Source organism: Marinobacter panjinensis (genome assembly GCF_005298175.1).
GTDB classification, from domain to species: domain Bacteria; phylum Pseudomonadota; class Gammaproteobacteria; order Pseudomonadales; family Oleiphilaceae; genus Marinobacter; species Marinobacter panjinensis.
In genome coordinates, this window is the sequence record NZ_SZYH01000001.1 from 2,703,375 (window position 1) to 2,818,717 (window position 115,343).

Below are 115,343 nucleotides of genomic sequence, written 5' to 3' on the forward strand. Positions count from 1 at the left end.
TTGGTGCAGACTTCGCCCTGGGTATAGAAGTTACCCAGCATCGCCGCCGAAACGGCGTTTTCAACATCTGCGTCTTCGAAAATAATCAGTGGTGATTTGCCACCCAGCTCCATGGTCACGTCTTTCAGGGTAGAGGCCGCTGCGGTCATCACCTTTTTGCCGGTTCCGACTTCACCGGTGAACGATACCTTGGCAATGTCCGGATGATGCGTCAGCCAGGCGCCGACATCTCCCGCACCCTGCACCACGTTGAACACGCCGGCGGGAACGCCGGCCTCTGTAAAGATCTCCGCCAGCTTCAGGGCCCCCATCGGGGTTTCCTCAGAGGGTTTGAAGATCATGCTGTTGCCGGTTGCCAGCGCCGGCGCAGACTTCCAGCAGGCAATCTGCAGCGGGTAGTTCCAGGCACCGATACCGGCACACACGCCCAGGGGTTCGCGACGGGTGTAGTAAAAATCGCCGCCCAGATCCTGCTGGTTACCCTCAACCGAGGCAGCCAGGCCGGCAAAATATTCGAGGGTGTCGGCGCCGGTCACCACGTCCACGACTTCGGCTTCCTGCCATGGTTTACCGGTGTCTTTCACTTCCAGGGCGGCCAATTCGTCGTTGTGCTCCCGCAGCAAAGCCACGGCGCGGTGAAGAATACGGCCGCGCTGGGCACCGGTCATGGCGGACCAGACTTTGAAACCGGCCTGCGCACTTTCGATCGCGGCCTTCTGGATAGCCTCATCGGCGATTTCCATTTCATAGATCACTTCACCCGTGGCCGGGTTGACCACAGGAAAGGTTTCACCGGAGCTGTTGGCCATCGGCTGGCCATTGATGAAGTTCTGATAACGGGGCAATGCAGTCATGGGGTTCAAACCTGGGCTGGTGAATTGGTAGACGGGTTGAGCGCAGTCAATGCAAACCGCTTACACAGCGTTTCCGCTGCGGCGAAACCTTCCTGGGGGTCCGTGCTCAGGGCACTGCGCAGCCAGAAGCCGTCAATCATTGCAGCCATCTGGCGGGCCGCTTCGGTGGCGGCCTGTTTGGGCAAACGCTGGGCGAAGGAATACCGAAGATTGCTGTACAGCCTGGCATTATTGATCTGCTGCAGGCGCTGCAGGCCGGGTTCGTGCATGGAGCGGGCCCAGAAGCTGAGCCAGGTCTTCGCCGCCAGGTCAGAGCGCTGGAACTCGGAAAAGTTGGCTTCCACGATGCACTGCAGGCGCTGCTCCGGAGAGCCGTCCGTACGGGACATCCGTTCCAGCAGTTCCTTGCCAAGCTGGTCCAGCAGGTAGCGCAGTGCCGCTTCGATCAGCCCCTGCTTGCCGCCGAAATAGTGACTGATAATGCCGGATGACATACCGGCACGGCGGCTGATGGAAATGATGGTGGTGTTCTGCAGGCCCAGCTCAGCAATGGATGCCATGGTGGCATCTATCAACTGCTGCTTTCGGGTGTCTTTTACTCCGACAATCGGCATCGTGTTTCGACCTGACTTTTATTAATTGAACGTTCAATTAAAATAAAGTGTACAGAAAGCAACCTGCCAGCACAACCCGAAGCAAGTGCCATAAAAAAAGCCCCGTTATCCGGAAACCGGACAACGGGGCTTGAAACACGAACTGTCAGTTAGGGGTCAGCCGTGTGTGAACCTGTTTTCAGGCGGTGATTCAGGCCGCCTCTTCGTCACTCTCATCAGCGGAGTTACGGATCAGGAAGTCGAAGGCGCTCAGGGCGGCCTTGGAACCGTCACCCATGGAAATCACGATCTGTTTGTACGGCACCGTGGTGGCGTCACCAGCGGCAAACACGCCCGGTGTCGAGGTTTCGCCACGGGCATCGACGATGATCTCGCCATGCTGGCTCAGCTCAATGTCGCCTTTCAGCCAATCGGTGTTGGGGATCAGGCCGATCTGGACAAACACACCTTCCAGGGTAACGTGATGCTCTTCGCCGCTGTCCCTGTCCTTGTAGTTCAGGCCACTGACCTTGCCGTTCTCGCCCACGACTTCGGTGGTCTGCGCTGACGTCAGGATTTCCACATTCTTCAGGCTGCGCAGTTTTTTCTGGAGTACATCGTCTGCCTTCAATTCTGAAGCAAACTCCAGCAAGGTCACGTGGCCGACGATACCGGCCAGGTCGATGGCCGCTTCCACGCCGGAGTTACCACCGCCAATCACCGCTACGCGCTTGCCCTTGAACAATGGGCCGTCACAGTGCGGACAATAGGCCACGCCCTTATTGCGGTATTCCTCTTCGCCGGGCACACCCAGCTGGCGCCAGCGGGCGCCGGTGGACAGCACCAGAGTGCGGGACTTCAGTGACGCGCCGTTGGCCAGGCGTACCTCATGAAGGCCACCCTTGCTGGCTGCAGGAATCAACTTCTCGGCACGCTGCAGGTTCATGATGTCCACGTCGTAGTCTTTAACGTGCTGCTCCATGGCCGCCACCAGTTTGGGGCCTTCGGTATAAGGCACGGAAATCAGGTTTTCGATACCCATGGTATCGGCCACCTGGCCACCAAAACGTTCGGCTACAATGCCCGTGGAAATTCCCTTACGTGCCGCATAGATAGCGGCGGAGGAACCGGCGGGGCCGCCACCGACCACCAGTACTTCGAACGGGTCCTTGTGCTTCAGCTTCTCGGCTTCGCGGGCTTCGGCACCGGTATCCACCTTGGCGATGATCTGCTCCAGGGTCATGCGGCCCTGGCCGAACGGCTTGCCGTTGAGGTAGACGCTGGGCACGGCCATGACTTCACGTTGCTCCACTTCGTCCTGGAACAGGGCGCCGTCAATAGCGGTGTGCCTGATTTTCGGGTTCAGCACACTCATCAGGTTCAACGCCTGAACCACGTCCGGACAGTTCTGGCACGACAGGGAGAAATAGGTTTCGAACTCGAATTCGCCGTCCAGATCTTTTACCTGCTCGATAACCTCATCGCTGGCCTTGGGCGGGTGGCCCCCGACCTGCAACAGTGCCAACACCAGGGAGGTGAACTCATGGCCCATCGGAATACCGGCGAAGCGAACGCCAATGTCACTGCCAATCCGGTTGATGGCAAAGGAGGGACGACGCACATCGTCGGATTCTTCTGTGCGCTGGCTGATTTTGTCTGACATCGGCTCGATTTCATCCAGCAGCTGCTTCAGCTCCTGGGATTTCGGGCTGTCATCGTAAGCGGCAACCAGCTCGATCGGCTGCTGCAGCTTTTCCATGTAGGCTTTCAACTGCTCCTTGATACTGGCATCCAACATGTTCTCTGTTCCCCTTCGGATATCGTAAAACTGAATGTGCGAACTCAGGTTGAGTCGTGAATCGAATCTGTGCGTACGATACGGTCCAGCCAGGTAGAGCTCAAATTAATTGATCCAAAGTATTTGATAGGCCTTTGCTATTCGACTCAGAAAATCAACCAGATAGAAACAAAGAAGGCCCGCAAAGCGGGCCCTCTTACTGGTTTCACTGTTGCTGAAACCTTAGATTTTGCCAACCAGGTCCAGTGACGGAGACAGAGTCGCTTCGCCTTCTTTCCACTTGGCCGGGCAAACTTCGCCGGGATGGTTACGAACGTACTGGGCTGCTTTTACCTTGCGCAGCAGGTCGTCTGCATCGCGGCCGATACCTTCAGCAGTGATTTCCATCGCCTGGATAACGCCATCCGGGTCGATCAGGAAGGTAGCGCGGTCTGCCAGGCCCTGGCCTTCACGCATGACACCGAAGTTGTTGGTGATGGTGCCGGTCTGGTCGCCTACCATGAAGTAGTTGATCTTGCCGATGGTCTCGGAGCTGTCGTGCCAAGCTTTGTGGGTGAAGTGGGTGTCGGTAGACACGGAGAATACTTCCACGCCCAGCTTCTGCAGCTCTTCATACTTGTCTGCCACGTCGCCCAGCTCGGTCGGGCATACGAACGTGAAGTCGGCCGGGTAGAAGAAAAATACCGACCACTTACCTTTTACATCGGCTTCAGAAATTTCAACGAACTCGCCCTGTTTGAAAGCGGTAGCGTTGAACGGCTGAATTTCGCTGTTAATCATACCCATAAGAATTGTCTCCATTTGGTTCATTGAGGCATTGGCTAACTTGAGCGGCACAATGTATTGGTCCGATCAAAAACATTCAAATTGATTGTTTTTAGTTGTTCGATAGGTAAATGCTATTTTGTTCTTAGGCGGGTAATAGCAAAGAACTAATTCGTATTATCGGGTTGAAAGGCACCCTTGTGGAATTCGGTTGCGGCCTCCACTTCCTCTACACCGCAGTCTTTGGGCTCCACCACCACGCCGCCAGCCAGCGCCTTGAGCACCGCGTGTACGCCATAAGACAATGATTCGGTATTGTAACCGCCCTCAAGGATCATGGCCAACCGGCCATTACAGTGCTTGTCTGCAATTTGCTGGACAACTCCGGTCATGGCGGCGAAACCCTCGTAGGACACGTTGAGTGCCAGGTCGAACCAGTGGGCATCGAAGCCGGCGGATACCAGCACCAGGTCCGGTTTGAAGAAGTCCGCAGCCGGCACCAGGATGTCGCGCATAGCCTTCAGATAGGCAACATCGCCCGCGCCACCCGGCATGGGTACATTTACGGTGGTACCCTCTCCGCGTCCTGCACCGACATCCGTCAGCGACCCGGTGCCCGGATAGAATGGTGCGGCGCGGTGCATATCGAAAAACATGACGTCCGGGTCGGCCCAGAAGATATCCTGGGTACCATTGCCATGGTGCGCATCCCAGTCGACAATCAACACCCGCTTACAGCCCAGAGCGGCATGTGCATGGGCTGCGGCAACAGCCACATTGTTGAACAGACAAAAGCCCCTCGCTCGCGCCGGGTCGGCATGGTGGCCGGGTGGCCGTACTACCGCAAACGCACTGCCGGTGCGGCCTTCAACAACCGCTTCCACGGCCGCAATTGCCGTGCCGGCGGCCACTTCGGCAGCCTGGACACTGCCCGGTGAAACAGCCGTGGTATCCACATCCAGCCAGGCGCTTTCATTTCGCAGGGAAAATATGTCATCTAGGAAGGAGCGGGTATGAACCCGACTCAACTCATCCTTGGTCGCCGCCTTGCCAGGCTCGATTCTCACACCGGGGATCGGTTCCCGCGCCAGCAGCTCCATGATTGCCGTTATGCGGCCGGGGTGCTCCGGGTACTTCCATTGCACATCGAGGTCCGAAAGAATGGTGCGAATCCGCTTGTCCAGCCGGCCGGGCAAAAAATCCACATTGGTGTCCGGGGCATGAGCCAGTACTCGCTCATCGTAAAATACAGTGACGTCCTTTTGCTGTACCAAAGCTGTGCCCTCCCTGTTAGAGCTGTCCGACCATCATAGCCCTATCGGGGTAAATCACAATAATTCCAGGAAGTAACTGTATAACCCTATACCAATCAACACGTTGAATGGGAAAGTCACACCGAGCGAGGCCAGCATGGCCAGCCCGATATCCGCCTCGGGAATTGCGTGTCTTACCGCCACTGGCGCTGCGATATAAGAGGCACTGGCGGTAAGGGCGCCAAGGATGACAATAGTGCCGGGTTCGAGCCCCAGCCACACGCCGGTTACCAACCCCGGCAGGGACAGGATTGGCGGCATGCACAGGGCAAAGACAATCAGCCGCCAGTGGCGGAGCTGAATCTTGCGCAGGGTTTCAGCGGCCACCAGCCCCATCTCCAGCAAGAACAGCGACAGCACCAGTGAGAAAGCACCCGTCAGCGGTGCGGTGACCCCGTCACCCTGGTCCGGCCCGTAGAGGATGCCGATAACCACACCGCCAACCAGCAATACCACGCTCCGGTTGGTCAAGGTTTCCTGCCACAGGGGTGTGCCGCTGGTGTTTGTCTGGGCCGTGCCCCGGGTATAGCGTCGATACAGCCACAAGCCGGTAAGAATGGCCGGTAACTCCAATAGCACCAGGTACAGGGTAACCTGCCCACCCGTGGCCATTCCCCGGGACTCCACCCAGGCCAGGGCAACGGCGAAGGTACCCGCACTGACCGATCCGTAGTGAGCACAAAAGCTGGCAGCATCCGCCACGTTCAATTTAACCAGGTGCCGGAGCATCGGAAACAGCACCAGGGGAATGACAAAGCCCAGTGCCATGATCGCCAGCACTTGCGTGACCAGTCCCCAGTGAAGATTGCCATGCAGGGCCATACCGCCCTTGAGGCCGATAGTCAGCATCAGCAGCAGGCTGAGGATGTCGTAAGCGGCTTTGGGGATTGTCAGGTCTGAGCGAAGGGTTCCTGCGATCACTCCAAGCAGGAAGAACATCACGATGATGTCTGGCATGAATCAGAAACTCCGATAAAACAAAGGGCCCCGCAGGGCCCTGGATATAACAAGTGCCAGTCAGGCGGTTCCCACCTGTTGCGAGGCAGACCTGAAAAGCGTCGGGCTTGCCTGCTGGTGTGATGCCGCCACCTTATCTGCCGGTGCCACGTCTACTGCAAATATATGATAGGCCTCCGGGCCGAACGGGTCGAGTGCGGTATCCAGATGCTGGTAACTGGTTGGAACCGGGTCGCCTGAATACACCACGACAAACTGCCGTTCTACAACCGGAATGGCAACGTTCAGTGGTTGTTCCACCCACAGATAGACACCCTTCTGGGGAACAACATATTCGCAACGTACCACGCGGTAACCTTCCCGCAGCTTCAGCGTATTGGGCTCTTTGCCGCATTCGAGACGGAACTTGTGAATGGTTTTCATGGCCGGTTCTCCTTCTGTGGGACACAATGCCATCATCCACAAACCATAAATCGAAAGGAACATGGTTTTTTCTGGTTTATTGTTCGATTTTTTCGATCTTGTCATCCAGCTCCGGGCGCTCCCGCAGTAACTCCGTCACCGCTGCATTATGGCTTCCCCGGGCCCGTGTCACCGCATACAGTGTGTCACGGACCTCCTGGATACTGGCCACATGCACCACCTGGTACTGGCGACAGACCTCGTCCCGGATGGCGGTGGGTGCCGCAAAATACCCCAGGCCTTCCCGGCCGAATACCTTGATCAGGGCACTGTCGTCCACTTCGGCAACCACTTTTACCCGGATATCCTGGCTGGAAAACCAGTTCATCAGGGCGCTGATATAGGGAGCATCAAGAGAGGTTGCCAAGAATGGCTGCCGGTCGAGACTGGCAGGAAAATCCGCAGACAGCGTTTCCGCCAGCTCCGGCGCCGCAAACAACGACATTGAAGAGCTCGCCAGCCGATGGCTGCGGAACTGGCCAGCCTCACCTGACGCAGGCTGGCGGTCAGTCAGCACGATGTCCAGTTCTCGCTGGACAAGCCGCTTCAACAATTCAGTGGTATCCCCGGTACGACAATTCAATCGCACCTCGCGGGACAGGGACAATGCCGGTGCAGTCAGATGGTAGGCAATCAGCTTGTGAATCGAGGCGGCAATGCCCACTGACAGGCTCAGGGGCCTGTTTTCCGGCGGCTGCCGAAGCACATCCGTCAGCGCCTGGGCGGTCTGGAACATGTCGTCTGCGTAACCGAATACCGTCTGCCCGAAATCGGTCAGTTGCAGGGCCCGGTTGGCTCGGCGGAACAGAGCGTTACCCAGAGCGGATTCAAAAGTCGCCAGTTGGCCGCTCAGGGTCTGCGGGGTCAGCTCAAGGCTTTCCGCCGCCCGGACAATGGACCCCTCACGGGCAATTACCCAGAAATAATGGAGGTGGCGAAGGTTCAGGTTATCCATCTCTGACATCACTCTTGGTTTATTATTGATCCCAGGATTTATTCGCCAGTCTTCGGAGGCGACCACAGCGGAACGTCTTCCTTACTTGGAGGCTGCCAGTCCTGCTGCATGACGTGACCAAGGGTCTCTTCCAGTTTCATGAAAAGTTCGCCGTAACGGGGACTGAAACGGATACCCTCTTCAATGTCCTTCCAGGCATCGAACAAATCATCCTCGTGGGCCTTTTCATTATTAATAAAAGCCCAGGTCATCTGCCGTGCCCGCAATGGGTGTACGCCGAACGCGGTCAGGGCATGGCCACCCAGTTCCAGGGCGGAGTGATAGGTTTCGCTGACCACATCATCGGCGCCGGCCTGGCGCAACTGATAGCCATGGCCTCTGTCAAAGGCCCGGGCCAGCACCCAGACACCGGGGTAGTGTTGCTTGACGTGCTGAACAAGTGCCACTGCCCGATCCCGGTCGTCAATGGCCACGACCAGCAGGCGCGCGTTGGCAATGCCCGCGGTCTCAAGCAGGCCCATTCGGCTGGCGTCACCGAAGTAACTCTTGATGTGAATACGGCGCAGGTTTTCAATCTGGTCGAGGGCCAGGTCCAGAGCCACGATGGGCACCTTACTGGCACGCAACAACCGGCATACGATCTGGCCGAAACGCCCAACACCGGCGATGATTACCGGGGCCTGTTCCTCGATGGTATCCGCTTCCCGCTGGTCATTCCGGGCATCACGGTATCGCGGCAAAACCAGCGTGTCGTAGGCGATGAACAATAGCGGCGTGAGGAACATGGACAGCGCCACCACCAGGGCCAGTATCTGGGCGATATCCGCCGGGATAACCCGGTTCTGCATACTGTAGGTCAGCAGCACAAAACCGAATTCGCCGGCCTGGGCAAGGCCCAGGGTAAACAGCCAGCCATCCCGGCCGCGTAGCCCAAACAGCAGCGCCAGAATCAACAGCACGGAGGCCTTCACCACGATCACCACCAGCGCGAGGGTCAGAACCGTGCCCCACTGCGCCGCCAACACCTCGAAATTGATGCCGGCACCCACAGTGATAAAGAACAACCCCAGCAACAGTCCCTTGAAGGGCTCGATATTGGCCTCCAGCTCGTGGCGGAATTCGCTGTTAGCCAGCACCACACCTGCCAGGAAAGCGCCGAGGGCCGGCGACAGGTTGACAACGCTCATCAACGCAGCGATGCCAATTATCAGCATCAGTGCAGTGGCGGTAAATACCTCACGCATACCGGACTTCACCACATAACGGAACAGTGGCCGACTCAGGTAGTGACCACCAACAATCACCGTGGCCACTGCGCTGATCACCACCAACGCATGAGCCCAGCCCGGCAGGTCCGCCACCAGGCTGAAAGCGCTGTGAGAATCCGCTTCAGACGCGCCAACAGCCGCAAGGCCGGTCACCGTTAGCAGAGGAATGACAGCGAGCATGGGAATAACGGCGATGTCCTGGAACAACAGCACCGAGAAGGCACCACGACCTCCCTCTGTCTTGCTGAGCCCTTTCTCGTTGAGGGTTTGCAGGACAATAGCGGTGGAAGACAGGGAAAAGATCAGCCCCACTGCAATGGTAGTTTGCCAGGGCAACCCCAACCACCAGGCGATGACCATACCGGCGCCAGAAGTCAGCACCACTTGCAGGCCACCAAGCCCGAGCAATCGGACACGCATGGCCCAGAGAGATTTCGGGTCCAGCTCCATACCCACCAGGAACAGCATCATCACCACGCCAAACTCGGCGAAGTGCTGAATGGTGGCGGTTTCCTGTCCCACCAGCCCTGTCACAGGCCCAATCACCACACCGGCGACCAGATAGCCAAGCACAGACCCGAGCCCCAGACGTTTTGCCATCGGCACTGCAATAACCGCAGCGGTCAGATAGATAAACGCCTGGATAAAGTATTCAGTCATCTCGCTTCGTCCTTATGCATGATCAATGTGAGTCCCGCCAGGCGTTCATTGCTTCCAGCCTGCTGCGCATACGCCGGACGTGACTGCCTTCCCAGTAAAGCTGACGACAGGTGACACACGCCCATACCGTATCATTGCTTACCCCACCCGGTCCCGGGTGAAAGAGCTGCTTCTCCCGCTCGCTGGCTGTGTGCAGTGGGGTATTGCAGTTTTTGCAGCGGCTGAACGGGGCCAGGCACCAATCCAGGTCCAGCCGGAGAGTCAGCTCCCTCAGCCGGGCCTGGTCATCCCGACCCGACAGAAACAGCACATAGAAAGGCGCGCAGGCAAACTCCAGCAGGTCCGCATCCGCGGTAACCAGCCATCGCTGCTCCGCGCGGGAGCAATCCACCAGTTGCCTGTCTGGCGAGCCCGGGGCAGGCAAGGAGGTATCGTACCCGGCCACCCGCAGCCACTGCGCCACGTTGATCAACATCTCGTCGCACAGAAAGCGCAGCGGCGCCAGTGGACACAGGCTGCCTTCAATCAACTTCATACCATTCTGACCGGAACCTGTCCGGCTACCACTCCAGTTGTGCCCCGGTCTGGTACTCGATCACCCGGGTTTCAAAAAAGTTCTTCTCCTTACGCATGGTAGCCTGCTCATCCAGCCAGGGCGACACGTTCTTCGCCCCCGGGAACGGCTCTTCCAGGCCCACGGTTCTGGCACGACGATTAGCCACAAAGCGGAATTGTTCGCTGTGGTACTCGGCGGAGTAGCCGAGGATGGGGTCGCGCAGAATGTAGTTGGCGTAGGCGGTTTCGGCGGCCTCGGACTCGTCCCACATGTCTCTGACGGCTTTCGGATCGAGGGTGATGTTTTCCTCTTCGAGGATCTGGTTGACCACTTTCAGGCCGAAGGAGAAGTGCATGGCCTCGTCTCGCAGGATGTACTGCAGCTGCTCACCGGTACCCCGCATCAGCCCGCGGCGCTGCAGCGCAAAGATGGGGCTGAAGCCGTTGTAGAACCAGGCGCCCTCGAAGACCGCTGCGAAGAACAGATAGGACATGATGAATTCCTGCAGGTCGTCCCGGTTGCGCAGGTTCAGGTCGGAGCGCATGGCGGCGTCCAGGCGCCGGTTGGCCATCTGGATCTTGCCGTTGATGGCGGGCACCACGCGGTAGCGGTTGTAGATTTCGCTCTGGTCGAGGTTGAGAGTTTCGATGCAGTGCTGGTAGGCCCAGGTATGCATGGCTTCCTCGTACACCTGCCGGGCCTGGTAGATCTGCAACTCAGGCGCGCTCATTTTCTCCATCACCGCCAGGCCGATGTTGCGCATGGCGAGGATGTCGGAGGTGGTGAGGTAGGCCAGCACGTTCTCATAAACGTGTTTTTCAGGCGCGGACAGGCGGTGGTGATAGTCGTGAACGTCCTGAGCCATGTTGACGTCCAGCGGCGTCCAGTGGTTCTTGTTGGCGTTCATGAAGTACTCCCAGGCCCAGGGGTACTTGAACGGGGCGAGCTGGTTGATATCGGTCTCGCCGTTGACCACTCGTTTGTCGTCGGCATTGACGGGGGCCGGGCCTTGGGGGGTGGTTTGGGTGGTTGGTTCGTCGTCCCAGTTGAGCATGTGTCTTACCTCTGAATTTGTTTTTCGTAGGTCGGATTACGCTTCGCTAATCCGACCTACATTTACTGGAGAACTACTGGCAGGCTTCGCAATCCGGCTCGTCAATACTGCACACCTGCGGCTGCGGCGCCGCTACCGGGGCGGTCTTTTCTGCACCGGTGGCGCCCAACGAGCGCAGGTAATAGGTGGTCTTCAGGCCCCGTTCCCAGGCCAGCTGATACAGCGCATCCAGCTTCCTGCCACTGGGTTCGGCCATGTACAGATTCAGGCTCTGGGCCTGGTCGAGCCATTTCTGGCGTCTTGCGGCGGCTTCCACCAGCCATCGGGGGTCGATTTCGAACGCGGTGGCGTAGCGGGCTTTCAGTTCATCGGGAATGCGGTCGATCTGCTGCACGCTGCCGTCGAAGTATTTGAGGTCGTTGACCATCACGTTGTCCCATAGGCCTTCGGCCTTGAGGTCACGCACCAGGGAAGGGTTCACCACGGTGAACTCGCCGGAGAGGTTCGATTTCACGAACAGGTTCTGGTACGCCGGTTCGATCGACTGGGACACCCCCACGATGTTGGAGATGGTCGCCGTCGGTGCAATGGCCATGACATTGCTGTTGCGCATGCCGTTCCTGGCAATCAGCTCCCGCACCGGGGCCCAGTCCAGGCGGCTGTCGGTGTTAAGACTCAGATCCCCGTCACGGCGGTTTTTTTTCAGCAGGTTAATGGAATCGATGGGCAGGATGCCTTGTTGCCAGAGGGAGCCTTCATAGGTCTCATAGGCACCACGTTCGCCAGCCAGGGTTGCGGAGGCGCGAATGGCGAAGTAACTGATCTGTTCCATGGCCACGTCGGCAAATTCCACCGCTTCCGGGCTGGTGTAGGGCAGGTTGAGCTGATAAAGCGCGTCCTGGAAGCCCATCAGCCCCAGGCCCACCGGGCGGTGCTTGAGGTTGGAGTTCCTGGCCTGGGGTACGGCGTAGTAGTTGATATCAACAACGTTGTCGAGCATGCGCACCGCGGTGTTCACCGTGCGTTCCAGGCGCTGCAGGTCCAGCCCGCCATCACGGATATGGGCGGCGAGGTTGACGGAGCCCAGATTGCACACGGCGATTTCGTCGGCGCTGGTGTTCAGGGTGATTTCGGTACACAGGTTCGAGCTGTGCACCACGCCCCGGTGCTGCTGGGGTGAGCGCAGGTTGCAGGGGTCTTTGAAGGTGATCCAGGGATGGCCGGTCTCGAACAGCACCGTCAGCATCTTGCGCCAGAGCTGTTTGGCGGGGATCTTCTTTGACAGCGTGATTTTACCCTGCTCCGCCAGCGCCTCGTAGTGCTCGTAGCACTCACGGAAAGCATTGCCATAGAGATCGTGAAGATCCGGTACGTCGTTCGGGGAGAACAGGGTCCAGTCTTTGTCTTCGCGCATGCGCTCGATGAGCAGATCCGGCACCCAGTTGGCGGTGTTCATATCGTGAGTGCGGCGGCGTTCGTCGCCGGTGTTCTTGCGCAGTTCCAGGAATTCCTCGATATCCAGGTGCCAGCTTTCCAGATAGGCGCACACCGCGCCCTTGCGTTTGCCGCCCTGGTTGACCGCCACGGCAGTGTCGTTCACCACTTTCAGGAACGGCACCACGCCCTGGCTGCTGCCGTTGGTGCCTTTGATGTGGGAGCCCATGGCGCGAACCGGCGTCCAGTCGTTGCCCAGTCCGCCAGCCCATTTCGACAGCATGGCGTTGTCGCGGATGCTGCCGTAGATACCTTCCAGATCGTCCTGCACGGTGGTGAGATAACAGGAGGACAGCTGGGAATGCTGTGTGCCGCTGTTAAACAGGGTTGGCGTGGAAGCCATGTAATCAAAGGAAGACAACAGGTCATAGAAGTCGATGGCGCGGGCGTTTGGATCGTCCTCCTTCAGGGCCAGGCCCATGGCGACGCGCATGAAAAATACCTGGGGCAGTTCCAGCCGGGCATCGTTCCGTTTCACGAAGTAGCGGTCGTAGAGGGTCTGCAGGCCAAGGAAACCGAACTGGTAGTCCCGCTCCGGCTTCAGGGCAGCGCCCAGTTGTTCCAGATCAAACGTCGCCATGGCCTCATCCAGCAATTCATCGCGGATGCCCTGGTCAATAAACGCGCTCAGGGCCTGTGGATAAATCTCTGCCAGCGGCCGACTGGCAGGCAGATCCAGGGCGCTGGCAGTTTCCAGCCGTAGTTGTTCCAGCAACAGGCGAGCGGTCACCGCGCTGTAATCCGGCTCCTGCTCAATGCGGCCGCGGGCGGTCATGATCAGGGCGGAGATGACTTCTTTCTCGGCAATGCCGTCGTACAGGTTCCGCAGCGCTCCTGCCACCAGGGATTCGCCGTTAATACCCTCCAATCCCCGACTGGCGTGTTCCACCTGGACTTTCATCAGCCCCAGGTCCAGCGGTGCCACTTCACCGTTGGCTTTTTTTACCGTCAGCGTGGGGTGGGCTTCCACCGGTGCCAGGCTGGCACGCTCCTGGGCATGGGCTTCGCGGTAGAGTACGTAGGCGCGGGCAACTTTCTGTTCCTCCGCCCGCATCAACGCCAGTTCTACCTGGTCCTGGATGTCTTCGATGTGTACCTTGCCACCCGCTTTCAGGCGGCGGCTGATGGCCTGGATGACCTGCCGGGTGACACGCTCCACAGCATCGTGAATGCGGGCTGAGCCGGCGGCTTCGTCACCTTCCACGGCAAGGAAAGCCTTGGTGACGGCCACGCTGATTTTGGCAGGATCAAATCCAACCAGGGTTCCGTTGCGTTTAATAACCTGCAGGGAGGCGGTGCTGGATGTGGCTGATTGGCCGGGCTCGGCCAGGGAGGTGGACATGTCGGTTCTCCTGAATACGCGTTGTTTCCATGTCCTTCGCGCAGGCAGAGAGAATCGGAGGGCATATCACCGTATAAACGGGGTAAACGTCGGTACACGTAGGTCGGATTAGCGAAGCGTAATCCGACATTGGTGCCCGCATAAACCATGTTTGTCGGATTACGCTTCGCTAATCCGACCTACGGTTTTACGATTCTGCTCACCCTATACGCGAAGGTGCAGTTGTATCCCTGGCAGGTCTTCGGACTCAGGGGCGTGAACCGTGTGGTTCGACCTTGCGTGGCGACTTCCCGGTGTTAACCAGTGTCTGTGTGCCACGCTTGTTCCCCAATACCGCTGCGCGTCAGTTCCGGATTCTCACCGGATTCCCGGTACCATATCTGGTACTTAACCAAGGAAAAAAACACTATATACAGTAATATCAATGACGACAAGGCACTTTTAAACCGGTTGCCGGTCAGTAATCGGAACCTCGGGAGGGCACCATGAACCACGCATGCAGATACTTACTGGCATCCCTGATCCTGTCCATGTCACTGGCGCAGGTGCACGCAGACAACGCGGACAACTCGCTGATAACACCATTTTCTGAGATGACGTCTCTGGAGGATGGCTGGGAGCCGCTGGAATTTCCCAATATCGACCGCCATAGCCGCTACCAGCTGGTTGACGACAACGGCGAACAGGTTGTCGAAGCTACCACTGACGACAGCGCCTCCGGGCTCATTGCTCGCGTATCGGTGGAACCCGGGGACTCGCTGATCCTGCGCTGGCGCTGGAAGGTGTCGAATGTGTTTGAACAGGGCGACGCCCGCAGAAAGGACGGTGATGACTACCCCGCCCGCATCTACGTGGCGTTTGAATTCGAGCCCGAAGAAGCCGGCTTTTTTGAGCGCGCCAGGCGCAAGGCGGTGGAGGTGGTGTTCGGTGAGGAACTACCGGGTAACGCCCTGAACTATATCTGGGCCAATCAGTTGCCGGTGGGAGAAATGGTCGCCAATCCCTTCACCGATACCACGATGATGGTGGCGGTGAATTCCGGGGCGGACACGACCGGCAGCTGGGTTACCGTGGAGCGGGATATTGTGGCGGATTATAAAGAGGCCTTTGGCCGCAAACCACCCAAGCTGGCGGGGGTTGCCATCATGTCGGATTCCGACAACACCGGGGAATCCGCTACTGCCTGGTACGGCGACGTTCAGTTGATCAGGCCCTGAAGCAGATCGGCCAATCCCGGAAGCTGAAATCCTCCGTTCAAAACCCTGGGTTTCGGAACCTCCCCGCGTTCGGCAAGACGCAGGTAGGCATCATCAAACTCGTTCCGCAACTGAGCGCTTCTCGGATTAGCCAGCGAGAACACCCAGGCAGCATTCCGGGTGCGCACGGGGTACTCGCGAATACCGCGGATCGGAAATTCCTCCAGCACGGCGTTTACCGGGTCCTGATAATCCAGCAGATAGTCGCCCCGCCCTCGGTTCAGCATTGCCACGGCCGCCTGGTGGTTGGGCGCTTCGGTGATCGATATGCCAGGGGTGCGTGCCAGATGGTCAGCCATGCCACCATAGGTGTAGCCGGAAATAAGAATCAGGGTTTTGTCCTTCAGATCGTCGAAGTGCGAAACCGGCGGCATATTCTCCATTCCCCAGACACTGAGCGTGAATGGCAGCGGGCTTACAAAAGTCTCCAGAACTTCGCCTTCAAGGGCAGGTACGTCGGTAACACCGGGCCATATGTCGATGCCGCCCGTGCGAAGGTAATAATAGGCACGACTCACAGGAAGGTAACGGAAATTCACATCGTATCCTGCTTCGTTCGCCACGCGGCGAGTCAGATCGATAAACACGCCCTCGGCACGGCCATCGATACCCTCATAAGTCAGGGGAGGTACATCCACATAACCCACTATCAGGGTGTCGCGGGTCGGCTGGGCCTGAGCAGGGCCGGCAAGAACAGCGAGGCAAAGGGAAACCAATAATGCAAAGGCCAATGGGCGGGTAATCGAATCCCACCCGCAATACAGGAAATCGCAAGAAAGCTTGGTCCGGATTCGGGCTGTTATTATCATCGTTGCCGCTGGCCATTGTCTTGTTACCACTCCAAAAAGAGTAACAGACCTGCACAGGAATGCACTGTCCGCAAGGCAACAATTTCCGATAGCACGAGCTGCTGCTGGCTCTAAACCAGGTTGATGACGCTGAACAGGCCTACAGCACCCATCACGATCGTGTAGGGAAATGCCATGATCACCATACGTCCGTAGGATAAACGCACCAAGGGCGCAATGGCAGACGTCAGCAGGAACAGGAACGCCGCCTGTCCGTTCGGCGTGGCGACACTGGGCAGGTTGGTACCCGTGTTAATAGCAATGGCCAGTTCCTGGAAGTGATCGTAGTCGATACTGCCGGCATCCAGTGCCTGTTTGATTTCGCTGATGTACACCGTAGCCACAAAAACGTTATCGCTGATCATCGACAGCAGTCCGTTGGCGATAAAGAACATGCCCGGCTGCTGGTCCTTTGGCAGGCTGAGCACAAAATCGATGATCGGCTTGAACAGGTGCTGTTCGTGAATGACGGCGACGATGGCAAAGAACACCACCAGCAGCGAGGTAAAGGGCAGGGATTCCTGGAATGCCTTGCCGATCTGATGCTCGTCGGTAACGCCGGTGAACGAGGTGATAAGGATGATCACCAGAAGACCAATCAGCCCCACCTCCGCCAGGTGGAAGGCCAGGCCGACAACCAGAATCAGTGCAGCCATTGCCTGCACCCACAATGCAGCCTGGTCGGCCTTGGTCCGCTTGGTACGTTCGTTGTCGGCAAATTCCTCCAGCACCTGGCGCACCGGTTTCGGCAGGCGGGCGCCATAGCCAAACCAGCGCAGCTTTTCCAGCGCCCAGCAAGTAGTCAGACCTGCAGCCAGCACCGGCAGGCTGACCGGCGCCATATGCAAAAAGAAGCTGGCAAAGTCCCAGCCCACTACCTTGGCGATCAACAGGTTCTGGGGCTCGCCCACCATGGTGGCCACCCCGCCCAGCGCGGTTCCAATGGCACCGTGCATCAGCAGACTGCGCAGGAATGCCCGGAACCTGTCCAGGTCTTCGCGATGCAGCTCAATCACCTGTTCATCGCTGTTGGCGTTATGGTCCTTGTGTTGGTAGCCCTTGCCCGATGCCACCTTGTGGTACACCGAATAGAAGCCCACGGCGACGCTGATGATCACGGCGGTAACGGTCAGCGCGTCCAGGAACGCCGAAAGCAGGGCAGCAGCGGCACAGAACAGCAATGAAAGCGCAGATTTCGAGCGCACGCCCACCAATATCTGGGTAAAGGTCACCAGCAGCAGCTCTTTCATGAAGTAGATACCCGCCACCATGAACATCAGCAGCAGGATAACCGGGAAGTTCACCAGTACTTCGTGGTACACCGCGTCCGCCGTGGTCATACCGATCAGCAGGGCTTCGGTCGCCAGCAGGCCACCCGGTAACAGGGGATAGCACTTCAGCGCCATGGCCAGAGTAAATATGAATTCGCCCACCAGAACCCAGCCAGCTACAGCTGGCCCAAGAGTCCATAGAATCAAAGGATTGGCAATCAGGAAAAGGATGATGACCTGTTTGTACCAGGCCGGTGCATTACCCAGGAAGTTGTGGGTAAAACCAGAGAGAACGGTAGTGGGCATTACAGGATTCTTCTGAGTAAACGGACGAGTGACAGTATGTGGTAACCGGCCCTTATCTTCCTTGATATTTACGTACCCGGTAATCCCTCTAAGGTACCGGGTAGGTGACTATTTGGTCTTACACGCGACAAGGAAGAGCAGCCGAACGACCACCCCAAAAAGATTCGTAATATTACTTAAAGACAGCGCCTTGAGCGACTTTATTTTCCAGTAACGGCTTCAGCCAGCATCTCGGCTGTAATCGCCGAGAGGGTCCAACCCAGATGGCCGTGTCCGGTGTTATAGAATACCGTCGGCAACCGGCCTGGCCCGACCCGTGGCATCATGTTGGGAAGCATGGGTCGCAACCCCGCCCAGGGCACCACGCGCCGGGTACAGACGCCGGGGAAACACTGCTCTACCCAGCGGGTGAGCGGCCGAATCCGGTCATCCCGGATATCGCGATTATAACCACTGAATTCTGCCGTACCCGCGACACGAAAACGGTCATCACCCAGCCGGCTGGTTACGATCTTGGTGGCGTCATCCAGCAGACTGACGGTCGGTGCCGCAGCCTGGGAGGCTTCGTCGTCCAGCTCAACGGTAATGGAATAGCCTTTGACCGGGTAAATATTGACCCGGTCGCCCAGCTTCGCCGCCAGCGCCCGACTGCCCACACCGGCACAGATCACCACGCCATCGTAGGTGTCACGGGTTTGCTGTTCGCCGTCATGGGAGGTTACCCAGGCACTGGATTGATCGGCACTGAGTTCGGTCACGGAGTGCCCATAGAAGGTCTTGACCCCGAGGCGCTGGATCGCATCTGCCAGCCCGTTGGTAAACTTGTGGATATCACCGGTTGAATCGCTCTCGGTAAAAAAACCACCGTAATAGCGGCCCGCCAGCGTGGGTTCGATCGAGCTCATCTCATCAGGAGTGACCGCCCGGCGTTCAAGGCCGCCGGCGGCCAGCAGTTTCGAGACATTGGCAGCGTGGTCGAAGCCGGCCTTGTCGCGATAGATATGCAGGATTCCCTGCTTTTTCAGGTCAAAGTCGATACCTTCCTCTTGCGCCCATGCAAACAGGTACTCACGGGCGGCGATCGCCATGCGCGCCGTTTCAGTGGTGTTCTTCTCGTACTGGGGAATCGCGGCAATAAACTCGGCAAACCAGCTCAGTTTGTGCCAGGAAGGTTTGGGGTTCACCAATAGCGGCGCATCACGGCGGAACATCCACTTCATACCCTTGATCAGGGTCTGCCAGTTGTTCCACACCTCGGCATTGGAGGCCGACAGCTGGCCACCGTTAGCGAAGGAGGTCTCCATCGCTGCATAACGGTGTTTTTCGTAAACGGTGACATCCAGGCCACGCTTGGCCAGAGTGTAAGCGGTTGTGATACCGGTGATACCACCGCCAATAACAGCAATTCGCTTCATAGCGATCTCCAGGGGCGTCCAGGGTTTCCTTTCTACACAGAATGATAGAAAGCACCCCTTCCGTCTCTGGACCTGAGAGATTCACGCGCCGTTTCAGCGAAATCGGCCGCTTGCTCCTTCGGTGTGCCAACGGACGCAGTCGTCGACAGCTCTTCGGAAAGTCTTCATGTTAGCGGTCCTTTTGCCTGAGAGTTTCCGGGGCAGTTGCTCCTTCGGCGCCGAGCACACTGTGATGTGGCTCAGTCTCTCCCGCTAACACCTCTGTTTTACAATCAATGCGAGTCTGCTACAGAAAATAGCAAAACTCCGGCGGTTTGAACACTCTTACCCGGTCCAGCTACTCGACTGTGACACTTTTCGCCAGGTTGCGGGGCTGATCCACGTCGGTGCCTTTCAATACCGCCACGTGATATGACAGCAGCTGCAGCGGCACCGTATAGACAATTGGAGAGGTGATCGGGTGCACCGACGGCAGCAACATCACGTGGATGCCGTCCTGGGCTTTGACGTCCGCCCCCTGGTCGGCAAATACAAACAACTCGCCACCCCTGGCACGGACCTCTTCGAGATTGGACTTCAGCTTTTCCAGCAATTCATTGTTGGGAGCCACCGTAACGACCGGCATATCCCCGTCCACCAGGGCGAGCGGGCCATGCTTGAGCTCACCGGCCGGATAGGCTTCCGCATGAATGTAGGAGATTTCCTTGAGCTTCAGGGCGCCCTCGAGGGCCACGGGGAACATGGCACCACGGCCCAGGAACAGGCTGTGGAACTTGTCCATGAACGATTTTGACAGCTCGACGATCTCGGCATCCAGGGCCAGCACCTGTTCCACCTGCCCGGGAATCAGACGGATGGCTTCAACAATTTCGGCCTCCCGCGCTTCTTCAAGGCCGTTATGACGTGCCAGTGCCAGCGTAAAGATCAGCAGGGCGGTCAACTGGGTGGTAAACGCCTTGGTGGAAGCCACACCGATTTCAGGGCCGGCCTGGGTCATGATTACCAGATCGGATTCCCGCACCAGGGAACTGCCGGGCACGTTGCAGATGGCCATGGCAGCACGGAAACCGGCCTTCTTGGCCTGCCGCAGCGCCGCCAGGGTGTCAGCCGTTTCACCGGACTGGGAGATGCACAGGAACAGGGTATCGGGCTGGATAACGTGCTTCCGGTAACGGAATTCGGAGGCCACTTCCACGGAGCAGGGCACGCCTGCCAGATCTTCTATCCAGTAGCGCGCCACCATGCCGGCATGATAACTGGTACCACAGGCGATAATCTGGACATGCCGTACATTTTCCAGCAGATTGCCGGCCTGGGTACCAAGAGCCTGCTCCAGCACGCGGGTGTTGGTTACCCGGCCTTCGGTGGTGGCACGGATGACCCGTGGCTGCTCGTGGATCTCTTTGAGCATGAAGTGACGGTACTCGCCTTTTTCGGCGGCGTCCGAGCTGTGCTCGAAACGGGTGATCGCCCGCTCCACCAGTTGCTTGTCGCGGTCGTGAATCTCGATGCGGTCACGGCTGATGTCGGCTATGTCGCCTTCTTCCAGGAACATGAAGCGATCGGTCACCGGCAGCAGTGCCAACTGGTCAGAGGCAATGAAGTTTTCGCCAATGCCCACGCCGACTACCAGCGGGCTGCCCTCACGACAAACCACCATGTGATCCGGCTCGTCAGCATGGATCACCGCCAGGGCGAAGGCGCCGCGTAGATGCTCGATGGCGGAGCTGACAGCCTGGTAAAGACTGCTGCTGATGCGGTACTGTTTTTCGATCAGGTGGGCGACCACTTCGGTATCGGTCTGGGACGTGAACTCAAAGCCTTCGGCTTTGAGTTCTTCTCGCAGCTCCTGGTAGTTCTCGATAATACCGTTGTGGACGATGGCCAACCGCTCGCCAGACATGTGCGGGTGGGCATTGACCTGTGACGGCTCACCATGGGTGGCCCAACGGGTATGGGCAATGCCGGCAACCCCTTCCAAGCCCTCGCCGGTAATTACGTCGGCCAGTGCGGCAACCTTGCCCACTTCCCGCGCCCGGTTAATGGCGTGATTGCTGTCAATAACGGCCATCCCCGCTGAATCATAACCCCGGTACTCCAGGCGGCGCAGTCCTTCCAGCAAAATACCCTGAACGTCCCTTTCCGATACTGCACCTACAATTCCACACATATACCTGTCACCTGTTCCGAATGTACCGAAGCCTGTTGCGGCTTTTGAATCAGTCTTTTTTGACCGGGCGTTCCCAGTTATCGATATTCCGCTGACGTCCGCGGGCGACGGCGAGCTCGCCTGCCTCCACGTTGCGGGTAATGGTGGAGCCGGCACCAATGGTGACATTGTCCGCCAATGACACGGGTGCTACCAGGGAGGTATTGGAGCCCACGAAAACACCATCGCCCAACACCGTTTTGTACTTGTTCACCCCATCATAATTGCACGTAATGGTTCCTGCACCCACATTCACATTACGTCCCAGTATGGCATCGCCCACATAGCTGAGGTGATTGATCTTGCTGCCCTCGCCAACGTCGGCCTTCTTGGTTTCCACAAAGTTGCCCACCTTGGTGCTGTCCGCCAGCTTTGTACCAGGCCGCAACCGCGCAAATGGGCCAACCTGGGCGCCGCGACCGATATCCGCGCCATCAATAACCGAATTGGCCTCGATACGCGTCCCCTCGCCAATCGTGGCGTCGCGAATCACACAGTTGGGACCAATGCTGACATCGTTGGCGAGGGAAACATTGCCTTCAAACACTGCATTGATATCAATCAGCACATCCTGGCCTACCGACAGATTGCCCCGTACGTCGATCCTGGAAGGATCTGCCAGGGTGGCACCCTCGGTCATCAGCCGATTCGCCTCCTGAAGCTGGTACCACCGCTCCAGTTCCGCCAGTTGCAGACGGTTATTCACACCCTGTACTTCGTATTCGTTGGCAGGCTGCGCCACTGAAATGCGTACGCCCTTGTCGGCCGCCATGGCAATGATATCAGTCAGGTAGTATTCACCCTGAGCATTACTGTTGGACAGCTGTGGTAACCAGTCTTTGAGGTGGCGTGCAGAAACCGCAAGGATTCCGGTATTCACTTCCTTGACTGCTTTCTGGGCATCGGTGGCGTCTTTCTGCTCTACAATGGCGGTCACATCCCCGGCATCATTGCGGAGGATGCGGCCGTATCCATCCGGGTTATCCAGGGTCACCGTTAACAGGCCGAGTGAATACTCACTTACCTGTGAAGTCAGTGCTTCTAGGGTTTCCGGCCGCGTCAGCGGAACATCGCCATAGAGAATCAGCACCCGTGCATCGTCCGGCAATGCCGGCAGTGCCTGAGCCACGGCGTGGCCGGTGCCCAGTTGCTGTTCCTGCAACGCCCATTGCACGTCTTCAGCCGGGGTGATGGCTTTTACCTGCTCCGCACCGTGTCCGATAACGCCATGGATACCAGCGGCACCCAGTTTTCGGGCCGTGTCCATGACATGGTGAAGCATGGGTTTGCCGGCAATGCGGTGGAGAACCTTCGGCAGGGCGGATTTCATGCGCGAGCCCTGGCCCGCGGCCAGAATTACAACGTGCAGGGATGTCATAGGTTTACCACACTCCGGGATGATGGCGAGTTTGGGTGTATTGAACAAAAAAAGCCGCGTCCCTGGCAAATGACGTTCCGGAAACATTCCGGTGGGTCATCCGTTTCAGGATGCGGCTCTTGTCAGACGAACGGCTGCCGATACGCAGGTTCCGGAGATTCCGGCCTCAGCGAACGTTTTTGCGCAGCTTCTGAATCGTGCGCAACTGGGCGGCAGCTTCTGCCAGCTCGGCTGCGGCACGAGAGTATTCAAACTCGCCTGTCTTGTTTGCCAGTGCCTTTTCAGCTTCTTTCTGTGCTTCCAGTGCCGCTGCTTCGTCCACATCCTTGGCGCGGATAGCCGTATCAGCCATCAGGGTCACGAGGTTGGGCTGTACTTCCAGGTAACCACCTGAAACGTAGAGAATTTCCTCTTTCCCATCCTGCTTGATGATCCGCACTGAACCGGGCTTGAGCTCGGTCAGCAGCGGAGCATGGCCCAGCTGGATACCCATCTCACCCTCGGTACCGGTAGCGATAAGCATCTCTACCAGTCCGGAGTAGATTTTTTCCTCGGCACTTACGACGTCACAATGTACTGTCATAGCCATTTCTGATGCCTCTTGGGTCTGAAAGTGAAGGAAGTCTTACTTCTTGCTTTCCTTCTCTTTCATTGCCTTCGCCTTCTCGATCACTTCCTCAATGCCACCGCACATGTAGAAAGCCTGCTCAGGCATATCGTCGTACTCACCGTTCAGGATACCTTCAAAGCTGGCGATGGTCTCTTTCAGAGACACATACTTACCGGGGGAACCGGTAAATACCTCGGCAACGTGGAACGGCTGTGACAGGAAACGCTCGATTTTACGGGCGCGCGATACTGTCAGCTTGTCTTCTTCCGACAGTTCGTCCATGCCCAGAATGGCGATGATGTCTTTCAGCTCTTTGTAGCGTTGCAGAACGTTCTGTACGCCACGGGCCACATCATAGTGCTGCTCACCGATCACCAGCGGATCCAGCTGACGTGAAGTGGAGTCAAGCGGGTCGATCGCCGGGTAGATACCCTTGGAAGCGATGTCACGGCTCAGTACCACGGTCGCGTCAAGGTGCGAGAAGGTGGTGGCCGGTGACGGGTCCGTCAGGTCGTCCGCCGGTACGTAGACCGCCTGGATAGACGTGATGGAACCGGTCTTGGTGGAGGTGATTCGCTCCTGCAGCTCGCCCATTTCCTGGGCCAGTGTGGGCTGATAACCTACCGCCGACGGCATCCGACCAAGCAGGGCCGATACTTCTGTACCCGCCAGGGTGTACCGGTAGATATTGTCGATGAACAGCAGTACGTCGCGGCCTTCCTCACGGAAATTCTCCGCGATGGTGAGACCGGTCAGGGCCACACGCAAACGGTTTCCGGGAGGCTCGTTCATCTGGCCGTAGACCATCGCTACCTTATCAAGGACGTTGGAGTCCTTCATTTCGTAGTAGAAGTCGTTACCTTCCCGGGTCCGCTCACCAACACCGGCGAACACGGACAGACCAGAGTGCTCTTTGGCGATGTTGTTGATAAGTTCCATCATGTTAACGGTCTTACCAACGCCGGCACCGCCGAACAGACCGACTTTACCGCCCTTGGCGAACGGGCAGATCAGGTCGATAACCTTGATGCCGGTTTCCAGCAGGTCGGCAGAGGCTGCCTGATCGGCATATCCCGGTGCCTTGCGGTGGATAGCCCAGCGCTCTTCTTCACCGATCTCGCCCTGTTCGTCGATGGGGCGACCCAGTACGTCCATGATACGACCCAGAGTCTGGGTGCCCACAGGTACCGAAATCGGCTTGCCCGTGTTGTCTGCTTTCAGGCCACGCTTGAGGCCTTCGGTGCTGCCCATTGCGATGGTACGTACAATGCCGTCGCCCAGCTGTTGCTGAACTTCCAGAGTTGTCTCACCACCTTCAAGCAGCAGTGCGTCGTAAACGCCCGGAACGGAGTCACGTGGAAATTCCACGTCGATAACCGCGCCTATGATCTGAACGATATGTCCGCTACTCATGCTCGGTTCCTCGTTATCTTGATAGTCAATAAAACCAGTAGGACTGTGGGCAGGCTCAGACCGAAGCCGCGCCGCTCACAATCTCCGAAATTTCTTGCGTAATGGCTGCCTGACGAGCCTTGTTGTACGCCAGCTGGAGTTCGTTAATGATTTCGCCGGCGTTATCTGTCGCGCTCTTCATGGCAATCATCCGAGCAGCCTGCTCGCAGGCCAGATTCTCTACCACTCCCTGATACACTTGGGATTCGATATAGCGTGGCAGCAGCCCATCCAGGATGGGGCGTGAATCCGGCTCGTAGATGTAATCCCACTGGTGACCGATGTCCTCATCCTTGCCTTCCGGCAAGGGCAGAAGCTGCTCTGCAATAGGCGCCTGGGTCATGGTGTTCACGAACTCGTTGTAGATGACATAGAGGCGATCAATCCTGCCTTCCTCAAACGAATCAAGCATGACCTTGACGTTACCAATCAGCTTCTCTGCACTCGGGCTGTCACCGATGTGAGTAAGCGCTGCGACCACGTTGCCGCCATAACTGCGGAAAAACGACGCGCCCTTTTGCCCAATGGCGCAGATATCGGTCTCTACACCTTTTTCTTTCCATGCACGCATCTCACGAACGAGCAGCTTGAACGCGTTGTTGTTCAGTCCACCACAAAGCCCTCGATCCGAGGACACCACGATGTAACCGACACGCTTGACGTCACGCTCTTTCATGAACGGATGCACGTAATCCTTGTTGGATTTGGCAATATGTCCGATTGCCTGCCGCATCTTTTCCGCATAGGGCCGCGTGGCCCGCATGCGTTCCTGAGCCTTACGCATCTTACTCGCAGCCACCATTTCCATGGCGCTGGTAATCTTCTGCGTGCTCTTGATGCTTCCGATCTGGTTACGTATTTCTTTTCCGACGGCCATAAGTCACTGCCTTTTCAAGTTAGACACTCATGTGGACCAACGGGCCCGCCGCAGCGGGCCACGGGCTTACCAGCTTTGAGTGGTCTTGAATTTCTCCAGAGCAGCTTTCAGGCTGGCGGCAACGTCGTCATCAAACTTGCCTTCTTCACCGATCTTGTCGAGCACGTCTTTCTGTTCGGCACGCATCCAGTCAAGCAATTGCGCTTCGAATTTCACCACGTTATTGACTTCGACATCGTCCAGGAAGCCTTCGTTAGCTGCAAACAACACAGTACCCATTTCCGCAACGGTCATGGGGCTGTACTGGTTCTGTTTCATCAGCTCGGTAACGCGCTGACCGTGCTCCAGCTGGTTCCGGGTGGCTTCGTCCAGGTCCGATGCAAACTGGGCGAACGCCGCCAGTTCACGGTACTGGGCGAGTGCCAGACGGATATTACCGCCAAGTTTCTTCATGATCTTGGTCTGGGCAGAACCACCAACCCGGGATACAGAGATACCGGCGTTCATTGCCGGTCGAATACCGGAGTTGAACAGGTTGGTTTCCAGGAAGATCTGACCATCGGTAATGGAGATTACGTTGGTCGGTACGAAAGCGGACACGTCACCGGCCTGGGTTTCAATGATCGGCAGTGCGGTCAACGAACCGGTCTTGCCTTTCACTTCACCGTTGGTCAGCTTTTCAACCTCGTCGGCATTGATCCGGGAGGCACGTTCCAGCAGGCGGGAGTGCAGGTAGAATACATCACCCGGATAGGCTTCACGGCCCGGCGGACGGCGCAGCAGCAGGGAAATCTGGCGATAGGCCACTGCCTGCTTGGACAGATCATCATAGATGATCAGCGCGTCTTCGCCACGGTCACGGAAGTACTCACCCATGGAGGTACCGGAATAAGGTGCCAGGAACTGCATCGCAGCAGGATCGGCAGCACCGGCAGCGACCACGATGGTGTGGTCCATGGCGCCGTGCTCTTCCAGCTTGCGAACAACCGCTGCAATGGAAGACTGCTTCTGACCAACGGCCACGTAGATACACTTGATGCCGGTGTTCTTCTGGTTGATGATCGCGTCGATGGCAACCGCGGTCTTACCGATCTGACGGTCACCGATGATCAGCTCACGCTGGCCACGGCCGATCGGCACCATAGTGTCGATCGCTTTCAGACCAGTCTGTACCGGCTCATCAACGGATTGACGGGCAATAACACCGGGAGCGACTTTCTCTACCGGTGAAGTCAATGTGTTGCCCAGTTCGCCCTTGGCGTCGATCGGGTTACCCAGACCGTCAACAACACGGCCCAGCAGTTCCGGACCCACCGGAACTTCCAGGATACGACCGGTGCAACGAACCTTCTGGCCTTCAGCCAGGTCTTCGTAGTCACCCAGTACCACGGCACCAACGGAGTCACGCTCCAGGTTCAGCGCCATACCGAAAATACCGTTGGCGAATTCTATCATCTCACCGTACATAACGTCGGCAAGACCATGAATCAGTACGATACCGTCAGAAACGGAGAGGATCGTACCTTCGTTCTTTGCTTCCGAAGAGATATCGAGCTTTTCGATTCTCTTCTTGATGATGTCACTGATCTCGGATGGATTCAGTTGCTGCATGCCTTTGTCCTCAAACCTTGTGCTGAAATCAGGAGCCCACGGCGCTGGCCATTCTGGCCAGTTTGCCGCGAACCGAAGCGTCGATAACCAGGTCGCCTGTGCGTACAACCACCCCACCGATCAGTGTCTGATCAACCGAGGATTCAAGCTCGACCTTGCGCTCCAGTTTCCTGGACAGGGCGTCGATCATCTTCTGCTGCTGTTCGGCGGTCATTTCAAATGCCGTACTGATATTGATCTTCACCGTGCGCTCAAGATCGGCGCGGTGGAGACTGAACAGCTCCGAAATCGCTGGCAGCAGTGCCAGACGCTTGTTTTCAGCAAGAATCAACAGGAAATTTCTGAGTGCCTCAGGCAGCTGCTCTTCAAAACAGTCAGCGAAGAGTTCCGCCTTGCGTTGCTCAGACAGGCCCGGGTTGGCCAGGATGATCTTTACCTCTTGGTCAGCCGCAACCTGTGCGGCGAAAGCCAGCGCCTGATCCCACAGATCAACGGCGTTCTGGTCCTGCGCAGCATCAAAAACGGCTTTCGCGTAGGGTCGGGCTAACGTAGTCAGTTCTGCCATGATGACCCTCTTTTAGAGTTCTGCGGCCAGCTTGTCCAGCATCTCGCTGTGAGCTTTGGCGTCGACAGAGGTTTCCAGGATCTTCTCGGCACCGGCAATGGCAATGGCTGCCACTTCTGCCCTGAGTGCGTCACGAGCCTGAACACGCTCCTGTTGAATTTCCGCCCTGGCCTGCTCGATGAGTTTCTCGCCTTCTTTGCGAGCGTCATCCTTGGAGGCCTCAACGATCTGGGCGGCACGCTTGTTAGCCTGGTCAATCAGAGCTGCGGACTCTTCCTTCGCCTTTTGCAGTTCCTTGGAGGCTTTTTCCTGCGCAAGTTCCAGATCGAGGGAAGCCCGATCTGCGGCAGAGAGGCCGTCGGCAATTTTCTTCTGGCGCGCACTCATGGCATCGGTAATCGGAGGCCATACATATTTGACGCAGAACCAGACGAAAATAGCGAAGGCGATCGTTTGCCCTATTAACGTAAGGTTTATATTCACGGCGGTGTACCTCTTGCTATTCGTTGCGTCCCGGTGTCCGTTAGAGCGGGGCGCCGCTTCAATTTAACAGAGCAGCGCCCGACAACCCTTCCGGCTGATTAACCAGCTACAACGAAGATCAGGTACATAGCGATACCAACACCGATCATGGGAACAGCGTCCAGAAGACCGGCCATGATGAAGGCCTTGGTCTGAAGCTGGTTGCCAAGCTCTGGCTGGCGAGCGGTAGACTCAAGCAGCTTGCCACCGAGCAGACCGAAACCAATGCCAGCGCCCAGGGCGCCCAGTCCGATGATCAGTGCTGCTGCAATAAATACCATTTCCATTGAAGACTCCTCAGTTTTCTCAGATAGTTAAGGGTTAATTTACGGGTATCAGTGATCTTCGTGCGCGGCGCTGAGGTAAACCACAGCCAGCGTTGTAAAGATAAAGGCCTGCAGCGTAATTACCAGAAGGTGGAAGATGGCCCAGGGTACGTTCAGGGACCACTGAATCCACAATGGTAACAGCGCAATCAGGATAAATATGACCTCGCCAGCGTACATGTTACCGAACAGACGCAGTGCCAGACTGATCGGTTTGATAATCAGCGCCAGCAGCTCAAGCACCAGGTTGAAGGGTATCAGAGACCAGTGATTGAAGGGTGTAAATGACAGCTCTTTGGCGAAACCACCCGCGCCCTTAACCTTGAAGCTGTAAAAAAGAATAAGTAGGAAAACGCCCAGAGCAATACCGAAAGTACCATTGGGATCAGTGGTGGGGACGATCTTGAAGTATTCCAGCCCCATTGCATGGGCAATCGAAGGTATGTAATCCACCGGAATCAGCTTCAGGCTGTTCATCAGGAAAATCCAGACGAACAGGGTCAGGGCCAGTGGCGCAATGAGCGGGTTCCTGCCATGGAAAACGTCGCGCACGATGTTCTGTATGAATTCGACCGTCATTTCGACAAAGTTCTGCAGGCCAGAGGGCGTATCCGTTGTAGCCCTTTTAGCCACATAGCGGAACAGGCCAAGGAACAACAGACCCATGGCGATGGACCAGCCCATGGAATCCACATGGACCGCCATGAAGCCCATATCCGCCGCTTCCTGCCCGGTACGGGCCATGGTCCAGGTGGCTTCCTCAACGACGGTGCCGTCTGCACGCTCGTAGCCTTCCGGCAACTTGCCATAGGTCAGGTTGGTGAGGTGGTGCTTTATATACTCTACTGGGGTACCAGCTGCCATACTGTTCTCGTCCAGTCATCGCTGTGGTTGTGGCCGGATGAACCAACGCAGAAGCGGGCTCAACGCAACCATCACAGCAAAAGTGAATAACAGAGCCGGCACATGTACAGGCTCCATTAAGATGAAAACGGCCGCGAAAAAGACGGCGGTCAGGGCCAGCTTGACGGTCTCAGCCCTGAACATGTTGCCCACCACCAGGTGCGCGTGCTGCGCTCCCTCAAACCGGTACATCCGGTGGGCAAAATACGCGTTTGGTATGACATAAATAAGACCGCCGACAAAAGCGGAATAACCTGCCAAACGACTTTCTGTAAACCAGACAAGACTCAATACGATAATGAGCCCGCCCTCGATTGCCAGCCACTGCAAAAATGGCAACCGGTTAATACGCTTTCTGGTCGGGGACATGGAACCAGCCTGAAAAATGTACCTGAGTACGTGAAACCTGCTTCCTGTCACACCCTGTCCGGAGTTAATGCAAGCGCGCGAAATTATATGTGTTAACCGGTAGGTGTTCAACAGAAGCGGCGGGAAAATTTGATGGAAAAATAGCCAGTTTTCACGGCATATCCCATCAATATCACACAAGTTGTGTTGTTAAACAATTCGGATCACGACATGTGGTGTTTTAGGGCCGTGTCAGTACTTTCGCACTATCGACTAATGACACTACTTGATGTGGCCCAGGATACCATCCAGCTCGTCCAGTGAGGTATATTCAATCACCAGCTTGCCTTTTCCACGCTGACCATGGTCGATAGACACCCGTGCCCCCAGGCGTTCAGCAAGGTCATCCTGCAGTGCACGGATATTGGGGTCCACCTCTCCCTTGGCCTTTTTACGGCCCGGGATTTCCTGCTGCACCCGGCGAACCAGGGCTTCGGTCTGGCGAACAGACAGGGATTTGGCCACCACCTGTTTCGCCACCTGCATCTGCTGTTCCGGCTGCAGTGTCAGCATGGCGCGGCCATGGCCCATTTCCAGGTCGCCGTGTTCCAGCATTACCCGCACATCTTCGGACAAGCTGATCAGCCGCAGCAGGTTGGTGATGGTGGTTCTGGACTTGCCAACCGCCTCCGCCACCTGGGCCTGGGTCAGCCCGAATTCGTCCTGCAGGCGCTGCAGTGCAAAAGCTTCTTCGATGGGATTGAGATTCTCGCGCTGGATGTTCTCGATCAGCGCCATGGCGATGGCGGCATCATCCGGTACGTCACGAATGATGGCGGGGATGCTGTCGAGTTCGGCCATCTGGGTAGCGCGCCAGCGGCGTTCGCCGGCGATCAGCTCGAACCGGCCTTCGGCGATCGGGCGCACGACGACCGGTTGCATCACGCCCTGTTGACGAATGGAATCCGCCAGTTCCTGCAGGGCCGCCGGGTCCATATCCCGGCGGGGCTGAAACCGGCCACGCTGGATCAGGTCAATCGGGACGTCCCGCAGCTCGCCGTCGTGGTCCTTCAGCTCCTGGTCCAGATTGACCTTGGAGCCCTGCAACAGGGCGCCTAGTCCGCGCTCACCCAGTCCTCGTTTCTTCGCCGCCATGGTATTTGTCATTCTTCCCGATGAAACATCTGTGTGCAAAGGAGGGGTAGTTTACACGGCAACGGCCGCGGATGTCTTTTGTGAACCATGCCTGCGAACCATTTCCCCGGCAAGGGCGAGATAAGCTATCGCGCCCTTGGAGGTGCGGTCGTATTTCAGCGCCGGCAGGCCGTAACTGGGTGCTTCTGCCAGCCGTACGTTGCGGGGAATCACGGCCTTGTAGACCTTGTCGCCGAAAAACTCGCTGAGCTGGCCGGAGACGTCCAGAGTCAGGCTGTTACGCGGGTCATACATGGTCCGCAATATGCCTTCCACCTGCAGGTCCGGATTAACGGTTTCCTGAATCTGTTCAACCGTGTTCATCAACGCCGCCAGGCCTTCCAGAGCATAGTACTCACACTGCATGGGGATCAGCACGGTGTCTGCCGCCGAGAGCGCGTTAACGGTCAGCAGGCTGAGGGAAGGCGGGCAATCAATAAGGATGTAATCGTAATTCTCCCGCACCTTGTTCAGAGCCAGACGCAGACGGTGTTCGCGGCCGATTTCGTTCATCAGCTCCACCTCTGCGGCAGTGAGATCACCGTTGGCGGGGAGGATATCAAAACCAGAGGCTTCCGCCCGGAAAATCACCTCGGCGGCGGTGGCCCGCTTGGTGAGCATGTCATAACCGGAGCGCTCCAGGGCATTCTTGTCCACACCGCTGCCCATGGTGGCATTGCCCTGGGGATCCATATCCACCAGCAACACGCGGCGCTTGGTTGCGGCCAGGGAGGCAGCCAGGTTGACGCAGGTGGTGGTTTTCCCAACACCGCCTTTCTGATTGGTCACTGCAATCACACGCGCCATGACTAGCCTCCTGTCTTGAAATTCTTGTGGCCGGAATCCCGCCCGATCACCAGCAGGTGCCGGTCTCCGTCCGAGCCGGGTACCGATAACGAGTGCCGGGACTTTACCTGCCAACCCGATGGCAGTGCAGCCACCTCATCATCCGGAAACTGGCCTTTCATGGCAAGGAACTCGCCCTCATCCGCCAGCAAATGACCGCACCAGTCGACCAGGTTGTCCAGTGCCGTGAACGCCCGGCTGCTGATCTGCCGGTACTGAATGGCGGGATCACAGCTTTCTGCCCGACCATGAATAATATCCACGTTCTTCAGGCCCAGTTCCAGAACGCACTGGGTCAGGAACCGGGTTTTCTTGCTGTTACTGTCCAGCAGGGTAAAGCGCTTTTGGGGCAAGGCAATGGCCAGGGGAATGCCCGGCAGCCCGCCACCGGCGCCCACATCCAGCAGGTGATCGGCGGTGACGAAAGGCAGGATGCTCAGGCTGTCCAGCAACTGGCGCGACACCATCTCCCGCGGCTCCCGCACCGCGGTCAGGTTGTAAGCGCGGTTCCACTTGTTCAGCAAAGCCAGAAACGCCAGCAGCTGTTGCTGGCAGGCGTCATCAAGCTCCAGTTCAAGATCTGCCAGGCCCTGGGCAAGCTGGCGTTGCCAGAGTGCATCGATCATGGTCGCACTCAGGCGGATTGCTTGCGCAGAAGATCACGCTTCTTGAGATGAACCAGAACCTGGGAAATCGCCGCCGGGGTCACACCCTGGATGCGTGAAGCCTGCGCCACGGTTTCCGGCCGGACTTCCTTGAGCTTCTGTCTTATCTCATTGGACAGGCCGCCGATAGCGTCAAAATCGATGTCGTCCGGCAGGCGGGTGTTTTCATTCCTGCGCAGGCGCTCGATTTCATCGGTCTGACGGGAGATGTAACCCTCGTACTTGATCTCGATTTCCACCTGGTCCGCAACAACGGGATCGTCGGCAATGCCATCTGCCATCCGGGCAATATGGCTGTAGTTGATTTCCGGGCGACGCAGCAGTTCCGCCAGGGTCTGGTCCCGGTTCATGGGCTGGCGCAGATGGTTGTTGGCTGCATCGCCACCCGGGGTACCCGGATGGATTCGCGTGGTTTCCAGGCGATTGCGTTCGGCGGCAATGGCGTCGCGTTTGGTATTGAAAGCCTGCCAGCGATGCTCATCCACCAGCCCCAGCTTGTGGCCGGTTTCGGTCAGACGCAGATCGGCGTTGTCTTCCCGCAGGATCAGCCGGTATTCAGCACGGCTGGTAAACATGCGGTAGGGCTCGGAGGTACCCATGGTGATCAGGTCATCGACCAGTACACCCAGATAGGCCTCGTCACGACGGGGATACCATTCGTCCCGCTCCTGGGCACGCAGTGCCGCGTTGATACCCGCCAGCAGGCCCTGGGCACCGGCTTCTTCGTAGCCGGTGGTGCCGTTGATCTGGCCGGCAAAGTACAGCCCCTGTATGAACTTGGTTTCCAGGGTATGGCGCAGGTCCTGCGGGTTCAGGAAATCGTACTCAATGGCATAACCGGGCCGGGTAATGTGGGCATTCTCGAAACCGGGAATGGTACGCACGGCCGCCAGCTGGATATCAAACGGCAGGCTGGTGGAGATACCGTTGGGGTACAGCTCGTTGGTGGTCAGCCCTTCCGGCTCCACGAATATCTGGTGCGAGTCCTTGTCGGCAAAGCGGTTGACCTTGTCTTCGATGGACGGGCAGTAACGGGGCCCGATGCCTTCGATGTTGCCGGCAAACATGGGCGAGCGGTCAAAGCCGCTGCGGATGATGTCGTGAGTCTGCTCGGTGGTTCGGGTGACATAGCAGCACACCTGCTCGGGGTGCTGCTCGCGGGAACCCAGGAATGACATCACCGGTGCCGGGTCATCGCCCCATTGCTCCTGCATCACGGAAAAATCCACACTGCGGGCGTCGATACGGGGCGGGGTACCGGTTTTCAGGCGCCCGACATTGAATGGCAGCTCACGCAGGCGCTGGGCGAGGGCGTTGGCAGGCGCATCGCCGGCGCGACCACCGGAGTGTTGCTGCATACCGATGTGGATAACGCCACCGAGGAAGGTACCGGTGGTCAGCACCACGGTCGGCGCACGGAAACGGATACCGGACTGGGTCACCACGCCGGTGATGCGTTCACCCTCAACAATCAGGTCATCGGCAGCCTGCTGGAACAGGGTCAGGTTGGGCTGGTTCTCCAGGATTTCTCGAATGGCCGCCTTGTACAGCACCCGGTCCGCCTGGGCACGGGTAGCTCGAACCGCCGGGCCCTTGCGGGAATTGAGCACGCGGAACTGGATACCGGCCTTGTCGGTGGCCATCGCCATGGCGCCACCAAGCGCATCGATTTCTTTCACCAGGTGGCTTTTGCCAATACCACCAATCGCCGGGTTACAGGACATCTGGCCCAGGGTTTCAATGTTATGGGTCAGCAGCAGGGTTCGGGAACCCATGCGTGCAGCCGCCAGCGCGGCTTCAGTGCCGGCATGGCCACCACCAATGACAATTACATCGAATCGGGTCGGATAATCCACAACATCACCTCGGCAAACGGGGTATCAAAAAATTCGGGGTATAAAAAACAGCCTGAAAATCAGGGCGGGGAGTATAACGCCTCACCCGGCAAATTGCAGTCAGAATGTGCAAATTTTAACCAGACTGGATGGCAGGGAAAACCCTGACCCGCCCCCTCAGATAGGTTCGAGGGTTCCACGTCACGTTTCACAGATGGGGGAAAATACGAAATCCGAAAAATTTCAGCGGCTTGTAGAACTCTTCTCAGAAAACTTTTCAAGAAAGTTATCCACATTCCCAGAGTGCCGTCAGAGGGCCTGAAACACCAATTAAGCGCTTGTTTTTAAAAGAGTGTTATAGTTTTAACCAGAGCTTATCCGAAGGTTATCCAATAATTTATCCACAACCTGTCCCGCTTCAGGCCCTGCACATTCAGAATTTATCCATCTCCTTTGATTGCGGCGCGGCAGCTACCCCGCGGCCGCCGGCGGAATGACTGGCCTGTTTCTCGAGTTCAAGCTCAACGGCATTGGTGGACTTGGCGAACCGTGCCAACAAGTTATAGAGCACGGGAATAATGAACAGGGTCAGGGTGGTGGCAAAGATCAGCCCGCCAAGGATGACAATGCCGATGGACGCGCGGCTTTCAGCGCCTGCACCGGTTGCCAGCACAAGCGGCACCGCCCCGAAGACGGTGGAAATCGTCGTCATCAATACCGGACGGAAGCGCAGTATTGCACCTTCCAGGATGGCCTCACGCACTTCGTAACCTTTATCCCGCAGCTGGTTGGCAAACTCCACAATCAGTATCCCGTTCTTGGCCATCAGCCCCAGCAACATGATGATACCTATCTGGCTGTAGATATTCAGAGTAATGCCGGAGAAAAACAGCGCATAGAGCGCGCCGGTCACCGCCAGCGGCACCGAGAGCATGATGATAATCGGGTGAATCCAGCTTTCGAACTGCGCTGCCAGCACCAGGAAGACAATCACGAAAGCCAGCCCGAAAGTAACGTAGATCGCCGCCGAGGAATCCTGGAACTCCCGGCTCAGGCCTTTGTAACTGACCCGTGCCTCAGGCGGCAGGTTATCCACCGCCAGGTTGTTGAGGTAGGTCAGCGCCGAGCCCAGATCATAGCCGTCTGCAAGGGAGCCGCTGATAACCACCGCAGGCAAACGGTCAATCCGCCGCAGATCAGGATTTGCCCCCACTTCTTCAATGGTTACCAGTGCTTCCAGGGGAATCAGGTCGCCACCCTGTCGTGGTCGCACAAATACGCGCCCGAGATCGTTGGGTGTGGCCCGGTCGATTTCCGACGCCTGCACGATAACATCGTACTCCCGGCCACGATCCAGATAGGTCGTTACCTGCCGTGAAGCCAGCATGGTTTGCAGGGTCAGACCCACGTCTTCCACCGTTACGTCAAGATCCGCAGCCCGCTCCCGATCAATGGTGACATTCAGTTCCGGGCGGGTGAGCTCGAAGTCGGTTTCCAGGCTTAGGAGGTTGGGATTTTCCTTCGCCCGTTCAACGATCTCCTCACTCCAGGCCTGCACTGATTCGTAATCCGAGCCACCAATGACAAACTCCACCGGTTGATTGAAGCCGCGCTGGCCCAGGCCCGGGGGATTGACCGCCACGGACCGCACGCCGGGAATACTCTCCAGTTTTCCGCGCAACTCGCTGGTGATTTCCTGCTGCTTGATCTCCCGCTCGTCCCAGGGCGCCAGGCCCATGATCATGAAGGCATTGTCCGCTTCGTTGCGGAACCCGACGATGGAGAGCAGCCGGTTGGCACTGCCGTCCTCCAGGTAGGGCAGCAACAGCTTTTCGGCCTTGAGGACATGGTGGTCGGTGTATTGCACCGTGGAACCCCGAGGTGCGCTGGTAGGCATGATGATGATACCGCGGTCTTCGGTAGGAGCCAGTTCCTGAGGTAGTTTCGGGAATACCACCACCGCCATGATCAGCCCCACCGTACCAAGGCCCAGCAACAGTCCCGGCTGGCGCAGGGAGAACCGCAGGATTCGGGCATAGCCATTGGTAAGCCCGTTAAGGGCTCGCTCGCTGGCAGCCCACAGGCGATGACCTTCTTCGGTTTCGGGACTGTGTTTCAGCCACTTGGAACACAGCATTGGCGTCAGGGTAAGCGCCACGATGCTGGACACCACCACGGCCGCCGCCAGAGTGAAGCCGAATTCGGCAAACAGACGGCCAACGTTGCCCCCCATGAAAGAGATAGGCACGAACACGGCAATCAGCGTCAGGGTGGTGGCAATAACCGCAAACGCCACCTGACGCGCACCACGATAGGCCGCCAACAGGGGCGGTTCACCGTCGTCTATGCGCCGCTGGATGTTCTCAAGCATAACGATGGCATCGTCCACCACCAGGCCGATGGCAAGAATCACCGCCAGCAGGGTCAGCACGTTGATGGAGAACCCGAGCGCGCCCAGACCGATAAACGCCCCGATGACAGCAACCGGTATGGTCACCGCCGGAATCAGTGTCGCTCGCCAGGAACGCAGGAACATGAAGATAACGAGGATGACCAGAGACACTGCAATGGCCAGGGTGACGATAACCTCCTTGATTGAGGCGCGGATAAAGATGGATTCGTCATAGCTTTCAGCGATGGTAACCTCAGGAGGGAGGGTATCGCGGATCCGGTCCAGTTCCGCCCTGACCAAATCCGACACCGCCACGGTGTTGGACTTGGACTGGCGAATGACACCCATACCAATGGCGGTCTGACCGTTGGCCCGCAAGCGGCTGGTGTCAGACTCAACGCCCATCTGCACATTGGCCACCTCGCCGAGTCGCAGCAGATCGTTGCCGTCACGACGAATCACCAGATTGCGGAATTCCTCCACCTCCGACAGGCGTCCCTTGGCGCGCACCGTGAAGTCGCGGGTGGCGGATTCCACCGAGCCGGCGGGCAGTTCCACGTTGTTTGATCGCAGCGCCTGCTCCACTTCCGAGACGGTTATGTCCCGTGCCGCCAGACGCTCCCGGTCCAGCCACACCCGGATGGCATAACGGCGCTCACCGCCAATACGAACATCGGCCACGCCATCAAGTACGGAAAGCCGGTCCGCCAGCACCCGGTCGGCGAAATCGCTGAGCTCGGCACTGTCCCAGACATCACTGCGCAGGGTGATCCACATCATCGGGCGGGCATCGGAATCCGCTTTACTCACCACCGGTGGATCTGCTTCCTCGGGCAGGTCACTGGCCACCCGGGCAACCGCATCCCGGACATCATTGGCAGCAATATCCACATTGCGAGAGGTATTGAATTCGATGGAGGTACGGGACTCACCCTGTTCGGTGCTGGATTCGATGGAGCGAATGCCCTCAATGCCACTGATAGCACCCTCAACCACCTGGGTGATCTGGGTATCCACCACTTCTGCCGCCGCGCCAATGTAATCGGTAGAAATGGAAACCACCGGCGGATCAATGTCTGGGTATTCGCGCACCGGCAGGCCCCGCAGGGCGGCAAGACCGAAAACCAGGATCAAGAGGCTGATAACGGTGGCGAAAACCGGCCGTTTGATGGAAATGTCCGAGAGAATCATGGATCAGGACTCCCGGGACCTGGCAAATCGGTTTTCCGGAATCGCCTTGTCGTCATCCACCACATCAATACGCTCGCCACTGCTGAGGCGGTCCTGGCCGGTGATTATCACCCGGTCCTCCCGGGACAGTCCCGCGGACACTTCCACCCAGCCCGGGGACCTCGAGCCCAGGGCGACTGAGACCCGGCGGGCAACACCATCCTCTGCAATAAAGACATACTTGTCGGCACCGCGAATCATCACCGCCTGCTCGGGGATCACCAGCGCTTCCCGTTCCCGCAGGGTCAGGTTAGCGCCCATGAACTGCCCCGGGCGCAGTTTGCCATCGGGATTGTCGATCACCGCCCGCACCGGTAACGTTCGGCTGAGTTCGTTGATCCGCGTGCCCAGTTCCACCAGTTCACCCTTGAAACTCTCATCGGGATAAGCCGGCGAGGTTCCACGAACCCTCTGCCCGATCTGTATCTGGCCGAGAAAGCGCTCGGGTATGGAAAAGCCCAGCTCCATGCGATCTGTTGAATCGAGGGTGGCAACCGAGGTTCCGGCAGCAAGATAGGTACCGAGGCTGATATCGCTGAGACCGATCACACCCTCAAAAGGCGCTTCAATCCGGTGGTTGTCGAGACGGATCCGGGCTGATTCCCGCTGGGCCTCAGCCACATCCATGGCCGTGCGGAGCTCATCCACCTGGGACCGGGAAATACTGTTGTTGGCCTGCAGCCGTTGTGCCCGTTCAAACTGACGCCGGGCATCCGCCAGGGTGGCTTCCGCCACCTGCAGATCGGCCCTGGCCTGACGATCATCAAGGCGAAGCAACAACTGGCCGCGACTGACCCGCTTGCTGCTGTCGAGGTTCATTTCCACCACGCGGCCGCTAACCTCGGTAGTCAGTTCAACCTGCTCAAGGGCCCGCAGGTTACCGACGGCGTTTACGGAATCCCGTACCAGCTCCATGCCGGGGCTGATCGCGTTCACCTTGCTTGCGCGGCGTTCCGTCTGTGCACTCTCAGAGTCTTCCTGGGCCAAGTAGTGCCAGGAAAAAGCGCCTCCAGCGGCCAGGACTACCAGTACCAGGGCGATCAGCCATTGCTTAACCATAATCGTCTCATTCAGAGTGTTGTTACTTCCTGCTGATCACCAGCACAATTTCGCCCACTTCGATTCCCCACTTACTCATGGTGGTCTGGTTAATCAATGTGTCGGGTGTGATCAGGTACATCCAGTCATCCATGCGGACGTCAATGGTGCCGTCACCGTATGACACCCGCAGGACATAATTCATATTGATGGCGTTACCCTGCCATCGCATGGTGCCTGGCTCCACCACATCCCCGGCATCAGCGTGCAGGGCACCGTTGTCCGGTGTCAGCGTCCAGACCCGGGTCTGCACCTCGCCATCGTCAAAGCGGAATTCTTCATCCAGCGTGCCAACACCGTTGCTGTCCCAGCTGGCGGAAATATCCGCATCAAACGTACGGATCACCTCGCCTGAGAAATTCTTGACCACCCCCCGGGCGTAAAGTTCGCCGGTGAAGAATTCCTGGGGCGTCAGTACCGGCTCACGATCCTTGTAGTCTTCCAGCGCTGGCCCGGCACAGCCAACGAGCAGGGCTGTGGATAACAATAACCACAGACAGCGGGGCAAACCAGTAATGGCCATCAATCCGGCTGAACTTTGCATGACTTTTACACTCCTGGACGGTTCGGAATCGGTTACGGGCTCCACAAATACGCCAGCCGCATCGTTATCGATCATTACCGAACCCGCCCTGACCAGCTCCGTCATTTCAGCCAATTGTCCATTCTGACACCGGCAATAGCGATTTCCGTCAATGGCAGGTTGCCGGCAATGCCGTAAAACATAAAGCAACGGAAGGCTGATGACCTTCGCCAACGCTGCAAACAGAACCACAGAGGTATTGCCATGCCGGTTTACAAGGCGCCCCTGCGCGACATGAAATTTCTGCTCAACGAGGTGTTCGACTACCCCGGACACTATACCCGGCTCCAGAGCGGCGAAAACGCCACCCCCGATATCGTTGACGCCATACTCAACGAGTGCGGCCGGTTTTGTGAAGAGGTGCTGAGCCCGCTCTACCAGAGCGGTGACGAAGAAGGCTGTAACCTGGAAAATGGTGAAGTTACCACCCCGAAGGGCTATCCCGAGGCCTATCAGCAATACGCCATGGGCGGGTGGCAGGGTCTCTCAGCACCGGAGGAATATGGTGGTCAGGGTCTCCCCGCTTCCATGGGACTGTTAAAACAGGAAATGATGGGAACCGCCAACTGGCCTTTCTCCATGTACCCCGGCCTGTCCATGGGCGCCATGAACACCATTTTCCTCCACGGCAGTGAGGAACAGAAACAGGCTTACCTGACACCGCTTACCGAAGGCCGCTGGGGTGGCACCATGTGCCTCACGGAACCCCAGTGCGGCACGGATCTCGGACAGATCAGAACCAGAGCGCAGCCTCAGAAAGATGGCAGCTACAAGCTTTCCGGTACCAAGATTTTTATTTCGTCCGGTGACCATGACCTGACCGAAAACATTGTCCACATTGTGCTGGCGCGTTTACCCGACGCTCCCAAGGGCACCCGGGGTATCAGCCTGTTTATCGTGCCCAAATTCCTGCCGGACGGTGACGGTGATGTTGGCGAGCGCAACGGTGTGACCTGCGCCAGTCTGGAAAAGAAAATGGGCATCAAGGCGTCGGCCACCTGTGTACTGAATTTCGACGACGCCACCGGCTTTCTGATCGGCCCGGAGAACGAAGGCCTGAACTGCATGTTCACCTTTATGAACACCGCCCGTATCGGTACCGCCATCCAGGGTGTGGGGCCGGCGGAGCTGTCTTACCAGTGGGCTCTGGCCTACGCCAAAGAGCGCCGCTCCATGCGGGCGCTGTCTGGCAAAAAAGAACCGGACCAACCAGCAGATGCGCTTATTCACCACGCCGACGTTCGCCGTATGTTGCTGACCCAGAAAGCCATCGCCGAGGGAGGCCGAGCGATGCTGTATTACGCCGCCCGCCTGGCGGACCATATGGTGGAAGGCCACACCACCGGCGACGACAAAAAGGCCGAGGCCTACGACGACAAGCTGGGCTTCCTTACCCCGATATTGAAAGGCTTCTTGACCGAACTGGGTAATGAAGCCGCCAACCTGGGCGTACAGGTTTTCGGCGGCCACGGTTACATCCGTGAACACGGTATGGAGCAGATTGTCCGGGACACCCGTATTGCCACACTTTATGAGGGCACCACCGGTATCCAGGCACTGGACCTGTTGGGCCGTAAGGTATTGCTGATGACCCGGGGCGGGGCAGTCAGGGAGTTCACCCTCAGGGTTGCCAACTTTGCCCGCAAGACCCTGACTGATAAACGGGTGCGTCCTTTCGCCGTAGAGTTGCTCAAACTGACCGCCCAGTGGAATCTGTTGACGGTTCGCCTGATGCTGGCCGCCCGCAAGGACCGCGACATGGTCAGCTCGGCCGCCAATGACTTCCTGATGTACAGCGGTTACGTCACCATGGCTTACATGTGGGCTCGCATGGCCGCCGTCGCCTCCGACAAACTCGACAAGGGCGGGGCCGACTCGGAAGAGTTCTATCGCGCCAAGCTGGCGACGGCGGAATTCTACTATGAGCGTCTGTTGCCCAGAGCCCAGGCCCATGCCACCAGCATGCTCAGCCCCAGCAAAAACCTGATGCAGCTGGGTGCGGAGGATATGAGTTTTATCGGCTAAACGTTCTGGGCATGCCGAAATAATCTCCCTGAGAAAAGTCGATGCCCAAATCGCATACCCGCTCCTGAACGGCCTCATTGTGGACAAATTCAGCCACCGTGCGGATGTTGAGGCTGCGGGCAAACTGGACAATGCCGCTGGTCACAAGAAACGCGGTGTGATCCTCATGAAGGTTGCAGATCAGGCTGCCGTCGATTTTTATGTAGTCGACGTTCAGGCTCAGCAAGTGGGAAAAATTGGAGTAGCCGGTGCCAAAATCATCAATGGCAATGTGACAGCCGAAAGGCTTTACCTGTTCGATAAAGTGACGGATTTCATCGTAATTGGTAATACCGTCGGATTCCAGAATCTCGAATATCACCCGGTTGCCGATGCCGTAATGGTCCAGTGCCTCCAGTATCCGGCTCACAGTTTCTGAATCGGTGATGTCGCCGTATGAGAGATTGATAGAAAACTCCTCATCCCGATGGGAAAAACACGCGAAACACTTCTCGATCATTAACACCGTGATTCTGCGATTCAGACGCAAACGATCGGCAATTTTCACGAACTGGCCAGCACTGATCACACGTCCGTCCGGCTCCACCATCCGCACCAGACATTCGTATTTGGTCACACGCTGCTGCTGATTGTCGTGAATTGGCTGGAACCAGGGCACCAGGCGGTCATCGTCAATAGCCGCTTTCAGCCGGTTGGCCCAGTAGAGGTTGGCCTCGTAATTCTCTTCAACTCCCACCGACGGGTCGTATAGCAGATGATGGCGGTTCTGCTCCCGGGCCTGCAGCACCGCCACCTTGGCCTGGCTGACCAGTTGGTCGGCGGCATCCCCACTCTTCCGGTTTCTTCTGACGGCCATTCCGATCGTGACGTCCAGGGTCAGTGGCTGCTGCTGCCAATATATCCGCTCTCCATTAACCAGGTGGCGTAGTTGCCCGGCCAACTCGTGGATGGGTTGCTCTTCAAGCAACGGAACGAGAATTGCGAACTCGTCACCCGGTAGCCGGTAAACCCGCAACACATCCCGTGCCTGCTCATGATTGAAAGCCGTCAAACGCGTGGCAATTGCCAGCAATACATGGTCACCACAGACATTACCGAACAGGCTGTTGATTTCGTTAAAACGGTCCAGATTGATGATCAACAGTGAGACACCACCACGGGTCTGCAAATCCCGTAACAGGCGTACCCGATTGGGCAATCCGGTAAGCTCGTCGGTGTAGGATGCCTGCAGTTCCCGGATCAGCTGGATAATCCGGTACAGCAGGTACAGGCTCAGAAGCAGCATCGCTGAAACGGTACCGACGAGAATACGCTGGTTGGTCCGCTCCATGGGCCGCAGTACTGCATTGATCTCATCCACTGGCACGCCGGCGCCGTAGACCATGCCACCGGCCGTGGCGGCATAATACAGCTCGTAGGCATCATCACCCACCGTGAGCTTGCGGGTGGTAAGGGCTCTGGCTCCAAAATCGGTATCGCCTGCCAGTTCAAGCGCAAGAATGGCATCAATCAGAGCCTGCTCCTCCCGGGTATCCTCACCTTTGCTGAGGCTCGACAGATTGCGGTTGTTCCTGTCGTTGAGAAAAGTAAAGCTGTGCTCGGTGACGGTGATGCGACTGACAACCTCTATGATCTGTTCAGCTGTCCAGGCCGTTGTTGCCAAACCCAGCAGATTGCTCCGCGGGTCGTACATCGGGCTTGCCAGGGTCAGTACTACGCGTTCGGTGTTGAGATCGTAATAGATCGCGGACCAGTATACTTCGCCTGCGTTGTCCGGAGTCGATGCCCATTCTGACCCGAGGGTGCGACTGAACCAGGCTGCATTACGGTAGTTCCGGAGCCGGCTTTCCATATCCAGCCGTTTCAGCGCCGGGTCATCAGCGTTCCGGATAAAGTACGGCATATAACCCTCGCCGGGGCCAGAAAAGACACCGGGTTCAAACCACACGCCGCCGCCGGCGGCCCCCTCAAAATCCTGCAAATGGTCTCTGAGGGCGTTTTCCAGACGGGCCCGGAGAATGGAACGGTCAGTCTCGGACAGATCGCTCTCTGCCAGTGAATGAAAGCTCTCTCCGACATTTGCCAGAGTCGTTGTATAACCGGCCAGTGCTGACTGACGTGCGTTGATGCGCATCAGACCGGCACTGACGACTTCATGAATCTGCTGACGCCGGAGCTCGGACAGCGCTTCCTGAGAGTAATTGAGGTTCAGGCGGGACAGCAACATCATGCCGGCCACAAAGACCAGTATCAACAGGCCCAATAACCACATGACCGACTGTCGGGAAGACGGGTTTTTCCAGTAAGGCGGGCGGCGGGGAAACGTTCCCGGCATGAAAAGATATCCTTCGGCGGAGAATCAGGTACCGTCGGCGGGTGTTTGTTCCCGGTAACGCTCAAGCGCTAGGCGGGCGTCCTTATGCCCCAGGTCAGCTGCCTTGTCATACCAGTATACGGCCTGCTCCGGATTTTGCTCGACTCCACGTCCGGACGCATACATCTGGCCCAGAAGATAGGATGCCGGGCCCGATACCAGCGCCGCTTTTTGCGCCCATTCCAGGGCACCGGCGTAATCTTCAAAGGCGTGGGCAATCATTGCCATATTTGCCTGGGAGCGTGGATCTCCGTTCTCGGCAAATTCGCGGCAGGCTACCTTCGCAGCACTGAAGTTGCGAATGGTGGTCAGCAGGTAACAGTCACTGAGTGACTGTTCGCGTACTTTTTCGGGCTGGGGGTCGGGCCTGGAGCTTTCTTCGTTGTCATCGGCAACAGCCACCGTTGGCGGTGGTTCGTTTTGCTGATTCTGCTTTACCCGCTCGGCAAACGCATTCACGTCGGCCGGGCAGGAATAGTTATATCCGGCACGGTAGCGGGAAAGTGTCTGTTCTGTCGCTGGTTCACCGGCATAATCTTCGGCAATAACCTGGCAGCGGCGATCCCGTTCATGCCGGATTTGCGTGATCACTGGTTCATGATCGGCGTTATCACCATGCGCTTTCAGGTAATCCGTAAGCGGGTCGATATAGGGCTGGGCAAACAGTGCCTGACGCTGACGCTCGTAAGGTTCTTCTTCAGGTTGGGTAACGATCGTCTCTACCGGTTCCTCGGCCCGGGTCTGATCATCCGGCCACGCTTCGAACAAACGTTCGCTATCGATGCCAGCGCATCCCGACAGGATCAATATGGTCAGAACAGAAATATACCAACGATGCATTGAAACCTTTTAGCCGTTTTCGGCAATGGAGCGTCCAGTCTCATGTGGAGGAGCACTGACTCAAAGGTTTCCCTGTGCTTATTTACCTATACAAAAGCTACTGAAGATCTTACCAAGCAACTCATCCGGTGTCATCGCACCGGTAATTTCTCCCAGGGCATCCTGGGCGGCCCGCAGGTCCTCTGCCAGCAGCTCGCCGGCGCCGAAGCCCTGCAACTGCGCTTCGCCCTGGCGCATGAAGTCCTGTGCCCGTTCCAACGCATCCAGATGACGGCGCCGGGCAATAAAGCCCCCCTCCGTGGTACTGGCAAACCCCATACACTGCTTCAGATGGTCCCGCAAAACCTCAAGTCCATCGGCGGATCGGGCGGCGATGCGGATAACGGGTGCCGCCTCCGCATCTGGCTGCTCAAAACCGACAGATTCACCTGTCAGATCCACCTTGTTCCGGATCACCGTCAGGGGAGCACTCTGAGGCAGCTGGTCAATGAAGTCCGGCCATAACCGGTGAGGCTCGGTTTCCGGTGTGGTGGTGGCATCCACCATCAGCAGTATGCGGTCGGCCTGGCGGATTTCTTCCCAGGCCCGGGCAATACCGATCTGTTCCACTTCATCAGGGCTGTCCCGCAGGCCAGCGGTATCAATAATGTGCAGGGGCATGCCATCGATATGAATGTGTTCCCGCAGAACATCCCGGGTTGTGCCCTCCACCGCCGTAACAATGGCCGCTTCTCGCCCTGCCAGGGCATTAAGCAGGCTGGATTTACCGGCGTTGGGGCGGCCGGCAATCACCACTTTCATGCCATCCCTGAGAATCGTGCCTTGCTGGGCTTCCGCCAGAATAACCTGTAAATCCTGAATAATCGTCTGCAGATCCTTGGCGACCTTGCCATCGGCCAGGAAATCGATTTCCTCTTCGGGAAAATCAATGGCGGCTTCAACGTAGATACGGAGGTGAGTAACCGCTTCCACCAGGGCGTCGATGCGGCGGGAAAACACGCCCTGTAATGACCGGACAGCGCAGCGCGCCGCCTGTTCGGAACTGCTTTCGATCAGGTCGGCGATGGCTTCTGCCTGAGTCAGGTCGAGTTTGTCGTTGAGGAAGGCCCTTTCGGAAAACTCACCGGGCCGGGCGAGGCGGGCTCCCAGTTCACAGACGGTTCTCAATAGCAGGTCCAGGATAACGGTACCGCCGTGTCCCTGGAGCTCAAACACATCCTCGCCGGTAAACGAATGCGGGTTGGGGAAAAACAGTCCTATACCCTCATCAATCAGCTCACCATCGGAATCCAGGAACGGCCCGTAGTGGGCATAGCGGGGCTTCGGCTTGAAACCCAGCATTTGGCGGGCAATGGCCGCTGCCTCCGGACCGGACACACGCACAATTCCCACACCGGACTGGCCCGGCGCAGTGGCAATGGCGGCAATGGTATCGGTGGCATTGAACATCTTGTTGTCCCCTGAAACAACAGAGGCCCCTTGAAGGAGCCTCTGTGATTACTGGTCTGGATTGCGCCTGATCAGCTCTTCTTGGTGGCCATTTCCGCTTCAATCTTGCGGGTAATGTACCACTGCTGGCTGATGGAGAGGATGTTGTTAACGAGCCAGTACAGTACCAGACCTGCCGGGAACCACAGGAAGAAGACCGTAAAGACCAGCGGCATCATCTTCATGATCTTGGCCTGCATCGGGTCCGGCGGTGTCGGGTTCAGGCTCATCTGCAGCATCATGCTGGCACCCATCAGGATCGGCAGGATGAAGTAGGGGTCCATCACTGACAGATCGTGAATCCACAGCATAAAGGGCGCGTGGCGCAGTTGCACGCTCTCGAACAGAACCCAGTACAGGGAAATGAACACCGGCATCTGTACCAGTATCGGCAGGCAGCCGCCAAGGGGGTTTATCTTTTCCCTTTTGTACAGAGCCATCATTTCCTGGGACATCCGTTGCCGGTCGTCACCGTAGAGTTCTTTCAATCGGGTCAGCTGTGGAGCGACTGCCCGCATTCTTGCCATCGAGCGATAGCTGGTGGCCGAGAGTTTGAAGAACACCGCCTTGACCAGAACTGTCAGCAGTATGATCGCAACACCCCAGTTGCCCACCAGGCCATAGAACCAGTCAAGAATGATGAACAGTGGTAATGCGATGAAGAACAGGAAACCGAAATCGACCGTGCGGTCCAGGTTCGGAGCCACGTTCTCCAGTCGTTCAATGATCTTGGGTCCGACATAGGCGCGGGCAGATACCTCCGCGGTTTCTCCAGGCTCGACCTGTGTGGCGGGATAGACAAACCCCATTACATGAAGTTGCCCGCGCTGCGTGGACTGGAACTGTGCGGGTTGATCCCGTTCCGGTATCCAGGCGGCCAGAAAGTAGTGCTGGAGGAACGCCAGCCAGCCATTGGTGACTGACTGATTAACCGGTTCTTCTGTCAGATCATCAAAATCGTACTTCTCATAGGGGTCTTCCGGGGTGCTGACAACCATACCCAGAAACGCCCTGATACCCAGGCTGTTCTGTGCTGTCGGATCCGGAGCCTGATCCCTGACGATCTTGCCGGTCATGTTGGCTTTCCAGACATCGTCTGACTGGTTATTGATCAGATAGCGTACATCGATCTCATAGCTGTCACGGGCAAACCGGTACTGTTTGGTAATTTCCACATTGTTATCGGTGGAGTAGGTCAGATCTACCGTCAGCGAGTCTTCGCCATCCTGGAGCTGGTATTCGGTTGCAGAGACATCGTAGACCGGTGCACCACCGTTACGTTTGCTGTCGATGCCATCGCGGCCAATGAGACCGCTTTCCATGATGTAGGTGCGTCTATTGGTATTGGTCAGGATCCGCAGGGACTCTTTGCTGTCCAGAGAACGGTCATACTGGAGCAGGGAACTCTCGATCAGGTTACCGCCCACCCGGTCTATCTTCAGTTCATAGACGTCGGTGCGAACCGTAATCAGTTGGTCACTGACATCAACCGAACCATTGTCGGTTGCTGCAATAGCCTGGCTCTCACCTTCCGGTGTCGTGAACTCTTCACCGGAGACGCCAGAGCCGCTTGCCGCTTCTGCCGGCAGTGTCATGTCTTCGCCATCACCGGATAGGGTGCCGGCACTGGTCTGTTCGGCAACCTGCTCTGTTTGCGGCTGGTTATAGTCTTCGTTCCAGGCAAGCACCATCATATAACTGACAATGGCAAGGCCGGCAAATAATACAACGCGTTGAATATCCATAAACTTACTGTTTGGTCTGGTTAGTGTTATGGGTTTGGCTGGCCGGCCCGCAGCAGGTGGTAGGCATTACCTCGCTGCAGACTTCAGTGCCCGGAACGGGATCATACCCGCCTTTTGCCCACGGATGACACCTCAGAAGGCGTTTCACGGAAAGAAAAAGGCCTTTAACAGCGCCATGGGCGGTTATGGCTTCGACAGCATATTGCGAACAGGTTGGATAGTGACGGCAGTGGCTGGCCATCATCGGGCTGATTGCGTACTGGTAGACTCGGATGGGCAGGAGCAACAGTTTGCGCATTAACCCGTTCCTTTTCTTCTGAGACGCGACCAGAGCTCCGTCAGGATAGCATTGAGCGTTGCGTTATCCAGCTCTGCCAGCCCTCGCCGCCCCAGTACTACGATGTCCATCGCAGGGTAGTCAGTCTGGTGCCTGAAGGTTTCCCGAACCCGGCGCTTAACGCGATTGCGCTGCACAGCGAGTTTAAGATTCTTCTTTGAAAACACCAGGCCGATCCTGGCGTGTCCCAGAGTATTGGGTGTCGCCAGGATCAGAAAATTCCGATGCGGAACCCTGATTTGAACGTCATCGAAGACTTTGCCGTAATCACCTGGTTTGAGCAGCCGGGACGATTTTGGAAAGGTCAAAGCCTTCATCAGGCGGTCAATGTCTTACGCAGACAGACGGGCACGGCCCTTTGCACGGCGACGGGAGATAACCTTGCGGCCGTTGGCAGTCGCCATGCGGGCACGGAAACCGTGAACGCGCTTACGCTTCAGTACGCTTGGTTGAAACGTTCTTTTCATGGTGTCGATCTCACATTACGGGGTATTGGAAATTCAATGATTGACTGGAAAATGATCAGCCAAAACAGGAGCGGCATTCTATGCAATGTGGGAGAGGAATTCAATGCTTATCGAATGCGCCATTCGCTTATCCGGATTGGGGTCGAGCGGGGCGGTCGTGTAATAGATTCAGTAGGTCTTTTTTAATCTCTTTAAGGATTATTATTACTGTTATTACACAAGCTGTTTTCTGTGGACAAGGCCGGAAATGTTAGCGGTAATAGTCAATTGGGCGATTCACAAGACGGTTGACAAGTACCACTGAACCCTGTGGATAAGCGTGGCAGGAAATGTGGGTAAGATCGGTGCCTGTCATGCGGGTGAGTTATCCACTGTCTGATTGGGGGTTGTGCACAGGGTTGGGGCCGGTTTGCGAACAGGGGGCTGTGGGTAACTTTCGGTGCATTGTTTTCTGTACACAAGCCTGTAGGTAAGTCTGTAAAAAATTGAAAATAAACAATTTAAATTTCCACAGGCTGTTTATTAAATTGTTTTGACCCTTTCACTTGAGGGGGGCTCAGGTTAGAATCTTCGGTCATCTCTCTCATCGGGTCCTGGAGATCCGTTACGAGTAATTTCTGAGGCATCGGAGGCAATGCTGTCGTGCCGAATAATATCTGGCATCAGTGTCTGGAAGTACTCCGGGACGAGTTTCCCGCTCAGCAATTCAACACCTGGCTCAGGCCCTTGCAGTCTGATCACCGCGAGGGCCAGTTGATGCTGTTTGCGCCAAACCGCTTTGTGATGGACTGGGTTAACGAGAAATACCTCAGACGAATTGAAGAAGTATTGAAAGATCTTCACGGAGGCCAGGCCCCGTTGGTGAATATGAAAGTGGGTTCGGCACCTAAAATGGCGGACCTGGTGGTTCGTTCGGAAACAGCGGCTAGCGGGGCGGCGTCCGAACAGGAAGGCTCCAGTACGGTGACGGAAGAGGAAAGGGGCATTGCGGCCACGGCAAACCCACGGTCTGCAAAGCTAAAAAGCGGGGATAATCGCCGCTCGGTGCAGGTGGAAGGGGATATCAAGCACCAGAGCTTTCTCAATGAAGGCTTTACCTTTGATACCTTCGTGGAGGGCAAATCCAACCAGCTTGCCAGGGCGGCATCCATGCAGGTTGCGGAAAATCCCGGTGGCGCCTATAACCCGTTGTTTCTCTATGGTGGCGTGGGCCTCGGTAAAACCCACCTGATGCATGCCATTGGCAACGATATCGTGCGTCGCAATCCCAGGGCAAAGGTAGCGTATCTGCGTTCGGAGCGGTTTGTGGCGGATATGGTCAAGGCGCTGCAGCTTAACGCGATCAATGAGTTCAAGCGGTATTACCGGTCTGTGGATGCCCTGCTGATTGATGACATCCAGTTTTTTGCCCGCAAGGAACGTTCCCAGGAAGAATTTTTCCATACCTTCAATGCGTTGCTTGAAGGCGGGCAGCAAGTCATCGTTACCTGTGACCGTTTTCCGAAAGAAATTGTGGATATGGAAGAGCGGCTCAAGTCCCGATTTGGCTGGGGCCTCACGGTAATGGTCGAGCCGCCGGAACTGGAAACCCGGGTTGCGATACTGATGAAAAAGGCTGAGCAGGTAAACGTGAAACTCAGTAGCGAAGCGGCCTTTTTTATTGCCCAGAAGATCCGGTCAAATGTCCGGGAGCTAGAAGGGGCGCTACGTCTGGTGATAGCGAATGCTCACTTCACCGGTTCGGAAATTACTCCACCGTTTATTCGTGAGAGCCTCAAGGACTTGCTGGCGCTGCACGAAAAACAGGTGAGTATCGATAATATTCAACGCACGGTGGCAGAGTACTACAAGATCAAGGTGTCCGATCTGTTGTCGAAACGACGCACTCGTACGATCACCCGCCCACGGCAGGTTGCCATGTCTCTTTCCAAAGAGCTCACCAATCACAGCCTGCCGGAAATAGGTGATGCGTTTGGTGGCCGTGATCACACCACGGTGCTGCACGCTTGCAAGAAGATTGTGGAACTCCAGGAGACAGATCCCGGTATCCGCGAGGATTATCAGAACTTTATGCGGTTGCTTACAACCTGACCGGTTCTGTGAACAACCAATAAACATTCACCTTCCAATAAAAGAATGCTGAGTGCCATGAAACTGACGATCAGCCGAGAATCCCTGCTTACCCCGCTGCAGTCCATAGCTGGTGTGGTGGAACGAAAACAGACAATGCCGGTACTGTCCAACGTGTTGCTGGTGGCGGAAGACAATTCCCTGACCCTTACCGGAACCAATATGGAAGTGGAACTGGTGGGACGTGTGTCCCCGGTGCATGTGGACCAGCCGGGGCGTATAACTGTTCCGGCGCGGAAGTTGTCCGATATCTGCCGAGCGCTGGGCGAGGAGTCTCCCATCGAACTGGCTCTGGAAGGCGATCGGTTGCACCTGCGATGTGGCGCCAGCCACTTCACCCTGTCGACGCTGCCTGCAGAGCATTTTCCCAATGTCGAGGACGAAGCGGAAAGCTTCCGGCTTGAGCTCCCCCAGAAGGAACTCAGCCGAATGTTCGATGCTACGGCCTTTGCCATGGCGCAACAGGATGTCCGTTACTATCTCAACGGCCTGTTGCTGGAAGTGGACAAGGATCATGTCCGCACGGTGGCGACAGATGGCCATCGCCTTGCCATGGCGCATTTCGATCTGCCCACCGGGTGCCCCGAGCCCAGGCAGGTGATCGTGCCCCGTAAGGGTGTGCTGGAGCTCTCCCGACTGCTGGACGATGTGGAAACGCCGGTTACCCTGGTGATCGGGGATAACCATCTGCGAGCGACGGTCGGCTCCTACACGTTTACCTCCAAGCTGATCGAGGGCAAATTTCCCGACTACAACCGGGTCATTCCCCGTGGTGGCGACAAGGTCGTATTGGCGGATCGGGCCACGCTCAAGAATACCCTGCAGCGCGCCGGGATTCTTTCCCATGAAAATATCCGCGGTGTGCGGCTGAACCTTGCGCCCAATGAGTTGCAGGTGTTCGCCAACAACCCGGATCAGGAACAGGCCGAAGATGCATTGCCGGTGGAGTATCAGGGCGAATCACTGCAGATCGGATTTAATGTAGGCTACCTGGTGGATGTTATGAACGCGCTGGAGGAAGACCAGGTGAAGATTACCCTGGCAAACCCCAACAGCAGCGCGTTGATAGAAGCGCAGAATGACAACCGCTGCCTTTACGTTGTGATGCCGATGCGGCTCTAGCAGACAATGTTTACGGAATAAGGAAGAAAACATGGGAACGGTGACGAACAGTCTCAAGGGTGCCTTTCGAATCGGTCAGACTATGTCCGTACTCGGGCGAGCCGGTGCGAATTGGGTTCGTGGCGACCGTCCGCCTGCTCCGCGGTTACTCAGGCAGACGTTTGAATCTCTGGGAGCGACCTATATCAAACTGGGTCAGTTCATTGCCAGTTCACCCACCTTCTTTCCCAAGGAATACGTTGAGGAATTCCAGCATTGCCTGGACCGCACGCCTAATCTGCCGTTCAGCGTGATCAGGAAGATCATCCGGGATGAACTCGGGCGTCCCCTTGAAGAGGTGTATTCCGATATTGATCCGGTGGCGCTGGCCTCGGCTTCCATCGCGCAGGTTCACGCTGCAAAGCTGGTTACCGGCGAAGACGTGGTGATCAAGGTACAGAAACCCGGTGTGGAAAATATTCTGCTCACGGATCTGAATTTCCTGTACCTGTCCGCGAGGATTCTGGAAACGCTGGCTCCCAAACTGTCCTGGACGTCGTTGTCCGGCATCGTCGAGGAAATCCAGCGCACCATGATGGAAGAGTGTGACTTCATCAAGGAAGCCAATAATCTCAAGGTGTTCCGGGAATTCCTGCTCAACACCCACAACGAGGACGCCACTGTTCCGGTGGTGTATGAAAGCTGTAGCACCCGACGGATCCTCACCATGGAGCGGTTCCATGGTGTTCCGCTGACCGACCTGGAAAGTATCCGGGGTTACGCGCGGGATCCGGAGCGAACTCTGATCACCGCCATGAATACCTGGTTCTCAAGCCTGACCCAATGTGAGTTTTTTCACGCCGATGTCCATGCCGGCAACCTGATGGTATTGAAGGATGGCAGAGTCGGCTTTATCGACTTCGGCATTGTTGGCCGGATCCGTCCGGATACCTGGCAGGCCGTCAGCGATTTTATTTCATCTGTGATGGTCGGAAACTTTGATGGCATGGCAGACGCCATGATCCGTATCGGTATTACTCATCAGAAGGTTCAGGCCAGTGAATTGGCTAACGACCTTCGTCGCCTCTACCAGCAAATGGACACGATGGTGCCGGACGAAGTGCCGTATCAGCCTGATCAGGCCGAAGACGACGTCAACAATATCCTGATGGATATGGTGCGGATCGGCGAGGGTCACGGGCTGCATTTCCCACGGGAATTCGCCTTGCTGCTTAAACAGTTCCTGTACTTCGACCGTTACGTTCACATACTGGCGCCGGAAATGGACGTCTTCATGGACGAGCGGCTGACGATGTTGCATTAATCGCGTTCATCAACAAGGTTTTGTACACTGGGGCAGCGTCGCCGAATGGCACGCTGCCTTTTTTGTTCCGTCTCCAGGCTGATAACTTATCGTGACTTATGGCGCTCGTTAAACTGCAAACGGAACATTTCCGCAACCTCTCTCCCGCACCGGTCAGCTTCTCTCCTTCGATCAATCTTCTGTACGGTGAAAACGGCAGTGGAAAAACCAGTGTGCTGGAGGCCATTGGTTATCTTGGTCTTGGGCGATCATTTCGTGTGGGCCGGCACCAGGCGGTGGTCAGTCATGGTCAGCAGAAGCTCACGGTTTTCGGTGGCCTGGATATGGGAATGGCGGACGGCGGTCGCTCGGTGCCCGGCGAGCTCAGCCATCGCGTAGGCATCTCCCGGGATGTGTTGGCAAAGGAGACAACGCTTCGTGTGGATGGTGAGGCGGTGAGGAATCTTTCATCGCTGGCATTGCACCTTCCGGTGTCGGTGATCGATCCAGGTGTATTCGATATTGTGGCAGGTGGGCCCGGCAAACGACGACAGTTTCTTGATTGGGCGGTGTTCCACGTGGAACATTCCTTTGCGTCGGTCTGGCAACAGTGTCAAAGAGTCACATCACAGCGGAATCAAATCCTCAGAACTGGTAGAATAGACGATGCTCTGATGAAGGTCTGGGACTCACAGTACACGGAGTTGGCAGAGCGTCTGACAAAAGCACGGAAAGAAACCTTTCGTCTGTTCACAACGGCCTTTGATAGCTTGCTCGGCGAGATAGACGCGCCGTGGGTAGATGGGCTTAAGCTCGACTTTTATGCGGGCTGGGATTCATCGAAATCCCTGTTTGATGTGTTAAAGGCCCATCGCGAACAGGAACGGAAAATGGGTCATACGTTGTATGGTCCCAATCGTGCCGATATACGGTTGCGATTCCAGGGTCGCCCGGTGTCAGAAACCTTCTCCAGGGGTCAACAAAAGACTCTGGTCATATTGATGAAGATTGCTCAGGGCATGGTACTGAGCAATCTCGGTAAACAGGTCACATTTCTGCTGGACGACATCAATGCAGAACTGGATGTGGGGCACCGGGCCATGCTTGCCCAGAAGCTCTACGAATTACGATGTCAGGTTTTTCTGACATCGATAGAGCCGCCCCGACCTGAAGAGCTATGGCAGAACACCATGCCGGAATACCGATTGTTCCACGTGGAACATGGAAAATTGACGGAAGAATAGAATAAGGCCCGGATGATCCATCTTCATGCCTCTGAATCAGAGGCAATGGCTTCAGCCCGGGAAATCACCCTTCAGGAGTGCCCTAATGAGCGAATCGATTTACAATTCCTCCAGTATCAAGGTATTGAAAGGACTGGACGCGGTGCGGAAACGGCCCGGCATGTACATTGGTGATACCGATGACGGTACCGGACTGCACCACATGGTCTTTGAGTTGGTGGATAACTCCATTGACGAAGCGCTGGCCGGGCACTGTTCTGAAATCGGAGTGATCATTCATCCGGACGAGTCAGTCACGGTGAAGGATAACGGCCGTGGTATTCCTGTTGACCTTCACGAGGAAGAGGGAGTGTCGGCAGCGGAAGTAATCATGACCGTTCTCCATGCCGGCGGTAAGTTCGACGACAACAGCTATAAGGTCTCCGGCGGCCTGCACGGTGTTGGTGTCTCCGTGGTAAACGCCCTGTCCTCTTCGCTTACCCTCACCATCCGTCGTGACGGCAAGGTGTATGAGCAGGTCTACAACGGCGGCGTTCCGAAGGCGCCTCTGGGTGTGGTGGGTGATACTGATGCCAGTGGCACCAAGGTTCACTTCATTCCCTCGCCTGAAACCTTCACCAGCATCGAATTTCATTGGGATATCCTGGCCAAACGTTTGCGGGAATTGGCGTTTCTGAACAGTGGCGTGCGTATCCGCCTGCAGGATGAACGTTCCGGTAAAGAGGAAGTGTTCGAATATGAGGGTGGCCTGCGGGCGTTTGTTGAGCACCTGAACTCAAACAAGACGCCAATCAACCGGGTGTTCCATTTTATCAAGGAGCGCGAAGACGGCATCGTTGTTGAAGTTGCCATGCAGTGGAACGACGCCTTCCAGGAGAACATCTACACGTTCACCAACAATATCCCCCAACGGGACGGTGGTACTCACCTGGCGGGCTTCCGTGCTGCCCTGACCCGTTCGCTGAATAATTACATCGAGCATGAAGGCCTGGGCAAGAAGGCCAAGGTCAGCACCTCCGGTGACGATGCCCGGGAAGGCCTGACCGCGATTATCAGCGTAAAGGTGCCGGACCCCAAGTTCTCCTCGCAGACCAAGGACAAACTGGTCTCTTCCGAGGTCAAAACGGCAGTCGAGCAGGAGCTATACCAGTCGTTTGCAGAATATCTGCAGGAGCAGCCTAACGAAGCCAGGCTGATCGTCAACAAGATGATCGACGCTGCCCGTGCTCGTGAAGCCGCGCGCAAGGCACGGGACATGACCCGTCGCAAGGGCGCCCTGGACATCGCTGGGCTGCCTGGCAAGCTGGCAGACTGTCAGGAAAAAGACCCGGCTCTCTCCGAACTGTTCATTGTGGAGGGTGACTCTGCCGGCGGCAGTGCCAAGCAGGGTCGTGACCGCAAAACCCAGGCTATCCTGCCGCTCAAAGGCAAAATCCTGAACGTCGAGAAAGCACGCTTTGACAAGATGCTGTCATCCGTGGAGGTGGGTACACTGATCACCGCGCTGGGCTGTGGTATCGGCCGGGAAGAGTTCAACCCGGAGAAACTTCGCTATCACTCCCTGATTATCATGACCGATGCGGACGTGGATGGCTCTCACATCCGTACGCTGCTGCTCACCTTCCTGTTTCGCCAGATGCGGGAAATCATCGAGCGTGGCCACGTATTTATTGCCATGCCGCCGCTTTACAAGGTCAAGCGGGGCAAGCAGGAACAGTATCTGAAGGATGAAAAGGCCAAGGAAGCCTACCTGACCCAGACAGCACTGGAAGGCGCCCAGCTTTATGTGAACCCGGAAGCACCGGCGCTAAAGGATTCCGCACTGGAAACCATGGTCAAGGATTACCAGGCCGTGATGGCGATGATTGATCGCCTGTCCCGGGCGTATCCTGCCAAAGTGCTTCAGCAGATGCTGGATAACGTCACCCTGAAGCCGGAAGACCTGAAGAGCGAAGAAGCGGTTGCCCGCTGGGTCGGCCGCCTGGGAGATGGCCTGCAGCTGGATACCCGCACGGGTACCAAGTACACCTTCTCGGTGGAAAAGGATCCCGAACGGAATCTCTACCTGCCGAAAGTGGTTATCTATGTGCATGGTATTCCCCATAACCACGTCTTCAGCCATGACTTCTTCGAGTCTTCCTCCTATGGCGCCATCGCGCGGATGGGCGAAACGCTTGATGGCCTGATCGAAGAAGGTGCCTATATCCAGCGTGGCGAGCGCAAACAGGCGGTATTGTCCTTCGCCGGTGCCCTGGAGTGGTTGATGAAGGAAGCCCAGCGCGGCCTGAACATCCAGCGCTACAAGGGATTGGGCGAGATGAACCCGGAGCAGTTGTGGGAGACCACCATGGACCCGGAAACACGTCGCATGATGAAGGTAACCATCGAGGATGCCATTGCCGCAGACCAGATTTTCACAACCCTTATGGGCGACGATGTGGAGCCGCGACGGTTGTTCATCCAGAACAACGCACTGGAAGTGACCAACCTGGATATCTGATGCTACAAAGCCAGGATATCAAGGTACCCTGAGCTTTGGTCAGGGTTACAAAAAAGGCGGCCAGTTGGCCGCCTTTTTTATTGAAATCAATAAGTTGTAGATCGTGCGCTAATTGTTATGGATCTTGACGACCGGATGCAGAATCCGAGGATTTGCTGTCATGCTGAGCCGCTAGATGCGGCGCCATGACTTCTTCAAGGGTATAGCCGGTGAGCCGGCGAATGGAGCGCCACAGATAATAGAAAATGGCGATCATCATAATCATCGACGGAATGGCAATCATCGGATAACTCACCAGCGTCATACGCCCCAGTTCTTCGTTGAAGGCCTGAGTGCCGGAGGGGCTGGTCACTATCCACTTGGCCAGTACGAAGTTCATGATCGACGAAAACAGAAACGTCAGGCTGAAGAAGTAGCTGGCCTTGAGCAACCGTGCTTCGAACTCGGCCTCGCTTCCCCTCTCCTTCAGCACTGCCTGAATCTTTTCGACGTCCAGTACGGTGGGGTTGTACAGCAGTGTTTTCACCAGCGGGTATTTGGTGCGGGTGGAGACGAGTACCGCAATACCGATCACCGCAGGAACAGCGGCTTCCTTGATAGCCAGCCAGCCGGCATCCAGTTCCATCAGCCCGATACCGCCGGTGAGGCCAACACTGATAACGCCCAGCACCGCGATAAAGTTGTACTTGCGGTAGCGCACCAGCTCGAACAGGCCCCAGCCCAGCGGAAACGCAAGCCCGATCACCAGTGCCATGACACTTCCCAGGTATTCATCACCGCTCAACTTCATAAGAATGACAGAGGGAATGATGATACTGACAAGCAGGTCTACCCAGGGCCTGGGTTTGTGTGTCGGTTTTGACGGGTTTGCCGGGGAGTTCATAGATCAGCCTGATGGTTCGGGAGAGTGATGCCGGTAAGAATCCAGCATACCGAAAAAGTGTTCAGGCAGTATACGATGAAACCGCCACTAACCGAAGGCCAGTCGAACCAGCCAGGGGGAGGAGTTGCAACGTTTATGTGGCGCATGGTGGTGTGTCATGTAACTGCAACACGCTTTCTGACGGGATCGGTTAAGCTGACAGCCGTTGCCCCGTCGGGCTTCAGGGACAGACTTAAGGAGGGAGCATGAAGATCATTGCATTTTACAGCTTGAAAGGCGGCGTCGGTAAAACCGCGGCGGCTGTAAACATTGCTTACCTGGCCAGTCAGGCCGGTATCCCCACTCTGTTGTGGGACCTGGACCCCCAGGGTGCCGCAAGCTGGTACCTGGCCGGTAGCAACGAGATCAAGGGCCGGAAACTGGCCGCACTGATGGACGGCAAAACCCCGATTGGCAAGTTCATTCGCGAGAGTGCCTATCCTGACCTGGACTTTATTCCCGCCCACAACAGTTTCCGCAACCTGGATGTCCGTCTGGACAAGGATGACACCAACAATACCCTGAAGAACTGGCTGGCACCGCTGTCGGAGGAAACCAGCCTGGTGGTGCTGGACTGTCCACCCTCCATGTCGCGGTTATCCGAGCAGGTGTTGAAGACCGCGGACGGCGTATTTGTACCGGTAGTGCCCACCTGGCTTGCGCTGAACAGCTGGCACCAGCTTCAGGCCTTCGCGAAGGACAAGAAACTCAAACCCGGCCGTTTGCATCCGTTCTTCTCCATGGTGGACCGGCGCAAGAACCTGCACCGGGAAATGGTCATCAATCGCAAAAAGCATCTTGAAGGCGGGATGAATACCCTCATTCCCAATGCCAGTGTGGTGGAGAAAATGGGCGAAAGCGGCCAGCCGGTTGAACTGATGGACCGGTCCTCGGCTGCCGCTGACGCCTATCGTCGGCTTTGGAAGGAAATCCGTAAGCTACTTTAGCCTATTTCTTTCAACGCCTGCTCAACGATCCCCAGGCCTTCCTCGAGAATGTTGTCCTCGATGGTTACCGGCATCAGGAAGCGGATGGTATTACCGTACATTCCGCAACTGAGCAGGATCAGGCCATTTTCCTTGGCTTTCTTGGTCACCGCTGCCGCGAAGTCCGCTCTTGGTTCCTTGCTGGTCTTGTCTGTCACCAGCTCAATAGCGGCCATGGGACCGAGGTTGCGGACGTTGTCCACATGCGGGAACTGCTCCTGCCACTGGTCAAAACGCTTGCGCAGCGTGTCACCCAGGCGCTGGCTCTTGCCCAGGATGTCCTCTTCCTTGAACACGTCAAGTACGGCCAGGGCGGCTGCACAGGCAGTGGGGCTGCCGGTGTAAGTGCCACCGAGGGAGTTCGGGCCAGAGGCGTCCATGTGCTTGTCGGTGCCCACAATGGCGGAGATCGGCATGCCGTCGGCCATGCTCTTGGCCATGGTCATCATGTCCGGCTCAATACCGCTGTGTTCAATGGCAAACATCTTGCCCGTGCGTCCGAAGCCACTCTGGACTTCGTCAACAATCATCAGGATGCCGTGCTCGTCGCAGATCTCGCGAATGGCCTTCAGGAAGCTTGGCGGTGCGGCGTAGAAACCGCCCTCGCCCAGCACCGGCTCAATAATGATCGCAGCCGTGTCCTTGCCCGGAGAATCCGCTTTCATGGTCATCTTGAGGCCGCGAAGCGCTTCGTCTTCACTGACACCGTGGTACGGCACCGGGTAAGGCGCGCGGAAGACGGTACCCGGCATCGGGCCGAAATCTGTCTGATAGGGCGCTGCCTTGCCGTTCATGGCCATGGTGTAGAGGGTGCGGCCGTGGTAACCGCCATCGAAACAGATCACGTTACTGCGACCCGTAGCGGCACGGGCGATTTTTACGGCGTTCTCGAGCGCCTCGGCGCCACTGTTGGCCAGCATGACCTTGGCGTGGCCACGGACCGGCGCAATGCCGCTCAGCTTCTCAGCGAGCCTGACATAGCCCTCATAGGGCATCACGGTCTGGCAGGTGTGCATCAGCTTGTCCAGCTGCCCTTTCACTGCCTCAACCACTTTGGGGTGACGATGGCCGATATTCAATACACCAATGCCGCCAGCGAAGTCGATCATCCGCTTGCCATCAGCATCCCAGAGCTCGGCATTGGTCGCATGGTCGGCAAACTGCTCATTGGGGCTGGCAGCACCGGCCGCGACATAACGTTCTTTGAGTGCCTGCAATTCTTTGTTCGTCACTTTGCTCTCCTCGAATTCGGTTTAGTTCTGTCAGCATACACGAAATGATGGCCCGGTTTGAAAACCCGACCCTGATGTTTCTACGTACTCCAGCTCCCCATGTCTTCCCGGAACTGAAGTTCCGCCAGGCGCCGATACAGGGGATTGCGTGCCACCAGGTCGTCGTGTTTGCCGATATCCTGAAGAATGCCGGCTTCCAGGACAATGATACGATCGGCGTGTCTCACGGTCGCCAGCCGGTGCGCAATGACCAGTGTTGTGCGGTCAGACATCAACCCCGGCATTGCCTGCTGAATCAGGTGTTCGCTTTCAGCATCCAGTGCGCTGGTGGCCTCATCCAATAATAGTATAGGCGCATCCGCGAGCAATGCCCTGGCAATCGCAAGCCGCTGTTTCTGCCCGCCGGAGAGCCCCAGCCCGGTGTCTCCCAGGGCTGTTTCGTATCCTTGGGGGAGTTTGCGAATGAATTCATCGGCATGGGCAATACGGGCGGCTTCCACCATGGCATCGTCGCTGGCATCGGGGCGGGCGTAGCGAATGTTGTCGGCAATGGTGCCGTGGAACAGTGCCGGGTTCTGGGGCACCAGGGCAAAGCATCGTCGCAGGTCATCAAGCGCTACCTGGCGGCTGTCGGTATCGTCGATCAGGATCTGCCCCGTGTCGGGATCGTAGAACCGCAACAACAGGTCAAACAGCGTCGACTTGCCCGCCCCTGACGGACCGACCAGCGCAACGGTTTCCCCGGCGCGGATGCTGAGCGAGAGATCCTTCAGAACCTGGATATCGGGCCGGGAGGGATAGGAAAAACTCAGATTGTTGAATTCGATGTCGCCACGAATCTTTTCGGGCAACGCCCGGGATGCGGTGATTTGCATGGGGATCTCACTGGGCGTCTGTAACAGTTCAAAGATCCGCGCCGCCGCCCCGGCCGCTCGCTGCAACTCGCCAATCACCTCGCTGATCGCTCCTGCCGCCAGCCCCACCAGCAGGCTGTAGAACACAAACGCCGCCAGTTCCCCGGGGCTGGTACGCCCGGAAATCACATCCAGCCCGCCAATCCAGATCACCACCCCGATGGCGCCCATCACCAGGGTAATGGCAATAGTTGTCAACCAGGCCCGCTGGCGAATCCGCACCCGTGCAATGTCGAAGGCATTCTCCGCCACACGGGCAAAGAACCGGCGGTCATGGGGTTGATGATTGAACGCCTGCACCGTCTTGATCTGGGTAAGGTTTTCACCCACGTAACTGCCCACTTCCGCAACCCGGTCCTGGCTCAGCCTGGAAAGCTGCCTGACACGACGCCCGTAGACCAGGATCGGAATGATCACCAGCGGAAAGCCCAGGATGATAATGCTGGCCAGCTTGGCATTGGTGACAAACAGCAGAATCAGCCCACCTACCAGCATCAGCGTGTTGCGCAAGGCAATGGATACCGTGGAGCCGATCACGGACTGCAGCACGGTGGTATCGGCCGTAAACCGAGACTGAATCTCCAGGCTGCGGTTTTTCTCATAGAAGCCTGGGTGAAGGTCAATCAGGTGATTGAACACCTGCTTGCGAATATCGGCCACTACCCGTTCGCCGATCCAGGACACGAGGTAGAATCGAGCGAAGGACCCGATTGCCAGCCCGATCACCAGTACAAAAAATAGCCCTACAGCTCTGGACAACATGGCTGGAGACTGCGTGGCAAGGCCCTGGTCCACAAGAATCCGCAGCCCCTGGCCAAGGCCAAGCGTGATTCCAGCCGTAATTACCAGGGCTATGAGGGCACCTGCAACGGCCCTGCGGTAGGGACTGATGAAATTGACGACCAGTTTCAGGGCCTTGCGATGACGGGTGTTGATGATGTGCCTCCAGTTTGGCAGTACTGTAAACTTCGACAACTCCCAATTCTGACAGGAAAACCAATTGCGCGCCTACGCCGATAACGACTACCCCGCAGACCATAAACCGGACTGGAAAGTCATTTCTGGCCTCTGGCCTTATCTGGCGGAATTCCGTGGCCGTGTGCTGCTGGCTTTGGGGTTTCTGATAATTTCCAAGCTGGCGACGGTCGCCACACCGGTTGCCCTGAAATACATCGTCGACTACCTGGACCAGAATAAAGGTGGCGAGATACTGCTGTGGATTCCGGTTTTACTGGTGGTGGCCTACGGCCTGCTCCGTTTTGGCAGCACCCTCTTCAGTGAACTGCGGGATGCGGTGTTCGCGCGAGTGGCGGAACGTGCCATGCGGCGAGTGTCCCTGCGGGTTTTCGAACACCTGCATAACCGGGAACTGGCGTTTCATCTGGACCGGAAAACCGGTGGCCTGGCCCGGGATATTGAGCGGGGCACCAATGGCATCAGCTTCCTGCTGCGTTTTACCCTCTTCAACATCGTGCCCACGCTGCTGGAAATCCTGCTGGTCGCCGGCATCCTGTTTGTGGTGTTCAACGTCGGTTATGTACTGGCGATCCTGGTGGCCGTGGTGGTGTATGTGGTGTTTTCCATCAAAGTCACCGAATGGCGTACCAAGTATGTCCGTGAGGCCAATGCCCGCGATAACCAGTCCAACTCCCGGGCGATAGACAGCCTGCTCAACTACGAGACGGTCAAGTACTTCAACAACGAGAAGTTCGAAGCCAGGCTGTACGACGAGGATCTGCACGACTGGGAGCAGGCCCGCTTGAAAAACCGGTTGTCCCTGGCGGCCCTGAACGCGGGCCAGGCCTTTATCATTGGCCTGGCGATGATTGTCATCATGGCCATGGCAGTTCGGGAAGTGGCCAGTGGTGAGATTACCCTGGGTGATTTCACCATGATCAACGCCTACCTGTTGCAGCTCTTTATCCCCCTGAACGCGCTGGGCTTTGTGTATCGGGAGATCCGTCAGGCGCTGGTGAACGTGGAGCGGCTGTTCGGACTGCTGGGTGACGAACCGGTGATTGAGGATGCGCCCGACGCCAGAGCCCTGGTGGTGGATAAAGGCGAGGTTCGTTTTGACCATGTGCACTTTGCCTATCGACAGGATCGTCAGATCCTCCAGGATGTGAGTTTTTCGATCCCGGCCGGGCACACGGTAGCGGTGGTGGGTGCCAGTGGCGCGGGCAAGTCCACGCTCGCCCGCCTGTTGTTCCGATTCTACGATGTCGATCAGGGCAGTATCTCCATCGATGGCCAGGATATTCGCAGCGTTACTCAGGATAGCCTGCGCGCCGCCATAGGCGTGGTGCCCCAGGACACGGTACTGTTCAACGATACCCTATACCGCAACCTGGCCTATGGCCGGCCCGAGGCCAGTGAAGAAGACGTTTACCGGGCCGCTCGCATGGCGCATCTGGACGGCTTTATCGACAGCCTGCCGGATGGCTATCAAACCCAGGTCGGTGAGCGTGGGCTGAAACTTTCCGGCGGTGAGAAACAACGGGTAGCGATTGCCCGGGTGATCCTCAAGAACCCGCCGGTGCTGATTCTGGACGAGGCCACGTCGTCGCTGGACTCGCTGTCTGAGCAGGCCATCCTGGGAGCGTTGAAGGAAGTCAGCCGTCAGCGCACGTCGCTGGTGATTGCCCACCGTTTGTCCACCACCCGTGATGCCGACACCATTCTGGTGATGGACGGTGGCCGCATTGTTGAAAGTGGGCACCACAACGACCTGCTTGCCCGCAATGGCCACTACGCCCATCTATGGGCGCAGCAACATCGAAGCGGCGACGATGACCATGAAGCCTGACCGCTGACTCAACCCTGATGTACCGGAGCTCCAGAAAGAATCTGCTATGCCCAGACGTCCGTATTGTCTAAAATATGATCAATAAGGGGGTGCTGCCATGGGCAATAACCGCTTGGGCATCAGCAAGAGAGTCACCGCCATGCTGCTGGCCAGCCTGGCTCTGGTGATACTTTGGTCATCGCAGCCCCTGGCCGGTGATACCGATGAGGAGATTCAGGACACCATACTCCGCCAGATCGAAGCCTTCGCCAACAACGATCAGGAACAGGCCTGGGCCCATGCTTCCGAGGGGATCAAGCGCCGCTTCAAATCTTCCCAGGTGTTTATTGACATGGTCCGGGAAGCCTATCCCGCCGTGCACAGCGCTACCGCGATAGAATTTACCAAGCGTGTACCTCACGGCAGCTTTGAAATTCAGGTGGTGAAATTGCAGGGGCCTGAGGGTAAACGCTGGGATGCGTACTACCGCATGGTGATGACGGAGGGCGCCTGGAAGATTGCAGGTGTTCGCCTGGAACCCGCAGAACTCAGTATCTGAGTCAGTCTGGCCAGCGGAGTCCGCATGGTCAGGCCTGGGGTTGTTTCCGTAACGACGATTCCAGGTTCTTGGTTTCGGTAATATCCACCAGGGTGATGACCACGCCATCAATCATATTGTCCACCCTGCGGTAGGGTATGATCCTGACCGAAAACCAGCGGTCGTCGTTGGTGGTAATCTGCTTTTCGCTGACCGCCAGGGTATCCAGGGTCTGCCGGGCGTCTTCCCGCAGGTCCGGATACCGGAGACTGGTGGTCAGGTCGCCGATCGGGCGGCCTATGTCGCTTTCGCGCAGGTTGACGATGGCTGCAGTCCGCTCGGTATAGCGCCGTACGTTCAGGTCCTGATCCAGGAACAGAACCGCAATTTCGATGCTGTTGAGCACGTTCTGCATATCGCTTTGTGCAAGCGCGAGGTCGTCCAGCTTGGTTTGCAGTTCTGTATTAATGGTTTGCAGTTCTTCGTTCATCGACTGCATTTCTTCCTTGGACGTTGTCAGCTCTTCATTGGCAGACTGCAACTCTTCGTTGGTGGACTGAAGCTCTTCGTTGGACGCCTGCAGTTCTTCCCGGGTCTGTTTTGCCTGCTTCCGCAGACTTTCAATTTCCTTTTGATACCGCTGGGTTTCCGCAGCGTAGTCCGATTCGGCGGCCGAGGCAGATTTGCGGCGCCGTGAGGGCGGGGGTGTGGGTGCGTCGCGGAATACTACCATGGTCATGCCCTTCAGGGCGTCAGGTTCACGGAGGGCCTGAATGGTCACGTCAACGGCCTGTGTGCCGGAGCCGGTCTGTACCACTACCCCGCTGAGCTCAAGCGGTTCCGCCTGATCCGATGCCTGTTGCAGGGCGTTATAAAGGTGTTCGCGCAGACCTTCCCGGGCCATGGCATGGATGTTCCAGTTGGCCTTTCCGGCAGCAGGTTCCAGATACTTGCCGGTACGGCCGCTGATATAAACAATATCCGCTTCTGCGTTGAGCACGACAGCAGCCGGTGCATAGACCTGTAGCAGCACATGATCCGCGGCGGATTGCAGGTTGTTGGTAGCCTCCTGAGGGAGGTCCTGGTTGGATCGCACGGAGTGCTCCTTGTCAAAGGTGGACATCGGTGGGAACGATTTTAGCAAGAAGTTATAGTGCCGAAAGGAGTTGAAAGGTTTGCATCGGTACAGGCGCATTTTAGGCTTCAGCGGTGCAAACAGATGATTCAGCCGGCCGATGGTTTCCGAACTGCCCAGCATCAACAATCCGTTCGGGCGGAGGCTGTAGTGGAACAAGGGCAGTATCCGCCGTTGCAGCGACGCGTCGAAATAAATCAGCAGGTTGCGGCAGGTAATCATATCCAGCTTGGTAAATGGCGGATCAAGGATGACATCGTGCGGGGCAAACAATACCTTGTCACGTATCGACGGGCTTATCTGGTAATAGTTGCTGTGCCTGGTGAAAAAACGCGTCAGTCGGTCTTCCGATACAGTGTCTTGAATACTCAGTGGATACTGCCCCTGTCGCGCCTGGGCAATGGCTTCAGGACTGATATCGGAGGCAAAAATCTGCAGGTTCTGCGTTCGCCTCGGTTCAATGCGGTCCAGCACCTCGGTGAACGCCATGGCCAGCGAATAAGCCTCTTCCCCGGTTGAGCAGCCCACCACCCAGGCTCTCAGCGTCTGGTCCGGGGGTTGCGCAGTGATCAGTTCTGGCAGGCCGGTTTCTATCAGGTAGTCCCAGGTTTCCGGATCCCGGAAAAACTGGGTAACGCCGATCAACAGTTCCCGGAATAACAGCTGAACTTCCTGTTTGTTATCGGCAAGAAAGTGGCTGTAATCGGCCAGATCCGCAATCCCATGGATGGCCATGCGGCGCTCGATCCGACGGTGAAGGGTCGAGGGTTTGTAGAGCGAAAAGTCATGCCGGGTGTGCTTTTGCAGCACGCGGATGATCGGGTCCAGTTGTGTCAGAGATCTGAGGCCCCGTTGGTCAGCAGGATGGGGGCCTTTACCGGGTTCGGGCACACGCCGGACATACGCCAGGATACGATCCGGTAATTCGTCAGCCGGTGCCACAATATCGGCACAGTCCGCGGCTATCGCACTCTTGGGCATGGCATCGAACTGGGCCGTGTCGGGACTCTCAACCACGGTCAGCCCGCCGGTGGCCTTTATGGCCTGCAGCCCCAGGGTGCCGTCTGAGCCCATGCCGGAAAGCACAACGGCAATGGCCCGCTCGCTGTGGGCGCTGGCCAGCGATGAAAACAGCACATTGATGGGCAGGCGCATTCCCCGGGATTCCTCTGGCTGCTCCAGCTTCAGGGTTTCATCAAGCACCCGGAGTTCCCGATTCGGCGGGATGACATAAATTGAATCGGCGCGAATGGGCATGTTCTGCTGCGCTTCATGCACCGGCATTTCGGTATAGCGTTGCAGCAGTTCCGGCAGCAGTGCTTTCTGGGTCGGGTCCAGGTGTTGCACGACCAGAAATGCCATGCCGGTATCGCAAGGCGTATTGCGGAAAAAGTCTTCGAATGACGCCAGGCCACCAGCGGAGGCGCCGATACCTACGATACGCATCAGAACCTGTCAGAGTTATTCGTGGCTTCAGTCAGGATCATCAGAATGCTGTCACCATCAGCCGCAGGCTTTGCGCTGATTGTCACGTGCCTGTGGTCCGGGAGTTCAACCGTTGCATTCGCTGAGCTCTGTTCCCAGGGATTCCTGAACAGTGGGTTCACAACAGCTTCCTGGCCGGGTGCCAGAAGTGCGCTCAGGGCCATACCGGCAAGATTCGTGGTGGAATCGCCGAAAAGCACGCCGGCAGCCTCGTTGACTTCAATGATGGCACCGTCGTTGGCCAGAATCAGATAGGCGGCCGGTGCCTGTTCATAGAGTGACCGGTAATGGCCCCGCTCCTCTCTGAGTTCATGTTCATTGGCCTCAATCTGTTCGTAGAGAAGATCAAGCTCCACCTGATACGTCTGCAGCTCATGGAGTAACTTGACGGCGTCGGCGGCCGCTTCGGGGTTGCTGGCACGCTCGTACAGCAGTTTCAGTGCATCCACACCCAGTGTGCCGCCTCGGCTGGGTGGCGGTACTCCGTGGTCGAGCAGGTCCTTGGCGCTGCGTCGCAGCCGATCATGGCTTGCGGCATTCGGGTATTTGTGTGTGTCTTCCATCTGGCCTCCTTGTAGATGCCTCTCAAAATGCGCATCAAAAACTGGCGCCTGAGGTACGTCAATCAAGTCTACGCCACCTTGAGGTAGCGGGATAGCTAGCGTCGAGTGTATACCCAAAGATGCTCATATTGTGTGCGTTAGCGAACGGACTGTAGTCGTGTCAGGCCTCAATGCTAAATAGTGTAAATACAAGGAATCAAACTATGACAACGCACTTGATCCGGCGGGCCACTGAACATGGTCAGTGAGGCGATTGCCAATGCCGAACTGGAAGAGGCAAACCGTCATCTGGCCATGTACCGGATCAAGGAACTGATCCAGAAGCCTGTCGACCGTCTCAGTAGTTGGAGTAGCCTGAAGCCAGGCGGTCAGTTTCCCGCTTGACCACGGCGTAACATTCGCAGGACAGTGCCTCGAGCCCTGGCCGGTCAGTCACGTTTATATGGCCGCGACGATATTGGATAATCCCCAGGTCCTGCAGTTTGCCAGCCGCTTCGGTGACGCCCTCACGGCGGACACCCAGCATGTTGGCGATGAGTTCCTGGGTCATTGTCAACTGGTTATCCGGGAGGCGATCCAGGGATAACAGCAGCCAGCGACACAGTTGCTGGTCAATTGAGTGGTGACGATTACACACAGCCGTCTGGGACATCTGGGTGATCAGCGACTGGGTGTAGCGCAGGGTAAGCACCCGTACCTCGGGGCTGAAGTCAAACTCATTCTTGAGTTCCTGAGCGGGCATTCGGTAAGCGTAGCCCTTGCTTTGTACAACCGTTCGGCTGGGGGTACTGTCTCCGCCCATAAATACGGCAATGCCTGCCATTCCCTCTTTCCCGACCACCGAAATTTCGGCGGACGAGCCGTTCATCATGACGTAAAGCAGCGAAATAATGCAGTTGGTCGGAAAATAGACAAATTCAATGGCCTGGCCGGATTCGTAAATGACGTCACCCAGTTTCATTTCAACCAGTTTGAGTTTGGGGAAAATCCGCTTTTTGGCGGTGTCCGGCAAGGCGGACAGCAATTGATTCTGTTCGTGGAAGACAGATGATTCGGACATACCACCTCCCTGGCGGAGCCATCATGAATAGTTACATCACGCTAACACGAAACACACATCCAGACTGAAAGAATATCAGATTCGAGCAGCATCTCCTGATGGTAAACCATCCATCAGCGCCCGGTGTCCCCTAGGAATCGGGACTGTTGGCTCGAGTACTCCAGGTAAAGTGGCTTGCCCATTCCAGCGCTTTTTCCAGCGGCATCGGCCTGCTGTAGAAAAAGCCCTGCCCCAGCTCGCACCCCAGCTCCATCAATTTAGCTTCCACCGGAGCGGATTCAATGCCTTCCGCGACGAGGCGGCGCTGGAAACTCTGGGACAAACTGACAATGGCGCTGACAATCATAAAGTTATCATTGTTATCCAGCATATCCATGACAAAGGACCTGTCGATCTTGATTTCCTGTGCAGGCAGACGGCGGAAGAGATCCAGCGAGGAGTAACCGGTGCCGAAATCATCAAGTGACATGTCCACGCCCAGGTCACGGCAGGCCTGCAGATTCTCCAGTACCCTGTGGGTATCGTCCAGGGCGGTGGTTTCGAGAATTTCGAGAATCAGGTTGGAGCGGATGTCGTGGGGGCAATCGCCAAGGGCGCTGGCAAGGTCATCACGGAAATCCGGGCCCAGAAAATGGGAGGGGCTGAGGTTAACACTCACAGTATACGGAAGCCGGCTGTCCGCAAATTCCTGTAAGCGTGTGATAGCTTCGCGAATAACAAAGTTACCGACACTGCGGGCGTATTCCGTGTATTCAATGTGTTCGAGGAAGTAATCAGGACTCAGCAGCCCTTGCACAGGGTGGTTCCAGCGTATCAGTGCCTCGAAACCCTCAAGGCAGTGTCTGGTGAAACTGACCTTGGGCTGATAGTAGAGTTCGAGCTGGCCGAGCCTGATGGCATCGCCGATCTGCTCGATGACTTTTACCCGTTCCTTGCGGGAAAAGTGGGAGTCCAGATCGAACAGGGTGTAAGTGTTCTTGCCGGCTTCCTTGGCGGCATACATGGCCTGGTCAGCATGGCGTATCAGCAGGTCGGCGTCGGCGTCATCATCCGGGTAGATGGTCACACCCATACTGGCTGAAAGGTTCAGTATATGATGGCGGTAGTTGATCGGCCGCCTGATGGCCTCCAGCAGCCGGGCATAAACCCGCGCATCATCGACATCCCGAAGTATGGCCACAAACTCGTCACCTCCCAGACGGGCAACGATATCGTGGGCGCGAATGCTCGATAACAGCCTCTGGGCGATGGATTTAAGTACCGCATCACCCACGGCGTGGCCGTGCAGGTCGTTGATTTCCTTGAAACCGTCGAGATCAATAAAACAGACAGACACCAGGCCCTCTCGCTGTTTGGCCTCAAACAGCTCCTGCTCAAACAGGGCTGTCAGTCTGCGCCGGTTTGGCAGCCCGGTAAGTGCGTCAAAGTTGGCAGCCTGCTCGAGACTCTTCTGGTGTTCGCGTTTCTCCTGGTAGAGCCGCTTGCGCTCGATCAGGTTGCCTACGGTTTGCAGCAGAGGTTCAAGCTCTTCGGCGAGCCTGGCGGTGTAACCGCCCAGGCGGTTGGCAAGACCAATGAGGCCGATCTGTCTGTCCCCGGAAAACACCGGGATGCCAATATACGCTGTGATGGGTGGATGGCCGCTGGGCAAGCCTCCCCGGCGGGGATCGGTTTCAAGGTCGTTGGAGACGATGACTTCCCCGGTCACCATGGGTTTGCCCAGAATATTGTCGAGACGATCGAAAATCAGCCCTCGTCGCTCCACTTCCTGATACAGCGCCTGCGTTTCCGGGCTCCAGGCGATATTGGTAATGGCCCCGATCTTCAGATAGGGGATCTGATTGTCATGGCGGAGCACTTCGCCGATGAAGCCGAACTGGCTGCCGGTCAAGGACAGCAGGTCGCTCAGCATTTGTTCGAACGCCGCCCGCTCATTGTCGCTGGTCAGAAAAACGTTCTGCGCCCGGTGGATGGCCCGGCTGAGGTGCGACACATGGACATAGTCATGATCGGTGGTTGCCAGGTAGGCTCGCTCCAGTTCGTCCTCGACAATGCTGGCAAGGCTTCGCAGCACATCCAGGTCAACCTCGTTGAGCTGCCGGGGCTTGTCGTCAATGATACAGAGAGTGCCGATTTTGAAACCGCCGGGCTCGCGCACGGGCATCCCGGCGTAGAAGCGGATGAATGGCTCGCCGGTAACCAGTGGATTCTTGCTGAAGCGGGGGTCTTCGGCAGCGTCTGCTACCAGCAGGATTTTGTCCTGTTGTATGGCGTAGTCACAGAACGCCACCGATCGCGGCGTTTCCGGGGTATCCAGACCCTGCCGGGATTTGAACCACTGGCGCTCATTGTCGACGATCGTAAAAAGCGCGATCTTCACCTGATAGTACTGCCGCGCAATTCGCGTCAGCCGCTCGAAACGTTCTTCCGGCGGCGTGTCAAGAATACCCAGGCGATTCAGGGCTGCGAGCCTGCGTTTTTCAATGTTCGAGGAGGTCATCAACCAGTCTCCGCAAAAGGCCGCGTTACCTGATGTTCGGATGTGTTTTGGAATATCACTCACTATTGTCCTGAACTAGACTGAATGCAAAACAATAAACGGGAAATGTCCATGACAATACGCAATTTCTGGGGTTGGGGTAACGAGGAAAGCGCATTTGATGACCAGCAGATTGGCCAGCTTCGCCATCTGGTCGGTAGGCAGTTTGGAGGCGTGGAACTGACCTGCCAGGCCCCACCGACGTTGGCCGACCTGGCTATGCCGGAACCCCGGTTGCAGCCTCCGCAATCATTGTTGCCCATTATTTCCACGGACCGCCGGGATCGGGCCAGCCACACCTACGGCAAATCCTTCCGGGACATTGTGCGGGGCCTGGAGGGGGATTACCGCTGCGCGCCGGACCTCATTGCCCGCCCGTCCACCGAACAGGAACTGCTGGACGTGCTGGACTACGCCAGCCGCTGCGGTGCTGCCGTAATTCCCTACGGCGGCGGCTCCAGTGTGGTGGGTGGAACCGAGCCCCGCTACGAGGGTGACTGGGCGGGTACCATTACCGTCGACATGGAGAGCTTCAGCCGCATCCTCGAGGTGGACCGGACGTCCCGGGCAGCCCATATAGAGGGTGGCATCTACGGGCCCGCCCTCGAGGACGGTTTGCGTCCCCATGGTTTTACCCTGCGGCATTTCCCTCAGTCTTTCGAGTTCTCGACCCTGGGTGGCTGGATCGCCACCCGCTCTGGCGGCCACTTCGCCACGCTCTATACCCACATTGACGACCTGGTGGAAGCCACCCGTGTGGTAACACCCAGGGGATCGCTGGAAACCAGGAGACTGCCGGGCTCGGGCGCCGGCCCTTCGCCGGACCGACTGTTTCTGGGCTCCGAAGGCATTCTCGGCTTCGTGACATCGGCGTGGATGCGCTTGCAGGCCAGGCCGGAGTTCAGGGCCACCCGAACAGTGCATTTCGGAGACTTTTTCCAGGGCGCGGAAGCGGTTCGCCGGTTGTCCCAGTCCGGCCTTTACCCCACCAATTGCCGGCTAATCGATGCCCGTGAAGCCCTGATCAACGGTATCGGTAATGGTAGTAAGCACTTACTTATTATCGGCTTCGAATCTGCTGACCATCCGGTGGATGCTTGGTTGGAGCGGGCCCTGGAAATTGTCGCCGACGCTGGCGGATCGGTTCAGGCCAGCCGGGAGCAGACGCCTGATAAAGGTCAGGCCGGTGACTGGCGCCAGCAATTTATCCGCGCGCCCTACATGCGGGATGCACTGATTCGCCTGGGGCTGGTGGCGGAAACCTTCGAAACCGCGATTACCTGGGACAGGTTCGAAGCCTTCCACCAGGGCGTCAGCGAGACTGTGAACCGGGTTACCCGTGAGGTTTGCGGCAAGGCGTTTGTCACCTGCCGTTTCACCCACGTCTATCCCGACGGCCCCGCGCCCTACTACACCGTGATTGCCCCGGGCCGGCGTGGTGACCAGGTAAAACAGTGGGACGAGATCAAGCTGGCGGTGATGGAAACCCTGATCGACCTGGGTGGCACCATTACCCATCACCATGCTGTGGGCCGTGATCACCGGCCCGGCTATGATCGCCAGCGGCCGGAGCTGTTTGCTGATGTGCTGCGTTCAGCCAAACAGACGTTGGACCCTGATGGTCTGTTGAACCCGGGGGTGCTGATATAGTCCTCAGGCTTCCGGGTAGGCAACCCGGCCTTCAAGCCATGTTGACGTGGCCCTGGGGATTTACCGCGCCGGAGTCCGGAGATTAAACGGTCGCAATCCTCGGCCAGGCGCGAATCGGCACTAATCAAACCGCTGCGGACTGAAGGGCTTCAGGGGCACGGCCGTCTTTTCGCCATCGATCAGTTGGGCTGTCAGTTGCGCCGCGGCGGCAGAGAAGGTCCAGCCGAAGGTGCCATGACCAGTGTTGAGGTAAAGGTTCCGCTCCCGGCCGGCGCCGATTATCGGCGGGCCATCGGGGGTCATGGGCCGAAACCCCGTCCAGGCCTCGGCCGATTTCAGGTCGGCGGCGCCGGGGAAGCGCGAGTCGATGGCCTTGCGCAGAGTCGCGAGCCGGCGTTCGGGGATCTGCCGGTTGTAGCCGGCCAGCTCGACAAAGCCGGTCACCCGCATACGGGTCCCCAAACGGGTGGCGGCGACCTTGTACAGGTCGTCGACAAGGGTCGACCGTGGGGCCCGTTCAGGGTCGATCAGGGGCGCGGTCAACGAATAGCCTTTGACCGGATAGCTGGGCACGCGTAAGCGAAAGTGGCTGGCGAACTCGTTGGAATCGGTCCCCGCACAGAGGACAAAGGCATCCGCAGCTAAAGACTCTCTGGGCGCACCGCTGGCGTTGGCGGCAAGAGTCAGTGCGCACAGCCGGCCCTGTTCACGGACAACACCAGTCACTTCTGTCTCATAAAGAAAGCGAACGCCCTCGGCTTCGCAGGCTTTCGCGATACCTTGGGTGAAGCGGTGGCAATCGCCAGTACCGTCTTCGGTCACCTGCAAGGCACCTTTGAGCGGTCCGCTGCGGGCCAGCCCAGGCTCGCACTCATAGGTTTCCTCAGGGTCGAGCAGTTGATGGGCAATGCCCATCTCATGGAGCAAGGCGGCCTTGGCCTGCAAGCCCTGTAAGCTCTCCTCACTGCTCGCTAGCTCAATCAGACCGCCGCGGTCGCCATCAAAGTCCAGCTCCAAGTTTTCCTCCAAAGACTGGAAACACTCGCGGCTGTAGGCGCCAAGTCTGAGCATTGCCCTTTTATTGGCATCGAAGAGGCCTGGAGTCATGGCGTAGCGCCAGGTCGCCACCAGAAAGCGCAGGGTCGCCAGGGACGGCGGTATGTGCATCTTCAGCGGGCCATCCCGCTGCATCAGCCACGGCAGTGCCTTCTTAATCATGGCCGGCGAGGCCCAGGGGTATACGGAGCCATAGCTACGCTGTCCGGCGTTGGCCCGGCTGGTTTCCAGTCCCGCTTGACCCAGGCGTTCAATGACGGTGACTTTATGGCCACGCAGGCTAAGGGCTTGGGCGGTTGTGGCACCCACAACACCTGCGCCAATGACTGCTATGTGCATCGCGCTTGCTCCCGAATCACCATCACGAGTCGCCACCCAGGCTTTGCCACACCTGGATAGCGGCTGCCAGATCTTCCAGTGAAGCACCGACGGATTTGAACACGGTGATCGCCTCGTCGCTGCTGCGTCCTGCACGCTCACCGCGCAGTAGCTGCGACATGTCGGCTCGAATATCGGAAAAATCGAATGCACCTTCGTCCACGGCCTGGAGAATGTCCCCAGCCTCGCCTTTAGCGCCGGCATGGGTGTCGACAAAGACCTCGCCCCGGCGCAGGCAAGTCGCATCCGCTTCGCGCATGTTCGGCTTGAAGGCACCGACCAGATCGAGATGGCTGCCGGTCTTGAGCCAGGCGCCTTTGATAAGCGGGATGGAGGAAAGGGTGGCGCAACTGATGATGTCAGCCTGGGACGAAGCGGTTGCCAGGTCGGTTACTACCTGGGTGTCGAAACGGTCGGCATAGTGCTCAGCCAAGGCTCGGGCCTTATCCGGGTTGCGTCCCCATATTCTGACCCGAGTGATCGGCCGGACGGCAGCATGGGCCTCGATCAGCATGGGCGCAAGCTTCCCGGTGCCGACCATAAGCAGGCTGGAGGCTTCTTTCCGGGCCAACTCCCTGCAGGCTAATGCCGAGGCTGCCGCTGTGCGCCGCCGGGTCAGCTCGCTGCCGTCCATGCAGGCCAGAGGCCGACCATGTGCGCCCTCGCTGAGCAGATAGACGCCAGAAATCGCAGGCAAACCATGGGCCGAATTCTGGGGAAATACATTGACCATTTTCACGCCGATGTAACCGCGCGCCTGCCAAGCCGGCATCAGCAGCATGGTTGCCTCGCCATCCTCCCGATTCATGCTGTGGTGATGGCGCGGCGGTGCCTCCACACCGTCGCGAAAAGCCTCACCGATGCTGTCGATCAGTGCCGGCCACGACAACGCTTGGGCAACCTGTTCGGCGCTAATAACACGCATCTCAAGTCTCCTGTAAGGCGGCGATCACCATGATCTCGACCTTCCATTCCGGCTTCGCCAGTTTGGATTCCACACAGGCGCGCACGGGAGGGCGGCCATCCACTACCCAGGCATCCCATGCGGCGTTCATTTCAGCGAACTCGGCCATGTCGGTTACCCATATGGTGGCCGACAGTAGGTGGGATTTGTCGGTGCCGGCCTTGGCCAGCATCTGGTCAATGCCCTGCAAAATCTGTTCAGTCTGGCCGCGCATGCCAGCGCTGGCATCCGCGGCTACCTGGCCAGCCAGATAGACAGTATTCCCATGCACGACGGCCTGGCTCATTCGTTGGTTGCTGTCAATGTAACGATCGGTCATAAATTTCACCCTATTGGTTCGGAAAAAGACATTGAGGTGGTTAACCCCATTGAAAGCCCTTTAAAAAAGCGGCCAGATTATCACTGAGACTGTCGGTCGGGTATCCGCCCTCCTGAACAATCACTTTTGGACCTTTTACCTGGGCCAGGCGTTGCCCAATGCGGTAAAAGTCTTCGGTTTCCAGGGTCATTCCGGCCAGGGGGTCGTCCTTGTGAGCATCGAGCCCGAGCGCGATGACAATAGCCTGGGGTTTGAACTCAGCCAGAGCAGACAACAGCTGTGACAGCGCCTGCAGGAACGCAATGCCATCTGCACCCAGAGGCAGCGGCATGTTGCAGTTATAGCCCTTGCCTTCGCCCGCCCCTACCTCTTGTGCTGCGCCCCAGTAAAATGGGTAGAAATCGGCAGGGTTGACATGCACCGAGCCCGTCCATACATCGTCTCTTTCCCAGAAGATGTCCTGGGTGCCATTACCATGGTGCAAGTCGACATCGACGATGGCCACGCGATCGTAACGTTCACGCAAGACAGTTGCTGCCAATGCCGTATTATTCAAAAAACAGAAGCCTCCTGCCCGTTCCGGCCCGGCATGGTGGCCCGGTGGTCGGCACAAGGCGTAACTGACCGACTCGCCTTGGAGCACGGCATCAGCCGCGGCCTGAGCCGTCGTGGCGCTGGCGAGAATACCGGAGTAGCTACCTTCGTCCATCGGGCAGGCCATGTCGTGCATGTGCCAACCTGCCTGGCCCACGATATGCCGCGGGTAGAAACTGGCATGACCACAGGGGTGCACGTTGGGTGCAACGACATCGGAGGCTGCGGGCAAGGCTCGCCAGCGTTCGACGACGCCCTCCAGGAAAACAAGGTATCGGGTGGTATGAATGCGCTCGAGTCTGTCGAGCAACAGCGGATCACTGGCAAGCGGTGGCAGCAGACTCAGGCTGGCGCCCGCAGCTTCAACCGCTTCTTTCAGTCGCTCGGCGCGCACCGGTTGCTCTGGCGACGGGGCGGGTTGTCCACGCAGAAAAAAAAGTTTGGGGGCATGGTTATTTTGTGTCTCATGATAAAAGCATTTCACAGAGCACCGCCTAGTGGTTATTGCCGAGGTGTTTTTGCAGGAAGTTGCGCGTGCGTTCCTGGTCCGGGTTACTGAACAGTTTGTCCGGCGTGCACTCTTCAACCACAACACCGCCATCCATGAACAGGGCCCAGTCTGAAACATCCCGTGCAAAGCCCATTTCGTGAGTCACGATGAGCATGGTCATTTGCTCATCGGCGAGGCTACGCATTACCAGGTTTACTTCTTCGACCAGTTCCGGATCCAGGGCCGAGGTGGCTTCGTCAAACAACATCACCTTGGGTTTCATTGCCAATGCCCGGGCAATGGCGACGCGCTGTTTCTGACCACCCGACAACCAGTTCGGAAACACATCGGCTTTCTCGGCAAGGCCCACCCGTTCAAGCTGTTCCATGCCAAGGTCACGAGCGGTTTTATTATCCATGCCTTTGAGCTTGCGCGGTGCCAGGGTGACGTTATCGATGGTCGACAGGTGCGGAAACAGATTGAAGTGCTGAAACACCATGCCCATGTTCTGGCGGATGTTGTTGATGTGCCGTTCAAAGGCAAGCCCTTTCATGTCGGGCCGGTTAACCTGCACACCATCGAGCAGGATGATCCCTTCATCAATCACCTCCAGATGATTGACCGATCGCAGTAGCGTGCTTTTACCGGAACCGGACGGACCAATGATGGAAATAATCTTACCGCGATTGACGGTCAGATCGATCCCTTTCAGAACTTCGAGGTCGCCAAAGCGCTTGTGCACATTGCGAACTTCTACCATGGGTTTTTCTGCATTGTTTTCTGTGCTCATAAATAAGCTCCAGTTTTATAATTCTGTACAGGGACGATTCAGCGGCGATAGGCGGTCTGCCTTTCCAGCCATGCCTGACCCAGCTCCATGAGAATATTGATCACGTAATACATCATGGCGATAACAATAAAGAACTCGAACGGCCTGAATGACACACTGATCGCATACTGGGAGGCATACACCAGTTCAGCCACACCGATTGCAGACAACACCGAGGTATCCTTAACCATTAAAATCATATTGTTGCCCAACTGGGGGATCGAGCGAATCAACGCCTGTGGCACAATAATGTACAAAATGGTGTTCCAATGCCCGAAGCCCAGTGACCGGGAGGCCTCATATTGCCCACCTGACACCGACTTGATGGTGGCGATGAAAATATCGGCATTGTAAGCCATGTAGTGAAAACCAAGCCCCAGGATGCCCACCACGATGGCCGGAATCAGGATCCATTCGCCCAATCCAAAGTACAGGAAGTACAGTTGCAGCAGCAGCGGTGTCGTCATGAACAGCCAGATAAAAAAGCGTAACGGCCAACTCACTACCTTGTTGGTGTAGATGGATATCACCGCGACAATAAGCCCACCCACGATTGACATGAAGGCCACAACGATGGCTATCAAAGACGCCACGCCCACGCCTTTCAGCAAGGTTGGGAAGTAGGTAATAACGGGAGTAAAATCAAATTCCATCAGTGCTGCCTCCTATTGGGTGGTGTATCGGGTTGCGCGACGATAGGCCAACTCGATGATACCCATCACCGCATAGATGATGACGATGTACATCAGGGCACTGAGGGCAAAAATTTCCAGCGGCTTATAGGTCGACCCAATCAGACGCTGCGCCTGATAAGTCAATTCAACCACGGAGATAATGGAGACCAGTGAGGAGTTCTTGACAAGAACAATGGCCAGCACACCCACGGAACGAATCATCAGACTTGCCGCTTGCGGCAGCACAATAAATACCATTGTCCGTACTTTGCCAAAACCCAATGATCGGGCGGCTTCGCTTTGCCCCTTGTCGACCGATTCAATGGAGCCGCGAATTGCCTCACTCATATAGGCGCCAATATTAAACGCCCCAACAACGACACCACAGGTGATGGGGTCTAGCCGCAAGCCGAGACTCGGGCCGCCATAAAACACCAGCAACAATTGCACGAAATAGGGGGTCCCGCGAACCACACTGATATAACCGCGGGCAAACCAGCGGATAGGAGCGAAGCGGAAGGTCTGTAAAAACACCAGCCCACAGGCGACAAAGAAGCCAAAGAAAATTGCACGGGAAGAAATATCGATCGTAACCCAGGCCGCCCTGATCAACAGAGGCGTAACCTCGACCATCAAGTCAAAATCCATGGTCAAACCCTTTTTGCTGTTATCGGTGACTCAACCTTCAAACGTCGAGCACAAGCGGCAGGTGTCACGGGAGGGCTCGTTACAACCAGTGCAGAGAGCCCGCCCGTAATCAGCCCTTACTCGATATTGACACCTTTGCCAATCCACTTGTCGACGATGTCCTGGTAAGTCCCATCTGCCTTGATTTCGGCCAGAGCAGCATTGAGGGCTGCCTTCAGTTCGGGTTTGTTCTTCTGAATTGAGATCGCTGCGGGCCAGCGTGGCAGTTCACCGACGTCGACCATTTTTATAGGGAGTTCGTTCTCCTGCATCGCGACCAGAACCGGTACGTCATCAGCAATCATGGCATCAACGCGGCCTGTGGTCAGAGCGTTCATCATGTCAGGCAAGCCCTGGAAGGTCTGATTGCGCCATTTACCTTCGCCATTTTCGACCGCCCACTGGTTACCGGTTTCGCCCAGGGTGGAACCAACCTGCTTACCGGAGAGGTCGCCGATACTACTGATATCATCCGTGCTTTCCTGTACCCAGACTGAAAGGCCTGCGCTGTAGTACGGGTCGGTAAAATCAACCGCTTTCTTGCGCTCTTCAGTGACGCTCATGCTGCAAATGCATGCATCAAAGCGGCCACCCGCCAGGGCAGCAATAATGCCGTTCCAGGGGGATGATTGAATGTTAACCTCCACACCCATTTTTTCAGCCAGCGCCTCGGCAATGTCAACGTCGAAGCCCACTAGTTCACCCTGAGTGTTAACATAGCTGAAGGGAGGGTAGGCGCCGGAGTTGGCTACCTGAAAGACGTCATCGCGAATTTCAGGCAGGTCACGCGCTTGGGTCGGCATTGCCACCATCGCTGTTGCACCAATAACCACGGCTGCGGCCGCCAGAGTTTGTGAAAACTTTTTTGTAAGTGTCTTCATATCCTTATTCCTGTTCAGACTTTATTAAAACAATGCATGCATTGATGCATTGCACCTCTTCACATTGGTCAATGACCGTACCTGTTGAGCTAGGATTGATTGTTGTCATCCATCCAGATTAATTGTTGTTTTGGCTCTCATGGTTGTTTCCTTGGTCACCTCTTACCAATATATTTTAGGGTTGCTTTACTCAAACACAGCGAGGCCATGCAGCTCAGACTCGTTCAATTAACAGGGCAATGCCCTGGCCACCGCCAATGCAGGCTGCGGCCACGCCGTATCGGCCCTTCGTCACTTGCAGTGACCGCGCCAGGGTACCTGCCAGGCGAACCCCGGTTGCGCCCAGTGGGTGGCCAATGGCCAATGCGCCACCGTTTATGTTCAATTTTTTATCGTCAATGCCCAGTATTTGCCGGGCATACAGTGGCACAACGCTGAAGGCTTCGTTGATTTCCCACAGATCGATGTCATCGACAGTCAGCTGGTTTTGCATCAGCAACCGTTCTACAGCGGGCACGACACCCTGCCCCATCATTTCCGGCCTGGTGCCACGATCTACACAGGCCAGTACGCGCGCCAGCGGTGTCGCACCCGTCTCGTCAAGGGCTCCTTCAGACATCAACATCGCCAGCGAAGCGCCGCTGGTTAACGGCGAGCTATTGCCAGCGGTGATGTCGCCGGTCTCACTGAAGGCCGGTGACAGTTGTGCCAGCGCTTCAACCTGAGTGTCGGGGCGTATGCAGGCATCCTGTGAAAACGGATCCGACTCTGATGCAGTTACCGGCATAATCTCGTCGGTAAAAAAACCCTGTTGCCGGGCAGCGTGGGCTCGCTGGTGCGAGCGACAGGCAAAGGCATCCATCTGCTCTCGGCTGATACCTGATGCTGTCGCCAACCGCTCTGCTGTCAAGCCCATGTTCAGCGCGACCGCCATATCATAGGTTTTGCCGTTACTAACAGGCAGTGTCGGCACACCCAAAACGCCTTCCTTGAACAGGGCAGGCCCCATGGGTACACGCGTCATATGTTCATAGCCACCGGCCAGCGCTATGTCGGCAGCGCCGCACCCAATAGACATCATGCCAAAGCGTAGTGCAGTGAGGCTGGAACCGCATTGTTGATCAATCATTCGCGTGGCGGCCTGGTCTCCCAGTTGACTTTGCATCAGCGGGTAACGCCCGCCGAAACTCCACTGTTCTTTTACGCCCAGAGCACAGCCCAGACTAAGATCATCAACCCGCTCAGGCGCAATGCCCGACGTTTCAAGGCTGTGATCAATCAGCAGCGCCATGAGTCGATCAGCAGGCCAGTCAGCCAGCGCATCAACGACAACTTTTTTCGGATGCGCCCGGCTGAACGCGGTGCGCTGGTAATGGGTCAGATAAACAGGCTTCATAGTGCCTTTCCCTCGATCGCGAAGGTCAGTTCTGCTTCAGTCAGCGCCTGTAAGTCGACATTGCTGATGTCGACCAGTTTTTCCCGCACTACCAGGCCCTGGTCGGTAACGTCGATTACAGCAAGGTCTGAAATGATTCGACTGACACAAGCTTTGGCAGTGAGCGGCAGCCGGCAGGTCTCAAGTATTTTGGGGAGTCCGTGTTTGTCGGTATGCGTGGTTAGCACGACGATCCGCTTTGTTTTTTGCGCCAGCTCCATGGCGCCACCTATACCCGGTGAGAACTTGCCCGGAATTTTCCAGTTGGCGAGGTTACCGTGCGCGTCGACCTCGAAAGCGCCGATCATCGTCAGGTCCAGACGGGCCCGACGAATCATCGCGAAGGAGACGGCGCTGTCGAACAGGCTCGCGCCTTCGCGCAAAGAGACGTAGGCGCCGGAGGCGTCAATAAGAAAAGGGTCCATCGATTCCGGTTCAGCCTGTTTCCAGGCACAGAGAATGCCATTCTCCGAATGAATCTGGACATCAAAGTCATCCGGCAGGTAATGCATGACCTGCGTTGGCAGACCAATGCCCAGATTGACGATGCTGCCCGGGGTGATCTCGATCACCGCCCTGCTCAAAATTCGTTCAACGGCGGACATGATGCTCCAGAATTCCGTAGTCTGAGGTGAGTGATTCCAGCCGTACGACGCAGTCGACAAAGGCGCCCGGTGTGTGCACGTGTTCAGGTTTGAAACGCCCGGGTGCGCCCAGGTCCGGTGTTTCGACAATCACGTGGTTCGCCGCCATGGCCATTAACGGGCTGAAGTTAATGGCCGAGCCCTGATACACCAGGTTGCCCAGCCAGTCGGCCTGAGCAGCATGAATAAGAGCAAAATCGGCTGGCAATGCCATTTCCACTTTGTAGGTTTTGCCCTGCCAGTCGAGCAGATCATCAGGCCGGGTGATCTCGGAATCCATACCAATATCGGTCAGGAACCCAAAGCTGCCGGAACCGGCGGTGCGGATCTTTTCCGCCAGCATGCCCTGGGGGTGAAACTCCACGTCTATATCGCCCCGGTTCAAATGATCGATCACGACTTTATTCAGGCCAATGTGAGTGGTGATCAGCTTACGCACCTGACCATTCTCAATCAGTCGACTCACACCGTGGCCGGCTTCGTTGGCATCGTTTTTGATGAGCGTAAGATCGGTTTGCCCCTGGCGCAGTAATTCATCGATCAAACTGAATGGCGTGCCCGGGTTGCCGAAACCACCGACCATGACCACTGCGCCTGAAGGGATGGTAGCGATGGCGTTTTCCAGGGTGCGGTTCTTTTTCATGATCAGGCCGCCTGCTCTTTTGCGACCTGTTCGAAGTCAGCCAGACTGCCATCGAAAAGTGCAATAATGTCGTCGATATCTGCGGCGGTAACGGTCAACGGCGGCGTGACCAGAACATGATCCCCCTCAAGGCCGTTCAGGCAGCGCCTTGGGTAGATCAGCAAGCCCCGCGCCTTGGCCAGCGCGGTGAGCCTATCGAAGGCGTTGAACGCAGCGGGGAAAGGTTGCTTGCTGACCTTGTCTTGCACCAACTCCACACCCTGCAACAGGCCAATACCGCGCACATTGCCTATGCAATCGTATTTCTCGGCCAGCTGTTCGAGTTGCCGGCGCAAATAGGCGCCTTGCTCAGCGGCATTGCTGACCAGCTTCTCCGAGTTCATTACCTCAATCACGGCAAGGCCGGTGGCACAGGCGAGCGGATTCCCGGCATAGGTATGACCATGCATAAAGCCTCCGCTTCGGCCCACTGCATCCACGAGTTCCCTGGTCGCCATCATGGCGGCAATGGGGTAATAGCCGGAGCCCATGCCCTTTGCCAGTGCCAGAATGTCGGGGGCTACGCCATAGTGCTGGTAAGCAAACCAGGCACCGGTGCGGCCCATACCACTGAGCACTTCGTCCATGATCAACAGGCAACCGTAGCGGTCACACAGGGCGCGCATTCCTTCCATGTAAGTCCGGGTGACCATACGGCCACCAGTGCTGGCACCGCCAACCGGCTCAAGCACAATGGCTGCGATGGTTTCCGGGCCCTCCGCTAGAATGGCGATTTCAGTCTGTCTCAGCACCGCTGCAATATGTTCTTCAACGCTCGATTCGCGGTAACGATACAGGTCTGGCGAGGGCACCTTGACTGAGCCAATGGTGATCGAGCGGTAGGGCGCTTCCAGAGGTTCGTACCCGGTTAGCCCCAGTGCGCCCATGGTGCTGCCGTGATACGACGGGCGCAGCGATACAAACTTGCTACGTTCAGGCTGACCTTCGGCAACGAAATACTGAATCGCCAACTTGATCGCGCTCTCGACTGCTTCCGAACCACTGCCGACAAAAAAGACTTTCTGCAGATCAGCGTCAGTCAGGTCAACCATTTTATTAGCCAGATCCAGTGCAACCTGGCTTTCAAACTGAGTGCGGTAGCTGAACGAAACCTTATCGAGTTGCTCGATCATGGCTCGTTTTACGGTGGGATGATTGTGGCCAATATTGCAGGTGATGGCTCCCGAGCACCCATCGATGTAACGACGCCCCGTGGTATCCCAGATATAAATGCCATCGGCATGGCTGACCAGAGGCATGTCATTACTGGTCAGATAAAACAAAGCACTGTTGGACATGAGGTCGTCGATCCTTTGGGGCAAAACGATGTTTTTTTGAACGATTCCGCATTATAGGAACAGATAAAAATTAACTTCAATGCATAATGTTTTTTCATTATTTAATGATTTAAACTCATGTTTTAGCTCCGAAAGACGTCCACGAGGCCTGCCATCATGAGTGAGATTAAACTTACTTCTTTGAAATCAATGATTATTTTTAAAACACTTTATGAGACGGGCAGCGCCACACAAACAGCAAAAGATTTGGGTATAACCCAGTCGGGCGTCAGTCGGTCACTGGCGCAGTTGGAAGAACATATTGGCATTGCGCTGTTCATGCGACACAAAAAACGACTGATTGTTCTGCCCGAGGCCGATGAGTTCTATGGTGAAGTTGTGGGGTTACTGGGTAATCTGGAAAACATGAATCACAGCATCGCTGCGCTAAGGGAATTTGGCGCTTCGCGCATACGCATCGCCTGTGCACCCGGTCTCGGTTTTGCCTATATACCCAAAACCATCGCCCGTGTTCTGAGCGACAACCCGAAGTACAGTGTGTATCTCGATATTATGCCCAGCCCGGAGATAGTGCGTGCGGTTGAAGCCGGTTATTTTGATGTCGGATTCGTCACCCTGCCGGTGACCAGCCAGGCCCTGGTGGTGGATGAATTGATCTCAACCGAAGCGGTCTGCCTGCTGCCAAAAAACCACAGCCTGGCCAAAGCCAGTGTGATTACCACAGAAGATCTGAAAGGCCAGCATCTGGTTATCCCCAACCAGCCCAACCTGGCAGCCGACCAGCTACTACTTCACCTGGCGGAAAAAAACATACGCATTGCCGGTAAAACCGAAGCCAACATCGCAGCTATATGCTCACTGGTTGCCAATGGCGTCGGCATCACACTGATCAACCCCATCACGGCCTATGACAATCAGGCAATGCGCGATGACCTCTCGATCAAACCGTTCAAGCCTGCCTTTCATTATCGTTTTGGACTGGTGTACAAACAGAAATGGGCGAATAACCGGTTAATCAGCTTGCTCAAGGAGATGCTGCCGGAGTTGCCGGATCACCTGGTAGCAGAACGGCTTAAACCCTAACCCGAAGCTGAAAAGAGCCTACGGAGCCACGAAGGCGAAGTGGAAAGGGCACGATAGACCCGCTGCAGGGCCAAACGTCGTTTAGAAGCGAGTATGACGTTGTACAATGGACGGCTGGTGTTCAACTGAGCAGAAGTTGCTGAAGCAGGGAGTAATAAATGCGGGAAAGTGGTCGGCGTGGCAGGATTCGAACCTGCGACCCCTTCGTCCCAATAGAAAGCCACTTGGCGAACTTGCCCACGCAAAAACAGCAACCTACACTGCATGCATTGTATGCATTGTATGCATTGTATGCATAGGAGGCCAACGCAATGGCGATGCTGACTGTTCGCAATCTACCCGAAGAAGTCCATAAGGCTCTGCGTGTGAAAGCAGCCATCAACGGCCGCAGTATGGAAGCAGAGGCCCGAGCGATTCTGAAGAATGCTGTGCTGGCCGATGACCCGAGCCGACCTGCTGAGGCGGTCACCAGCGAAATGGTCAAAGCTCAGTAGCATTATGCTCGTCCGTCCAAAAAGACGGGCCTTCTAAGTAAAAAACAATAAACCAGGCCGGCATGCCCATAGGAGGGCAGACTTTGGAAATGATCGACAACATCAACCGCCTGCTGGGTGACGATCTGAAAGAAACGATCACACCAGGTGCCCGCCTGAAAATCGCGGCTTCATGTTTCTCTATCTATGCATTCGAGGCACTCAAGGCCGAGCTGGCTGATGTGGAAAGCCTGCAGTTCGTGTTCACCGCGCCTACGTTTGTACCCACCGAAGTGACCGATCGCCTTAAAAAAGAGCGTCGGGAATTCTTTATCCCCAAATCCCAGCGTGAGAGCGGACTTTACGGCACCGAGTTTGAAATCCAGCTGCGCAACAAGCTAACTCAGCGGGCGGTAGCGCGGGAGTGCGCTCAGTGGATACGCCAAAAAGCCAGGTTCCGCTCGAATAAAACGAAGGCCCCCATGCAGTCCTTTGTCCATGTGGCCGGGGGTGATAGCCGTGTCGCCTATATGCCGGTCAATGGTTTTACCGCCGTGGATCTGGGTTACCAGCAAGGCAACGCTGTCTCCAACTTCGTTACCCGCATGGACGAGCCGGCCCACGCGCAAATGTACCTTCAATTATTCGACCAAATCTGGAGTGACCCCGATAAGGTTGAGGACGTTACTAATGCCATTTGCGACCACATCGAGTCTGTCTACCAGGAGAACGGTCCCGAGCGTATCTACTTCATCATGCTCTACAACATCTTCCATGACTTCCTGGAAGATGTAGATGAAGACGTGTTGCCCAACGACCTCACGGGATACCGGGAAAGCCTGGTCTGGAACAAACTGTTCAACTACCAGAAAGATGCCGCAACCGGGATTATCAACAAGCTGGAAACCTACAGCGGCTGCATCCTTGCTGATAGTGTGGGGCTCGGCAAAACCTTTACCGCATTGGCCGTCGTCAAATATTACGAGCTGCGCAACAAATCGGTATTGGTACTGTGCCCAAAGAAGCTCGCGGACAACTGGCGCAACTTCAACAGCAATCTCACAACGAACATCTTCGCCAAAGACCGCTTCAACTACGATGTGCTTTGCCACACCGACCTGTCGCGCACTGGCGGGGAATCCTTTGGCATTCCCTTGAACCGGGTCAACTGGGGCAACTACGACCTGGTCGTCATCGACGAGTCCCACAACTTCCGCAATAACGACGTTTATAAAGACCGGGAAACGCGATACCAGAAGCTGATGAACAAAGTCATCCGCGCCGGTGTAAAAACCAAAGTGCTGATGCTGTCAGCTACCCCGGTTAACAATCGCTTCAATGATCTGCGCAATCAACTGGCTTTGGCCTACGAGGGTCAGTCAGAAACACTTGGCAAACACCTAAAAACTGAAACCAGCGTAGAAGAGATCTTCCGTCGGGCTCAAAAGGCATTTAACGAGTGGTCCGCACTGCCACCGGAAGAGCGCACGGCAGCCACAATCCTGCGGGCTCTGGATTTCGACTTTTTCGAGCTCCTGGATAGCGTCACCATTGCCCGGTCACGGAAGCACATCCAGACCTTCTATGACACCACGGATATCGGGCCATTTCCGGAACGTCGAAAGCCATTATCGTTTCATTGTCCGATTACTGAGCGCACGGATGTCGCCGACCTCAACCATATTTTCACCGAGCTGTCCCTGCTCAAGCTGGCCGTGTATGCGCCCATTAGCTACATCCTGCCAAGCCGTATCCGCAAATACGAAGAACTGTACGACACCCAGGTCGAGGGCGGTAAAGGCAAGCTTCGCCAGGCTGATCGCGAACACAGCCTGCAGGCATTGATGACAACCAATCTCCTTAAGCGGTTGGAAAGCTCTGTCGCAGCCTTTCGATTAACGCTGGCATCCCTCAGAGCCAATATCACCCGCACCCTGGATGCTATAGAGGGGTTTGAGTCCAGTGGCCAGGCGATTCAGATTGGTGACTACCTGGATAACCCGGGCGGCTTTGATAGTGATGACGAAGATCTGAGCGGGCTGGACGAATTCACTGTCGGCAAAAAAGTACAGATCAGCCTCGCCGACATGGATCTGCCCTCCTGGCGCCATGACCTGGATGCCGATCTGCTCCTGATCGACGGGCTGCTGGAAGCCATGCGCAAAGTGACGCCGGCCGATGACGCCAAGCTCCAACACCTGCTAAAACTGATCAATGATAAGCTCGAAAATCCACTCAACCCCGGCAACCGCAAAGTTCTGATCTTCACCGCCTTTGCCGATACCGCCGACTATCTCTATGACAACCTGGCCCCCATGGCCCGGAAATTGGGGCTTCACGTCGGTAAAGTGACCGGATCGGCCGCGCCCAAGTCAACGCTGCACAAGGCCTACGATTTCCAGAGTCTGCTCACCCTGTTCTCGCCCCGCTCCAAGGAGAAGGCTATCGCACTCCCGAACGAGCCGGCTGAACTGGATATTCTGATTGGTACCGACTGCATTTCCGAAGGCCAGAACCTTCAGGACTGCGATTACCTGATCAACTACGACATTCACTGGAACCCCGTGCGCATTATCCAGCGCTTTGGCCGGATTGACCGCATCGGCTCGCCCAACCAGCAGATACAGCTGGTCAATTACTGGCCGGACATCAGCCTGGATGAGTACATCAACCTCAAAGAGCGGGTGGAAAACCGCATGGTGATTGCGGATGTAACCGCCACCGGTGACGATAACGTGCTTACGGCCAAGTCCAGTGAAATTGCTTACCGGAAAGAGCAGCTCAAACGCATGCAGGAGGAAGTGATTGAACTGGAAGACGTCAAAGCCGGTGTGTCGATTACCGACCTGGGCCTCAATGACTTCCGCATGGACCTACTCAACTACGTGAAAGAGCACGGCGAGCTGGAAAACGTGCCCTTCGGCATGCACGCCCTTGTGCCAGCCCAACCGCAACTAGGCATAGAGCCCGGCGTCATCTTCGCCCTGAAAAACATCCACGACAGTGTCAACGTCAACCAGCAGAATCGCTTGCACCCCTATTACCTGGTGTATATTGGCGACGACGGTGACGTGGTCGCAGACCACACCGAAGTTAAGCGCTTGCTCGACCTGGTCCGTAGCAGCTGCAAAGGCAAAGTAGAACCGATTCCCGACCTGTGCCACAAGTTCAATGCACACACAGATGATGGGCGCAACATGAAGCGCTACTCAGATCTGCTCAGCCAGGCCATCCGCAGCATGATCGACGTTAAAGACGAAAAAGACATCGACAGCCTGTTCGGTGGTGGCCGCACCACTGCTCTGACCAATACAATTAAAGGGCTGGATGACTTCGAACTCATTGCCTTCCTGGTCATCGAAAGGCAAGGTGCATGACCCTGTTTGCCTGGCCCAAGACAGCTGCCTTTGACCGGGTGGTACCCAAGCGCAAGGTATACGAGCATGGGGCCGTTGGGAGCGCCCTGAAGGAGCGTTTTGTACAGCAGGTGGAGAAGATTACCTGGGCCTACAAACTGGCCCCCGAGACGGTCAACCTGCCCGCCACTAAGACAGTCACCGAGATTCAGGTGTTTCGTGTCACGCTCAAGGGCGCCGAGCTGGATCGGGGTGTGCTCAAGGCCATTGACCGCGCGATTCCCTTCCCACTGATTTTCGAATTGATACAAGGTACGCGTATTAAGGTCGCAGCAGCCTACAAGCAAAGCTTGCGTTCTCAGAAGGGCGAAGGTGATAGCAGCCGCTGGCGGATAGGCAACTATTTTGAAACCGACTGGCAGCCAGAGCACACAACACGCCAACCCTTGCCGGTCGCATTGGATATGGTCAGCCTCTATGAGCAGCTGCTCAGCCCGCTCGTGCAGAATGGGATTACCCACGTTAAAGCACAGAGCTCAGCCCCGGAAGCCAGAGAGCCTCCGGCGGCTGTTTATGCTGTGACCGCAGCAAGCAAACAAGCGGACAGAGTGACGCTGGAGCAGCGCATCGAACTGGCTGAAGCCATAGCCGCACAGCAGAAAGAGATTCAGCGGATCAAAGCAAGGCTGAGTCGTGAGAAACAATTCAACAAGCGCGTGGCCATCAACGCCGAGCTGCGCGAAGCCAAACATGAACTGGAGCGGCTGACTCAACAAAAAGGCGCTTCCAATGGTTATTGAGAGAGATGGAATGGACAAATTGAAAATGCACAGCCCTGACCTGAGTCAGGACAACATTGCCAAGATTCGCGAGATGTTTCCTGGATGTGTGACCGAGGCACGGGATGGAGCTACGGGGGAGCCGCGATTAGCAGTGGATTTTGATCAGCTTCGTCAGGAGCTGAGTGATTCTATCGTAGAAGGTCCGCAGGAGCGTTATCGGTTAGATTGGCCAGGTAAGCGAGAGTCATTAGTGCTCGCAAATGAACCCATAAGCATGACATTACGGCCATTCGAAGGCGATAGCGTTAATTTTGAAGCAACGAGAAATGCTTTTATTGAGGGGGATAACTTAGACGCCTTAAAGCTTATACAGGAGATGTTTCTCGGTCAGATACAAATGATATATATCGACCCCCCCTACAACACCGGGCGCGACCTGCTTTACGACGATGATTTTTCTGAGGGAATTGAGGAATATCAGTATCGATCACGTCAGGTCCAACAAGAAGGATTCAAAATGACTGCAAACCCCGATGAGGGGGGCCGCTTTCATTCGAACTGGCTTAGTAGCCTATATCCAAGAATTAAAATATGTAAAAGACTTTTGAAATCAGAAGGAGTTCTGGCAATTTCAATCGATGACAATGAGATTTCTAACCTGCTCGCGATCGTGGATGAAATATTCGGCTGGGAAAATCGAAAAGTAATCTGTGTTAAAATGAGTGAGTCGAGCGGACTTAAAATGGGTTCGGTAAAGAAATATGGAACGATACCCAAGCTCAAAGAGTATCTCGTCCTTTGTTCAAAAAACGGAATAAGTGGGTTTGAATTTGATGGTGTGGCCAAACAAGATTGGGATGACGAGTACAACATATTCCTTAAGGGCCTAGATAAAGCCGGGAGAGAACTAATCTCTCGCTCGGTCATGGATGGTGGTGAAAAGGTGCCAATCGATGAGCTCGATAAAGTTGCCGAAGAAGTTCAGCTTCAATCCCTATCAGAAGCATTTGAAGAGTCTGGCCTGCCAGCTAACGAGAAAAAAGCTTGGTGTTTTGAGAATTCGTGGCGGATTTGTCAGTGTGCAACTTCGGCAAGTGTTCTCAAACTTGTGCAAGAAAAAAAGAAGACAAACGATAACTCGGTCTTCTTCGTTAGAACAGCCTCTGGCCTAACTTATCCCGTGAGATCTAACTTTTCAGAATCCTCATCTAAGCCACGAGTCCAACTGATTTTTGCAGATGATAACTCTACCGTGCATCCGGGCGATATGTGGCTAGATATTAAAACAACTGGTTTGGATGGCGAAGGCGGAGTTAGTTTTAAAAACGGGAAGAAGCCACTTAAGCTTCTGAAGCGCATTCTTAAATCGAAGACTCGCCCTAACGACATAGTTATGGATTTCTTCGCTGGCTCCGGAAGTTTCGGACATGCCGTGATGTCGGCTAATGCTGAAGATGGCTTCAATCGAAGATTTATTTTAGCTCAGTTACCCGAGGCGTTGAATGTCAAAGATGATGACCAAAAAGCCTCTCATGATTTCTGTTCATCGCTAGGTTTAGAGCCAAATGTGGCTGAACTTTGTAAGGAGCGTTTACGAAAGTCGGGGAATAGGGTTTTGGGCGAAAACTGCCATCCCGATTGGAACCGCGATGTTGGCTTCCGCGTGCTTAAGGTCGATTCGTCTAATATGAAGGACATCTACTACCGCCCCGACGAATTATCCCAAGGCGATTTGTTGGAGTCAGTTGACAACGTTAAACCCGACCGCACCCCAGAAGACCTTCTTTTTCAGGTGCTGGTTGACTGGGGTGTAGATCTGACCCTGCCGATCCGTCGCGAAACCCTGCAAGGCAAGACCGTATTTTTCGTCGATGACAATGCGCTGGTCGCTTGTTTCGACACGGGTGTTACGGAGGATCTGGTCAAAGAGCTGGCCAGGCATGAGCCCTTGCGCGTGGTTTTCCGCGACAATGGGTTCGTCTCTGATGCGGTGAAAATAAACGTCGAGCAGATTTTCCGCCAGCTTTCACCCAGCACTGAGGTCAGAAGCCTCTAGGGAAGCACGGTATGGACCAACCAGCCCTGAACACGCTGCTTGAAGGATTGATCCGCACTTGGGAAAACGAGGCGGCGGAGTTCAAGGAAGCGGGCAATGACTTCGACACCAACAAGATTGGTGCTTATTTCTCTGCCCTCAGCTGGGCGCATTCTTAATACCGGCTCACGAGGCAAGCCCGAGTGGACGCTTGCAGAATGAATGCGCACCATGAAATGCCACATAGCTTTAGTAATCAAATACTTAATCTTTTCTGCAGCAACGATGAATTAGCTCGTATGCAGAAAGAATGCAGAAAGAGACTGCCATGAAGCTGAAGTTCAAAACCCAGGCTTACCAAACTAATGCCGTTGAATCCGTGGTGGACTGCTTTGCCGGTCAACCCATGCATGAAGGTCTGGCCTACCGCATTGACCCCGGCCAGCAGGCTCAGACTGGCGCCTTCGACGCAGAGGGCTTCAAGAATGCCGACCTGGCACTAAGTGAATCCCAGGTACTAGAGAACATTCAGGCCGTTCAGCGTCGACAGAACCTCCCGACGTCATCGTCACTGACGGACTTCACCGCCTACGACTCCAAAAACAACCATGTACCGGCTAAGGCCGCCTACAAAAAAGATGCTCTGGCCGCCACACGCATCCACCTGGACGTGGAGATGGAGACCGGCACCGGCAAGACCTATTGCTACATCAAGACCATCTTCGAGATGAATAAGCGCTATGGCTGGAGCAAGTTCATCATCATGGTGCCCTCGATTGCTATTCGTGAGGGCGTGTATAAGTCGCTACAGATCACCGCTGAGCATTTCACCGAAAGCTACGGTAAAAAGGCGCGGTTCTTCATCTACAACTCCAAGCGGCTGCATGAGCTGGAAAGTTTTTCTTCCGACGCCGGCATCAATGTGATGATTATGAACATCCAGGCCTTCAACGCCCGGGGTGCCGATAACAGGCGTATCTATGACGAGCTCGATGACTTTCAGTCACGGAAACCCATCGATGTCATTGCCGCAAACCGGCCCATTCTGATTCTTGACGAGCCACAGAAGATGGAAGGTAAAGCCACCATGGAGGCTCTGCCCCAGTTCAAGCCGCTGGCGATTCTTCGCTACTCAGCTACCCACCGCACCCAGCACAACCGCATCCACCGCCTGGATGCGCTGGACGCCTACAACCAGAAACTGGTCAAAAAAATCGCTGTACGTGGCATCCAGACACGTGGCCTGGCCGGCACCAACGCCTACCTGTATCTCGAAGGTATCGACATCTCAAGGGAGGCACCGGTTGCGCGCATAGAGCTTGAAGTAAAACTCAAATCCGGCGAGATCAAGCGTCAGCTCAGGCGTCTTCGGTTCAAAGATGATCTGTTTGCGGAATCGGGTGAACTGGATCAATACCGGGACGGCTTCACCATCAGCCAGATTGACGCTACCAACGACACCGTGGAGTTCACCAATGGGCTGGTACTTACGGCTGGAGAGGCCAGTGGCGACGTTTCCGAAGGAGATATCCGACGTATCCAGATCCGCGAGACCATCAAGGCGCATCTGGACCGGGAGAAACAGCTGTTTGTACAGGGCATCAAGGTACTGTCGTTGTTTTTTATCGACGAGGTGGCCAAGTACCGTGATTACGACCAGGAAGATGACAATGGCGAGTACGCCCGCATCTTTGAGGAAGAGTATCAGCTACTGAAGAATGAATACCTGTCTGAACTGGCCATAGACAATCAGGCCTACCGCCAGTACCTGGAGGGCATTGACCCAGCCAGCACTCACAATGGCTACTTTGCCATTGATAAAAAAACCAATCGCCTGAAAGATCCCGCTGTGGGGAAAAAGGCGGTTGATTCTGATGATGTGGACGCCTATGACCTGATTCTGAAAGACAAAGAGCGCCTGCTCTCCTTCCAGGAGCCTACGCGGTTCATCTTCTCGCACTCGGCGCTGCGTGAGGGCTGGGACAACCCCAACGTCTTCATCATGTGCATGTTAAAGCACAGCGACAACATGATTTCCCGGCGCCAGGAGGTGGGGCGTGGCCTGCGATTGGCAGTCGACAAGCACGGCGACCGCATGGACCACCCTGCCGTCGTTCATGACATCAACGTACTGACGGTGATCGCCAGCGAGAGCTACAAAGATTTCGTTACCGGGCTGCAACAGGAAATCAGTGAAAATCTGAGTGCCCGGCCGCGTCAGGCAACCGAAACCTATTTTACGGGCAAGCTATTGGCCACCGAGCAAGGCACTGTAGAAGTCACACCCGCCATGGCCAAGCAGATATACCGCTATCTGGTGAAGAACGACTATACCGACGATACAGACCAGGTTGTCGATACCTACCATGATGCGAAGGCTCAAGGCGCCCTGGCGGAGTTACCCGAGGATCTGAAGCCATTCGGTGACCAGATCTTTGCCTTGATCGACACCGTGTTCAGCGAAGGTCAACTTCCCAAAATCGAGGATGGCCGCAAACCGAAGACCAACCCGCTCAATACCAATTTCGATAGAAAAGAATTCCAAGCGCTATGGCAGCGCATAAACCGCAAGGCCGTGTATCGCGTCGACTTTGACTCCGATGAACTGGTGCGCAAGTGCATTGCAACGCTGGACAAGGAACTGCGCGTAACGCCCCTGCAGTACACCGTACAGAAGGGCATTCAGCAAGATGCGCTAACCGACGAGCAATTGCGCAAAGGCGATGGCTTCAAGGTTGAAGAAACAGCGACCGAATATGGCGACTCCATCCACTCAAGAGTCCGCTATGACCTGTTGGGTAAGGTGTCTGAAAATGCCCACCTGACCCGTGGGACCGCTGCCAGCATTCTGCAGGGCATTCAGTCCGCCGTCTTTAATCAGTTCCGCCAGAACCCGGAACACTTCATTGCCGAGGCATCACGGCTGATCACGGAACAAAAAGCGGCAATGGTGATTGAGCGACTGGCCTACGATGAAGTTGATGAGCGTTACGATGTGGATATCTTCACCGCTAACCAGACTGGCCAGGATTTCTCCCGCGCCACGGAGAAACTAAAGAACCACGTATATGACTACGCGATTACGGATTCGGATGTCGAGCGCCGCTTCGTGAATGAGTTGGATACGAGCAGTGAAGTGGTGGTTTACGCCAAGCTGCCGAGAGGCTTTCTGATTCCCACACCCGTCGGCGATTACAATCCGGACTGGGCGATTTCCTTCCAGGCTGACAACATCAAGCACATCTACTTTATCGCTGAGACCAAAGGCTCGATGTCGTCCATGAAACTGCGGGAAATAGAAAAGACCAAGATCGAATGTGCGAGAAAGTTCTTTGATGAGATCAACCTGAAGGTCGCTCAGGATAAGGTGAAGTATGATGTCGTGACTGACTATGCGAAGCTTATGGACGTGGTGGGGGCGGCCACGACACAGTGACGAACAGGAGCCTGGAAGTAAAAAGTACAAGTTTTGCCCTTTTGGCTGGCTATATCACCATAGGGCAACACAGGTACTTGCTTCCCTCCGTTTGCGCTCGTTTGTTACTACGTAAAAAATCAGTCAACCCACCGGGCGGCGACATATGATGAGGTAGACCCGGATGCTGCGACTCACCCTGCATGTGACGCAGTTTTAAGGGCCCGGCAATTGGCGCAGATTTACTCCTATCTGCATCTAATTTCTACAGACTCGCGAATTTGGACTTAACTCATAATGCAAATGGACAATCTGGAACTCTCCAAAAAGGTGTGTGGTCTCGCGGCCTCGGCTTATCTCGCAAATAAACACCGTGGGGGAAAGGCCGGAGGAGAAGGTGTTCAATACGAAAATTGGTTCGCCGTCTACAATGCTGCGAAGCTCGTGACGGATACAATCCAGAACGGACTGCCAGCGCCATTCCTATCGACGCAAACGATGGATTTCGTGGATGACTTTGTAATTCTCTGGAACGAAGATTCTTGTCATCAGCACTTCCAGCTCAAAAATACTGAAAACGTCTCTTGGAGCTCAGGTGACCATCCGATTGCCGATGATTTCCGGTATCAGAAGCTCTTGAACGAAGGAGCCGGTGTGGGCAAAACTTCAGCCACGCTCGTCCTGCCCTGTCCTGAAAAAGCAGGAAGGCTCGAAAAATCAATGCCCGAAGATATTTCTAACTACTCGGCTGTGGAGCAGTTCGCCTTTGGAGAGACTCTAAATCACCTCCTCCAGATTGAACCCAAGCTCCGCGATGCACTCGCGAATCTGTGTGTTAACGCTGACCTCGACAAGATAGAAAGACTGGGATCTTTATTTGTCGGCGAATGGGTGAGTAACTGTGGTACCCCCTGTAACCTCGTGGATCTTTGGGAAGGGGTTCTGCGGCACGAGCCAAATTACGTTAGATCGCTATCTAGAGTTGACATTCTTGAAAAATTTGAAGCGATACTGATGCAAATCGAGGGTTTCCACTATACTATGGGTCAAGGGTTTTTCGAGTGGAGTTATCTGGAGTCAGACTCTGGCGTACTTGAGTACTCGGTGGGCTCCGAGAAATTCTCTGAATTTCAAAGAATTATAGTCATGGAAGAACCGTCTACATTCGAAGAGTTAGAGAGGCACTTGATATGAGCCGGACACTGACCGAACTCGCTACCGCCTCCATTCAATCTTTATTGGATCGTCTAGCGGCCCCCGCAACGCCCCCTGCAGAATACAAACATATAATGTATCAGCTGGGCTTTGAGCATGGCAAAGCGCTCAGGGACAAGCTCGAAGGTAAATCTGTAGGAATCGCCTGTACAGTTGAAGACGCAGATTTTCTGGTACAGGGAATCATTGAAGGCTTGAGGGGTAGTGTTAGCTCGATTTCCGTAGCTTGCTTTTGGAACAAGCGTTTTCCTGGAGACGAAACCAGAAATATTCCCGATACAGCACCCATCCAGAGAAAGTACTCCGAACCTACAATAAAGTCGGTAGATAGTCTTATTGTCGCAAAATCAATCATTTCTGGCGCTTGTGTCGTAAAAACGAATCTTACGCACCTTATTCGTGAATCGAATCCATCTATGATTTATGTAGTTGCTCCGGTGATGTTTACAAACGCCAAGTCGAATCTTGAAAAAGAGTTCGCGAGCGATATTACTCGTCGCTTCGCATATTACTATTTTGCCCAGGATGATCAAAAATCTGCGGATAATAATGTCATACCGGGTATTGGTGGTAACGTGTACCAACGTTTGGGGTTTGAAGATCAGGATGATAAGAACCATTACACCCCGGAATTAGTGATCAACCGCCGCAGAAATCTTTCCTCCGGCAAGTCGACGCCTCTTTCCCACGCATAAACTTAGACGCGGCTAACATCAATTCTCGACTCTCAAGTCGCTCTGAATTCTTTTCAATGATGCTGTAGCCGCCCATGCGTCACGAGAGAGAGTGGCGCTGAGTCTTCCGTCGTCCACATCTGGAGACGACATTCAGGTCGCAACTTTCCGTTAAGTAGAGAGGTTGCTGGGGCGAAGAGTCTAGTAGAGGTCTTCGCCCCGGGCACCATTATCACTCAGCAGGCATCTCCTCATTCATGCGAAGCACCGCCTGATCAAATTCTTCAATATCAGACCTTAGCCACCGAGTGGATCCTGAGCTCAGTTTTTTCCCGCGAGGGAATTTGCCTTCACGAATCCAGCGTCGGATAGTGCCGCGGGATACTGAGTAGTAGTTCCCCACCTCCGTATCCGTGAAGTACATTTGCAACGACGTATTTTTCATCTGCATCTCCATTTAGTTTTGAGTACGAGTTAATGCTAAGAGGATGCAAGCGGTCGTTGGGCGCTGTAATTTCGGGATTTAAGCAATTAGGCAAAGGAAAGAGCTGGAAGCACTTGAATTGGGGGCATCAGAGCTGAATCGCTACAATACCCTCTAGGAAAATTTTCCATCGTTTGGGGCAGTTTGCCAGATCTTAAACATGATAATAATGCCTCTCGGAAGTCAGTTACGTTTCTCCTGATCTTATCTTCGGCTGCAGGCATGGTAGACTCTAAACGAAGTTATTATTTATTTACGCATGATCGGAAATCATTAATCAAGCTTTTGGGATCTTGAGCGTGCACGAGGATCATACCCTTCCCAAACGCCACCTTTTGAACGGTTTTCATCCCCCCACATCGGCTGAAGATTCCGGTAATTAAAACAATCTTTTTGCTGCTCTGGATCACTCAGATCAAAGCTAACGCATGGACGAACGTGATCTATATGCCATTCCCCATAGTTTTCCCATGACATATCTGCGTCAAACTGACTCGATAAGTGTTCTTTAAGTTCGCTAATACTGCACCCAATCAAACTAACAGCTGACTCGCTCTTAGAATCTCTCGAAACAGCTTTATAAAGTCGATCTCGTAAGCTTTTCGATATTCTCCAATCAATATCTTCTTGCCGTCTTCGCTTTTCATATTCTCTGTACCACTCTCGGCTCTGATCAGAGTTTTTTCGATCTTTCTGTCTATCGAGATAATCTTCTCGATTCTCGTTGTACCAATTTCTAAATGAATGAAGCCGCTTTTCTCTAAACTCGGGACTGGTTTCCAATTTATCTTTGTGATCCCCATACTCGCAATCCCAGCAGCCACCCGAGGAGGTCTTCCTCTTCGAAAGATGTCCAGACCGAGTACAGCGCTGGCCATCCCAATAAAAGCCTTCCCCCGCCTCTTTAGAGTCTGCTCTGGTCGATGGCAATTCATACCAATCATCAGGCACCAAGCCTTTACAATTTTCTCTATATATTAAGTTGCGCGCACGAGCGAGGGCATTTTTTCCAGTAGGTCTCTCAATGCCTAGCTCTGAATAACGCCTTCTTATCAGCGTTGTTGAAACACCTAGATCGCTACTTAGTTGCTCATTAGTTAGGCAAAAGTTGTCTCTCAGATAATTATCTTCTTGTTCTGTCCAATTTTTCTTCTTGGGCATAGCAAAAGCTCCAAGCCGAGGACTTATCGATATGAGGCATGCATCTGACCTGATCGGGTACCTATGTCTATTCAGCATAAATTTCACGAACTCATCTTGTAATAAAGCGAAGTCCAAAGAACGTTGCGGCGCTGACAACCAATGTCCATAAAATTGTCAAATTAAATCTATCTTGATGAAACTCTGCTGGTGATGCCGCGTTAAAATCCACGTAACTGTCATAGAAAAAATAACCGAAGATTGACCCTACAATGATCGCAACAATCAGTGAAAAAGCGAATTTTTGGAATTTCAAATTATCCATAGCAACTCCTTGCCACATAACGCCAACCATAAGCGGCGCTCTGACAAGGGCGTCCGGTTGAGGGCCATCGGCCCGGAGCAACCTTCATGGCCTTGTTATGTTGATTTTCGCAATACATATACAGCCCGCACATCATCCGAGTGGGGCCCCTTTAGGCTTGGCTTTGGTCTTGATGGGCTGACGCATCTCGTCCTTCTGTTTTTTAACAGAACATCGGCGATCATCTTTTGCTCAGCCACTTCAATTTCGTTTTCAGCCCAGTTGCTACCCAACTTGTTGATGGATTGAGGTGCTGAACGAAAACTTACTTCCTTCGACTCTTTATTTTCAACTTTGACCGGAATAGCGAACTCGCCACTTTCTAGGAGAGAGACAAAAGCATCTGATTTTTCGTAGTCCATGTTTTTCCCTAAACACAACGCCTTTGTTTAGCGGCGCCCCGCCAAGGGCGCCAGGTGGAGGCCATCATAGGCCGGAACTAACTACGACAACCTATTACGTGTCTTACTGTGAGGCCCACGAGAGCCTTGCTGGGTTACCTTACAGGTGATCGTATCACTACACGCACGCCCTAACTCAAGTCGATAAACGAGCAGTTCATTCACTATCTTCTTGCAGTTCTTGCATCGGGTATAACTTGCGATTGGCATAGGTGTTTCCTAAATGGCGACTGGAACACCTACCCTAAATCAACCAAAAATCGAATTCTCAATTTTTTACTGTAGCAACCTCATGGTGGCGACGAGACCCTCGTGCACATAACGCTGAGCACAGCGGCGGCCTTCGGCCGAGTACTGCTGCGATTTGTTAAAATTAACTGCGGCTAACCACAATTGGTCCCGTTTCTTCAATTTGATTAGGGATGCAGGACAAACCTGCGATACCGAGGTACTCCATAATCTCCGATCGAGTTAGATTGTTCGCCCCGTTGCTTTTGAACGCATATTGAACCCAATGACCATCCTCATTCTTCGACCGGACAGTAAACCCTTGTTGAACAAACCATGAGCCCGGATTTCGGCTTTCAGCGCTATCTAACTCATTGAATTTCGTCAGGCAGACATCCTCATCTAGCGGCGTGTTCAATTCGACCTTGAGCACGGTCGCAGGGACATTTTTCGAGAGCGTAATTCTGTGGACCTCACGACCTTTTTTGATCAAATAATGCTCTTCTCCTGTTCGCTCCTGCGCGAAGATCTTGTCAAGAATAGCGTCAATAACATCGTGGTCTTCACAGTCATAAACACCGAACGCTTCCCGTAGGTCTTCTAGATTACTCATTGTGTCTGCTCTGATTTGAAATTTAACGCTTTGGCTTTGCGGCGCACCGGAGCGCCAGCGTAGGTGCGTCCGACAACAGCCACTTGTTAGTCGATACCTCTATGGTATCTGAATGAGTTGATCTGCGCCCAAGACTACAAATGCTATCCCTACAATGAGGAGAACCAACGCGGTAACTTTCACCACTCGAAAGGTTAGCTCCCCCCTTTTAACCCGCTCCCACTCCTTTTTCAGAAGCGGGGCCGCCTCTTCTCTGATCTTATCGCAATCGACGACCGTAGCTGACAGGTCTCCATTCGCGAAATCGGTTCTCGACTTCGATATAGCATTCCACAACTTGGCTTCCATAGACTGAGGCCGACGCTCTACATGCTCCGGATTTAGCCGTAGTTGGATATTCGTCAGACTCTCACGAGCATCCTTATAGGTTTCTCTGGCAACCTCAATGTATTCTTTCTCGGAGAGAGTCTTGCTATGTTCTTCAATTCTCACCAGTTCATGAATCGCGGCAGTAAGTCTAGAGATCTCTGCCCGAAATTCATTTATCCACTTCTGTCGGCTATCCGATACAGCGTTTTCTTTACTGCTAATCAAATTTAAAAAAGAAAAGAAGCCTGCTATCACTGCTGCAGAGATAGCGCCATATGCGATGATGGCTATTGTTACTTCGTTCATAAATTCCTTTTTGGCTAACAGCAATTGGACTGAGATCTCAGTGATTGCGAAAATTTGACCGCTTCATGATTACGGTCTTTTCAAACATTACTGATCAATCCAATAAAATTGTAAATCAACAGCTTAGCCCACGTCTCAAGTCTTTGCCACGTAATCATTTGACCTCTGTGATCTGTGCTAAGAATAGTACTGAAGCTTCGCCGGGAGCCTGATTTGTGAACCATATCAACCAATGGGCCGGGAAGCGTATGACATGAGCTCACAGATTATGGGCTAGGCATCGTCGGTGTCATGCAGTGATCTGTTTGAATGCGCAGGATTTGTCGGCCTGACAACGACCGATTGGATAGATAATGGTCGTTTGTTGGACGCTCCCATAAACCACATGGCAGTCGGGCACTAATGCTCCACAATCACGCACAACAAACTATAAGCAGAGAAGGTATCCCAGACGATCGGCGAGAGACGGTTGTTTTCTGCGAAGGCTCCGAGGCAGGTTCGAGGGCGCAACAAAGCTGGGTTGTAGGTTGCGACTCATCTGCATGATAAAATCAGGAGCAACGGAAGCGAAAGCGTTCGAGTGCAGAGATACTGCATTTCAGAACGACTTTGAGTGAATCGATCTGGATGAGGGGCGGTGTTGGGTTTATGTACCCAACCTGTACCCAGCCAGAAACGAAAAAGGGCCCACCCGAAGGTGCGCCCTAAGTCGTTGAAATCTGGTCGGCGTGGCAGGATTCGAACCTGCGACCCCTTCGTCCCGAACGAAGTGCGCTACCAAGCTGCGCCACACGCCGATCAACGGCCGGTATTATACGGATTAAGTGGTTATTTACCAGCCCCCGGCGGATAAAACGGCATCCGTAGAGTTGCCGGGTTGCCATGGCTGGCTGATACCCGGAGGGCCGGCTCAGTAGCCAGCCCTCCGGATTTCCGTTAACCCGTGGTTGGCAGTACGGAGATGTCCGCCACCCGCAGGAACAGGTTCCGCAGCAGGTTGAGCATGGCCAGGCGGTTGTTGCGCACGGCCTCGTCGTCTGCCATGACCATCACTTCGTCAAAGAAGTTGTCCACTGGTTCCCGCAGGCTGGCCAGGGAGCTCAGGGCGGTGGCGTAGTCGCCCTTCTCGAACAGGGGCAGCACCTTCTCCGCCTGCTGGCGGATCTGCTCTGCCAGCGCTTTCTCGGCGCTGTCCTGCAGCAGATCGGTATCGATGGTTTCACCGATGCTGTCACCGCCCTGCTTGGTGAGAATGTTGGACACCCGCTTGTTGGCACCGGCCAGTGCCAGGGCTTCCGGTAGCTGGCGGAAGGCTTCCACGGCTTTCACCCGGCGGTCGAAATCCAGCGGGCGTGTGGGACGGCGGGCGTGTACGGCCAGATAGACTTCGGCACTGATGCCCTGCTCTTCATAGTGGGCGCGGAAGCGCTCCAGCATGTAGTCCACCACGGTGCTGGCGACGTTCGGCTCGGTGATGCTGCTGTGTTCTGCTTCTGCCCATTCGCACAGGGTCTGCAGGTCCAGTGGCAGCTCCCGTTCGATGATGATGCGCAGTACACCCAGGGAGGCCCGACGCAGGCCAAAGGGATCGCGGGTGCCGGACGGTGGCTGGTTGATGCCGAACAGGCCCACCAGCGAATCAATGCGGTCGGCAATGGCCACGGCGCAGCCGGTCAGTGTGGCGGGCAGGTCATCGCCGGCAAAGCGGGGCATGTACTGCTCGTTCAGGGCGCTGGCCACTTCCTCGTTTTCACCGTCATTGGCGGCGTAGTACTGGCCCATGATGCCCTGGAGGTCGGTGAACTCCAGCACCATTTCGGTGACCAGGTCGGTTTTGGCCAGCATGGCGGCACGCTCGGCCAGAACCGGATCGCTGCCGATGGCGTCGGCGATTTTCTTCGCCAGCGCGGCAACCCGCACCGACTTGTCGTAGATGCTGCCCAGCTTGTCCTGGAACACGATCGGCTTGAGCTGCTCGATCCGGTCTTCCAGCCTGGTCTTGCGATCGGTGTCGTAGAAGAAGGCGGCGTCCGACAGGCGTGGGCGGATAACCTTCTCGTTACCGGAGATGACCTGGCTCGGGTCCTTGCTCTCCAGGTTGGCGACGGTGATGAACAGCGGAAGCATCTTGCCGTCGGCGGAGACCACGTGGAAATACTTCTGGTGTTCCTTCATGGAGGAAATCAGTGCCTCGGCAGGCACATCCAGGAAGCGTTCCTCGAAGCGGCCCATCAGGGGTACCGGCCATTCGTTGAGGGCAGTGACCTCGTCCAGCAGGTCTTCATCAATGACGGCCTGGCCGCCGGCTTCGTTCCTGGCGATAGCCATCACGCCGTCGCGGATCTGCTCACGGCGTTCGGCGAAGTCGGCAATGACGTAGCCCTCCTGGCGCAGCACCACTTCGTAGTCACCGGGTTTGGGAACAATCAGTGACTTGGGGCAGTGGAAGCGGTGGCCCCGGGTGTTGTTGCCAGGAGTCAGTCCCATGATCGGGGTTTCAATCACCTTGCTGCCGAACAGCATGATGGCCCAGTGGACCGGCCGTACGAACTCGGTACGGTGCGCGCCCCAGCGCATGCGCTTGGGGATGGGCAGCGCTGCCAGGGACTGATCCACCAGTTCCGGCATCAGTTCCACGGTGGGGCGGCCTTTTTCAATGGTGCGGTAAACCACCCAGGCGCCTTTGTCGGTTTCCAGAGTGTCCAGCTGGTCCGGGGTTACGCCCAGGGAGGTAGCGAAACCGGTCAGGGCACGGGTGGGATTGCCGGAATCGTCAAACGCAGCTTTCACCGCCGGTCCGCGCTTTTCCACCGGCTTGTCCGGCTGGGCGTCTTCCAGGCCGCGAATCCGCACCGCAAGCCGGCGTGGAGCGGCAAAGGCTTCTACCTTGCCGAAGTCGATACCGGCTTCTTCCAGGCCCCTGGTAATACCACGGCTAAAAGCGTCAGACAGCGGCTTGAGGGCCTTGGGGGGCAGTTCTTCGGTGCCCAGTTCGACCAGAAAATCCTGTGTTGCCATGATTATGCGTTCCCCTGTTCCTGCTGAGCTTTTTTCGCTTTCTTGCCCTTCTTGCCTTTTTCATCGGCGGCGTCGGCGGCTGCCAGTACTTCCTTGCGCAACGCTTCCGGTGCCATCGGGAAGCCAAGCTTGCGGCGGCTTTCGAAGTACGCCTGGGCAACAGAGCGGGCGAGGGTGCGAACCCGCAGGATAAACCGTTGGCGCTCGGTCACGGAGATGGCGTGCCGGGCGTCCAGGAGGTTGAATGTGTGCGACGCCTTGAGTACCTGCTCGTAGGCAGGCAGTGCCAGGCCGGCTTCGATCAGGCGTGCACTCTCTCGCTCGTGCACATCAAAGCTGTGGAACAGAAATTCGGTATCGGCATGTTCGAAGTTGTAGGTGGACATTTCCACTTCCTGCTGGTGGAACACGTCACCATAGGTCACTACGCCATCCGGGCCTTCGGTCCATACCAGGTCGTACACGCTGTCGACGCCCTGCAGATACATGGCAATGCGCTCAAGCCCGTAGGTGAGCTCGCCGGTCACCGGGAAGCATTCCAGGCCACCGACCTGCTGGAAGTAGGTGAACTGGGTGACTTCCATACCGTTGAGCCAGATTTCCCATCCCAGGCCCCAGGCGCCGAGGGTGGGCGATTCCCAGTTGTCTTCCACAAAGCGGATATCATGAACCAGTGGGTCCAGGCCCAGCGCCTTCAGGGAATCCAGATACAGTTCCTGGATGTTGTCCGGCGACGGCTTCAGTACCACCTGGAACTGGTAGTAGTGTTGCAGGCGGTTGGGGTTTTCCCCGTAGCGGCCATCGGTGGGGCGGCGGCTGGGCTGAACGTAGGCGGCGTTCCAGGTTTCCGGACCGATGGAGCGCAGGAAGGTGGCAGGATGGAAAGTGCCCGCCCCTACTTCCATGTCCAGTGGCTGGAGTACCACGCAGCCGTGCTGCGCCCAGAAATTCTGCAGGGCCAGAATCAGGCCCTGGAAGGTTTTGATATCCGGCGTATTTTCGGAAGTTGCCTTGTCTGTCACGACGTTTGCCTGCTGGTCAGTCTGTGTGTGGCGCCCGGGCGTCTGGCCGGGGCACGCTGGAAAAAAGGGGCATTATACGCCTGCCAATCGCGTATTTCTAAGTCAGCTTCACTGGCCTGATTTTGCGCTAGAAGAAGGTGAGCCCAACCTGGAAAAGTTTCTCCACATCCCGGATCCGGGTTTTGTCCACCAGGAACAGGATGACGTGGTCATCGGGCTGGATCCGCAGGTGGTCGTGGGCGATGAGCACCTCGTTATGGCGAACGATGGCGCCGATGGTCGTGCCTTCGGGCAGATTGATCTCATCAAGCCGCTTGCCTACCACCTTGGAGGACCGGTGATCGCCATGGGCGATGGCTTCGATGGCCTCGGCAGCGCCCCTGCGCAGTGAGTGAACGTTTACTACGTCACCTCGGCGTACGTGAGTGAGCAGGCTGCCAATGGTGGTTTGCTGGGGCGAGATGGCCACATCGATATCGCCGCCCTGGATCAGATCGACATAGTCCGGGTTGTTGATCAGGGTCAGTACCTTGCGGGCACCCAGGCGCTTGGCCAGTAGCGAGGCCATGATGTTGGCTTCGTCATCGTTGGTGACGGCGCAGAACACATCGGTATTCTCGATGTTTTCTTCCAGCAGAATGTCCTTGTTGGCGGCATCCCCTTCCAGCACTACGGTTTTGCGCAGACTTTCCGACAGCATCACGCAGCGTTCATGGTCCTGCTCCAGCAGCTTCACCTGGAAGCGTGATTCCAGGGTGTGGGCCAGTCGCTGGCCGATGTTGCCGCCACCACAGATGAAGATCCGCTTGTAGGGCTTTTCCAGGGGCTGGAGTTCACTCATTACCGAGCGGATATGGTCGGAGGCGGCAATAAAAAACACCTCATCCCCGTCTTCAATAACGGTGTTGCCCTGGGGCATGATCGCCCGGTCTTTTCTGAAGATGGCGGCCACCCGGGTCTCGATTTTCGGCATGTGGCTGCGCAGGTACGACAGCTCATGGCCCACCAGTGGTCCGCCCTGGGTGGCGCGGATGGCGACCAGTTGGACCAGGCCTTTGGAAAACTCCAGCACCTGCAGGGCGCCCGGATATTCGATCAGCCGGGTGATGTGTTTGGTAACCAGGTGTTCGGGACTGATCAGAACGTCGATGGGGAAGCCCCGCAGGCTGTCCAGGTCCTTTTTCTGTTCCCGTTGATAGAACAGTTCCGGTTTTGCCAGGTAGGCATTGGCCCTGACCCGACAGATGGTGGTTGGCGTTTTGTACATCAGCTTCGCCACCTGGCAGGCCACCATGTTGACCTCATCACTGTTGGTAACGGCGATGAGCATGTCGCCATCCTCTGCACCTGCCTGCCTCAGCACCGTAGGATAGGACGCCTTGCCCTGGACCGTACGAATATCCAGGCGATCCTGAAGTTCCCGCAGACGGCTACTGTCGCTGTCGATCACGGTGATGTCATTGGCTTCGTTGGCGAGGTTTTCTGCCAGGGTTCCGCCCACCTGGCCGGCGCCGAGAATCAGGATTTTCATGGTTCAGGTTTCTCCAGCACGGCGTAAAAGAATCCATCGTGGCTCTCGGCAGCAGGCAGCAGCTGGCGGCCTGTTTCCATGTCGCGGCCCCACAGCACCTCCGGCTCGACCAGGGTCGCGTCATCCTGCTGCTTCAGGAATCGACGGATTATACGGTGATTTTCCTGCGGGAACACGGAGCAGGTGGCGTAGACCAGACGCCCTCCCGGGGCGAGTACCTGCCACATGGCCGCCAGCAGGCCCAGCTGGAGGCCGGCCAATGGCACAATGTCCGATTCCCGGCGCAGCAGTTTGATGTCCGGGTGCCTGCGGATCACGCCGGTGGCGCTGCAGGGAACATCCAGCAGGATGCGGTCGAACGGCCGCTGATCCCACCATTGCTCAATATCCGCTGCATCCGCCTGTTTCAGGGTGGCCACGAGGTCCAGCCGGTCCAGGTTTTCCTGAACCCGGGGCAACCGGTCGGCAGACTCATCAATGGCGACCACTTCGTCCAGTTCGCCGCAGCTTTCAAGGATAGCGCAGGTTTTACCGCCTGGCGCGGCGCAGGCATCCAGCACCCGCTGGCCGGGAGCCAGGTCCATCAGGGTGGTGCACAGTTGGGCCGCTTCATCCTGGACACTGACCGCGCCATCGGCGAACCAGGGCAGGCGGTCTACCGGTACGGGGGCTGCCAGTTGAATGCCATAGGGAGCAAACCGGGTGGCGGTCGCTTCAATGCCGTCGTCCGCCAGCAACTGCAGATAGTCGTTGCGGCTGAAGCGGCGGGCATTGACCCGCAGGGTCATGGGGGCCTGGGCGTTGTTGGCATCAAGAATGGCCTGCCAGTCATCGGGCCAGTTGTGACGCAGCTTCTCCAGCATCCAGCGGGGATGGCTGAAGCGTGCGCTGTCGTCGGGCCAGGCGGGCTCCCCTTCCCGTTCCGCCGCCCGCAGTACGCCGTTGACCAGTCCGGTCAGGTGGGGCTTGTCGAGGGCACGGCAGGCTTCCACGGTTTCATTCAGTACTGCGTAGGTGGCCTGCTGGCTGAATCGTAGCTGGAACAGCGCCACCAGCATCAGGTGGTGCACTATCCGGTCCGGTTTGCGCAGCGGTTTTTTCAGGCGGGCCTGCAGTTCGGCATCAAGCCGGTGGAACCAGCGGCAGGTGCCATAGCACAAGGCCTGGAGTTGCGGGCGCTCGTTGTCTGCCACTTCATTCAGGGCCAGGGCCAGACATTGGGTCAGTGACTGGCCATTCTCCACGGATTGCAGAACCCGGGCGGCCACGGCACGCATTGGCTGCCCCCGGTCATTCATTCAGTGTAGCTCCTGGCCGGGCATCAGTATTTCCTTGCCGCCGTTGATCAGGTCGTTGGCCGACTGCGGGCGAGAGCCGGACAGTTGCAGCCGGGTGATTCTCAGGGATTCCAGGCCACAGGCAACGTCGATGCCTTCGCGGCTGCGGCGAATCACCGTGCCAGGGTGTTTGTCACTGGTGTCGTCCAGAATGTCGGCCTGGTGAATGCGGATGCGCAGGTCGTCCAGATCGGTGTAGGTGCCTGGCCATGGATTGAAGGCACGAATCAGCCGGTCAATGGCGGGAGCATCCTGGGTCCAGTCGATATGGCCTTCCTCTTTACTGAGCTTGCTGGCGTAACAGGCCCTGGCTTCATCCTGGGCTTCGCCGCACAGCTCACCCTTTTCCAGGTGCTCCAGCGCCTTGACGATGGCGTCACCACCCATAGCGGCCAGGCGATCGTGAAGGCTGCCGCCGGTGTCGTCTTCGGCGATCGGGGTAATGGCTTTCAGCAGCATGGCACCGGTGTCGAGGCCGGCGTCCATCTGCATGATGGTGATGCCGGTCTCACGGTCGCCGGCGGCAATGGCCCGTTGGATCGGGGCAGCACCGCGCCAGCGGGGTAACAGGGAGGCATGGATGTTCAGGCACCCGTGGCGTGGGATGTCCAACACGGCCTGGGGCAGGATCAGCCCGTAAGCGGCCACGACCATTACATCGGCATCCAGTGCCCGCAGTTCTTCCTGGGCCTCTGCGGTTTTCAGGGACTGGGGCTGGAACACGGGAACGCCCGCCTCCATGGCCACCTGTTTGACCGGGCCGGGTGTCAGCTTGCGGCCACGGCCAGCTGGCCGGTCGGGTTGGGAATAGACTCCAACCACCTGATGGCGGGTAGCAAGCAGTGCCTTGAGTGCGGTGGCTGCAAAATCGGGGGTGCCGGCAAAAACAAGTCGCACGGGTTGTCGTTCCCTGGTCCGTTGAATACAAAAAGACCGGGCTTGCACCCGGTCCCGGTTCACTCAGTTAAAGCTGTCTCAGGCACTTTTCTTGTGGAGCTTTTCCAGCTTCTTGCGAATCCGGGTGCGCTTCAATGAGCTCAGATAGTCCACAAACAGCTTGCCATTGAGATGATCCATCTCGTGCTGGATACACACGGCGAGCAGGCCGCGGGCTTCAATTTCAAACGGGTTACCGTCCCGATCGATGGCCCTGATCATGCAGTGCTCAATCCGCGGCACGTCTTCATAGAAGCCCGGCACCGAGAGGCAGCCTTCCTGCATCTCTTCAAGCTCGCCGTCCAGTACGTCCACTTCCGGGTTAATGAACACCCGCGGTTCGCTCTTGTCTTCGGACAGGTCCATCACGATGATCTGCCTGTGCACGTTGACCTGGGTGGCCGCAAGGCCAATGCCGGGCGCATCGTACATGGTCTCGAACATGTCGTCGATCAGCTTGCGGGTCTCGTCTGTCACCTTGTCCACCGGCTTGGCTATCGTGCGCAAGCGTGGATCCGGGTATTCGAGAATATCTAGTATCATAGCGCTGGTACTTTTGGCCTCTGTGTCTGGTTTACACCGTTATGTTTTGTAACGGTGTGAATACTGTCTCCGAAATGCGACAGCGTACTGCGCATTATCCAATCCCGTAGCTATTATGATCGGGATGAAAGAGCCAGTTTCAACGGCTTGTTGCCGTTTATGGTGCTATTATCCCCCAACTCGCTCATTGAGTACAAACTGATCAGCTGATAGTTAAAAGCTTTCGACAGTAACGTAGAATTTACTGGAAGAACAAAAGATAACATCACAATTTGCGAGACATCTTCTATAGTAGTGGTATAAAAGGCAGAGTACCGGCTGCATACCAAGAACAGAATCTAGCGATTCAAGGCACGCGATCAAGGACTTAAACAATGAGGAAACTGCTGTACGGTCTGGCAGCAAGCATGTTGCTGCTAACCTCCTGGGCCCACGCCGCCCCGGATCTGAGGTCCGATCATCCCGAGCGTTACACGGTCGTGAAGGGTGACACCCTGTGGGATATTTCCGCACGTTTTCTGAACAACCCCTGGTACTGGCCGGAAATCTGGCATGTGAATCCACAGGTTCAGAACCCTCACCTGATCTATCCGGGCGACGAACTGGCGCTGGTTTATATTGACGGCGAGCCCCGTGTAACCAAGGTGTCCAGCGACCGGGTGGTGAAGTTGTCGCCGAAGGTTCGTTCCGAAGCCATCGATACGCCGATTCCTGCCATACCACTGGACGCGATCAGCAGTTTCCTGACGGATACCCGCATTGTGAGTGCTGAAGAGCTTAACGGTGCGCCTTACGTACTGGAAGGCGAGGACGGCCGCATTATTACCGGCGCCGGCGACCGCATTTATGCCCGTGGTGAAAAACCCGCGGATAATCTGGGCGTGTTCCGCCGCAGCAAGGAGTTCCGCGACCCGGAAACCGGTGAATTCCTCGGCCTTGAAGCCCGTAGTATCGCCCGGGGTGAAGTCATCGCTGAAAACAGCGACGTTCTCACCCTTCGCCTGAAACAGTCCAGTGAGGAAGTCCGTATTGGTGACCGCCTGCTGGTGGGTGAGGAACGCCGTATAACCACCAGCTTCGTGCCCAGTTCGCCGGACAGCGACATTGAAGCGGAGATGATTTCGGTCGACGGTGGTGTCAACCAGATTGGCCAGTTTGACGTGGTTGCCATTAACCGCGGTGAACGCGAGGGCCTGAAGCCGGGTAACGTTATGGCGGTCCTCAAGAGTGGTAACCTGGTGCGTGATCCGGTTACCAATGAAACCATTGAGCTGCCCTCCGAGCGTGCCGGGCTGATGATGGTGTTCCAGACCTACGAGAAAATGAGCTATGGCCTTATTCTGCAGGCCACACGCCCGTTGTCGGTTGGTGACAAGGTGACCAACCCCTGATTGAGATTTTGAGAGGGTTTGAAAAGGGAGCCGCATCGCCGGCTCCTTTTTTTGTGGCATAATTCCGACCGGTCCCGCCAGGAAGGCGGGCTCCGTCACCAGTAGCTGATCCACGGAAGGATGTGCCATGCCCTCAACGACTCTTGCCCCATCAAATCCGGACCTGCTTCAGTCAGAAACCGGATTCTGGATACTGCTGTCCCGCCTGCCCGGATTCGGCGCCCGCCGTCAGCAGGCCATACGCGAACACTTTCCGGACTTCCACGGCCTGTTGACCAGTAATGCCGCCACCTTAAAAGCCATCGGGCTGGTATCAGAAACCATCGAAGCCCTTGAGGCATGGCGTCGCCGGGATGCCGCCCATCCGGTAGTGGTCAGTACCCTCGCCATCCACAGGGATTGCGTCAGAACCGGCATCGAGATACTGACTCTGGCGGATGCGGACTACCCCGAACCATTGAAGCATATCCAGGATCCTCCGCTCGTGCTTTATCTGCGCGGTGACCGCACCCTGCTTGGGCGGGAACAGATCGGTATCGTTGGCAGCCGTAACGCTACCCGGGCCGGGCTGGAACATGCCCGCGCCTTCGCTGCTGCGCTGGGCAGGAAAGGCCTGCTGGTAACCAGCGGGATGGCCCTGGGTGTGGATGGTGCTGCCCACTCCGGCGCGCTGGATGCGGGCTTTCCGACAGTGGCGGTGATTGGTAATGGCGTGGACCAGCCCTACCCCTATCGCCATCGCAGCCTCAGCGAACGCATCGTCGCAGAGGGCGTCATTGTGTCCGAATACCCACCGGGTACCTCTGCCAGGGCGGGTCATTTTCCCCGGCGAAACCGGATTATCAGTGGCCTCAGCCGTGGCATCCTGGTGGTGGAAGCAGGACTGAAAAGCGGCTCCCTGATCACCGCCCGCCTGGCGCTGGAACAGGGGCGCGAGGTCTTTGCCATTCCCGGTTCCGTGCACAATCCCCTGGCGCGTGGCTGCCATGACCTGATACGGCAAGGCGCGAAGCTGGTGGAAACCGTGGACGATATCTGTGAAGAACTGGGCGCCTGGTGGAGCACTCAGGGGCAGGACGGGGCTCCAACCCCGAAAAGTCTGGTGACGGCTGGCCTGGACTCGCGGGAAATCGCGGTTCTGGAGGCTTTAGGGTATGATCCGCAATCAACCGATGATTTATGTTCAGTGACGGGCCTTCCCGCCGACCAGTTGATGCAGTCGCTGCTGCTTCTGGAGCTCCAGGGGCTGGTGGACTCTGCACCCGGAGGCTTTCAGCGGATTGCCTGAACTGCATTCAGTGACCTGACGATCCGATGAAAAAACCACAGCAACCTTTGTCTGACTGGCATCTTCATTGTGCCCGCCGCACCCTCCTTGGTGGTGGTGTTATTGCTTACCCTACCGAAGCTGTCTGGGGATTGGGCTGCGACCCCTGGGACACGGAAGCGGTCGAGCGGATTCTTGAGCTGAAGCAGCGCCCGGTCGAGAAAGGCGTGATCCTTGTGGCCGCCTCTGTCGATCAGATACGGTTCCTGCTGGATCCTTTGCCACCGGAGCTGCAGGAGAAAGCCGTGGCCAACTGGCCGGGCCCGGTGACCTGTCTGTTGCCGGATGTCCTGAAACAGGTCCCGGAACAGGTAAGGGGACGCCACAGTTCCATTGCAGTGCGTGTCAGTGATCATCCGGTCGTGCGCGCTTTGTGCGAAACGGCGGGCTTCCCTCTGGTGTCCACCTCCTGCAACCCTGCTGGTCGTCAGCCGGCGCGAACCTCCTGGCAGGTGCGACGGTACTTCGAGGGGCAACTGGACTGGCTGGTGCCGGGGCAATTGGGCGGTAACCGCCAACCCAGCCGGATTGTCGATATCGTCAGCGGAAAACAACTGCGTTAGGAGTTCTCATGCCACAGCAACCCGACAGCAATGCCGTCAAACAGTACCTGCTGGGACTGCAGGAGCAGATCTGCCAACGGCTGGCCGCGGTTGATGGCAAGGGCAGCTTTGACACCGACGCCTGGGACCGGCCCGAGGGTGGCGGGGGCATCAGCCGGGTTATCACGGAGGGTGCGGTCTTTGAGAAGGGTGGAGTTAACTTCTCCCACGTCATGGGCGAAACCATGCCCGCCTCTGCCACAGCGCACAGGCCCCATCTCGCAGGTGCACCCTGGCAGGCCATGGGCGTCTCCCTGGTGATGCATCCTTTCAATCCCTACGTGCCCACATCCCACGCCAACGTACGGTTTTTCGTGGCGACACCGGAAAATGCCGAACCGGTGTACTGGTTCGGCGGTGGCTATGACCTCACCCCCTATTACGGCTTCGATGAAGACTGCGTGCACTGGCACCGGGTGGCGAAGGCGGCCTGCGACCCTTTTGGCAGCGGAATGTACCGCCAATACAAGCACTGGTGTGACGACTACTTTTACCTCAAGCACCGGGACGAGCCCCGGGGTGTCGGCGGGCTGTTTTTTGATGATCACAATACCGGGGATTTCGGCCGTGACTTTGCACTGATGCAGTCCGTGGGCGATAGTTTCATCGAGGCCTATGAACCTATCGTTCAGCGACGCAAAGATACGCCCTGGGGCGACCGCGAGCGGGAGTTTCAGCTTTATCGCCGTGGCCGCTACGTGGAATTCAATCTCGTGTATGACCGAGGCACACTGTTTGGCCTGCAGTCCGGCGGCCGTACCGAATCCATTCTGATGTCATTACCCCCGCTGGTGCGCTGGGAATACAGTTATGCGCCGGAGCCGGGCTCGGAAGAAGCGCGGCTGACCGAGCATTTCCTTACCGGGCGGGACTGGCTGGAGACTGCCAATGAATAACGATTTATACGCCGTGGTGGGTAACCCCATCAGCCACAGTAAATCTCCCCGTATTCACAGCCTGTTTGCCAGCCAGACGGGTGAAAAACTGGAATACACCGCGATCCAGGCCCCGGAGGATGATTTTGTCGGCACCGTCACCGGATTCTTCCAGCGTGGTGGCCAGGGGCTGAATGTCACAGTGCCCTTCAAGGAGCAGGCCTGGAAGCTGGCGGACCGGCGCACCGAAAGGGCGGAACTGGCCGGCGCCGCCAATACGCTGTATCAGGACAGTGAAGGCTTACTGACTGCGGATAACACGGATGGCAAGGGGCTGGTGATGGACCTTTCCGAAAACCACTGCATCACCCTGGCCGGTAAACGCATCCTGGTGTTGGGTGCAGGCGGAGCGGTACGGGGCGTTCTGGGGCCTTTGTTGGCGGAGAAACCGTCGGCCCTGGTCATCGCCAATCGCACCGTTGCGAAGGCCGAGGGACTGGTAACGCTGTTTGAACCCTTTGCTGAGCAGACCCTGCTGGAGGCGTGTGGATTCGAGGAGCTCAAGGAGCCGTTTGACCTGATCATCAATGGCACCAGTGCCAGCCTGCAGGGTGATCTGCCACCGATTTCGGCAAATGTGATCGGTGCCGGCACGGTGGTCTACGACATGATGTATTCTCTGCAGACCACGACATTCAATCAGTGGGCGCTGGACCACGGAGCGACGCTGGTATTTGACGGCCTGGGCATGCTGGTGGAGCAGGCGGCCGAGTCGTTCCGGATATGGCGTGGCGTCAGCCCCGAAACACGGCCGGTGATCGACGAATTGCGAAACGACTGAGCTCGTCCCGGTGCATGGGCTATGCTCAGCAAGTGTGTACAGGTGTACAAGATTCCCAAAGGTTTCTGATGTAAGGTCTCTGATGGATATTCTCACCCTTGTGGGGCTGGTGGCAGGCGTTCTGATTGTTGTGCTCGCCATGCTGGCCAACGCGTCAATTCTTACCTTTTTCAATCTTCCCGGGCTGGCGATCGTATTGGGCGGTACCTTTGCCGTTACGCTGATCAAGTTTCGCCTGCCCTCGGTTCTGAGTGCATTCCGAATGGCGTTTGCGGCTGCTTTTACCGATCGCGTGGAACGGCCAGCGGACCTGATCCGGGAGGCAGGCGCGCTGGCACTGGTGGTTCGCAAGGAAGGTATCCTGGGCCTGGAGAACCACGACACCCGCAACGAATTCCTGCGCAAGGCCATCAACCTGTGCGTCGACGGACACCCACCGGAACTGGTCGAGGAAGCCCTGGCCCAGGAAACCCAACAGACGGCAGAACGTTACGACGTTGCCGAACGGGTGTTTCGCGGTATCGGTGAATCCGCACCGGCCATTGGTATGCTGGGCACCCTGGTGGGTCTGGTACAGATGCTCAATACCCTCGATGACCCCTCTTCCATTGGCCCGGCCATGGCCATTGCCCTGCTGACCACGCTTTATGGTGCCTTTATTGCTCAGTTGATCGCCCTGCCCCTGGCGGACAAACTCCAGCTCAAGGCGGAAGACGAGGCCCGCAATCAGGTGCTGATTACCACGTCCATCCGCAATATCATGCGTGGGGAAAACCCACGGGTAATGACTGAGCTACTGTCTTCGTTTGTGACCCCGGAACAGCGCACCAACCTTGCTCCGGAGCGGGAGGCGTAGTTTTTGATGTTGCGCCAGCCA

Annotated in this window: 98 protein-coding genes, 1 tRNA gene and 2 riboswitches (2 of these 101 cut by a window edge); of the genes, 27 read left to right on the plus strand and 72 right to left on the minus strand. The window is 56.3% G+C overall.

The features are described from left to right. The 12 genes from betB to FDP08_RS12490 form a co-directional block, all read right to left on the minus strand. On the minus strand, positions 1–854 hold the 5' portion of the coding sequence (gene betB / locus FDP08_RS12435; protein ID WP_137436460.1) for a betaine-aldehyde dehydrogenase. 613 nt of this gene lie to the left of the window's left edge; only the first 854 of its 1,467 coding nucleotides appear in the window; its start codon is at positions 852–854; its stop codon lies off the left edge, out of view. A 5-nt stretch (positions 855–859) separates the two neighbouring features. Beyond that, positions 860–1,468, minus strand: a complete 609-nt coding sequence (gene betI / locus FDP08_RS12440; protein WP_137436461.1) for a transcriptional regulator BetI — start codon at positions 1,466–1,468, stop codon at positions 860–862. A 190-nt stretch (positions 1,469–1,658) separates the two neighbouring features. After that, positions 1,659–3,245 carry an alkyl hydroperoxide reductase subunit F gene (gene ahpF, locus FDP08_RS12445; protein ID WP_137436462.1) on the minus strand — a complete coding sequence of 529 codons (1,587 nt, stop codon included), beginning with the start codon at positions 3,243–3,245 and terminating at the stop codon, positions 1,659–1,661. A 222-nt stretch (positions 3,246–3,467) separates the two neighbouring features. Beyond that, the gene (gene ahpC / locus FDP08_RS12450; RefSeq protein WP_170979027.1) at positions 3,468–4,031 is read right to left on the minus strand and encodes an alkyl hydroperoxide reductase subunit C; all 564 of its coding nucleotides are present in this window, start codon (positions 4,029–4,031) and stop codon (positions 3,468–3,470) included. Between the two features lie 146 nt (positions 4,032–4,177). Then, on the minus strand, positions 4,178–5,284 hold the full coding sequence (locus tag FDP08_RS12455; protein ID WP_137436463.1) for a histone deacetylase family protein: 1,107 nt from the start codon (positions 5,282–5,284) through the stop codon (positions 4,178–4,180). A gap of 54 nt (positions 5,285–5,338) precedes the next feature. Further along, positions 5,339–6,280 carry a sodium-dependent bicarbonate transport family permease gene (locus tag FDP08_RS12460; RefSeq protein WP_137436464.1) on the minus strand — a complete coding sequence of 314 codons (942 nt, stop codon included), beginning with the start codon at positions 6,278–6,280 and terminating at the stop codon, positions 5,339–5,341. 60 nt (positions 6,281–6,340) lie between these two features. After that, positions 6,341–6,703, minus strand: coding sequence for a DUF7352 domain-containing protein (locus FDP08_RS12465; protein ID WP_137436465.1), 363 nt, complete (start codon positions 6,701–6,703; stop codon positions 6,341–6,343). 76 nt (positions 6,704–6,779) lie between these two features. Further along, positions 6,780–7,697 (minus strand): LysR family transcriptional regulator, encoded by a 918-nt coding sequence (locus FDP08_RS12470; RefSeq protein ID WP_137436466.1) that lies wholly within the window; start codon positions 7,695–7,697, stop codon positions 6,780–6,782. A gap of 38 nt (positions 7,698–7,735) precedes the next feature. Further along, positions 7,736–9,625, minus strand: a complete 1,890-nt coding sequence (locus FDP08_RS12475; protein ID WP_137436467.1) for a monovalent cation:proton antiporter-2 (CPA2) family protein — start codon at positions 9,623–9,625, stop codon at positions 7,736–7,738. Positions 9,626–9,647: 22 nt separating this feature from the next. After that, entirely contained in the window at positions 9,648–10,160 is a 513-nt protein-coding gene (locus FDP08_RS12480) for a Mut7-C RNAse domain-containing protein (RefSeq protein ID WP_137436468.1), read from the minus strand. A 25-nt stretch (positions 10,161–10,185) separates the two neighbouring features. Further along, positions 10,186–11,235 (minus strand): ribonucleotide-diphosphate reductase subunit beta, encoded by a 1,050-nt coding sequence (locus FDP08_RS12485; protein ID WP_137436469.1) that lies wholly within the window; start codon positions 11,233–11,235, stop codon positions 10,186–10,188. 73 nt (positions 11,236–11,308) lie between these two features. Then, a complete protein-coding gene (locus FDP08_RS12490) occupies positions 11,309–14,071 on the minus strand; it encodes a ribonucleoside-diphosphate reductase subunit alpha (protein ID WP_137436470.1) in 2,763 nt (920 codons plus the stop codon). Positions 14,072–14,286: 215 nt separating this feature from the next. Next, positions 14,287–14,482, minus strand: a riboswitch (cobalamin riboswitch). A gap of 74 nt (positions 14,483–14,556) precedes the next feature. Here FDP08_RS12490 and FDP08_RS12495 point away from each other — a divergent pair. After that, positions 14,557–15,288: a DUF3047 domain-containing protein gene (locus tag FDP08_RS12495; RefSeq protein WP_137436471.1), complete on the plus strand. Its 732-nt coding sequence runs from the start codon at positions 14,557–14,559 to the stop codon at positions 15,286–15,288. Here the strand turns inward: FDP08_RS12495 and FDP08_RS12500 are convergent. The 21 genes from FDP08_RS12500 to FDP08_RS12600 form a co-directional block, all read right to left on the minus strand. Next, positions 15,270–16,136 carry a substrate-binding periplasmic protein gene (locus FDP08_RS12500; protein WP_137436472.1) on the minus strand — a complete coding sequence of 289 codons (867 nt, stop codon included), beginning with the start codon at positions 16,134–16,136 and terminating at the stop codon, positions 15,270–15,272. The two genes, FDP08_RS12495 and FDP08_RS12500, sit on opposite strands and share 19 nt — an antisense overlap. Before the next feature lie 110 nt (positions 16,137–16,246). Further along, on the minus strand, positions 16,247–17,752 hold the full coding sequence (gene nhaB / locus FDP08_RS12505) for a sodium/proton antiporter NhaB (protein ID WP_137436473.1): 1,506 nt from the start codon (positions 17,750–17,752) through the stop codon (positions 16,247–16,249). A 200-nt stretch (positions 17,753–17,952) separates the two neighbouring features. Continuing rightward, complete coding sequence (locus FDP08_RS12510; RefSeq protein ID WP_137436474.1) at positions 17,953–19,167, minus strand: D-amino acid dehydrogenase; 1,215 nt, start codon at positions 19,165–19,167, stop codon at positions 17,953–17,955. Positions 19,168–19,330: 163 nt separating this feature from the next. Continuing rightward, positions 19,331–19,429, minus strand: a riboswitch (glycine riboswitch). A 75-nt stretch (positions 19,430–19,504) separates the two neighbouring features. Beyond that, positions 19,505–21,337, minus strand: coding sequence for a glutamine--fructose-6-phosphate transaminase (isomerizing) (gene glmS, locus FDP08_RS12515; RefSeq protein WP_137436475.1), 1,833 nt, complete (start codon positions 21,335–21,337; stop codon positions 19,505–19,507). A gap of 49 nt (positions 21,338–21,386) precedes the next feature. Then, the gene (gene glmU / locus FDP08_RS12520; protein WP_137436476.1) at positions 21,387–22,754 is read right to left on the minus strand and encodes a bifunctional UDP-N-acetylglucosamine diphosphorylase/glucosamine-1-phosphate N-acetyltransferase GlmU; all 1,368 of its coding nucleotides are present in this window, start codon (positions 22,752–22,754) and stop codon (positions 21,387–21,389) included. A 166-nt stretch (positions 22,755–22,920) separates the two neighbouring features. Further along, on the minus strand, positions 22,921–23,343 hold the full coding sequence (locus tag FDP08_RS12525) for a F0F1 ATP synthase subunit epsilon (protein WP_137436477.1): 423 nt from the start codon (positions 23,341–23,343) through the stop codon (positions 22,921–22,923). Positions 23,344–23,379: 36 nt separating this feature from the next. Continuing rightward, complete coding sequence (atpD, locus tag FDP08_RS12530) at positions 23,380–24,777, minus strand: F0F1 ATP synthase subunit beta (RefSeq protein ID WP_137436478.1); 1,398 nt, start codon at positions 24,775–24,777, stop codon at positions 23,380–23,382. A gap of 55 nt (positions 24,778–24,832) precedes the next feature. Continuing rightward, positions 24,833–25,693, minus strand: a complete 861-nt coding sequence (atpG, locus tag FDP08_RS12535; protein ID WP_137436479.1) for a F0F1 ATP synthase subunit gamma — start codon at positions 25,691–25,693, stop codon at positions 24,833–24,835. 66 nt (positions 25,694–25,759) lie between these two features. Beyond that, complete coding sequence (atpA, locus tag FDP08_RS12540) at positions 25,760–27,304, minus strand: F0F1 ATP synthase subunit alpha (protein WP_137436480.1); 1,545 nt, start codon at positions 27,302–27,304, stop codon at positions 25,760–25,762. A 28-nt stretch (positions 27,305–27,332) separates the two neighbouring features. Beyond that, positions 27,333–27,869, minus strand: a complete 537-nt coding sequence (locus tag FDP08_RS12545; protein ID WP_137436481.1) for a F0F1 ATP synthase subunit delta — start codon at positions 27,867–27,869, stop codon at positions 27,333–27,335. 12 nt (positions 27,870–27,881) lie between these two features. Next, positions 27,882–28,352, minus strand: coding sequence for a F0F1 ATP synthase subunit B (locus FDP08_RS12550; protein ID WP_137436482.1), 471 nt, complete (start codon positions 28,350–28,352; stop codon positions 27,882–27,884). 98 nt (positions 28,353–28,450) lie between these two features. Beyond that, positions 28,451–28,678: a F0F1 ATP synthase subunit C gene (atpE, locus tag FDP08_RS12555; protein WP_027830230.1), complete on the minus strand. Its 228-nt coding sequence runs from the start codon at positions 28,676–28,678 to the stop codon at positions 28,451–28,453. A 48-nt stretch (positions 28,679–28,726) separates the two neighbouring features. Continuing rightward, positions 28,727–29,581 carry a F0F1 ATP synthase subunit A gene (atpB, locus tag FDP08_RS12560; RefSeq protein ID WP_137436483.1) on the minus strand — a complete coding sequence of 285 codons (855 nt, stop codon included), beginning with the start codon at positions 29,579–29,581 and terminating at the stop codon, positions 28,727–28,729. A 15-nt stretch (positions 29,582–29,596) separates the two neighbouring features. Next, positions 29,597–29,989, minus strand: coding sequence for an ATP synthase subunit I (locus tag FDP08_RS12565; protein ID WP_137436484.1), 393 nt, complete (start codon positions 29,987–29,989; stop codon positions 29,597–29,599). 261 nt (positions 29,990–30,250) lie between these two features. Then, the gene (locus FDP08_RS12570; protein WP_137436485.1) at positions 30,251–31,123 is read right to left on the minus strand and encodes a ParB/RepB/Spo0J family partition protein; all 873 of its coding nucleotides are present in this window, start codon (positions 31,121–31,123) and stop codon (positions 30,251–30,253) included. Positions 31,124–31,174: 51 nt separating this feature from the next. Further along, positions 31,175–31,969, minus strand: a complete 795-nt coding sequence (locus FDP08_RS12575) for a ParA family protein (protein WP_137436486.1) — start codon at positions 31,967–31,969, stop codon at positions 31,175–31,177. 2 nt (positions 31,970–31,971) lie between these two features. Next, complete coding sequence (gene rsmG, locus FDP08_RS12580) at positions 31,972–32,634, minus strand: 16S rRNA (guanine(527)-N(7))-methyltransferase RsmG (protein ID WP_137436487.1); 663 nt, start codon at positions 32,632–32,634, stop codon at positions 31,972–31,974. A gap of 8 nt (positions 32,635–32,642) precedes the next feature. After that, positions 32,643–34,529, minus strand: a complete 1,887-nt coding sequence (gene mnmG, locus FDP08_RS12585; protein WP_137436488.1) for a tRNA uridine-5-carboxymethylaminomethyl(34) synthesis enzyme MnmG — start codon at positions 34,527–34,529, stop codon at positions 32,643–32,645. A 412-nt stretch (positions 34,530–34,941) separates the two neighbouring features. Then, on the minus strand, positions 34,942–38,091 hold the full coding sequence (locus FDP08_RS12590) for an efflux RND transporter permease subunit (RefSeq protein ID WP_137436489.1): 3,150 nt from the start codon (positions 38,089–38,091) through the stop codon (positions 34,942–34,944). Between the two features lie 3 nt (positions 38,092–38,094). Further along, positions 38,095–39,189, minus strand: coding sequence for an efflux RND transporter periplasmic adaptor subunit (locus tag FDP08_RS12595; protein ID WP_137436490.1), 1,095 nt, complete (start codon positions 39,187–39,189; stop codon positions 38,095–38,097). Between the two features lie 22 nt (positions 39,190–39,211). Next, positions 39,212–39,751 carry a DUF3833 domain-containing protein gene (locus tag FDP08_RS12600; protein WP_137437323.1) on the minus strand — a complete coding sequence of 180 codons (540 nt, stop codon included), beginning with the start codon at positions 39,749–39,751 and terminating at the stop codon, positions 39,212–39,214. Positions 39,752–40,015: 264 nt separating this feature from the next. Here FDP08_RS12600 and FDP08_RS12605 point away from each other — a divergent pair, with 264 nt between their 5' ends. Next, positions 40,016–41,836, plus strand: coding sequence for an acyl-CoA dehydrogenase C-terminal domain-containing protein (locus FDP08_RS12605; RefSeq protein WP_137436491.1), 1,821 nt, complete (start codon positions 40,016–40,018; stop codon positions 41,834–41,836). Here FDP08_RS12605 and FDP08_RS12610 read toward each other — a convergent pair. The 7 genes from FDP08_RS12610 to rpmH form a co-directional block, all read right to left on the minus strand. Continuing rightward, the gene (locus FDP08_RS12610) at positions 41,826–44,171 is read right to left on the minus strand and encodes a bifunctional diguanylate cyclase/phosphodiesterase (protein WP_228263298.1); all 2,346 of its coding nucleotides are present in this window, start codon (positions 44,169–44,171) and stop codon (positions 41,826–41,828) included. The two genes, FDP08_RS12605 and FDP08_RS12610, sit on opposite strands and share 11 nt — an antisense overlap. Before the next feature lie 24 nt (positions 44,172–44,195). Further along, entirely contained in the window at positions 44,196–45,050 is an 855-nt protein-coding gene (locus FDP08_RS12615) for a tetratricopeptide repeat protein (protein WP_137436492.1), read from the minus strand. 78 nt (positions 45,051–45,128) lie between these two features. Beyond that, positions 45,129–46,499 carry a tRNA uridine-5-carboxymethylaminomethyl(34) synthesis GTPase MnmE gene (gene mnmE, locus FDP08_RS12620; RefSeq protein WP_137436493.1) on the minus strand — a complete coding sequence of 457 codons (1,371 nt, stop codon included), beginning with the start codon at positions 46,497–46,499 and terminating at the stop codon, positions 45,129–45,131. A gap of 71 nt (positions 46,500–46,570) precedes the next feature. Further along, positions 46,571–48,283, minus strand: a complete 1,713-nt coding sequence (gene yidC, locus FDP08_RS12625) for a membrane protein insertase YidC (RefSeq protein ID WP_137436494.1) — start codon at positions 48,281–48,283, stop codon at positions 46,571–46,573. A gap of 4 nt (positions 48,284–48,287) precedes the next feature. Further along, positions 48,288–48,581, minus strand: coding sequence for a membrane protein insertion efficiency factor YidD (yidD, locus tag FDP08_RS12630; RefSeq protein ID WP_137436495.1), 294 nt, complete (start codon positions 48,579–48,581; stop codon positions 48,288–48,290). After that, complete coding sequence (rnpA, locus tag FDP08_RS12635) at positions 48,581–48,937, minus strand: ribonuclease P protein component (protein ID WP_137436496.1); 357 nt, start codon at positions 48,935–48,937, stop codon at positions 48,581–48,583. Before rnpA ends, yidD begins: the two co-directional genes overlap by 1 nt. A gap of 15 nt (positions 48,938–48,952) precedes the next feature. Then, complete coding sequence (gene rpmH, locus FDP08_RS12640) at positions 48,953–49,087, minus strand: 50S ribosomal protein L34 (RefSeq protein WP_008172542.1); 135 nt, start codon at positions 49,085–49,087, stop codon at positions 48,953–48,955. 642 nt (positions 49,088–49,729) lie between these two features. Here rpmH and dnaA point away from each other — a divergent pair. The 5 genes from dnaA to gyrB all read left to right on the plus strand — a co-directional run bounded on the left by dnaA (position 49,730) and on the right by gyrB (position 57,365). Further along, entirely contained in the window at positions 49,730–51,178 is a 1,449-nt protein-coding gene (gene dnaA / locus FDP08_RS12645; protein WP_137436497.1) for a chromosomal replication initiator protein DnaA, read from the plus strand. A 57-nt stretch (positions 51,179–51,235) separates the two neighbouring features. Continuing rightward, positions 51,236–52,339, plus strand: coding sequence for a DNA polymerase III subunit beta (gene dnaN / locus FDP08_RS12650; protein ID WP_137436498.1), 1,104 nt, complete (start codon positions 51,236–51,238; stop codon positions 52,337–52,339). 31 nt (positions 52,340–52,370) lie between these two features. After that, a complete protein-coding gene (locus tag FDP08_RS12655) occupies positions 52,371–53,642 on the plus strand; it encodes an ABC1 kinase family protein (protein ID WP_137436499.1) in 1,272 nt (423 codons plus the stop codon). A 98-nt stretch (positions 53,643–53,740) separates the two neighbouring features. Then, on the plus strand, positions 53,741–54,865 hold the full coding sequence (gene recF, locus FDP08_RS12660; RefSeq protein ID WP_137436500.1) for a DNA replication/repair protein RecF: 1,125 nt from the start codon (positions 53,741–53,743) through the stop codon (positions 54,863–54,865). Positions 54,866–54,950: 85 nt separating this feature from the next. Then, positions 54,951–57,365: a DNA topoisomerase (ATP-hydrolyzing) subunit B gene (gene gyrB, locus FDP08_RS12665; protein ID WP_137436501.1), complete on the plus strand. Its 2,415-nt coding sequence runs from the start codon at positions 54,951–54,953 to the stop codon at positions 57,363–57,365. A gap of 115 nt (positions 57,366–57,480) precedes the next feature. On the opposite strand, the gene FDP08_RS12670 is transcribed toward gyrB, so the two are convergent. Next, the gene (locus FDP08_RS12670) at positions 57,481–58,248 is read right to left on the minus strand and encodes a VC0807 family protein (protein WP_137436502.1); all 768 of its coding nucleotides are present in this window, start codon (positions 58,246–58,248) and stop codon (positions 57,481–57,483) included. 245 nt (positions 58,249–58,493) lie between these two features. Between FDP08_RS12670 and FDP08_RS12675 the strand changes: the two genes are divergently transcribed. Further along, entirely contained in the window at positions 58,494–59,234 is a 741-nt protein-coding gene (locus tag FDP08_RS12675) for a ParA family protein (protein WP_137436503.1), read from the plus strand. On the opposite strand, the gene gabT is transcribed toward FDP08_RS12675, so the two are convergent. Together gabT and FDP08_RS12685 are read right to left on the minus strand one after the other, a co-directional pair. Then, positions 59,231–60,505, minus strand: a complete 1,275-nt coding sequence (gene gabT / locus FDP08_RS12680) for a 4-aminobutyrate--2-oxoglutarate transaminase (protein WP_137436504.1) — start codon at positions 60,503–60,505, stop codon at positions 59,231–59,233. The genes FDP08_RS12675 and gabT overlap by 4 nt on opposite strands. Positions 60,506–60,585: 80 nt before the next feature. Further along, positions 60,586–62,331: an ABC transporter transmembrane domain-containing protein gene (locus tag FDP08_RS12685; protein ID WP_137437325.1), complete on the minus strand. Its 1,746-nt coding sequence runs from the start codon at positions 62,329–62,331 to the stop codon at positions 60,586–60,588. A gap of 88 nt (positions 62,332–62,419) precedes the next feature. Between FDP08_RS12685 and FDP08_RS12690 the strand changes: the two genes are divergently transcribed. Beyond that, on the plus strand, positions 62,420–64,225 hold the full coding sequence (locus FDP08_RS12690; RefSeq protein ID WP_137436505.1) for an ABCB family ABC transporter ATP-binding protein/permease: 1,806 nt from the start codon (positions 62,420–62,422) through the stop codon (positions 64,223–64,225). Positions 64,226–64,322: 97 nt separating this feature from the next. Continuing rightward, positions 64,323–64,763: a DUF4864 domain-containing protein gene (locus tag FDP08_RS12695; RefSeq protein WP_137436506.1), complete on the plus strand. Its 441-nt coding sequence runs from the start codon at positions 64,323–64,325 to the stop codon at positions 64,761–64,763. Positions 64,764–64,791: 28 nt separating this feature from the next. On the opposite strand, the gene FDP08_RS12700 is transcribed toward FDP08_RS12695, so the two are convergent. The 4 genes from FDP08_RS12700 to FDP08_RS12715 form a co-directional block, all read right to left on the minus strand. Continuing rightward, a complete protein-coding gene (locus FDP08_RS12700; RefSeq protein WP_137436507.1) occupies positions 64,792–67,323 on the minus strand; it encodes a chemotaxis protein CheB in 2,532 nt (843 codons plus the stop codon). Then, positions 67,323–67,925, minus strand: a complete 603-nt coding sequence (locus tag FDP08_RS12705; protein WP_137436508.1) for a PAS domain S-box protein — start codon at positions 67,923–67,925, stop codon at positions 67,323–67,325. Before FDP08_RS12705 ends, FDP08_RS12700 begins: the two co-directional genes overlap by 1 nt. 337 nt (positions 67,926–68,262) lie before the next feature. Continuing rightward, entirely contained in the window at positions 68,263–68,985 is a 723-nt protein-coding gene (locus tag FDP08_RS12710; protein ID WP_137436509.1) for a Crp/Fnr family transcriptional regulator, read from the minus strand. A gap of 130 nt (positions 68,986–69,115) precedes the next feature. Further along, positions 69,116–71,485 (minus strand): sensor domain-containing phosphodiesterase, encoded by a 2,370-nt coding sequence (locus tag FDP08_RS12715; RefSeq protein ID WP_137436510.1) that lies wholly within the window; start codon positions 71,483–71,485, stop codon positions 69,116–69,118. 111 nt (positions 71,486–71,596) lie between these two features. Between FDP08_RS12715 and FDP08_RS12720 the strand changes: the two genes are divergently transcribed. After that, positions 71,597–73,174, plus strand: a complete 1,578-nt coding sequence (locus tag FDP08_RS12720; protein WP_206077290.1) for an FAD-binding oxidoreductase — start codon at positions 71,597–71,599, stop codon at positions 73,172–73,174. Positions 73,175–73,294: 120 nt separating this feature from the next. Here the strand turns inward: FDP08_RS12720 and FDP08_RS12725 are convergent, their stop codons facing one another. The 12 genes from FDP08_RS12725 to FDP08_RS12780 all read right to left on the minus strand — a co-directional run bounded on the left by FDP08_RS12725 (position 73,295) and on the right by FDP08_RS12780 (position 84,105). Then, a complete protein-coding gene (locus FDP08_RS12725) occupies positions 73,295–74,569 on the minus strand; it encodes a D-amino acid dehydrogenase (RefSeq protein WP_137436511.1) in 1,275 nt (424 codons plus the stop codon). Positions 74,570–74,591: 22 nt separating this feature from the next. Continuing rightward, positions 74,592–75,533 carry a bifunctional Delta(1)-pyrroline-2-carboxylate/Delta(1)-piperideine-2-carboxylate reductase gene (gene lhpI, locus FDP08_RS12730; protein ID WP_137436512.1) on the minus strand — a complete coding sequence of 314 codons (942 nt, stop codon included), beginning with the start codon at positions 75,531–75,533 and terminating at the stop codon, positions 74,592–74,594. Between the two features lies 1 nt (position 75,534). After that, positions 75,535–75,891 carry a RidA family protein gene (locus FDP08_RS12735; RefSeq protein ID WP_137436513.1) on the minus strand — a complete coding sequence of 119 codons (357 nt, stop codon included), beginning with the start codon at positions 75,889–75,891 and terminating at the stop codon, positions 75,535–75,537. Positions 75,892–75,931: 40 nt separating this feature from the next. Continuing rightward, the gene (locus tag FDP08_RS12740; RefSeq protein ID WP_206077291.1) at positions 75,932–76,879 is read right to left on the minus strand and encodes a histone deacetylase family protein; all 948 of its coding nucleotides are present in this window, start codon (positions 76,877–76,879) and stop codon (positions 75,932–75,934) included. A gap of 100 nt (positions 76,880–76,979) precedes the next feature. Continuing rightward, the gene (locus tag FDP08_RS12745) at positions 76,980–77,765 is read right to left on the minus strand and encodes an amino acid ABC transporter ATP-binding protein (protein ID WP_282556804.1); all 786 of its coding nucleotides are present in this window, start codon (positions 77,763–77,765) and stop codon (positions 76,980–76,982) included. A gap of 38 nt (positions 77,766–77,803) precedes the next feature. Further along, positions 77,804–78,457: an amino acid ABC transporter permease gene (locus FDP08_RS12750; RefSeq protein ID WP_137436515.1), complete on the minus strand. Its 654-nt coding sequence runs from the start codon at positions 78,455–78,457 to the stop codon at positions 77,804–77,806. A 12-nt stretch (positions 78,458–78,469) separates the two neighbouring features. Next, entirely contained in the window at positions 78,470–79,126 is a 657-nt protein-coding gene (locus tag FDP08_RS12755) for an amino acid ABC transporter permease (protein WP_137436516.1), read from the minus strand. 116 nt (positions 79,127–79,242) lie between these two features. Next, entirely contained in the window at positions 79,243–80,046 is an 804-nt protein-coding gene (locus tag FDP08_RS12760; RefSeq protein WP_137436517.1) for a transporter substrate-binding domain-containing protein, read from the minus strand. 214 nt (positions 80,047–80,260) lie between these two features. Continuing rightward, positions 80,261–81,442, minus strand: coding sequence for an acetyl-CoA C-acyltransferase (locus FDP08_RS12765; RefSeq protein ID WP_137436518.1), 1,182 nt, complete (start codon positions 81,440–81,442; stop codon positions 80,261–80,263). Then, a complete protein-coding gene (locus FDP08_RS12770; protein ID WP_170979028.1) occupies positions 81,439–82,086 on the minus strand; it encodes a 3-oxoacid CoA-transferase subunit B in 648 nt (215 codons plus the stop codon). The genes FDP08_RS12765 and FDP08_RS12770 overlap by 4 nt, the downstream gene beginning before the upstream one ends. Continuing rightward, on the minus strand, positions 82,073–82,768 hold the full coding sequence (locus FDP08_RS12775; protein WP_137436519.1) for a CoA transferase subunit A: 696 nt from the start codon (positions 82,766–82,768) through the stop codon (positions 82,073–82,075). The genes FDP08_RS12770 and FDP08_RS12775 overlap by 14 nt, the downstream gene beginning before the upstream one ends. Positions 82,769–82,770: 2 nt before the next feature. Further along, positions 82,771–84,105, minus strand: coding sequence for an aminotransferase family protein (locus FDP08_RS12780; RefSeq protein ID WP_137436520.1), 1,335 nt, complete (start codon positions 84,103–84,105; stop codon positions 82,771–82,773). 189 nt (positions 84,106–84,294) lie between these two features. Between FDP08_RS12780 and FDP08_RS12785 the strand changes: the two genes are divergently transcribed. The 9 genes from FDP08_RS12785 (at position 84,295) to FDP08_RS12820 (ending at position 97,159) form a co-directional block, all read left to right on the plus strand. Continuing rightward, positions 84,295–85,188: a LysR family transcriptional regulator gene (locus tag FDP08_RS12785; protein WP_228263300.1), complete on the plus strand. Its 894-nt coding sequence runs from the start codon at positions 84,295–84,297 to the stop codon at positions 85,186–85,188. Between the two features lie 311 nt (positions 85,189–85,499). Then, the gene (locus tag FDP08_RS12790; RefSeq protein WP_137436522.1) at positions 85,500–85,682 is read left to right on the plus strand and encodes a FitA-like ribbon-helix-helix domain-containing protein; all 183 of its coding nucleotides are present in this window, start codon (positions 85,500–85,502) and stop codon (positions 85,680–85,682) included. A gap of 83 nt (positions 85,683–85,765) precedes the next feature. Continuing rightward, complete coding sequence (locus FDP08_RS12795; protein ID WP_137436523.1) at positions 85,766–89,038, plus strand: helicase-related protein; 3,273 nt, start codon at positions 85,766–85,768, stop codon at positions 89,036–89,038. After that, positions 89,035–89,817 carry a DUF4391 domain-containing protein gene (locus tag FDP08_RS12800; protein WP_137436524.1) on the plus strand — a complete coding sequence of 261 codons (783 nt, stop codon included), beginning with the start codon at positions 89,035–89,037 and terminating at the stop codon, positions 89,815–89,817. Before FDP08_RS12795 ends, FDP08_RS12800 begins: the two co-directional genes overlap by 4 nt. A gap of 10 nt (positions 89,818–89,827) precedes the next feature. After that, positions 89,828–91,855: a site-specific DNA-methyltransferase gene (locus FDP08_RS12805; protein ID WP_137436525.1), complete on the plus strand. Its 2,028-nt coding sequence runs from the start codon at positions 89,828–89,830 to the stop codon at positions 91,853–91,855. Between the two features lie 11 nt (positions 91,856–91,866). After that, complete coding sequence (locus FDP08_RS20330) at positions 91,867–92,013, plus strand: hypothetical protein (protein ID WP_170978941.1); 147 nt, start codon at positions 91,867–91,869, stop codon at positions 92,011–92,013. A 149-nt stretch (positions 92,014–92,162) separates the two neighbouring features. Next, the gene (locus FDP08_RS12810) at positions 92,163–95,270 is read left to right on the plus strand and encodes a type III restriction-modification system endonuclease (protein ID WP_137436526.1); all 3,108 of its coding nucleotides are present in this window, start codon (positions 92,163–92,165) and stop codon (positions 95,268–95,270) included. A 282-nt stretch (positions 95,271–95,552) separates the two neighbouring features. Next, complete coding sequence (locus FDP08_RS12815) at positions 95,553–96,443, plus strand: hypothetical protein (protein WP_137436527.1); 891 nt, start codon at positions 95,553–95,555, stop codon at positions 96,441–96,443. Continuing rightward, complete coding sequence (locus FDP08_RS12820; protein ID WP_137436528.1) at positions 96,440–97,159, plus strand: hypothetical protein; 720 nt, start codon at positions 96,440–96,442, stop codon at positions 97,157–97,159. The genes FDP08_RS12815 and FDP08_RS12820 overlap by 4 nt, the downstream gene beginning before the upstream one ends. A 211-nt stretch (positions 97,160–97,370) precedes the next feature. On the opposite strand, the gene FDP08_RS12825 is transcribed toward FDP08_RS12820, so the two are convergent. The 13 genes from FDP08_RS12825 to def all read right to left on the minus strand — a co-directional run bounded on the left by FDP08_RS12825 (position 97,371) and on the right by def (position 109,430). Continuing rightward, complete coding sequence (locus FDP08_RS12825; protein WP_135954151.1) at positions 97,371–97,583, minus strand: helix-turn-helix transcriptional regulator; 213 nt, start codon at positions 97,581–97,583, stop codon at positions 97,371–97,373. A 312-nt stretch (positions 97,584–97,895) separates the two neighbouring features. Further along, positions 97,896–98,783 carry a hypothetical protein gene (locus tag FDP08_RS12830; RefSeq protein WP_137436529.1) on the minus strand — a complete coding sequence of 296 codons (888 nt, stop codon included), beginning with the start codon at positions 98,781–98,783 and terminating at the stop codon, positions 97,896–97,898. Positions 98,784–98,874: 91 nt separating this feature from the next. Beyond that, a complete protein-coding gene (locus tag FDP08_RS12835; protein WP_137436530.1) occupies positions 98,875–99,087 on the minus strand; it encodes a hypothetical protein in 213 nt (70 codons plus the stop codon). Positions 99,088–99,182: 95 nt separating this feature from the next. Next, entirely contained in the window at positions 99,183–99,488 is a 306-nt protein-coding gene (locus FDP08_RS12840; protein WP_137436531.1) for a hypothetical protein, read from the minus strand. Positions 99,489–99,900: 412 nt separating this feature from the next. Next, on the minus strand, positions 99,901–100,368 hold the full coding sequence (locus FDP08_RS12845) for a hypothetical protein (protein ID WP_137436532.1): 468 nt from the start codon (positions 100,366–100,368) through the stop codon (positions 99,901–99,903). Positions 100,369–100,467: 99 nt separating this feature from the next. Continuing rightward, the gene (locus tag FDP08_RS12850; protein WP_137436533.1) at positions 100,468–101,043 is read right to left on the minus strand and encodes a hypothetical protein; all 576 of its coding nucleotides are present in this window, start codon (positions 101,041–101,043) and stop codon (positions 100,468–100,470) included. Positions 101,044–101,763: 720 nt separating this feature from the next. Further along, positions 101,764–101,840, minus strand: a tRNA-Pro gene (locus FDP08_RS12855). A gap of 139 nt (positions 101,841–101,979) precedes the next feature. Then, complete coding sequence (gene glyS, locus FDP08_RS12860) at positions 101,980–104,061, minus strand: glycine--tRNA ligase subunit beta (protein ID WP_137436534.1); 2,082 nt, start codon at positions 104,059–104,061, stop codon at positions 101,980–101,982. Between the two features lie 2 nt (positions 104,062–104,063). Next, positions 104,064–105,083 (minus strand): glycine--tRNA ligase subunit alpha, encoded by a 1,020-nt coding sequence (glyQ, locus tag FDP08_RS12865; protein ID WP_137436535.1) that lies wholly within the window; start codon positions 105,081–105,083, stop codon positions 104,064–104,066. Between the two features lie 127 nt (positions 105,084–105,210). Beyond that, the gene (gene trkA, locus FDP08_RS12870; RefSeq protein ID WP_137436536.1) at positions 105,211–106,614 is read right to left on the minus strand and encodes a Trk system potassium transporter TrkA; all 1,404 of its coding nucleotides are present in this window, start codon (positions 106,612–106,614) and stop codon (positions 105,211–105,213) included. Then, on the minus strand, positions 106,611–107,912 hold the full coding sequence (gene rsmB / locus FDP08_RS12875; protein WP_137436537.1) for a 16S rRNA (cytosine(967)-C(5))-methyltransferase RsmB: 1,302 nt from the start codon (positions 107,910–107,912) through the stop codon (positions 106,611–106,613). The genes trkA and rsmB overlap by 4 nt, the downstream gene beginning before the upstream one ends. Continuing rightward, positions 107,913–108,848, minus strand: coding sequence for a methionyl-tRNA formyltransferase (gene fmt, locus FDP08_RS12880; protein WP_137436538.1), 936 nt, complete (start codon positions 108,846–108,848; stop codon positions 107,913–107,915). Between the two features lie 78 nt (positions 108,849–108,926). Next, positions 108,927–109,430, minus strand: a complete 504-nt coding sequence (def, locus tag FDP08_RS12885; RefSeq protein ID WP_137436539.1) for a peptide deformylase — start codon at positions 109,428–109,430, stop codon at positions 108,927–108,929. Positions 109,431–109,804: 374 nt separating this feature from the next. Between def and FDP08_RS12890 the strand changes: the two genes are divergently transcribed. The 7 genes from FDP08_RS12890 to FDP08_RS12920 form a co-directional block, all read left to right on the plus strand. Then, positions 109,805–110,821: a LysM peptidoglycan-binding domain-containing protein gene (locus FDP08_RS12890; RefSeq protein WP_137436540.1), complete on the plus strand. Its 1,017-nt coding sequence runs from the start codon at positions 109,805–109,807 to the stop codon at positions 110,819–110,821. Between the two features lie 127 nt (positions 110,822–110,948). Beyond that, positions 110,949–112,109 carry a DNA-processing protein DprA gene (dprA, locus tag FDP08_RS12895; protein WP_137436541.1) on the plus strand — a complete coding sequence of 387 codons (1,161 nt, stop codon included), beginning with the start codon at positions 110,949–110,951 and terminating at the stop codon, positions 112,107–112,109. A 26-nt stretch (positions 112,110–112,135) separates the two neighbouring features. After that, on the plus strand, positions 112,136–112,711 hold the full coding sequence (tsaC, locus tag FDP08_RS12900; protein ID WP_137436542.1) for an L-threonylcarbamoyladenylate synthase type 1 TsaC: 576 nt from the start codon (positions 112,136–112,138) through the stop codon (positions 112,709–112,711). 8 nt (positions 112,712–112,719) lie between these two features. Then, on the plus strand, positions 112,720–113,646 hold the full coding sequence (gene hemF / locus FDP08_RS12905) for an oxygen-dependent coproporphyrinogen oxidase (protein ID WP_137436543.1): 927 nt from the start codon (positions 112,720–112,722) through the stop codon (positions 113,644–113,646). After that, entirely contained in the window at positions 113,639–114,466 is an 828-nt protein-coding gene (gene aroE / locus FDP08_RS12910; protein WP_137436544.1) for a shikimate dehydrogenase, read from the plus strand. Before hemF ends, aroE begins: the two co-directional genes overlap by 8 nt. Before the next feature lie 82 nt (positions 114,467–114,548). Continuing rightward, positions 114,549–115,322 (plus strand): MotA/TolQ/ExbB proton channel family protein, encoded by a 774-nt coding sequence (locus FDP08_RS12915; RefSeq protein WP_137436545.1) that lies wholly within the window; start codon positions 114,549–114,551, stop codon positions 115,320–115,322. Between the two features lie 6 nt (positions 115,323–115,328). Continuing rightward, positions 115,329–115,343, plus strand: partial view of a flagellar motor protein MotB gene (locus FDP08_RS12920; protein WP_170979029.1) — the 5' end (the start) only. It continues 816 nt past the right edge of the window; the window shows 15 of its 831 coding nt (coding positions 1–15); its start codon is at positions 115,329–115,331; its stop codon lies off the right edge, out of view.

Excerpts from the sequence above, each read along its gene's own strand:
- rpmH (WP_008172542.1), bottom strand. The coding sequence starts at position 49,087 with ATGAAAAGAACGTTTCAACCAAGCGTACTGAAGCGTAAGCGCGTTCAC.
- FDP08_RS12735 (WP_137436513.1), bottom strand. The coding sequence starts at position 75,891 with ATGACCGATCGTTACATTGACAGCAACCAACGAATGAGCCAGGCCGTC.
- FDP08_RS12655 (WP_137436499.1), top strand. The coding sequence starts at position 52,371 with ATGGGAACGGTGACGAACAGTCTCAAGGGTGCCTTTCGAATCGGTCAG.
- FDP08_RS12790 (WP_137436522.1), top strand. The coding sequence starts at position 85,500 with ATGGCGATGCTGACTGTTCGCAATCTACCCGAAGAAGTCCATAAGGCT.
- FDP08_RS12820 (WP_137436528.1), top strand. The coding sequence starts at position 96,440 with ATGAGCCGGACACTGACCGAACTCGCTACCGCCTCCATTCAATCTTTA.
- nhaB (WP_137436473.1), bottom strand. The coding sequence starts at position 17,752 with ATGCCCACTACCGTTCTCTCTGGTTTTACCCACAACTTCCTGGGTAAT.
- FDP08_RS12570 (WP_137436485.1), bottom strand. The coding sequence starts at position 31,123 with ATGGCGGCGAAGAAACGAGGACTGGGTGAGCGCGGACTAGGCGCCCTG.
- glmU (WP_137436476.1), bottom strand. The coding sequence starts at position 22,754 with ATGACATCCCTGCACGTTGTAATTCTGGCCGCGGGCCAGGGCTCGCGC.
- FDP08_RS12765 (WP_137436518.1), bottom strand. The coding sequence starts at position 81,442 with ATGAAGCCTGTTTATCTGACCCATTACCAGCGCACCGCGTTCAGCCGG.
- FDP08_RS12615 (WP_137436492.1), bottom strand. The coding sequence starts at position 45,050 with ATGCATCGTTGGTATATTTCTGTTCTGACCATATTGATCCTGTCGGGA.
- rsmB (WP_137436537.1), bottom strand. The coding sequence starts at position 107,912 with ATGAATGACCGGGGGCAGCCAATGCGTGCCGTGGCCGCCCGGGTTCTG.
- FDP08_RS12675 (WP_137436503.1), top strand. The coding sequence starts at position 58,494 with ATGAAGATCATTGCATTTTACAGCTTGAAAGGCGGCGTCGGTAAAACC.
- FDP08_RS12890 (WP_137436540.1), top strand. The coding sequence starts at position 109,805 with ATGAGGAAACTGCTGTACGGTCTGGCAGCAAGCATGTTGCTGCTAACC.
- glyS (WP_137436534.1), bottom strand. The coding sequence starts at position 104,061 with ATGGCAACACAGGATTTTCTGGTCGAACTGGGCACCGAAGAACTGCCC.
- FDP08_RS12850 (WP_137436533.1), bottom strand. The coding sequence starts at position 101,043 with ATGAACGAAGTAACAATAGCCATCATCGCATATGGCGCTATCTCTGCA.
- tsaC (WP_137436542.1), top strand. The coding sequence starts at position 112,136 with ATGAAAAAACCACAGCAACCTTTGTCTGACTGGCATCTTCATTGTGCC.
- betI (WP_137436461.1), bottom strand. The coding sequence starts at position 1,468 with ATGCCGATTGTCGGAGTAAAAGACACCCGAAAGCAGCAGTTGATAGAT.
- FDP08_RS12490 (WP_137436470.1), bottom strand. The coding sequence starts at position 14,071 with ATGTCCACCTCCCTGGCCGAGCCCGGCCAATCAGCCACATCCAGCACC.
- FDP08_RS12525 (WP_137436477.1), bottom strand. The coding sequence starts at position 23,343 with ATGGCTATGACAGTACATTGTGACGTCGTAAGTGCCGAGGAAAAAATC.
- FDP08_RS12815 (WP_137436527.1), top strand. The coding sequence starts at position 95,553 with ATGGACAATCTGGAACTCTCCAAAAAGGTGTGTGGTCTCGCGGCCTCG.
- FDP08_RS12700 (WP_137436507.1), bottom strand. The coding sequence starts at position 67,323 with ATGCGTATCGTAGGTATCGGCGCCTCCGCTGGTGGCCTGGCGTCATTC.
- FDP08_RS12845 (WP_137436532.1), bottom strand. The coding sequence starts at position 100,368 with ATGAGTAATCTAGAAGACCTACGGGAAGCGTTCGGTGTTTATGACTGT.
- FDP08_RS12780 (WP_137436520.1), bottom strand. The coding sequence starts at position 84,105 with ATGTCCAACAGTGCTTTGTTTTATCTGACCAGTAATGACATGCCTCTG.
- yidD (WP_137436495.1), bottom strand. The coding sequence starts at position 48,581 with ATGCGCAAACTGTTGCTCCTGCCCATCCGAGTCTACCAGTACGCAATC.
- mnmE (WP_137436493.1), bottom strand. The coding sequence starts at position 46,499 with ATGTTCAATGCCACCGATACCATTGCCGCCATTGCCACTGCGCCGGGC.
- FDP08_RS12590 (WP_137436489.1), bottom strand. The coding sequence starts at position 38,091 with ATGATTCTCTCGGACATTTCCATCAAACGGCCGGTTTTCGCCACCGTT.
- atpA (WP_137436480.1), bottom strand. The coding sequence starts at position 27,304 with ATGCAGCAACTGAATCCATCCGAGATCAGTGACATCATCAAGAAGAGA.
- FDP08_RS12745 (WP_282556804.1), bottom strand. The coding sequence starts at position 77,765 with ATGAGCACAGAAAACAATGCAGAAAAACCCATGGTAGAAGTTCGCAAT.
- gyrB (WP_137436501.1), top strand. The coding sequence starts at position 54,951 with ATGAGCGAATCGATTTACAATTCCTCCAGTATCAAGGTATTGAAAGGA.
- FDP08_RS12545 (WP_137436481.1), bottom strand. The coding sequence starts at position 27,869 with ATGGCAGAACTGACTACGTTAGCCCGACCCTACGCGAAAGCCGTTTTT.
- FDP08_RS12470 (WP_137436466.1), bottom strand. The coding sequence starts at position 7,697 with ATGGATAACCTGAACCTTCGCCACCTCCATTATTTCTGGGTAATTGCC.
- FDP08_RS12510 (WP_137436474.1), bottom strand. The coding sequence starts at position 19,167 with ATGAAGCGAATTGCTGTTATTGGCGGTGGTATCACCGGTATCACAACC.
- FDP08_RS12830 (WP_137436529.1), bottom strand. The coding sequence starts at position 98,783 with ATGCCCAAGAAGAAAAATTGGACAGAACAAGAAGATAATTATCTGAGA.
- dprA (WP_137436541.1), top strand. The coding sequence starts at position 110,949 with ATGCCCTCAACGACTCTTGCCCCATCAAATCCGGACCTGCTTCAGTCA.
- FDP08_RS12825 (WP_135954151.1), bottom strand. The coding sequence starts at position 97,583 with ATGAAAAATACGTCGTTGCAAATGTACTTCACGGATACGGAGGTGGGG.
- FDP08_RS12720 (WP_206077290.1), top strand. The coding sequence starts at position 71,597 with ATGACAATACGCAATTTCTGGGGTTGGGGTAACGAGGAAAGCGCATTT.
- FDP08_RS12460 (WP_137436464.1), bottom strand. The coding sequence starts at position 6,280 with ATGCCAGACATCATCGTGATGTTCTTCCTGCTTGGAGTGATCGCAGGA.
- FDP08_RS12695 (WP_137436506.1), top strand. The coding sequence starts at position 64,323 with ATGGGCAATAACCGCTTGGGCATCAGCAAGAGAGTCACCGCCATGCTG.
- FDP08_RS12485 (WP_137436469.1), bottom strand. The coding sequence starts at position 11,235 with ATGCTCAACTGGGACGACGAACCAACCACCCAAACCACCCCCCAAGGC.
- FDP08_RS12805 (WP_137436525.1), top strand. The coding sequence starts at position 89,828 with ATGGACAAATTGAAAATGCACAGCCCTGACCTGAGTCAGGACAACATT.
- ahpC (WP_170979027.1), bottom strand. The coding sequence starts at position 4,031 with ATGGGTATGATTAACAGCGAAATTCAGCCGTTCAACGCTACCGCTTTC.
- FDP08_RS12760 (WP_137436517.1), bottom strand. The coding sequence starts at position 80,046 with ATGAAGACACTTACAAAAAAGTTTTCACAAACTCTGGCGGCCGCAGCC.
- yidC (WP_137436494.1), bottom strand. The coding sequence starts at position 48,283 with ATGGATATTCAACGCGTTGTATTATTTGCCGGCCTTGCCATTGTCAGT.
- FDP08_RS12750 (WP_137436515.1), bottom strand. The coding sequence starts at position 78,457 with ATGGAATTTGATTTTACTCCCGTTATTACCTACTTCCCAACCTTGCTG.
- FDP08_RS12610 (WP_228263298.1), bottom strand. The coding sequence starts at position 44,171 with ATGCCGGGAACGTTTCCCCGCCGCCCGCCTTACTGGAAAAACCCGTCT.
- trkA (WP_137436536.1), bottom strand. The coding sequence starts at position 106,614 with ATGAAAATCCTGATTCTCGGCGCCGGCCAGGTGGGCGGAACCCTGGCA.
- FDP08_RS12725 (WP_137436511.1), bottom strand. The coding sequence starts at position 74,569 with ATGCACATAGCAGTCATTGGCGCAGGTGTTGTGGGTGCCACAACCGCC.
- FDP08_RS12755 (WP_137436516.1), bottom strand. The coding sequence starts at position 79,126 with ATGGATTTTGACTTGATGGTCGAGGTTACGCCTCTGTTGATCAGGGCG.
- FDP08_RS12605 (WP_137436491.1), top strand. The coding sequence starts at position 40,016 with ATGCCGGTTTACAAGGCGCCCCTGCGCGACATGAAATTTCTGCTCAAC.
- FDP08_RS12495 (WP_137436471.1), top strand. The coding sequence starts at position 14,557 with ATGAACCACGCATGCAGATACTTACTGGCATCCCTGATCCTGTCCATG.
- FDP08_RS12710 (WP_137436509.1), bottom strand. The coding sequence starts at position 68,985 with ATGTCCGAATCATCTGTCTTCCACGAACAGAATCAATTGCTGTCCGCC.
- FDP08_RS12480 (WP_137436468.1), bottom strand. The coding sequence starts at position 10,160 with ATGAAGTTGATTGAAGGCAGCCTGTGTCCACTGGCGCCGCTGCGCTTT.
- dnaN (WP_137436498.1), top strand. The coding sequence starts at position 51,236 with ATGAAACTGACGATCAGCCGAGAATCCCTGCTTACCCCGCTGCAGTCC.
- FDP08_RS12705 (WP_137436508.1), bottom strand. The coding sequence starts at position 67,925 with ATGGAAGACACACACAAATACCCGAATGCCGCAAGCCATGATCGGCTG.
- FDP08_RS12810 (WP_137436526.1), top strand. The coding sequence starts at position 92,163 with ATGAAGCTGAAGTTCAAAACCCAGGCTTACCAAACTAATGCCGTTGAA.
- FDP08_RS12670 (WP_137436502.1), bottom strand. The coding sequence starts at position 58,248 with ATGAACTCCCCGGCAAACCCGTCAAAACCGACACACAAACCCAGGCCC.
- FDP08_RS12565 (WP_137436484.1), bottom strand. The coding sequence starts at position 29,989 with ATGTCCCCGACCAGAAAGCGTATTAACCGGTTGCCATTTTTGCAGTGG.
- ahpF (WP_137436462.1), bottom strand. The coding sequence starts at position 3,245 with ATGTTGGATGCCAGTATCAAGGAGCAGTTGAAAGCCTACATGGAAAAG.
- FDP08_RS12840 (WP_137436531.1), bottom strand. The coding sequence starts at position 99,488 with ATGGACTACGAAAAATCAGATGCTTTTGTCTCTCTCCTAGAAAGTGGC.
- FDP08_RS12575 (WP_137436486.1), bottom strand. The coding sequence starts at position 31,969 with ATGGCGCGTGTGATTGCAGTGACCAATCAGAAAGGCGGTGTTGGGAAA.
- FDP08_RS12715 (WP_137436510.1), bottom strand. The coding sequence starts at position 71,485 with ATGACCTCCTCGAACATTGAAAAACGCAGGCTCGCAGCCCTGAATCGC.
- FDP08_RS20330 (WP_170978941.1), top strand. The coding sequence starts at position 91,867 with ATGGACCAACCAGCCCTGAACACGCTGCTTGAAGGATTGATCCGCACT.
- atpB (WP_137436483.1), bottom strand. The coding sequence starts at position 29,581 with ATGGCAGCTGGTACCCCAGTAGAGTATATAAAGCACCACCTCACCAAC.
- atpE (WP_027830230.1), bottom strand. The coding sequence starts at position 28,678 with ATGGAAATGGTATTTATTGCAGCAGCACTGATCATCGGACTGGGCGCC.
- rsmG (WP_137436487.1), bottom strand. The coding sequence starts at position 32,634 with ATGATCGATGCACTCTGGCAACGCCAGCTTGCCCAGGGCCTGGCAGAT.
- FDP08_RS12595 (WP_137436490.1), bottom strand. The coding sequence starts at position 39,189 with ATGGTTAAGCAATGGCTGATCGCCCTGGTACTGGTAGTCCTGGCCGCT.
- FDP08_RS12500 (WP_137436472.1), bottom strand. The coding sequence starts at position 16,136 with ATGATAATAACAGCCCGAATCCGGACCAAGCTTTCTTGCGATTTCCTG.
- FDP08_RS12475 (WP_137436467.1), bottom strand. The coding sequence starts at position 9,625 with ATGACTGAATACTTTATCCAGGCGTTTATCTATCTGACCGCTGCGGTT.
- FDP08_RS12775 (WP_137436519.1), bottom strand. The coding sequence starts at position 82,768 with ATGAAAAAGAACCGCACCCTGGAAAACGCCATCGCTACCATCCCTTCA.
- FDP08_RS12785 (WP_228263300.1), top strand. The coding sequence starts at position 84,295 with ATGATTATTTTTAAAACACTTTATGAGACGGGCAGCGCCACACAAACA.
- def (WP_137436539.1), bottom strand. The coding sequence starts at position 109,430 with ATGATACTAGATATTCTCGAATACCCGGATCCACGCTTGCGCACGATA.
- FDP08_RS12600 (WP_137437323.1), bottom strand. The coding sequence starts at position 39,751 with ATGGCCATTACTGGTTTGCCCCGCTGTCTGTGGTTATTGTTATCCACA.
- rnpA (WP_137436496.1), bottom strand. The coding sequence starts at position 48,937 with ATGAAGGCTTTGACCTTTCCAAAATCGTCCCGGCTGCTCAAACCAGGT.
- aroE (WP_137436544.1), top strand. The coding sequence starts at position 113,639 with ATGAATAACGATTTATACGCCGTGGTGGGTAACCCCATCAGCCACAGT.
- atpD (WP_137436478.1), bottom strand. The coding sequence starts at position 24,777 with ATGAGTAGCGGACATATCGTTCAGATCATAGGCGCGGTTATCGACGTG.
- FDP08_RS12915 (WP_137436545.1), top strand. The coding sequence starts at position 114,549 with ATGGATATTCTCACCCTTGTGGGGCTGGTGGCAGGCGTTCTGATTGTT.
- atpG (WP_137436479.1), bottom strand. The coding sequence starts at position 25,693 with ATGGCCGTCGGAAAAGAAATACGTAACCAGATCGGAAGCATCAAGAGC.
- FDP08_RS12835 (WP_137436530.1), bottom strand. The coding sequence starts at position 99,087 with ATGGATAATTTGAAATTCCAAAAATTCGCTTTTTCACTGATTGTTGCG.
- glmS (WP_137436475.1), bottom strand. The coding sequence starts at position 21,337 with ATGTGTGGAATTGTAGGTGCAGTATCGGAAAGGGACGTTCAGGGTATT.
- FDP08_RS12770 (WP_170979028.1), bottom strand. The coding sequence starts at position 82,086 with ATGTCCGCCGTTGAACGAATTTTGAGCAGGGCGGTGATCGAGATCACC.
- lhpI (WP_137436512.1), bottom strand. The coding sequence starts at position 75,533 with ATGCGTGTTATTAGCGCCGAACAGGTTGCCCAAGCGTTGTCGTGGCCG.
- recF (WP_137436500.1), top strand. The coding sequence starts at position 53,741 with ATGGCGCTCGTTAAACTGCAAACGGAACATTTCCGCAACCTCTCTCCC.
- FDP08_RS12800 (WP_137436524.1), top strand. The coding sequence starts at position 89,035 with ATGACCCTGTTTGCCTGGCCCAAGACAGCTGCCTTTGACCGGGTGGTA.
- hemF (WP_137436543.1), top strand. The coding sequence starts at position 112,720 with ATGCCACAGCAACCCGACAGCAATGCCGTCAAACAGTACCTGCTGGGA.
- FDP08_RS12465 (WP_137436465.1), bottom strand. The coding sequence starts at position 6,703 with ATGAAAACCATTCACAAGTTCCGTCTCGAATGCGGCAAAGAGCCCAAT.